Source organism: Shinella sp. HZN7 (assembly GCF_001652565.1).
Classification (GTDB): Bacteria; Pseudomonadota; Alphaproteobacteria; order Rhizobiales; family Rhizobiaceae; genus Shinella; species Shinella granuli.
Genome location: NZ_CP015739.1, coordinates 115,343 through 227,814, shown reverse-complemented (window position 1 = coordinate 227,814; position 112,472 = coordinate 115,343). Strand labels below are relative to the sequence as shown.

Genomic DNA, 112,472 nt, shown 5'->3' with positions numbered 1-112,472 from the left:
TGAACGGGCAGGACGTCGCCGTGAAGGGGTTCATGGCGCCGCCGCTGAAGGCGGAGGCGAACTTCTTCGTGCTCACAGAAATCCCGATGTCGCTCTGCCCCTTCTGCTCCTCGGATGCCGACTGGCCGGACAATATCCTCGTCGTCTACCTCGCCGAAAAGCAGACCTTCGTGCAGTACAATGCGCCGATCGAGGCCCAAGGTGTGCTGGAATACGGGTCGTGGGTCGATCCTGAAACCGGCTTCGTCAGCCAGTTGCGCCTGCGCGGCGCCACCTTCGACACGGTCTGACGATGCTCGCGCTCGATATTGCCGGCCTGGAGATGCGCTTTCCGGGCCTCGACACGCCGGTGCTCTCCATCGACAAACTGCATCTTGCCGCAGGCGGCGGCCTTGCGATCACGGGTGCCTCAGGCTCGGGCAAGAGCACGCTGGTCAATGTCGTCACCGGGCTGGAGCCCGCAATGCAGGGATCCGTTTCCTGGGGAGAAACGGAGATCACCCGCCTGCCCACCGGCCGGCGCGATGCCTTCCGCGCCGCCCATATCGGCCTGGTGATGCAGGATTTCCACCTTTTCCCCGGCCTTTCGGCCTACGAGAACGTCGTGCTGCCGGTGCGGCTCGCCCGCCGCCTGAAGCCGGCCGAGCGCGAACGCGCCCTCCACCTGCTCGAAATCACCGGCATTGCCCGCCCCGGCCAGCCCATCGAGACGCTGTCGCGCGGCGAGATGCAGCGCGTGGCGGTGGCGCGGGCGCTGCTGTCGAAACCGGGCGTGATCGTCGCCGACGAACCGACGGCGAGCCTCGACCGTCGCATCGGCGGCGAGGTGGCCGACCTCATCGTGCGGCTTGCCCGCGCGGAGGGTGCCACGCTGCTCGTCGTGACCCATGATCCCGCCCTGGTGGAGCGCATCGGCCGGCATATCGCCCTCGACGGCGGCCGTATCGTCGAGGATGCCGGCAAGGCGGAAGCGGCATGATGGGCTTCATCCTCGCCGATCTTCACCGGTTCAAGGGCGGCGCGCTCGCCGTCATCGTGCTGATCGCGCTGTCCGTCGCGCTCAGCGTCGCCGTCACGCTGCAGGAGCGGGCGGTGCGGCTCGGCAGCGCACGGGCGGCGGAAAAGTTCGACCTCGTCGTCGGCGCCGCCGGCAGCGAGACGCAGCTTGCCCTGTCGGCCGTCTTCCTCCAGCCATCCCCCCTGCCCCTGATGTCCGGCGCCGTGCTGGAAAAGCTCGCGCGGGACCCGCGCGTTTCCTTCGCCGCCCCCGTCGGCTTCGGCGATTCCGCCGACGGTCGCCCGGTCGTCGGCACGACGACGGCGCTGGTTGCCGCCCTGTCACCGACGCTTGCGGAAGGGGCTATCTTCGCCCGCCTCGGCGAGGCGGTGATAGGCGCCGACGTGCCGATGCGCCTCGGGGCACAGATCAAGCCGATGCACGGCGCGGCCGATACCGGCGGCCATACCCATGTCGAACTCGCCTATACGGTACGCGGCCGCATGGCGCCGACCGGCACCGCCTGGGACCGGGCGATCCTCGTGCCGATCCGGGCCGTCTGGCGACTGCACGGCATGGGCGCGGAGGCCGAACACGCGCACGACCATGGCGACGAAGCGCCTGACGGCGCGGCGGCGGAGGACCACGACCACGCGGTCCATATCGAGGCGGACGCGGCGCTCGACGAACACTTCGATGCCGAAACGCCCGGCATCCCCGCCGTCCTCGTCAAGCCGAAGACCATGGGCGACGCCTACCGCCTGCGCCAGGAATATCGCGGCGAGACGACACTCGCCGTGTTCCCCGCCGAGGTGCTGACCCGCCTCTATGCGACGCTCGGCGATGCCCGCAGCCTGCTGCTTGCGATCGCCATCGCCACGCAGGCGATCGTCGTCGCCGCCATCCTGCTCGTCACGGTCATGCATGTCGGCGCCCGCCGGCGGCAGATCGGGGCGCTCAGGGCCTTTGGCGCCCCGCGACGAGCGGTCTTCGCCATCGTCTGGGGCGAACTCTTCCTGCTGCTGCTGGCCGGTTTCGCCCTCGGCCTTGCCATCGGCTATGGCGCGGCACGGGCCATCTCCGCCGCCCTCGCCTCCACGACGGCGGTCCATATGCCCGTGGAATTCGCCCGGGCGGATCTCTCGCTGGCGATGTGGTTCGCCGCTCTTGCGGTGCTGGTGTCGATCGTACCGGCGCTTTCGGCCCTTCGCCTCAGCCCGGCGGCCGCCTTGAGAGCCTGATGGAGCTGGAGAGAGGACGGTCCGCATGGCCCCGGCAAAAATCGCCGGGCCCGTTTCCGGAATTGCTCTGTCGGCCGGTCAGATAGCCTCGCCGATGATCCTTGCGACCAGCGCCAGTGAGATCGCGCCGGCGTCCGGATGGCCGATGCTGCGTTCGGCGAGCGGGCGGGCACGGCCGAGTTTCGGCGTCAGCGCGGCGGTAGCGTCGGCCGCTGCCGTCGCAGCGCCTGCGGCGTCGATCCAGGCGGATTTCAGCGGCTTGCCGGCTGCAAACGACGCTTCCAGCGTCTCGACGAAGGGCACGAGCGCATCGACGAGGGTCTTGTCGCCGACGCGGGCGCGGCCAAGCCGCGTCACCGCATCGAGCGCAAGACGCGCGCCCCTGACCGCGGCGGCGTCATCGAGAACGGCATCGTCGGAAAGCGCGTTGCTCCAGGCGCGCAGCAGCAGGCCCCAGATGGCACCCGACGTGCCGCCCGCCCGGTCCGCCCAGGCATCACCGGCAACCGCAAGCGTGCCCGCAGCGCCGGCACCGGCGGCGAGCGCCTGCCCGACGGCGTCCCCGGCCGCGGCAGAGCCGCGACGCATGCCCTGGCCATGGTCGCCGTCGCCGGCCTGCGCATCGATGCGGCCCAGTTCGTCCTCCGCGTCCTTCAACCCTTTCGCGGCAAGGCCGAGAAGCCTTGCGATGCAGGCAGCGTCCTTGCGCGAGGCGGCCGAGGACGGGCCGAAGGTCGGCGCGGCATCCTCGTTGACGAGGGCGTCGGTGGCCGGCTCCGTGCGGATCTCGCCGCCGCGCCGGAGGACGGGCGCATCGCAGGCCGCGGTCCAGTAGGTTTCGAGCTCCGCATCCAGCCATATCAGCGTCAGCGAGCAGCCCTGCATGTCGAGGCTGGTGACATATTCCCCCGCCTCGGGCGCCACGATCTCCAGCCCGGCCGCCTTCAGCAGCCCGGAGATCGCGGTCCAGAGAACGAAGAGCTCCTCGTATTTCGTTGCGCCGAGGCCATTGAGCACCGCTGCCACGCGCGTGACGCCCTGCGGGCGCTCGGCAAGAAGCCGTTCGACGAGGAGGGCCGCAAGATCCTTCGCCGGCACGACGGCCTCCTCGCGGATGCCCGGTTCGCCATGGATGCCGAGGCCGAGCGCCATGCGGCCCTTCGGCACGGTGAAGAGCGGGCCGCCGGCGCCGGGCAAGGTGCAGCCGTCAAAGGCGACGCCGAAGGAGACGGTGCGGTCGTTGGCACGGCGCGTGATGCGCTCCACCTCGTCGAGGGAAAGGCCGGCTTCCGCCGCCGCGCCCGCGACCTTGAACACGGCAAGATCACCCGCAATGCCACGGCGCTTTCCATGCGCCTCGGCCGGCGCGCTCGCCACGTCATCGGTGACGGGAACGATGCGCACATCGATGCCCTCGGCCCTGAGACGCTCGGCGGCGACACCGAAATTCAGCACGTCGCCGGCATAGTTGCCGAAGCCGAGCAGGATGCCGCCGCCGTGATGGGCCTGCCGGCAGACGCGGGCGACCGCCGCCGTCGAGGGCGAAGCGAAGACGTCGCCGGCAACCGCCGCGTCCGCCATGCCCGCGCCGACATAGCCGGCAAAGGCCGGATAATGCCCCGAACCGCCGCCGACGACGACCGAGACCTTGCCCTCCGGCACTCGTGTCGCCCGCACCACGCCGCCGCGCACGAGGCGGACATGGCGGCTGTAGAGATCGGCAAAGCCGGCAAGCGCGGTGGCCGCGAAATCCTCCGGTGCATCGAAGATGGTGGTCATGGTGATCGTCCCTCGTCTTGCTGGATCGTCGTGTCAGCGGCGCGGCAGGATGCGCCGCAGGTAATCGCGGTTGGCGGCCGAGACCGAAAGGCCGTCGCCGCCGTAGTGCTCGCAAAGGAAGGCGCTGCGGAAACCGTGCGCAAGCGCCATGCGGATGGCGGCGCGGTAGTTGATGATGCCCGTCTCCAGCGGCGCCGGATGGGTGACGATAACCCCCGTTCCCGGATCCTCCGTGCGCGTATAGTTCTTGACGTGCCAGTATTTCGCGAAGGGCGCGACCTTCTCCATCATCGCCTGCCAGTGCTCGACGGGGCGGTGCAGGCGGATGAGGTTGCCGATATCCGCATTGATGCCGACATTCGGCAGGCCGACCGCCTCGACGAAACGCACGCTGCTGTCGGCCGTGCCGAGATAGGTATCCTCGTACATTTCCAGCGCCACCTCGATGCCGAGCTCCTCGGCATGGCGACCGAGCTCGCGGATGCGCGCGACGGCCTTCTGCCAGACGGCCGGATCATCAGGATTGCGCGGGCCATCGACCGTCCAGAACCAGAGCGCCGTCTTCTGCCCGGCCGTCAGCGGCTCGAAGAGGCCGAAGGAGACGGCGCCCGCGCCGATCGCCTTCGCGGTGTCGATGACGCGGTGGCCATAGGCGAGATAGGCATCGCCATGGACGGCATCGATGACGCTGCGGCGGGAGGTCGAGATCGCCGGGATCGTCAGGCCGAGCGAGCGCACCAGCGCCATGAAGGCGTCGAGCCGCGCCGGCGAAAGGTCGGCAAGTCGCAGCCAGCTATCCGTCGGGTCGAGCTCGGTGAAACCGGCGTCGACGACGTCGTCGAGCGTCGCCGCCCATTCCTCGACGGACTGGTCCTGCACCGAACGGCCATCCGCCAGGAGGTTGGGATACTGGATCATCGCGGCCGCGATCGGCCAGGTCTCACGGGTCCATGCGGGCGCCGGAACGGTCATGGCGAACTCCTGATGCGGAAAGGGTGGGGAGCCGGCGGATCAGACCGCCGGCGTGCCGTCCTGCGGGGACTTGGGAACGCCGAGCCGGCGGCGGCGCGAGATGCCGAGGAGCCAGAAGACGAGCGGCGAGAAGAGCAGCGCAAGGCCGATCAGCATCAGCGTCGTCACCAGCCCGTTCGACCAGAAGACCGAAAGCTGGCCGCCGGACAAGAGCATGGACTGCCGGAAGGCATCCTCCGCCTTGTCGCCGAGCACCATGGCAAGCACGAGCGGGGCAAGCGGGTAATCGAGCTTCTTGAAGACATAGCCGAGGAGGCCGAAGAGAAGCACCAGCCACATGTCGCTGACGGCATTGCCGACCTGGTAGGCGCCGGACAGGATGATGGCGACGATGATCGGCCCGATGATGGCGAAGGGCACGCGCAGGATCGAGGCATAGAGTGGCACGGTGGCGATCACCAGCACGACGGCGACGATGTTGCCGAGATACATGGAGGCGATCAGGCCCCAGACGAAATCCGGCCGGTCGGTGAAGAGCGTCGGACCGGGCGTGAGGCCCCAGATCATCAGGCCGCCCATCATGACGGCCGCGGTGGCCGAACCCGGCACGCCGAGCGCCAGCATGGGCAGCAACGCGGAGGTGCCGGCGGAATGGTCGGCCGTCTCCGGCGCGACGACGCCGCGCGGATCGCCCTTGCCGAACTGCGACTTGTCGCGGGCCGAGCGGCGGGCCACGCCGTAGCTCATGAAGGAGGCCGCCGTCGGGCCGGCGGGCGTGATGCCCATCCAGATGCCGATCAGCGTGGAGCGGGCGATGGTGAACCAGTAGCGCGGCATCTCGACCAGCGTGCGGCCGATCTCGACGAGCTTCACGCGCGCCTTGATGCCCTCGAAGCGCAGCCCCTCCTCCGTGGTCAGCAGCAGTTCGCCGATGCCGAAGAGGCCCATGACGGCGATGAGGAACGAGACGCCCTTGATGAGTTCGGGAATGTCGAAGGTCAGGCGCAGGTTTCCCGAGATCGTGTCCATGCCGACGGAGGCGAGCGCGAAGCCGATCATCATGGAGACGAGCGTCTTGAACGGCGACTGGGCGCCCATCGAGATGAAGCTCGCGAAGGCGAGGAAATAGACGGCGAAATATTCCGGCGAGGAGAAGCGCAGCGCAAAATTGGCGACCCAGCCGGAAAGCAGCGTGATCATCACGACGCCGGCAAGCGCGCCGAGGCCGGCCGAGACGAAGGCGAGCGTCAGCGCCCGGCTCGCCTCGCCCTTCTTGGCCATCGGATAGCCGTCGAAGGTGGTGGCGACGGAAGAGGGCTCGCCCGGAATGTTGAAGAGGATGGAGGTCGTCGACCCGCCGAAGAGCGCACCCCAATACATGCAGGAGAGCAGGATGATGGCCGAGATCGGATCCATCGAGAAGGTGAGCGGCAGGAGCAGCGACACGCCGTTCGGCGCGCCAAGGCCAGGCAGCACGCCCACCAGGATGCCGAGCGTGACGCCGAGCATCATGAGCAGGATGTGGTTGAAGCTCAGGATATGGCCGAAGCCATCCATGAGAAGACCGATATTTTCCATGTCTTTCCTCCGAAGACCGGCGCCCCCGCGCGATCAGTAGATCCCGAAGAAGGCCTCGACCGGACCCTTCAGGAGCGGAACCTTGAAGCCGATCTCGAAAATGACGAAGAAGAAGAGGGCGACGCCGATGCCCGCGGCAAGGCCGGCCCACCACTTGTACTTGCCCTGGAAGGTCATCGTTCCGGCGATGTAGAGCGCGGTGCCGACATAGAGGCCGACGAGGGTGGAGACCGCGGCAAAGGCGACGAGCGGCAGCAGGAAGCCGAGCACGACCTTGAAGCGCGCCATGTCGACGAAGATCTCGCCGCTGCCGCGATGCTTGACGACAGCGTAGACGAGGTTCATCGCGCTGCCGAAGATGATCAGCAGGCCGATATAGAAGGGGAAATAGCCGGCATCCGGCCCCATCTCCGTCCAGCCTGCGCCGGCCTCGATCGAGCCGTAGGCGACGGCGATGCCGAAGGCGCCCGTCAGGAGGGCGACGCCCGTTTCCATGGCGAAACGGGAAAGCCCATTCGCGCTGTTCTCACGCATGGATCAGACCTTTCCGAAAGGGGGTGCGGATGCCGTGGGGCATCCGCGCGGAACCTTGGGAGGTTCAGTTCGCAAGCCAGCCTTCGCGCTTCAGCACGGCACTGACGGCGGCCTCGTCCTTCTTGATGAAATCCGCAAACTCCGCGCCGCTCATATAGGTGCCGGACTGCGAGGTGTCGGCAAGATATTTCTGCCATTCCGGCGTCTCGGACACCTTCTTCAGGACATCCGCATAGAAGCTGACGACCTCGGGCTCGACACCGGCGGCAAGCCAGACGGTGCGGGGCATGGCGTAGTTGTCGATGGCGATGCCGCTGTCCTTGCAGGTCGGGATGTCGGCCCAGCCCTGGTCGCCGGCCACCTTCGCATCGTTCTTCAGCTTTTCCGACTTGAAGACGCAGACCGGCTTGACCATGCCGGCCTGCCACTGGCCAAGGTTCTCGCTCGGATTGTTGACATTGGCCGCGACGTGGTCGCCGGCAAGCTGCACGGCCGCCTCGCCGCCGCTCTTGAACGGAACGTAGCCGATGTCGGCACCGGTCGCCTCGTTGATCATCGAGGTGAGGATCTGGTCGACGTCCTTGGACTGGCTGCCGGCGACCTTCAGCGTACCCGGCGCCGTCTTGGCCTTCTCGACGAAATCGGCGGCTGTCTTGATGTCGGACTTGCCGTTGACCCAGAGCACGAATTCGTCGGAGGCGAGCGCGGCGACCGGCGTCAGGTCGGCGGCGGCGTAGGGCACCTTGGCGCGGACCGGCAGCAGATAGGCGTTGTTCGTGCCGAAGGTCAGCTTGTGGGCATCGCCCTTTGCGGTCGCGGCATAGACGAAGCCCTCCGCGCCGCCGGCGCTGCCCTTGTTGGTCACCACCACCGGCGCCTTCATCAGCTCATACTTGGCGATGATCGACTGGATGGTGCGGGCGAAGATATCCGTGCCGCCGCCGGGGCCTGCCGTGACGACGAATTCGACCGGGCGCTCCGGCTCGAAGGCGAAGGCCGGCAGGGCGACGCCCGATGCGGCCGCAACGATGCAGGCAATGGTAAGGGACTTTTTCATCTTGCTCCTCCGTTGGGATGATCCCGGCACGAACCTCCTCCGTGCCGGTATACCTCAAAAATTCGACAGGTCAGGCGGCGGCTGAAAGCGCGGCGGCCTTTTTCGCCATGCGCGCGGCCAGAAGCAGCGCCTCGCGGCTTGCCCCGACATCGGCAATGCCCTTGCCGGCAATGTCATAGGCCGTGCCGTGGGCCGGCGTGCAGAGCGGGAACGGCAGGCCGCCCATCATGGTGACGCCCTTGTCGAAGCCCATGAGCTTCATCGCGATCTGGCCCTGGTCGTGATACATGGTCATGACCGCCTGGAAGCCGTCCTTCAGGGCGCGCAGGAAGACGGTATCGGCCGGGAACGGACCCTCGACATCGAAACCGCGCGCCTTCGCCGCCGCAACGGCAGGCTCGATGATGTCGATCTCCTCCATGCCGAAGGAACCGCCGTCGCCGGCATGCGGGTTGAGGCCGGCAACGGCGATGCGCGGATTGTCATAGCCGGCATTGCGCAGGCAGGCCGCGGTGAGTTCGATCTCGGCGAGGATCGCCTCGACCGAAAGCGCCGCCGCCACGTCCTTCAGCGGAATGTGCGAGGTTACGCGCGCATTCCAGACCTTTTCCAGCACGTTGAACTCGCGGACCTTACCGGTGAAGCCGATGACATCGGCGACGAAGCGGATCTCGTCGTCATAGCCCGGATAGGCGTAGCGCATGGCCTTCTTGTTGAAGGGCGTGAAGCAGACGGCCCCGGCCTTGCCCTGATCGGCAAGCTGCAGCGCGGTGCGGAAATTGGTCGTCGCGAAGGTACCGCCGGCAAGCGTCGCCTCACCGCGCACCACGTCCGCCGGGTCGAGATGGGCAAGGTCGATGAAGACATGGCGCTCACCGCTCGCCGCACCGAAGGTCTCGAGCGTTGCGGCCTCCAGGTTAAGGTCGAGGCCGGCCGCCTTCGCGCCCTCGTCGAGAATGCGGCGATCGCCGATCACCACGAGATGGGCCGCCGCCTTGACGTCGTCGAGCGCGATGATGCGGGCGGTCAGCTCGGGGCTGATGCCGGCCGGGTCGCCCATGGCGAGCGCGATAACGGGACGCGCGTCTTTTGCGCTCTCGGTCATGATGAAGCTCCTCCGCTGCATTCTGTATGCAGCTTTCATACGGCATACAAAATTCTGCATCAAGTCTTTTGTATTCTGTATGCAGCATTTTTTATTGACGCCGCCCTCCGGCCTCTCCATGCTCGCACCAAATCGCCAACGCGGCCGGCGCCCTCGGGCCGGACCTGAAAGACGCAAGATCAAAGACATGGATGAGATCAGAAGCTTGGGGCTCCCGGAAAGCAGCCTGCCGGAACCGATCCGCCGCACGGCGCTGCACGACACGCTCGTCGGCCGCCTGCGCGACATGATCATCGAAGGGCACCTGTCGCCGGGAACGCGCCTCAACGAAGGCCAGCTCGGCCAGATGCTCGGCGTTTCGCGCACCCCCCTGCGCGAGGCCATCAAATATCTGGCGAGCGAAGGCCTGGTCGAGCTCGTTCCCAGCCGCGGCGCCGCCGTGAAGCGCTTCGGGGCGAAGGACGTCAAGGACATGCTCTCCGTCCTCGCAACGCTGGAGGAACTGGCGGGCAGGCTGGCCTGCGCCAGCGCGCGCGACGAAGAGATCGCGGAAATCCGCGCCCTGCACGACCGCATGGTCCGGCATTACAAAGCGGGCGACCGCCTGGAATATTACAAGCTCAACCAGGCGATCCACACGCGAATCGTCGCCATTTCCGGCAATGCCGCGCTGGCCGAGGTGCACGGCATGCTGCAGACCCGGCTGAAGCGCATCCGCTTCGTCGGCCATGAAGGCCCCGAAAAATGGGCCGCCGCCGTCGGCGAGCACGAGGAAATGGTCGCCGCGCTGGAGGCGCGCGATGCCGACCGACTGTCCGAAGTTCTCGGGCGCCACCTGAAAAAGGCCTGGGAGCGTGTCAGCGAGACGCTGGAGGGCGCCGGCCGGTAAGGGATCGGGTCATCCCTGGCAGCGCGGATGTTCAGCCGTGCCTTGGCAACGGCATCTTCGGCCCGGAACGCGGAGAATGCCGTTACGGGCCGGCATGAACTGGATGTCGACGGGCGTTGGAGCGTTTCCGCTTTTCTTCGAATCGCAATTCCGGACTTAAAACCGCCTCGCACTTTCGCTGGAATTGCTTAGAACGTCACCGCTCCATGCGCGCTCGCCACCGCCTTGCGCAGGTCCTCGATCGCCCCGTTGGACGCCGCGGGAAGCGTTTCGCCCTCCAGTTCGCGCGGCATCTTCCAGCCGGGATCGATGCCCTCCATGTTGGGCAGTTCGTGCGCGATGCCCTTGTGGCAGTCGATGCAGGTCGCCTTGCCGGGCAGGAGGAACTTCGCGTGGATATCGGCCGCGCGCTGGGTCTGCTTGGTGAAGTCCATCGCGACGGCCGAGTGGCAGTTTCGGCATTCCAGGCTGTCATTCGCCTTCAGCCGCGCCCATTCGTGCTGGGCAAGCTCCAGCCGGTGGTCGAGGAATTTCTCGCGCGTGTTGATCGTGCCGAAGATCTTGCCCCAGACCTCCTTCGAGGCCTGCATCTTGCGGGCGATCTTGTCGGTCCATTCGTGCGGCACATGGCAATCCGGACAGGAGGCGCGCACGCCGGAGCGGTTGGTGAAATGCACCGTGTTGGTCAGCTCCTGGTAGACGTTGTCCCGCATCTCATGGCACGAGGTGCAGAATTTTTCCGTGTTCGTCAGCTCCAGCGCGGTGTTGAAGGCGCCCCAGAACATGACGCCGCCGACGAAGCCGCCGAGCGTCAGGAAGGCGAGGCTGAGCGTTGCCGCCGGCGTGGTCAGAATGGTCCAGACCCAGGCGATCAGTGCCTTGATGCGCGCAACCATCACTCGCTTCCCGCCCTGGTGACGCCCATCTCGCTCATGTCCTTGAAGGTGTTCTCGACGAGCGGCTTGTGATCGGCCTGCGGCACATGACAGGCGGTGCAGAAATAGCGCCGCGGCGAGACGTCGGCGAGCATCTGGCCCTCGCGCGTCATGTAGTGGGTGATGCTGATCATCGGCGCGCCGGCATCCTGCGAGAACTCACGCTTGTGGCAGGAAAGACAGCGGTTGGCGTTGACCGACAGCTGGTAGCCGTCGATCGAGTGCGGGATGACGGGCGGCTGTTCCGGATAGGCGCGCATGCGGCGGATGTCGTCGATGACCCATTTCGGCAGGGGATCGGCCGGCAGGGTCTGCATCGCGTCGCCCTGCGGGCCGGAAAGCTGCGGCACCATCTGCGCCATGGCGCCGGTGGCAAGCACCGCCACGCCGATCGCGGCGAAAATCCATCCGGGGCTCGGGGTCAGGCGACGGGTTCGATCTTGACTGCGCATTTCTTGAAATCCGTCTGTTTCGAGATGGGGTCGGTGGCGTCGAGCGTGACCTTGTTGATGAGCTGGCTGGCATCGAACCACGGCACGAAGATCACGCCCGGCGGCATGCGGTTGCGCCCGCGCGTCTCGACGCGCGAGCGGATCTCGCCGCGCCGCGAGATGATGCGGATCTCCGATCCCTGGTTGAGGCCGCGCTTGCGCGCATCGTCGGCATTCATGAAGCAGCGCGCGCCGGGGAAAGCCTTGTAGAGCTCGGGGACGCGCATGGTCATCGAGCCGGAATGCCAGTGCTCCAGCACGCGGCCGGTGACCAGCCAGGTGTCGAACTCGTCGTCAGGGGATTCGGCCGGCGGCTCGTAGGGCACGGCGATGATCGCGGCCTTGCCGTCCGCATTGCCGTAGAACTTCACGCCCTCGCCGGGCTTCACATAGGGATCGTACCCTTCGCGGTAGCGCCACAGCGTCTCCTTGCCGTCGACCACCGGCCAGCGCAGGCCGCGCACCTCGTGATAGGTGTCATAGGGCGCAAGGTCGTGCCCATGGCCGCGGCCGAAGGCGGCATATTCCTCGAAGAGGCCCTTCTGCAGGTAGAAGCCGAAATGCTGCGCCTCGTTGTTGGCGTGGTCCGGGCTGACCTCGCTGATCGGGAACTTCGCCACGTCGCTTTCGGCGAACAGTACCTGGTAGAGAGTCTTGCCCTTGTAGGCGGGGTTGGCGGCGAGGATGTCCGCAGGCCACACCTCGTCCGTCGTGAAGCGCTTGGAGAATTCGACCATCTGCCAGAGGTCGGACCGCGCCTCGCCCGGCGCCTGAACAAGCTGGTGCCAGACATGGGTGCGCCGCTCGGCATTGCCATAGGCACCTTCCTTCTCCACCCACATGGCGGCGGGAAGGATGAGGTCCGCGCTCATCGCCGTAATCGTCGGATAGGCATCCGACACGACGATGAAGTTTTCCGGATTGCGGTAGCCCTGATAGGTCTCGTTCGAGGTGTTCGGGCCGGCCTGGACGTTGTTGTTGACCTGCACCCAGTAGAAATTGAGCTTGCCGTCCCGGAGCATGCGGTCCTGCTGGACGGCGTGATAGCCGGGCTTTTCCGGAATGATGCCATGCGGCACGCGCCAGATCTCCTCGGCATGCTTGCGGTGTTCCGGGTTCGTCACCACCATGTCGGCGGGCAGGCGATGCGCGAAGGTGCCGACCTCGCGCGCCGTGCCGCAGGCCGACGGCTGGCCGGTCAGCGAGAAGGGGCTGTTGCCGGGTTCGGAAATCTTGCCTGTCAGGAGATGCAGGTTATAGACCATCTGGTTCGCCCAGACGCCGCGCACATGCTGGTTGAAGCCCATGGTCCAGAGCGACATGACCTTGCGGCCGGGATCCGCATAGAGCTCGGCGAGCTGCCGGAGGAAGCCGGCCTCGACACCGGTCATCTCGACGGCCTTTTCCAGCGTGTATTCCGCGACGAAGGCCTTGAAGGCCTCGTAGTCCATCGGCTCCGTCTTGCCCGGATCGGCGGAATTGGCGGCATTCACCTCCACCGGATTGTCCGGCCTGAGGCCATAGCCGATATCGGTGACGCCGCGCACGAACTTCGTGTGACTCTGCACGAAATCCTCGTTCACCCGGCCGGACTGGATGATGTGGTTGGCGATGTAGTTGAGGATGACGAGGTCCGTGCCCGGCTTGAAGACCATCGGGATATCGGCGAGATCCATGCTGCGATGGGTGAAGGTGGAAAGCACTGCCACGCGCACATGCTCGTTGCCGAGCCGCCGGTCGGCGATGCGCGTCCACAGGATCGGGTGCATCTCCGCCATGTTCGAGCCCCAGAGCACGAAGGCGTCGGCATGCTCGAAATCGTCGTAGCAGCCCATCGGCTCGTCCATGCCAAAGGTGCGCATGAAGGCGACGGCGGCCGATGCCATGCAGTGGCGGGCGTTCGGGTCGAGATTGTTCGAGCGGAAGCCGGCGCGCATCAGCTTGGTGGCGGCATAGCCCTCGAAGATCGTCCACTGGCCGGAGCCGAACATGCCGACGGCGGTCGGCCCTTTTTCCTTCAGCACCTTCTTGGCCTGTTCGGCCATCACGTCGAAGGCTTCTTCCCAGGTCACCGGCTCGAACTCGCCGTCCTTGGCATAGACGCCGTTGCGCTTGCGCAGGAGCGGCGCCGTCAGGCGGTCGGAGCCGTACATGATCTTCGAGAGGAAATAGCCCTTGATGCAGTTGAGGCCGCGGTTGACCTCGGCCTGCATGTCGCCGTGCGTGGCGACGACCTTGCCCTCCTTGACACCCACCATGACGCCGCAGCCCGTGCCGCAGAAGCGGCAGGGCGCCTTGTCCCATTTGATCTCCAGCGCGCTCACCCCGCCCGGAACCGGCTGGGCGGCAGCGGGAAGCGCGATGCCCGCCGCCGCCGCTGCGACGCCCGCCGCCTGGGCCTTTAGGATGTCACGCCGCGTCAGTTCGCTGCCCATGCACCTCGTCCTCTTCCAATTCAACATGTTCGAAAACCATGTTCGCCGCGATCACGCCGTCGAGGACGGAGATGCGCATCAGCGTATCCCCGAGCACGCCGGTGCTCGGTCCCTCGATGACGACGACGATCTTGCCCTTGTCGCAGCCGTGCACCTCGACATTGTCGAAGCCCGCGAGCGCCGCCAGCACGCTGTCGAGCGCACCCGGCTTCGTGGCAATCACAGCGCTGGAAATATGATGTTGCCGCCGTTCAGGCATAAGCGGCCTCCGTGTTTCGCGGCGCGGTCGAAACCGCGCCGACGGGACAGACGGAGATGCAGGCGCCGCAGCCCGTGCAAGCCTCCGCCAGGAGGTCCGGCACGAACGGCCCGCCGCGCACCGGCCGGAAGCGGATAGCCGCGGTGGGACAGGCATCCCGACAGGCCTGACAGTCGACACCCTGGAACGGCAGGCAGGAGGACGCGATGGCGACGACATGATCGAAGCGGCCGGCGACGCCATCGGCGAACACCGGCTCGGGACAGTTTTGCGCGCAGGCGCCGCAGAAGGTGCATTCCGCCGTGGAGAAATCGAGCGCGGGCAGCCCATCGACAAGGGCGATGACGCCGGTCGGACAGTGTTCCACGCATTGCCCGCAGCCCGTGCAGGCCGCAAGGCCTTCCTCCGCGATGCCGGGCGGGCGAATGCGGGCGGCGGCGCTGCGCCGGCCACCGCTCAGAAAGGTCCGCCTGGAGAGAGCCTGCTGCACCATGACCTTCCCCTCAATGCCCGGGCGGGCCCGGCGGGCCATAGAGGATCTGGAACATCCAGACGAGGAAACCATAGCCGCCGACGACACCGACGGCGACGATCGGCCAGATGCCGAAAGCAAGGACAAAGAACGTGATGAGCTCCCGCCGCCGACGCGATCCGGGCCTTTGCGGCGTCAGTTGTTCCGGGGCGACCTCAGACAAGGTATACGTCCTCCGATACCATTCATTGTCGTAATACTAGCATTGCCCCGCTGAAAATAAAGTGAATTAAACTTTTCTATTTTAATCAAGTATATATTTGCGCAACATCAATTGCCGTTGTATTCAATAGAATATAACGATTGAAAGAACTTCGTCTAAAATAATCCAAAAATACGGAATAGCAGCCGATCACGACGGAGAAATATTAGAGAATCATCATCTCCGAAAGAAAACTATTCATCGGCAACCGGAGCGCCGGTCTTCATCGACCACGCACCGTCACGCCTCCTCGCCGGCAAGCATCTGCCGGCGGGCGAAAGGCCGATGCCGACCCTCATTCGCCGTTGCGCGTCCGTCAGTCCTCTTCCGCGCGCCCGCGACGCCAGTAGGAAACGACGAGGTGTTCGGTGTTGGAAAGGCGCCTTTCCTGCCGCGCGAAGCTGCGGATCGCCCGGAACGCTTCGAACTCGCAGCCCGCCCAGACATAGACGGCCTCGCCGTCCATCGGGAATGCCACGGACCGCACGGCATCGATCAGCAGGCTCGTGCTGCCCGGCGGCCGGCCATCGCGGAACAGCCATTCGACGGCGATCGCGGGCGGCGGCGCAAGGGCCTGGACCTCGCCGGCATCCGCGACCTCGATGAAGACCCGGCCGCGTGCGCCCGCCGGCAGGTTTTCCAACATGCGGGCGACGGCCGGCAGCGCCGTCTCGTCGCCGGCGAAAAGATACCAGCCGGCCGCAACGAGGCCGCCGCCGCCGGGGCCGACCACGCCGACCCGGTCGCCGACCGCCGCGGCCGCCGCAAAGCCGGAGCCGGGACCTGCATCCGCATGGAGCACGAAATCGATATCGAGCGTGCCGGCGGCCAGATCGACGGAGCGCACCGTATATTTACGCATCAGCGGGCGCAGCTCGGGCTTTTCCCAGGCGATCACCCCGTTCGCACCGACATGCGGCCATTGCGGCTCGCCCGCCTCCGGCCGCTGCACCATGAGATTGAGGTGCAGCGCGTCGAGCCCGGCGAACCGCGCGACGTTTTCGCCGGACAGCGTCAGGCGGCGCATGTGCGGTGTCAGCGTCCGGCAGGCGACGACCTGAAGGATCTGGAAGTTCGGCGGGCGGACGATCTCCTCGCCATCGCCCGTCCAGGTGATGGCCGGCGGATCGTCGCCGGCAAATTCCAGGATATGCGAGGCGACGGCCATACGGGCGAGATAGAGCCCTTCGAGATCCGGCGCGGCGACATCGACCAGCGTCGCCTCGCCCTCGCGCGAGAACTGCGCGCGGATGCTCCCGAGCCGAAGCAGCGGGCCGGTCGGCCCCTCGCTCACTTCTGCGTTATGCTCCAACATGTGGTCGCAGAATTCCGCGATGACGGGAGCGGGGTTGCGCAGAGCGATCCGCGCCCGGGCGGTGTACTGTCTTGCGTGCATGTCTCTTTCCTATTGCGCGTCGATCCAGAAGGTGCCCTCCAGCGGCACCGCCAGGAAACGGTCGTTGATCTCGGCGAGCGTCTTGGCGGGATCGACATCCGCGACGAGATCAGGGTGCATCCACTTCGCGAAACATTCGAAGACGAGGATGTTGAGAACCGAGATCGACAGCTGGTGCGACACCGCATGCGCCCGGCCTTGCTGCACCGCCGTCAGCCCGTCGCGCAGGCCCTTGCCGAGAATACCCGCGAAGGATTTTCGCGCGCTCTTGGCATCGACATCGCCGCCAAGCACGAGGCCGCCCTGGGCGGCAAGATGCGGACCGCCGGTGGCGATATAGACCGTGGGATCCGCGCCGAGCACGAATTCCGGGCTGAGCTGGCCGTCATAGCCCGGCACATCCGCGCCGATGCTTTCACCGCCCGCAAGCCGCAGATAGTCCGTCATGCGATTGCCCTTGCCGGGCGTCGAGCAGCAGGTGGCCCCCGCATGGGCATCGACCAGCACGGAAACCGGCTTCGCCCTCGCCGTGCGCTCCGTGATGCGCCGGTAGCGTTCCCGCAGGAAATCGCCGAACGCCCTGCCCTTCGCCTCCTGGCCAATGGCGGCGGCAAGCAGCGTGACGGAGAAGGCGGTCGTCTCCGCCGGTCCCTTGTCGTCGTTCACCGGCCCATCGAGGAAGAGGACGGGCACGCCCGCCGCCCCCAGCGTCGCGGCCGCCTCCGTCCAGCCGCTCTCCCAGATGGAGACGACGAAAAGGTCCGGCTTGACCGAGAGGATCGCCTCGACGGATGTCTTCCCCGGCAGCACGGCGCCGACGGTGGGAACGGCGTCAATATCAGGGAAGCGCCGGCGATAGGCCTCGTACATGCCGCGATCGATGCGCTGCGGCGCGGCCCAGCCGGCGATGCGCGCGACGGGATCGGGATCGACAAGGGCGAGCGAGAGGAGCAGCAGGCTTTCGTTCGTGACGATGCGGCGCGCAGGCTCAGCAAGGCGCACGCTGCGCCCGGCGGCATCCGACAGCAGGATCTCGGCCCGCGCCGGCAAGGCGAAGGCCGGAAACGCCAGCAGCAACAGGAGCGACAGCCGACAGAGGGCCGCCGGAAAGCCGGCGCCCCCTCCCCTCGTCCCGGTTCGATGCGAGGCGCTCACCACGAATATTTCAGGCTCGCGGTGATGGCGCGGCCCGCGCCGTAGTTGCAGCTTCCGCCGGTGCTGTTGAGGCAATGGGAGACGTACTCCTTGTCGAACAGATTGGTGACGTTGACCCGAAGCTTCGTGCCGGAAAAATCCTTGTCGATGGCGCCGAAATCGTACTCCGCGCCGATATCGACGAGCGCCCGGCCGGGAATGCGCAGCTCCGCCTTGTAGGTGCTGTCCGTCTGGTAGGAGGACATGGCCCGCACGCCCGCGGTGAGCGTCAGCCCGTCGGCGAAGGCCGGCCGATAGCTGAGCCAGACGCTGCCCTGATGCTCGGGCAGGCGCAGCACCTCACGGCCGAGTTCGACGGGATTATTGGACTTCAGCACTTCCGAATGGGAATAGGTATAGGCGGCGAGAAGGTCGAGCTCCGGCGTCAGCTCGTACTTGCCCTCGATCTCCAGGCCCCGCACCCGCTGGCGGCCCGATTGCACGTCGAACAGGATATCGGCCGGGTCCGGCGTCAGGGCGTTGTCGAGCGTCAGGTCGAAGAGCGAGGCGGTGATCATGCCGCGGCCGCCCGGGGGCTCGTATTTCAGGCCGATCTCATACTGCTCGGCCGTCTGCGCCCGGAAGGGATTGCCGTCCCGGTCCGTGCCGAGCGTCGGCAGGAACGAGGTGGCATAGCTGGCATAGGGCGCAAGGCCGTTGTCGAAGAGATAGGTGAGGCCCGCGCGCCAGGTCAGCTCCCGGTCCCGTGTCGTCACGGTCGGCGTGCCGGCAAGGCGGTTCGTGCTGTCGATCTCGGACAGGTCGTAGCGCAGGCCGAAGGTGCCCACCCAGTTGTCGTAGCGGATCTGGTCCTGCATGTAGAAGCCGAGCTGCTGCTGCTCCTGCAGGCCGGAGCGCTGGATGGCCGGCACGGGGATGTCCACCTCGCCGTAGCGCGGGTCGAGGAGGTCGAGCGGCGGCACGCCGGCGACGGCATTGCCGAAATTGGTGGAGGACATCGCCTTCAGGTAATCGAGGCCGAAGAGCATCGTGTGGTCGAGCGCGCCGGTATCGAAGCGGGCTTCGAGCTGCGTGTCGACATTGAAGGCCGAGACCCAATCGTCGGAGATCGCCGAGGCGCGGTTGAGCGTGTGCCCGTCCGGCTGCCAGGCGAAGGCCGGGTTGACGAGGACGAGGAACATGTTCTGGTCGGAGCGGCTGTAGCGCAGGTTCTGCCGCACCGTGAAGGTTTCGTTGAACTCGTGCTCGAATTCATAGCCGAGGGCGTAGAAGTCCCGGTCGAAGACATCCGCGTTGGGATCGCCGAGATAGATGTCGCGCGGCACGCGGGCGGTCGGATTGTCGATCAGCGTGCCGACGGCGGGGTAGAAGCGCGGGCTGAAGGTCGGGCGGTCCTTCTGGTAATAGCCGTAGAGCGTGAGCGTGGTCTGGTCGGTGGGCGACCAGGTGAGGCTCGGCGCCAGCATCAACTGCTTCTCCCGTTCCCGGTCGACCTGGCTGCCCATGTTCTTGCCAAGCGCGACGAGGCGGTAGAGCCAGTCGCCGTCCTCGGTCAGCGGGCCGGTCATGTCGAGCGTCGCCTGCACGCCGCCATGCGAGGAGGTCTGGAGGCCCGCCTCGTTATGCGCCGTCGCCTGCGGGCGCTTGCTCACCTGGTTGATGAGGCCGCCCGGCACGGTGCTGCCGTAGAGCACGGAGGCCGGCCCCTTGATGACGTCGATGCGTTCCAGCGCGAAGGCATTGACGCTCGGCGTCGCATAGTTGCTCGGGTCGCCCGGCAGAATGAGCCCGTCGAGCCACATCGTGCCATAAGCGTTGAAGCCGCGGATATAGAGCCAGTCGTAGCGGATGTCGTAGCCGTTCGGGTCCGGATGCACGCCCGGCGTATAGCGCAGCGCCTCGGCGACCGTGTTCACGCCCTGCGCATCCATCTGGTCGCGCGTGACGACGCTGACCGCCTGCGGCGTTTCGAGCAGGGACGTGTCCGTCTTTGAGGCGCTGAGGCTGCGCTTTGCGACGATGCCCTGGTCCGGCCCCTTCGGGTTGTCCTCGCCGCCCTCGACGGTGATCGTCTGGAGCGCCGTTGCGCCGGCCTCCTGCGCCTGTGCCGGGCCGGCAAGCCCCGCCAGCGCCGCGGTCGCGGCCAGCCACAGGCGCCTGCGCCAGATCGCGCGCCCTGCCCTCTCCGTTGCTCCCATCACCGTCTCTTCTGCCAATCTCATGATCGCGGTCCCACCGTCCGATAGCCTTTTCCTAAACTTGACCTCGTAAATCAAGTTAAGCTATCTCTAGGGCAACACTTGCACGACGGACAATGTCGGCACCTTTGCGCACCGCGCAGATGCCTTTGCGCACCGGCAAATCTCCGCGCAGTGCCGGAATTCGATCACCAATAACGGGTCATCCTGCGCAATGCCGGTGACCGGAACAGTGAAGGACAGGGGATGGCGGCCGCACCTGGCAACGCCGAAAACGAGGGCAAGGGAGGCCGCGTGCGCGTGCGCGATTTCCTGCGCCACGAGGGCATCGCCTTCGACAGCCCCGACGACCGGCTTTCGCCCGACGACACGCTGATGAAGGGCGAGTTCCTGCACAAGGAGCTGCGCCGCGGCCTCGTCCTGCATGTCAGCGACGCGATCGAGGAGCGGGCCTTCACGGCCACCTCGCTCCTGCCGGAGGAGCTTTCCTGCATCTTCTTCCTGGAGGGCAGCGTCGATCTTTCGATCGGTGGCCGCCGCTTTGCCTTCCAGGCGGACCGCAGCGCGGTGCGCGGCGTTGCGATCATGAATGCCTGCCCGGAAAATTTCGAACGCGCCTCGCGCGGCGGCCAGCACCTGCGCCATCTCGTGGTCTCCGCAACGCCGGAATGGCTGCACCGCGATGCGCTGGAAGCCGTGGCGGATACGACGGGCGGCGCGCGGCTGCTGCGCGATCACCTCAGCGAGCACCGTTGGACGCTGACGCCGCGCATGATGGAGCTGGTGCGGCAGATCTTCAGCCCCTCACCGCTCATTCCCGAACTGCGCGACCTCTATCTCGAAGGCCGCGCCGTCGAACTCGTGGCGGAGACGATGGCGGCGGTGCTGCAGGCCGACCGGCGCGGGGCGGGCGGCACCCTCCTGAGCCGGCAGGACGCGATCTGCCTCAGCCGCGCCCGGGACTTCATCGCGGCCCGCGCCACCGAGGCGCTGAGCGTGGAAACGATCGCGCGCGAGGCCGGCATCAGCGCGAGCGGCCTGCAACGCCTGTTCCGCGTCGCGGAAAACCGCAGCGTCTTCGACTATGTGCGCAATATCCGGCTGGAGCGCGCCTTTGCCGCCCTCGACCAGGAAGACGTCACCGTGCAGGAGGCGAGCGCCATCGCCGGCTATACCAGCGCCGCCAATTTCGCCACCGCCTTCCGCCGCCGCTTCGGCATCGTGCCGACGGCCGTGCGCAAGGCCGATCCGCGCTGACGGGCTGCCGTCAAAGGCCGAGATCCCGCGCAAGCGTCTCCGTGTCGCCAAGATAGCGCTGCAGGCGCGCGGGATTGTCCGGAAGCTCCGGCCGCGCCGCCGCCCAGCCGATATAGGTGAGCGCGCGCAGCAGCAGGAACAGCGGCAGGTGCTGGAATTCCGCTTCCGCCTGCGGCCGGACGGCGGCATATCCCTCCAGCAGGGCCGCGCGCAATTGCGGATAATCGGGTTCGTGCCGGTTGCGCAGCAGCGCAGTCGCCAGGTCGAACAACCGGAAGCCGAAGCCGCAATCGTCGAAATCGATGAAGGCGACGGCGCCTCCCGCCACCAAGACATTCTCGCGCACCAGGTCGGCATGGATCAGGCCGTAGTCCAGCCCCGGCGCCAGCGCCGAAAGCCGCGGCAGGAGGCGGTCGCGCAGGCGCGCCAGGGCATCCCGCTGCACCGGCGTGATGACCGGGCAATCCCAGAACCGGCCCCAGAAGGGCGCTTCGCCCAGCAACCCCTCGACATCCCAGGCCGGGCGCTCGAACCCGGCCGGTCGCACGAAGGCATCGGCCGCATCGTGCAGGCGCGCCATCTCCCGGCCGATGGCGCGAAAGAGCGCCGGCAAATCCCGGCCGCCCCGGGGAAGCGGAGCGCCCGTATCGCCGAGCGGCTCGCCCTCCATCCAGTCGATCAGGTCGGCATAGTGTCGTTCGGCCGCCGCCGGGGACGGCAAGGCGGCAAGCAGGCCGCCGTCCGCCGTGGCGATGGGCAGCGGCACGGCGATGTCCTTTTCACGCAGCGCCGCCATGAAGACGAGTTCCGAGGCGAGCGCCGCCGGCGAATGATAGGCCGGGCGGTGCAGCCGCAAGGCCGCCGGCCGGCCGTCGCGCAGGTGAACCTTGAAGACCGCGTTCTCGCGGTATTTCAAGAGTTCGGGCACCTGGTCCGGCAGGTTCCAATGGACAAGGGCTCCCGCCGCGCGGGCCGTCAGGGCTGCGATCATGTCATCCATCGCGTCACAGCCCGTTCAGCACATCGTCGAGCACCGCCAGCATCAGGTCGGCATTCTCCCGGGAGAAGGGCATGGGCGGGCGGATCTTGGTGGCGTTCTGGTGGATGCCGAGCTTGCCCATCAAGACGCCGCGCTCGCGCATGCCGTTGATCACCCGCGTGGCGATGTCCGAGGCGGGCGTCTTTTCCCGCCGGTCGAGCACCAACTCCGCGCCGAAGAACAGGCCGCTGCCGCGCACATTGCCGATCAGCGTATGCTTGTCCGCCAGCTTCCGCAGACACTCGCGGGCATAGGCGCCGACATGAAGCGCGTTCTCCTGCAGCTTCTGCTCCTCCAGCACGTCGAGAACGGCCATGGCCGCCGCGCAGGAGACCGGATTGCCGCCGAAGGTGTTGAAGTAGCGGAACGCCTTGCGGAAGACATTCAGCGTTTCGGACGCCGCCACGACACCGCCGACCGGATGGCCGTTGCCCATCGGCTTGCCGAGGGTGACGATATCGGGGAGGATGCCGGCCTTCTGATGCCCCCAGAAATGCGTGCCGGTGCGGCCGAAACCGGGCTGCACCTCGTCGCAGATGACAAGGCCTCCGGCCTTCCTGACAGCCGCGACGGCGGGCGCGAGGAAATCCTCCGGCAGGTCCGGAAAACCCTCATTGGCGAAGAAGGGGTCGATGATCAGCGCGGAAAAACCGAACGGGCTTTCCTGCAGCGCGGCGATCGCCGCCTCCACTGTGGCAGCCCAGGCCTCGGCGAAGGCCTTACCGCCCTCTCCGCCGAGCGGACGATAGGCATCCGGCGCCGGCACATGGTGTACATGCCCACCATAACCGCCGACCGGCGGCATGCGCGTCGAGAGCTGCGAGACCGCCGTTGTGTTGCCGTGATAGGTGAAGTCGGTGGCAATAACGCCCGTCCGGCCGGTCACCGCCTGCGCCATGCGCAGGGCCACGTCGTTGGCCTCGCTGCCGGTGCAGGTGAGGATCGCCGTGTCGAGGCTCCTGTCGAAGGTCGCCGTCAGCCGCTCGACATAGTCGAGAATGCCCTCGTGCAGGTAGCGCGTGTGGGTGTTGAGCATCGACGCCTGCCGGCAGATCGCCTCGACCACCCGCGGGTGGCAATGGCCGACATGCGGCACATTGTTGTAGCAGTCGAGATACCGTCGCCCGTCCGCATCCCACAGCCAGACGCCCTCGCCCCTCACCAGATGCACCGGGTCATCGTAGAAGAGCGACATGTTGCGGCCGAGCAGCCGCTCGCGGCGGGCGCGCAGGGCCTGCACATCGGTCATGGCGACACCCCTCGTGCTGCCGACAGCCCCGCATCCAGCGCCGAGACGATCTTCTGCACATCGGCCGCCGTGATGACGAGCGGCGGCGAGAGGATGACATTGGCGCCCGACGTGCGGACCATCACGCCCTCGTCATAGGCGGCATCATAGACCTTCTGCACCACGTCCTTGGCAGCCGCGCTCTTCGTCCGGCGGTCGGAGACGAGCTCCAGCGCGGCCATCAGCCCCTTGCCGCGCACATCGCCGACCAGTTCGTGCTTCGCCTTCAGGCCTTCCAGCCCGGCGATCAGCTCGGCGCCGCGCGCGGCAGCATTGGCGGCGGTGTCGATCCGGGCGGTTTCCTTCAGCGTCGCCAGCGCCGCCGCCGCGCCGACCGGATGGCCGGAATAGGTATAGCCATGGCCGATGGCGCCGAAGGAATCCCTGTTGGCTTCAAAGGCATCGGCGACCTTGTCCGCGATCATCACCGCGCCGAAGGGGAAGTAGCCGTTGGTGATCGCCTTGGCGGTGGTCATCATGTCGGGCTTGACGCCAAAGCCGCGCGAGCCGGTCCAGGCCCCGGTGCGGCCGAAGGCGGTGATGACCTCGTCGGCGATGAGGAGGATGCCGTGCCTGTCGCAGATCGCGCGCATCAGCGGCATGAAGGTCTCGTGCGGCACGATGACGCCGCCGGCGCCGAGCACCGGTTCCATGATGAAGGCGGCGATGGTGTCGGCGCCCTGGAAGGCGATCTCGTCCTCGAACTGGCGGGCGATCGCCTGGGCGATCTCCGCCGGATCGGCCGTGTTGAAGGGGTTGCGATAGGGATAGGGCGCGGCAAGGTGGAAGACGCCGGGCAGCAGCGGCTCGTAGTTGCGGCGGAAATTGGCATTGCCATTGACCGAGGCGCCGCCGAAATGCGTGCCGTGGTAGCCCTTCTTCAGCGCCACGAACTTGGTGCGCTCCGGCTGGCCGTTGATCTTGTGGAACTGGCGGGCGAGCCGGAGCGCCGTCTCGACGGAATCCGAGCCGCCCGAGGTGAAGAAGGCGCGGGTGAGCCCGTCCTCCCTGAAGAATTCGGCCAGCTCGTAGGACAGTTCGATCAACGGCGAATTGGTGGTGCCGCGGAAGGTGGAGTAATAGGGCAGCTCGTCGAGCTGGTCGCGGATCGCCTTCTTCACCGGCTCGCAGGAATAGCCGAGATTGACGTTCCACAGGCCGCCGACGGCATCCAGCACCGTCTTGCCATGGATATCCACCACCGAAACGCCCTCGCCCGCATTGATGATGCGCGGGGGCTTGGCCTGCATTTCAGCCGGATGCGCCATGGGATGCCAGAGATGACGGGCATTGTTCTCGATCAGGAAATTGGAATCGCGCATGGGATATCCTTTCAAAGTCCAAGCATGGTCAGCGCCTGCGCATAACCTTCGGCAGGCCGGGTCACGTCGAAATGCACATGGGGAAGGCCGACGGCCGCCGCGCCCTCGATGTTCTTCTTCTGGTCGTCGACGAAGACGCAGTCGGCACGGCTGAGAGCGAGTTCCGCCAGCACCTGTTCATAGGCGCGCGGATCGGGCTTCAGGATCTTCGTATAGGTCGCATCGACGATGACGTCGAAGAGGTCGATCAGCGGGAAGCGCTTGCGGAAGCTCTCGCCGTAGAAGAGGTCGAGCTCGTTGGAGAGGATGGCGAGCTTCAGCCCGGCCGCCCTGGCTTTCAGGATCGCGTCGCGCGCCTCGGGGCGCAGGACGAGTTCGGGATCCGCCCCGCGCGCCCGCTGCACGAAGGTCTTCATGTCCGTCCAGTCCTCGCCGAGCAGCGCGCCGACCTCCCGCGTGCGCGTCATCCAGTAGTCGCGTTCGGTGATTTTTCGCGCTTGCATCGATACCCAGAGCGGGTCGCTGGCCGGGTCGAAGGGACCGCGCCAGGTCAGCGTGCCGGCCGGCAGGCCGAGCGCCCGCTCGGTGATGTCATGCGTTTCGAACAGCGTGCGGGTGACGACGCCGCCGAAATCGAGGATCAATGCGCGCCTGGCTCCTGTCATGCCGCCTGCCCTTTCTCGACGATGCCTTCGGCCACCCAGCGGTCGAAGATTTCCAGTGCTCTCGCGGCAAAGTCCGGGGCGTTGATATGCGCATCGACCTCCTCGAAGGCGACGGAGGCCGGCACGGCACGGCGCATCTCGTCGAGGAAGGCCTCCAGCGCGTCCGGTTCGTGCAGCGGCTCGCCCTCCCGGTCCCATTCCTGGATGCCCTTTGTCGGCAGCAGGAAGGCGACGGGGGCGCTCGCCCCCTCCAGCTTGGCGGCGACGACGCGGGCGACCGCGCGCCGCTCGTCGGGCGAGACGGTGACGGAGGCGATCAGCCGGTTGTGCGCATGATAGGGCCGGCCGGCGAAGCGATCCGGCGTCTCCTGCCAGGCGGGCATGTCCACCATGTCGACCGCGCCGGGCGCGACGATCTGCGGAATGCCGGCGCGGCCGGCATTTTCCAAACGGTCCGGCCCGGAGACGGCGACAGAGCCGTTCTGCGCATTGGTCACTTCCTGGATGCAGAAATCGAAGACGGCGGCAAAGCCCCGCTGTGCCGCCACCGCCTCATAGGCGCGCCCGCCCATGCCGGTGGAATGGAACACGGCGACATCATAGCCGCGCCGCTCCAGCTCCGGCTTGAGCAGCTTCATGTAGCTGAGGCAGGAGGAGCCGAGCGAGGTCATGCCGACCAGCGGGCGCTGACGGCCGGGCCGCTCGCCGGCCTTGGCTGCGCCCACGACCGCACCCGAAGCCTGCGACAGCACCGCCCGGCAGATCGGGTTGAGGCCGTAGAGCCCGCCGGCCCACAGGATCATCATCAGGTCGGGCGCGATGCGTTCCGGCGGCAGGAGATGGGAATAGGCGATGGTGGAGACGATGAACTTCGGCACGCCGAGCGGCAGCACGGCGGCGACGTCGAGGGCGAGGTCCGTGCCGAGCGAGCCGCCGAGCGCGATCATGCCGTCCACCTCTCCCGCGTCCGAAAGCCGGCGCACCAGCGCCGCGGCGCCCTTTGCCATCAGCGCCATGGCGGTGTTCTCGTCGCCGCTGCCGGTGATCGCCTCCATGGTGGTGCCGGCCGCGGCGGCGATGTCGCGCTTGGAATGGTCCGGCACATAGGGCGGGTCGCCGAGCACGCTGACATCGACCAGAACGGGAACGCCCCCGGCCTTGCCGATGACATCGGCCATGAACAGGAGCTCCTCGCTCTTGGTATCGCCGGTGCCGATCACCAGAATATGGGGCAGACGGGCGTTCGCGCTCATCGACCGTTCCTCCTCGATATGAACAGCGGGACAAAGCGCCTGACCTGCGCCGAAGGCGCACCCGGCCCGCGCATGGCCCGACATGCCGGCTCGCTGCAAAACCGGTCTCCCACCGGAGGATAGCGGGCCGGCACGGCCCGCGTCAGTTCCATCTCGATATCCGGTGTGGACAAAGACCCCCGCAGCATCCGGGCCATGTCGTCGACGCGCATTTCCGTTCTCCTCCCGTCAAGTCCGGCTCCGCCCGCAGCAGCTCCTCGGGTGTCGCGGCCCATATACTTAACATGCGAATTAACTTGGCAGGAAGCACAACCGTTTGCAAGTCTATATTTGAAGCATTGGTTCATATAACGAACCGGACAAGTACGTTTTACCACCGCAACCGCGACGCTCGCAGCCGCGTCGGCCAATGCCCTTTCGCCGGCTTGACAGGCACCCAATCACTATTAACGTGTTAAATATGTTCGCGCGGATACGCCACGGAAATCACGCACGGCAAGCTCGGGATGCGGACCTCTTCAGGGGCCTTGCAAATCGACGGACGAACACCGAGAACTGCGTAGCGCCAGACAGGAGCAAGAGATGGACAGCGAAGAATTCCGCCAGTGGTCGCGAACGGCCGCCGATTGGGGCGCAGACTACCGCGCGGGCCTGCGTGACCGGCCGGTGCGGGCGCAGACGAAGCCAGGCGATATCGCCCGGCAGATCGCCCGTACGCCCCCGGAAGACGGCGAGGCGATGGAAGCGATCTTCGCGGATTTCGAGCGCATCATTCCCGATGGCCTCACCCATTGGCAGCATCCGCGCTTCTTCGCCTATTTTCCGGCCAATGCCGCGCCCGTTTCGGTGATCGCCGACTATCTCGTCACCTCCGTCGCCGCCCAGTGCATGCTCTGGCAGACCTCGCCCGCCGCCACCGAGCTCGAGACGCGGGTGGTCGACTGGCTGCGCCAGGCGCTCGGCCTGCCGGAGGGCTTTTCCGGCGTCATCCAGGATTCCGCCTCTACCGCGACGCTCGCCGCCATGCTGGTCATGCGCGAGAAGGCGCTCGGCTGGAAAGGCAACAGCGAGGGGCTGGCGGCGCACGGGGCGGTGCGCGTCTATGCGTCGAAGCAGGTGCACACCTCCATCGACCGGGCGATCTGGATTGCCGGCATCGGCGAGGCGAACCTCGTGCGCATCCCGACCAGGGGCCCCCTCAACGGCATGGCCCCTGAGGTGCTCGATGCCGCGATCCGCGCGGATCGTGCCGCCGGCCATATCCCGGCCGGCATCATCGCCTGCACCGGCGGCACCTCCATCGGCGCCTGCGACCCGATCCGCGATGTGGCGGCAGTGGCCAAGGCGCATGGCCTCTACCTGCATGTCGATGCCGCCTGGGCGGGCTCGGCCATGATCTGCCCGGAATTCCGTAATCTCTGGGAAGGCGTCGAGGCGGCCGATTCCATCGTCTTCAACCCGCACAAATGGCTCGGCGCCAATTTCGACTGCTCGGTGCAGTTCATCCGCAGCCCGGAAGACCAGGTGCGCACGCTGGCCATCCAGCCGGAATACCTGAAGACGCACGGCCATGACGGCATCATCAACTATTCCGAATGGTCCGTGCCGCTCGGCCGCCGCTTCCGTGCGCTGAAACTGTGGTTCCTGCTGCGCTACCACGGCCTCGAAGGGCTGCGCACGATGATCCGCAATCATGTCGCCTGGTCGAGGGAACTGGCGGAGCGTCTTGCCGGCGAGCCGGATTTCGAGATCGTCAGCGAGCCGGTGCTCTCGCTCTTCTCCTTCCGCCACAAGGGCGGCGCGGAGGCCGACCGGCACAATATCGCCCTCGTCAACGCCATCAACGACGACGGCCGTATCTACCTGACGCAGACCCGCGTCGACGGCCGCATCGCCATCCGCTTCCAGGCCGGCCAGTTCGAGATGACCCGCGACGACGCAGACACCGCCTTCACGGTCATCACCGAAATCGCCCGCTCGCTGGAAGACGCCTAGGACCGATCGACATTCAGTTCAGGCCGTGGCGAAAATGGTGGTTTTCCGCGACCCGGAGCGCAGCGTACTGAACGTACGTGAGCACCGGAAGCGCGGAAAAGCGCCGTTTGCAGACCGGCATGGACTGAATGTCGATCGGTCCTAGAGCTGGATCCAGGCCGTCTTCAGGTCGAGATATTTGTCCAGCGCGTGCAGGGACTTGTCGTGCCCGTTGCCGGACTGGCGAACGCCGCCGAGCGGCACGGTGTTGTCGGCCCCGCCATAGGTGTTGACATGCACGACCCCGGCGCGGATGCCGCGCACCATGCGGTGCGCCCGTGACAGGTTGGCGGTCCAGACGGCCGAGGCGAGGCCATAGTCCGTGCCATTGGCGATGCGCAAGGCCTCGTCCTCGCTGTCGAAGGGGATGATGGAGAGGATCGGCCCGAAAACCTCCTCGCGGGCGAGCGTCATGTCCGGCGTGACGTCGAAGACGGTGGGCTTCATGTAGAAGCCGCCGGTCTCGGCAAAGACACGTTTGCCGCCGGTGCGCAGCCTGGCGCCCTCGGAAAGCGCCTGTTCGGCAAAATCGAGATTCTTGCCGAGCTGCGCCTCGCTGGAGACGGCGCCTGCCTCGGTGGTCAACAGCAGCGGATCGCCGACCGTCATCGCGGCGGCGATCTCGGCCACCTTCTGCGAAAATTCCTCCGCGATGGAGCGCTCGACGAGCAGCCGCGAGCCGGCCACGCAGACCTGCCCCGAATTGCGGAAGATGCCATAGGCCGAGACCTTGGCCGCACGGTCGAGGTCCGGCGCGTCGGCGAAGACGATGTTCGGCGACTTGCCGCCGAGCTCCAGATAGACACGCTTCAGGTTGGAACGCGCGGAATATTCGAGCAGGCGCCGGCCGACGGGGCCCGAGCCGGTGAAGACCAGCACGTCGATATCCGGATGCAGGCCCATCGCCTCCCCGGCCACCGCGCCACGGCCGGTCACGACGTTCAGCACGCCCTCCGGCAGCCCGGCCTCGGCGCAAAGTTCGGCAAGGCGCAGCAGCGTCAGCGATGCGGCCTCCGCCGGCTTCAGCACGACGGAATTGCCGGCGGCAAGCGCCGGGGCGATCTTCCAGGCGCCGATCATCAGCGGGAAATTCCACGGCACGATGGCAGCGACGACGCCGACCGGCTCGCGGTGGACGAGGCCGAGGATGTCGCCGGCCGTCGGCGCGATCTCGCCATAGACCTTGTCGATCGCCTCGCCGTAATAGCGGAACGTGCCGGCGGCGCTGCCGGGCTCGGCCTTCAGCGCCATGGAAATCTCGGTGCCGTTGTCGCGCACGCCGAGCACGGCGAGCTCCAGGGCATGTTTGTCGATCAGCTCGGCGATCCTCAGCAGCACCCGCTTGCGCTCGGCCGGCACTGCCTTCGCCCAGCGGCCCCTTTCGAAGGCGACACGGGCGGCCTTCACCGCCCGGTCGACATCCTCCGCGCCGGCATCCGCAATGGTCGTCAGCCTGCGCCCGTCGATGGGCGAGACGACATCCAGCACCGCGCCATCCGCCGGGTCCTGCCAGATGCCGTTTATGAACAGCGCCTGCGGAGCGACGGCGAGGTTGCGGAGCGCTTCGATCTTTTCCTGCATGGTCTTCCCTCGAAGGACGGGTGGCGCCGGAGCGCCACCCGGATTCTCACACTTCCCGGCGGACGCCGAGCCGGGCAAAGGCACTGGCATCGCCCGCCTTCAGGCGCAGGGCGCACAGGAGGCCGATGATCGCGGCGATCAGCACGAGGCCCGGCAGGAACACGGCAAGCGCCCCCTCCGCCCCGGCCAGCGCGCCGAAATTCGTGGCAATGTAGAAGACCAGCGCCAGGAGGATAAGGCCCGTCAGAACCGGCAGCACCGTCGTGACGACGCGGTTGCCTTCGAGGCCCGGATTGCGGCCGAAGAAGGCGACGATGGAGAAGGCGGTCAGCGCCATCAGAAGGATGATCGCCAGCGTGCCGACATTGGTGAGCCAGGAGAACAGCGCCAGCACCGGATCCTGCCCCGTGAAGGCGAAGAGCGCGACGACGAGGGCGGCGATCACCGTCTGCACGACCGAGCCGGCATGCGGGCTCTGGAACACCGGATGGGTGACGCCGAGCGCCCTGGGCAGCAGGCCCTCGCGGCCGGCGACGTAGAGATAGCGGGCGACGCCGTTGTGGAAGGCGACGACGCCGGCAAAGAGGCTGGTGATGAAGAGGATGCTCATGATGGTGGTGATGCCGCCGCCGACATAGCGGTCCGCCAGGCCGAAGAGGAAGGTGGTCGGGTCGGCGAGGCCCTGGATTTCCGGCACCAGCTTGTCGACGCCCGCGCCGTTGACCATCAGCCAGGAGGTCAGCATGTAGAAGAGGCCGATGATCAGCACGGAGATGTAGGTGGCGCGCGGCACGGTCTTCTCCGGCTCGCGGGCTTCCTCGCTGTAGATGGTCGTCGCCTCGAAGCCGATGAAGGCGGCAAAGCAGAACAGGATGCCGATGGCCGGCGTGCCCGAGAAGAAGGCCGAGGGCGTGAAGGGCGCGGCGGAAAGGCCGCTGTCGCCGCCCTTCATGAGAATGGCGGCGTCGATGACCAGCACGACGAGATATTCCAGCACGACGAGCACGGCGAGCACGCGGGCGGAAAAATCCACCCGCCGATAGCCGAAGACCGAGACGAGCGCGATGCCGATATAGGTCCAGACCCACCAGGGCAGGTCGAGGCCGTAGCCGGCGAGGAAGCCGGCCGTGGCGGCGCCGAACAGGCCGAAGACGCCGATCTGCATGGCATTGTAGGCGAGGATGGCGACGAGCGCCGCGGCGCCGCCGGCAAGGCCGCCGAGGCCCTGCGCCGTATAGGCATAGAAGGCGCCGGCATTGCTGATATGCCGGGCCATGGCGACATAGCCGATAGCGAAGAGCAGCAGCACCGTCGTCACGAAGGCGAAGGTCAGCGGAATGCCCGGGCCGTTGCCCAGCATCATCGACAGCGGCACGCCGCCGGCAACCGCCGTCAGCGGCGCGGCCGCCGAGACAACGAGGAATGTGACCGCCCCGACACCGAGGCTGTTCTTGCGCAACTGGTTCGCGCCGCCGGGCGGCACGCTGTGTTCTGTCATGATCTTGCTCCCATCCTGGCGGCCGCCCCCACGCGTCCGGCGGCCGCTTGTCCGATGCCGTGCCGAGGCGACGGCGGTTCCCACGAAACATTTTCCTTGTGGTTCATTATTTGAACCGTTATTTTAATTATAGATTTGCAAAAGCCAGTTCCGCCGTCAAGTTATTTCTCATGTTAAGTATCTCGGCCGGTCGAGCGTGCGGAACAGGAATGGCAGGCAGCGGAAAATGGCTCCTTGCGGGACGACAGACACAACACCGCGGAGCGCAGCATGAGCACCATCGGAAAGGCCCTTTCCCTCCTCGACCTGATTTCCGAACTCGACAAGGATATCGGCCTCAGCGACCTCGCGCGGCTTTCCGCGCTCGACAAGGCGACGGCGCGGCGCTTCCTGGTGGAGCTGGAAAGACACGGCTTCGTGGAACAGGACGAGGAGACGCGCCGCTACCGCCTCGGCGCGGCACCCGTCCGGCTGGCCCGCCTGCGCCAGGCGCGTTTCCCCTTCGTCGCCGTGGCCGCCCCCTTCGTCAAGGCGCTGGCGGAAGAGGCCGGCGAGACGGTGCACCTGTCGGAATTTTCCGGCGGGCGGCTCTCCACCATCCATGTGGAGGATTCCGCGCAGGCGCACCGCGTGATCGTCGATCCCGGGGCCGTGCTGCCCTTCCACGCCACCGCATCGGGGCTCGCCTATCTCGCCTTCCTTCCCCCCGGCGAGATCGACCGGGCGCTGGCGCGGCCGCTGGAGCGCTTTTCCGCCCATACGGCCACGGATGCGGACGCCGTGCGCACGCTCCTGCGCGAAACGGTGGAGCGGGGCTATTCGATCAGCCAGCAGGGCTTCGAGATCGGCGTCATCAGTGCCGCAGCGCCGATCCTCACGCCCGGCGGGCGGCCGATGGGCGCGCTGGCGGTGGCGGCGCCGACCGCGCGCGCCGACATGGCCCGCATGCACGAGATCGGCCGGAAAGCCGCCGCCGCCGCCCGCGGCATCGCGGAGAAATACTACGGCGGCCGGACCTGACGGCCGGGGTGCCGCCTATCGCCGCCCCCGCGGCCGCGTCGCCAGCACGTTGCGGATCGCAAAGCTCGAATGGATGCGCGAGACGCCCGGCATGGCCGAGAGGATTTCCTTGTGGATGCGCTCGAACTCGCCCGCATTGGCCACCTCGACGCGCAGCAGGTAATCCGAGCCGCCCGTCATCAGGAAACATTCGCGGATTTCCGGATGCTTGCGCACCGCCGCCTCGAAGCGGTCGAGATGGTCCTCCGTCTGCCGCTCCAGCGTGATGTTGATGATGACGGCGATACTCGCCTCGACATTCGACGTGTCCACCAGCGCCGTGTAGCCGCGAATGACGCCCGCCTGCTCCATCAGCTTGATCCGGCGAAGGCAGGCGGACGGGGAGAGGCCGACATCGGCCGCAAGGCTGGCATTGCTCATGCGCGCATCGAGCCGCAGGAGCCGGAGGATGTTACGGTCGATCGCGTCGAGGGCGGCCATGGCAGATCATTCCAAATCGTCGTTGTTTCGTTCAAAAATCATGCTTTCACGCAACAATCAATCGCTGTTTCCTCGGCAATTTCACGATCGTTTCACTAGGCTTCGCGCAATTGAGGGGGCTTGGGATGGACGGCGGCATACAACGGGCCAGTACTGGCGTAGCAAGCGTGATCGACGGTGCATCGGGTTATCTCGGCATCGATCTCGGTGCGCTCGCCCGCAACTATGAAAAGCTTGCCGCCGAGGTCGCCCCGGCGCGCGCTGCGGCCGTCGTCAAGGCCGATGCCTACGGGCTCGGCGCCGGCCGGGTGGCCGAAAAACTCTACGCCCATGGCTGCCGCCACTTCTTCGTCGCGCAGTTCGTCGAGGCGCTTCGCCTGCGCCCCCTTCTGGCGGCCGACGCCGCGGTCTTCGTGCTGAACGGCCTGCAGCCCGGCAACGAAAGCGCCTGCGCCCGCGAAAACATCGTGCCGGTCGTCAATTCGCTGGAACAGTGGCACGCGTGGAGCGGCATGGCGAAGGCCCTCGGCCGCACGCTGCCGGCGGCGCTGCAGTTCGACACCGGCATGTCGCGCCTCGGCGTGCCGCCGGAGGAGGGCGCGGCGCTTGCCGGCCTCGTCAGCGCCGGCGGCATCGACGTCCTGTTCCTGATGAGCCACCTCGCCTCCGCCGACGATGCGCAGAGCGAACAGAACGAAGACCAGCGCGCCGAGATGGAGCGCGTTGCGGCGGAATTTCCCGGCTTCGACGTCTGCTTTGCCAATTCGGGCGGCATCTTTCTCGGCAAGGCCTATCACGGCGTGCTCGCCCGCCCCGGCATCGCGCTCTATGGCGGCGCGCCGACCGCCGGCCGGGCGAACCCGATGGAGCCGGTCGTCAGCCTCGACGTCGCCGTGGTGCAGACCCGCAGCGTGCCCACCGGCACGCGCGTCGGCTACGGCGCCAGCCACGTCACGGCCGGCCCGGCGCGCCTTGCCACCATCGCCGCGGGCTATGCCGACGGCCTGCCCCGCAGCCTCTCGGGCCGGGGCGCCGCCTATTGCGACGGCGTGCGCCTGCCCATCGTCGGGCGCGTTTCGATGGACAGCATCACGATCGACATCTCCGTCCTGCCGGAGGGCCGCCTTGCCCTGGGCAGCCGCGTCGAGATCCTCGGCCCGCATCAGAGCCTGGAGGACGTGGCGCGCGATGCCGGCACTATTCCCTACGAAATCCTGACCGGCCTCGGCCAACGCTACCGGCGGCAGTACCGCTGAGCCATTCTCTTCCCCAATGAGGACATCATGAAAGTCATCGTTCTCGGCGCCGGCATCGTCGGCGTCACTTCGGCCTACCAGCTTGCCCGCGCCGGCCACGAGGTCACGGTCGTCGACCGCCAGCCCGGCCCGGCGCTGGAGACGAGCTTTGCCAATGCCGGCGAGGTCTCCTTCGGCTATTGCTCGCCCTGGGCCGCGCCCGGCATTCCGATGAAGGCAATGAAGTGGCTGTTCATGCAGCATGCGCCGCTCATCCTGCGCCCCAAGGTCGACATGGCCATGCTCTCCTGGATGACGCAGATGCTGCGCAACTGCACCTCGGCCCGCTATGCCCTCAACAAGAGCCGCATGCTGCGCCTTGCCGACTACAGCCGCATCTCGCTCGCCGCGCTGCGCGCGGAAACCGGCATAACCTATGACGAGCGCATGCAGGGCACGCTACAGCTCTTCCGCACCGAGGCCCAGCTCGACGCCTCGGCCAAGGACGTCAAGGCGCTCGCCGCCGACGGCATTCCCTATGAAGTGCTCGACCCCGAGGGTTGCATCCGCGTCGAACCCGCGTTGAAACATGTGCGCGAGAAGATCGTCGGCGGCCTTCTGACGCCGAAGGACGAGACCGGCGACTGCTTCAAGTTCGCCAATGCGCTGGCGGCGAAGGCCGAGGCGCTCGGCGTCACCTTCAACTATGGCAGCATCATCCGGGGGCTCGACGTGGACGGCGGCCGTGTCCGCGGCGTCGTCACCGCCCATGGAGTGCTTGCGGCCGATGCCGTGGTCGTCGCGCTCGGCAGCTTCTCGCCGCTCCTCGTTCGCCCGCACGGCATCCGCCTGCCGGTCTATCCGGTCAAGGGCTATTCGCTGACGATCCCGATCACCGATCCCGCACGCGCGCCGGAATCGACCGTGATGGACGAGACCTTCAAGATCGCCATCACCCGGCTCGGCGACCGCATCCGCGTCGGCGGCATGGCCGAGATCTCCGGCTACACCAACGATCTCGGCGAGCCCCGCCGCCTGACGCTGCAGCACTCCGTCACCGACCTCTTCCCCGGCGGCGACGTGTCGAAGGCGAGCTTCTGGTCCGGTCTTCGCCCGATGACGCCGGACGGCACGCCCGTCATCGGCCCGACCAAGGTCGCCGGCCTCTTCCTCAACACCGGCCACGGCACGCTCGGCTGGACGATGAGCTCCGGCTCGGCCCGCGTCATCGCCGACCTCGTTTCCGGCCGGAAGCCGGAGATCGACGCCACCGACCTCGCCGTCGCCCGCTACGCCTGAGGCCCTTGCCGATCGCGCCGTTCAGGACGGACGGCGCGTGGGGACCGGGACGTCATCTGCGGCATCGGTGGCCCAGGTGCTGATCGCGTGGACCTGTCCCGGTATCTGGTCCTGCAGATAGGTCTCGTGACCCGGCAGGCCCATCGGGTAAAGCGCGTCGCGGCTCGCCTCATAGGCCGCGCTCTTGTCGGTGCAGAGGCGGATGCGCATATCCTCCGGCGCGACATCGGTCCGGTTCTGCAGGTTTTCCAGGAGCCCGGCATCGGAAGACAGGCGGCCGTCGAAAGCCTGCGTCAGGTATTGCGCCGATCGCTCGTTGCGCTCCCGTTCGGTCGTCGCGCCGAGAATGACCACCATTATGCGCCGTCCGTTGCGCGTGGCCAGCCCGACGAGATTCCGTCCGGAGGCGCAAAGGAAGCCGGTCTTCATTCCGACCGTGCCGTTGAAACGGGTCAGCAGCAGGTTGTTGGACTTGATCTCCTTGCCGTCGATCGTGACGGCCGAGGCGAGGAAGAAGCGGCGATATTCCGGGAACAGCCGGTCCACTTCCATGCCCAGCAGCGCAAGATCGCGGGCGGTCGTATAGTTCTTTCGGTCGAACAGGCCGTTCGGATTGGAAAAATGCGTGCCGGTAAGCCCGATGCGGGCCGCCGTCTCGTTCATGCGCCGGACGAAGGAGGCCTCGTCGGAGGCAACGGTTTCCGCAAGGGCCACGGCGACATCGTTCGCCGATGCGGTGATCATGGCGAAGAGCGCATCTTCAAGCGTCATCGTCCGCCCGAGAACCAGGCCGGATTCCAGAAAGGCCTGTTTCGTCGCGTTGCGGGACATGACGACCGGCGTCGTGAGATTCACCTCGCCGGCCCGGATGGCTTCGAACACGACGAGCGCCGACATGAGCTTGGTCGTCGAGGCGGGATACCACGGCACCCCGGCGTCCTCCTCATGCAGCACCTGATGACTGTCGGCATCCACGACGAGCACGGGCGTTGCATGTGCGGCGCCCCCCATGAAAAGGGATGCAACAAGCACCAGGCTCTTCCATGGTCGTCCGGCCATTGTGTTCTTGATCATGTACCCGTCTCCGCAGGAAGACGCCCTAATGACATGATGCACGCCGGAAAGACAAGGGTTTGCAGCGGCGCGAAACCGCGCAGGGGGCCGGACGCCGCCGCCCGCCGCGCCGCGACGCCGGTGGAAGCCGGCCTTCTCAGGCCAGCGATGCCTGCCGCGTCTCCGCATCGATCAGGAAGGCCGCGACGGCGGCGGCGACCAGAAGGCCGGCGAAGATGCCGATGGCAAGGCCGAAGCTCTGCTCCACGACAAGCCCCGTGAGGGACGGCGCCAGCAGGCCGCCGAGCCGGGCCACGGCGCCCGCCGTGCCCATGCCCGTCGCCCGCGAGGCCGTCGGGTAGAGTTCCGGGGTGAAGGCATAGAGCGCACCCCAGGTGCCGAGCAGGGCGAAGCTCATGATCAGCAGGGAGGCGCCGATCAGCGTGCCCGTGCCGGCGACGACGAACAGCAGGCATCCCAGCGCCGAGAGCAGGCAGAAGCCCGTCAGCGTCGGCCGGCGCCCCCATGTCTCGACCCCGTAGGCGGCCAGCGCATAACCGGGTATCTGGGCCAGCGCGAGGAAGACGAGGAAGCCGTAGCCCCGGACAAAGCCGAAGCCCTCGCCCGCAAGCTTCGGCGGCAGCCAGGTGAAGACGCCGTAATAGGAGACGGAGACCAGGAACCAGATCGTCAGGATCATCAGGCTGCGCTGGCGCAAATCCGCGCCGAAAATGCCGGGCTGCCCGACGCTGGGCGGCGAGACCAGGGGCGCATCCGCCGCCAGCGGCGCCTTGCCATTGGCAACGAGGATCCTGTCGAGAACGGCCTTCGCCTCCTGCATCCTCCCGAGGCGCAAGAGGTAAAGGGGGGATTCCGGCACCAGGAAGCGCAGGCCGATGCCCATCAGCGCCGGAATTGCCGTTGCCGCGAAGATGTAGCGCCAGCCGTCGGCCATGCCCGCAAGGCTGACCGCCCAGGCGACGAGCGCGACGATGAGCGTGCCGACGGCCCAGAACCCCTCGAGCATGACCAGCCAGCGGCCACGGTTTCGCGCCGGCAGGAACTCCGCCATCATCGCATAATCGACCGGCAGCGTGCCGCCCACAGCCACCCCGGTGAGGAAGCGCAGCACGAGCAGGATGGTGAAATCGGGCGCGAAGACGGAAAGCGTGCCGAAGAGGGCGTCGCAGGCAACCGTGACGATCAGGACCCGTCGCCGGCCGATGCGATCCGCCAGCCTGCCGAAACCGGCGGCGCCGAGGAGCATGCCCAGGAAGAAGAGCGTGCCGGTCTGCAGGGCTTGCGGGACGGTGAGATCGAACGTGGCGGCAATCGAGGCGGCCGTGAAGCCGACAGCGAGCACCTGCATCGCGTCGGCAGTCCAGACCAGCCCGAAGATCGCCAGAAGCCGCCGCTGATAGGCTCCGGCACCGGCCCGGTCGAGTACATCGTCCACGGTGATTGTGGTCATTCGGCCGCTCTCCGCATGTGCAGTCCCCTGGCAATGGCAGCGGCACCTTAACCGCCCGGCCGGATGAGCGGAATTGCCTGCAGCAGGAAATCCACCGGCAAGGCCGGCCTCGTCAGCAAGCGCTTCACCAATCCGGGAACCCTGCTGAAGGAAATCGACCCATGAACCAGGCCGTCATCCTGGTTGGCGAAATCTTCCGACATGACTCCGGAGCTTGAAATCGCATGCGACAGGTGGCATATATCAAGCGACAGATGACGCGGAGAAGAACCATGGCCGTCGCAGCAAAGGCATCCCAGGCAGCAGCCGGCGGGGAACTGCAGAAAATCGAAGCCCTGCTCGGCGGCGCGCGCATCCTGTCGCGCCGCCTGACCAATGCGCTCGACGCCCATGAACTGCTGCTGCACGGCCTGCCCGCCTCGGCGCTGGATCACCTTGTCGGCAATCTCGTCTTCATCGGCAAGAACGAGTCGCTCGAAAAGGCCGTGGGCATGAGCCTGCGCACCTGGCAGCGGCGGAAGGAGACGCCCTCCAAGCCGCTCAGCCTGGAACAGAGCGGCCGGACATGGAAATTCGCCGAGATCCTGGCAAAGGCGACGGACATCTTCGGATCGCAGGCGGAGGCCGAGCAATGGCTGGAGCGGCCGGCCGTCGGGCTCGACCAGCGCCGCCCCATCGACCTTCTCGGCACGCCTGCCGGCGTGGAACTGGTCGAGGATCACCTCGACCGTCTGGAATACGGCGTCTACGCATGACCTTTCTGCCGATTGCGCTCGGCGGCAGCGAGCTGGTCGCCTGGCGGCTCGACCAGGCCATCCATGCCGCGACATGGGATAGCGGCGAAGGGGCCTATCGCGTCGGCGGCCGCTGGAACAGCAGGGGCACGCGCGCGGTCTACTGCTCGCTCGATCCCGCGACGGCCATTCTCGAAGTCGCGGTCCACAAGGGGTTTCGGGCGCTCGACACGGTGGCGCATCGCATGACGGCCGCCGTCATCGCCGATACCGCAGATATCCACATCGTCGATCCGCAAACGGTGCCCAATCCCAACTGGCTGCGCCCGGGCATTCCCGGCGCGGGCCAGCAGGCCTTCGGCGACGAGCTCTTGCGACAGCACCGTTTCGTTGCCATTCCCAGCGCGGTCTCGCCGCACAGTTGGAACCTGATCTTTCTCGCAGGCGCCGCGCCGGGCGCCTACACCCTGAAATTCCAGGAAAATTTTGCCCTCGATACGCGGCTGCATCCACCGACGGCATGATGCCGACGCCCGGGCATGCCGCAAAACCATTCTTGGGACGGGACCGCCCGGGAATTTTCCTGGCTTCCCGGGAAGATAGGGCTACCTGTCGGCGGCGCCCGGCGCGGCCGACCCTTTTCCTTTGACGGCGCGGAGCATGGACAGAAGGTGAGCACGCAAGCAAAAGAGCCCAAACCGGCCGCAGGCAGGGCCACACGCCTGACAATCCTGTGCCGCGGCGCGACCGCGGCCAATCAGCAGACGCGATTTTCCTCCGACGTCCCCCTGCTGCCCAGGGAACGGGTGCGATTGCGCGAACGGGCACGAGGCCTCGGCCGGTTCGACCCGGTGCTCCATGCGCCCGAGCGTTCCGCGGCAGAAACCGCCGCCGCCTTCGCCCCCGACGCGGCATCATGCCCGGCGCTGCGGGATGCCGACTACGGACGATGGAACGGCCGGACGGTCGCGGATGTGGCGGAACAGTCGCCGGAGGACCTGCAGCGCTGGATGTCGGATCCGTCCTGCGCCCCGCACGGCGGCGAAACTTTCGAAGCGGTGCAGGCCCGGGCGGCGGCCTGGCTCGAACAGCGTCACGCAAAAGGCGGGCACACGCTGGCCGTCACGCATGCCATCGTCCTGAAACTGCTCTTCCTGCATGTGGTCGGCGCGCCCCTGACCTCGCTCTGGCGTATCGACGTCGAGCCGCTCGCAATGCTGTCGCTGACCAGCGACGGCAGGCGCTGGGCGCTTCGCAGCTTTGGCGCGGGACTGCCGGGTGGGGCGACGGAGACCGGCTGAGCCGACCGGGCGGGCGCAACACAGAACATTGAAACTTTGTGCCACTGAAATTCTTGGCAATATCAATTTTGGTTGCGCATCAAGGAAATCGCAGGCAAAAGCCAAGGGGAAAGGCAGGCGGGTGATATGGCCTTGATGGGACTGAGAGAACGGCAGAAGGCAAGCCGCCGCGAGCGCATCCTGGAAGTCGCAAAGGCGCGCTTCCAGACGGATGGCTACGCCCCGACCACGATCGAAATGATCGCCAGGGATGCCGACGTCTCCGCCGTCACCGTCTACAACTACTTCGACACGAAGGCCGGGCTTCTCCTCGCTCTCGTCAGCGAAAGCGACCAGTTGCTGATCCGCCAGCTGAAAGCGATGATTGCGCGTGAACCGACGGATATCATCGACGCCGTCGCCACCTTCGGCCAGATCCTGCGCCGCCACGCCATGCGCTATCTGGAGAAGTCGACCTGGCGCGAGGTGCTCTCGGCCAGCATCCAGGAGGGCAGCAGCGATTTCGGGCGGACCTATCTCGAACTCGACCGCGTTCTCATCGAGCTGATGCGCGCGATGATCGTCACGTTCCAGAAGCGCGGCCTGATACTGGAGAGCGTCGACAGCGAGGCGCTGGCCGACTGCCTGTTCTCGCTGCAGAACATCCGGTTCTTCCAGTTCATCGCCGATGACAACAGTGACGACGAGGACATCGACCGGCGCCTGCGCACCGACCTTGCCGCGCTCAGGGGCCTCTTCTCCGCAAAGTGACGCGGCGATGGCGGAACGCATTCCGGCATGAGGACGGTCCCGGCCTGCGCCTCACAAGCTTGCCTCCAAGGAACGCAGATCAGGCCCCGCCGCCCTTGTGCTGCACGGCAGCGCTGCCCGCAGCCTTGAGTTCGTCGATCGAGGCGATGCCCATCAGGGCGAGGCTGATCGAGACTTCCCGTGTCAGGATCGCGATCACCTCGGCGACGCCGGCCTCGCCTGCCGCCGCAAGGCCGTAGGCATAGGCCCGGCCGAGCATCACGCCATCGGCGCCGAGGCCGACCGCCTTGAGGATATCCGTGCCGCGGCGGATGCCGCCGTCCAGCATGAGGCAGAAATCCGGGCCGACGGCGGCCCGGATCGCCGGAAGCGCGCCGATGGTGCTCGACGCGCCGTCGAGCTGGCGGCCGCCGTGATTGGAGATCACGACGCCGTCGCAGCCAAGGTTCCGAGCAGCCACGGCATCCTCCGGCGCAAGAACGCCCTTGACGATAAGTTTTCCGGCCCAGCGCTCACGCAGCCAGGCGATGTCCTTCCAGGACAGCGTCTTGTCAATGCGGCGTGACAGGTTGGCCGCCTGTTCCAGGGCGCCGCGGCCGAAATCCGGCCGGTGCTCGATCGCCCGCACCGAAGGCATGCCGCGCATCGCGACGTCGGCGAGCCAGCGCGGCTTCAGCGCGAGCCGCGCCAGAAGCCCCGGCGTCACCCGCGTCAAGGAGCGGAAACCGTTGCGTACATCCCGTTCGCGAATGCCGGTAATGGCCGTATCGACCGTGACGAACAGGGTATCGACACCGGCCTGTTCGGCCGCCGCAAGGAACGCCTCCGAGAGCGAGCGATCCTCCAGCACATAGAGCTGGAAATGCAGCGGCCCGCCCGTCACCGCGCAAAGATCGGCCAGCGAGGCGATCGAGAAGGTCGACAGGCAGAAGAGGATGCCGGCGGCATGGGCGGCACGCGCCGCCTTCTCCTCGCCGCGGCCGGAATAGAGCCCGAGGAACCCGACCGGCCCCAGCATGAACGGCAGGGGATGGCGACGTCCGAGATAGACGGTCGAAAGATCCTGCTGACGGACTTCCGACAACACGGTCTGGCGCAGGCCGAACCGGGCGAAATCCGACCGGTTCGCCCGCATGGTCTCCTCCTCGAACGATCCGCCGTCGATATAATCGAAGAAGATCTTCGGCAGGCGCCGGCGGGCGAGGTCGCGAAAATCGTGGATATTGACCGGGGCCATGTCAGCCCCTGCCGGGGTCGATCGCGTCGAGAAAGCGGGTGACCGCATCCTCCCCCGCCACCGGCTCGCTGCCGGCCATCACCGCGATGGACAGGCCGATGAGCGAGGAGACGGGATTGTGGCTCGTCGCTCCGGCACGCAGGTTCATGACAAGCGTCGGGCAGAGGAAGAGGCCGAGCCTGACGACCCGCCGCCAGTCGGCGGGCAGCATGCCGCGCGCCTTCAGGGTCGCCAGCAGCGGACGCCACAGGGCCTCGGCCTTCACCTCCAGCAGCGCTCGCCGGACCGGGCTCGGTTCGAAATCCATGGTGACGTGCAGCCGGTCCCCCTCGAGACGCGCGCTGGCCTTGTACCGCTCGGCCGCCATGGCAGGATCGTACAGCCAGAAGGGATGGGCGAGGATGTTGTGGAAGGTCGTCTTCACTTCGGCGAGAAGCGTCGGGATGTTCTCGCCGGCAAAGGCCGGGTCGAAGAAGGCAAGGCGTGCGGAACCCTCGCGCTCCTCGTACCAGACATTGGCGTTGTGGGCATCGCCATGGGCGACGACGCCGCCGGCATCCGCAAGGCGCGCCGGGGCAAGCCGTTCGTGCGCGGCATCGAAAAGCGCGCCGATACCATCCGCGTATTCGACGCCGTTGACGACGAAGCGGCAGCGCGAAAGCCGGTCCCAGCCGAGCGTGAGGCCGGGAAAGGCGAAGTCCTCGCCGACATAGAAGCGCGAAAGCCGCCCGCCCGGATAGGCGCCAGCCGGCGGATCGATCAGGCGTTCGTAGAACAAGCGGTGGATCGGCTCGGCCGCGACCTCGGCGGCGCTCACCGGATGCAGCGTGTCGAGATAGACCTTCAGCACGGCCTCGCTCAGCGCGCGCTCGGCTTCGACGGCCCTGGCTCGCGCTCCGGCATCGTCCGTCATGTCCAAGGCCCGCAGCACGTCGGAGAAGCGTGGGTCGGTACGGCGGCGATAGACGAGGATCTGCTCGCCCGGCAACACCGACATCAGCAGCGGCTGGTCCACCGGCAGGCCGGCCTTCGCCAGGATGTCGGCGCGGTAATATTCGCCGCTCATTGCCTCCTCGCCTTCTTCCTGGTGGAACTTGAAGAAGAAGGCGCCGTCGTCAGTCTCGAAGAAACCGTTCAGCGAATTGAGGCTGTACTGGTCGTGGTTGATCGCCACGTTCCGCACCTCGATCGTGAAGAGGTCGCGCAGAAGATCGGCCAGCATCCGCTCCGCCTCCCCGCTTCCTGTCTTGGCGAGTTTCCTGATTTCCGCCGTGCGGCTGGTGGGCTGGTTCATGGCATTCTTTCCGGATGAAAGGGGATTATTTGCTGCCGTGCAGGTATCGGCTACCAAGCGAATAACGGCTGCCGACATAGGTCAGGGTGTTGACCGTAGCGACGACCGGCCCCGTCCAGGTCTTGCGGTGCAGGACGAGGCAGCAGTCGCCGAGGCGAATCTGCAGGAGGCGCGCATTGCCCTCGCCGGCCGGCAGGGCGCTGATGAGGTGTTCGACCTCGGTCAGCGGCGTTGCGGTCTGCAGGTAGTCGTAGGTCGCAGTAATGCTGAAATCCTGCTCGACATAGCCGGAGACGAGGTCCGGATTGACAAAGCGTTCCTCGAGCTGGACGGGCAGGTCGTTCTCGAAGTGGATCACCACCGAGTGATCGACGGGCCTGACGGCTTCGAACTCGAAGGCGAGCAGAAGCTCCGGCTCCGGTCGCCTGATGCGTTCGAGCACGACCACCTCGGCCCGGTGACGGCTGCCACGCGCCTTGATCTCGGTGATGATGTTGCTGATCTCGATCAGCGTCGATTGCGGCTTCGGCGGCGCGACGAAGGTGCCGACGCCCTGGATGCGGCGCAGGTGCCCCTCCGAGGTCAGCTCCCGCAACGCCCGGTGTACGGTCATGCGCGAGACGCCGAGCGCGGAGACGAGTTCGTTCTCCGAGGGAAGCCGGCTGTTGCGGCTCCATTTGCCGCTGCCGATATTGCCGAGGACGAAATCCTTGACCTTCTCGTAGAGCGGCGATGCGGAATCCGAAAGCGTGTTCATGGTTCACTGTCTCCACCGGCAGGCAGGGCCGGCATCCGGAATGACGCAGCGGCTAGTCCGCCACCGCGACGATCGTCTTCAGTGCCCGGCTTTCACCCCGCGAAAGCCGCTCATAGGCAGCCGGCACCGCGTCGAGTCCCGGCAGGACCTCGATCAGTTGCTCAAGCGCGGGGGCGAGTTCGGGAAGCAGGCCGACCGCATCGGCCAGTTCGTCCGCAAAGGCATGGCAGCCGACCAGCGCGATTTCCCGCTCGACGAGGATATTGGGGTCGAGGTCGAGCTTGCCGTGGCCGATGCCGACGAGGGCAAGCGCGCCACCGCCCGAGAGGAGGTCCAGCGTCCCCGCAATGGCCCGGATGCTGCCGGTCGCATCGAGCGCATAGCGCAGGCGCGCGTCAGAAAGCACCGCGTCGATGGCTTTCCTCTCCAGGGCGACGACCGTTCCGCCCGTCACCGCCTTCACCAGCGCCGCCTTTTCAGGGTTGAGGTCAATGAGCAGAAGGGGGCCGTCATGGAGGTGCGAGAGAAGCAGCGTGCTCAGCCCGCCGATCGTGCCGCAGCCGACGACGAGCACCGGCTCGCCCGCCGGGGCGGCCAGCCGGCGCACGGCATGCAGTGCCACCGCCAGCGGTTCGGCCATCGCGGCGACATGCGGCGAAAGCGTCGGATCGTGGCGCAGCACCAGCCGCGCGGGCAGTTGCACCGCCTCGGCAAAACCGCCGTCGCAGACCTCGCCGACGAAGCCGAGAGCCTCGCAGACATTGGCGCGGCCGCTGCGGCAGGCCGGGCATTCGCCGCACCACATGCGGGAATCCGCCGAGACGACATCTCCGGGTGCGACATGGTCGACGCCCTCCCCAACCGCCGTCACGCAGCCGCAGAATTCGTGCCCCGCCGTCGAGGGACGGCGGCTGATCCACTGGCCGGTGTGGTAGTTGTGGAGGTCGGAGCCGCAGATGCCGGCGGCCCGGACCGCGAGGTTTACGAAGCCCGGCGGCGGCGGGGCCGGCCAAGCCACCTCCTCCACCCGCAGGTCTTTCGCATCGTGAAGCCGCACTGCCTTCATCCTTCTCAGCCGCCCTTCTTCAGGTAGGCGTCGCGCAGCGGCGACACAGCCAGCGCATGGGAGGAGAAGCCCTCGTAGACCGCCAGATTGTGCGAATGCCGGGCGAATTCGGGATAGGCCGGCGCGGTGACGTAGCCGATCGAGCTGCGCTTGACGAAATCGGTGACGGAGAGCGGGCCGAAGGTGCAGGCCCAGCGGCTTGTCGGCAGGACCGCGTTCGGCCCGAGCGAGAAATTGGCGATGCTGACCGGGGTATGCGTGCCCATCAGGATCTCCGAGGCCTCGGTGATATGGCCGAGATGGATGAAGGGGTCTTCCGAGAGAAGTTCGAGATGCTCCGGCGCATAGGCGTTGACGAAGGCATAGCTTTCGTCGATCGAACTCGTCAGCACGATGCCGCCCGTCCTGCCGGTCAGCACGGCCTTGGAGAAGGCGACGCGCTGCTCCGACATGCGCGACCAGTGGTCCGGCAGGGCGGCAAGCGCTTCTTCCGCGACGCGGCGGCTGTGGGTGACCAGATAGGCCGACGAATCCGGGCCATGTTCGGCCTCGATCAGGAGGTCGAGCGCGGCGAGGCCTCCATGCACCGTTTCGTCGGCAAGGATCATCACCTCGGAGGGGCCGGCCGGAAGGCCGGTGTCGATGACGCCGGACAGCGAACGCTTGGCGGCGACCACCCACGGGCTGCCCGGCCCGACGATCTTCAGCGCCGGCTTGACGGTCTCGGTGCCATAGGCGACCGCCGCCACCGCCTGGGCGCCGCCGACCTTGTAGACGGTCTCCACGCCGGCGAGGCGCGCGGCGACCAGCGTCGCGGCATCGACGGAACCATCCGGCGCCGGCGGCGTGACGATGGCAAGGTTCGGCACGCCCGCAACGACCGCGGGAACCGAGGTCATCATCGTCACCGATGGGAACGAGCCCTTGCCGCGCGGCACGTAGAGCGCCACGGACTGGATGGGCGTGAAGCGGTCGCCGGCAAAGGCGCCGGGCCGGATCTCCTTCAGCCACATGGCTTCCGGCTTCTGCTCCTCATGGAAGGTGCGGATATTGTCGATGCCGAACTGGATCGATTCGACGACGCTCGCATCGACCAGCTTGAAGGCCGCGTCGAATTCCGCCTCGGTGACCTTGAGGTTGGCCTCGGTCACGGCGGCCTTGTCGAGTTCGCGGCCGAAACGCGCCAGCGCTTTGTCGCCCTCGGTGCGCACGGCTTCCAGGATCGGCGCGACCTTCTCGATGAAACCCGAAATATCGGTCTCCGACCGGCGCAGGAGGGCCGCCTTCTCCTCGGCGTTGAGCTTGGAATACTCGTAGAAAGACACTGATGTCATCGTCTTGTCCTTGATGTCTGGCCCTTCAAGGGTCATTTCGATTTGAGGAAGATGTCGAGGCCGACCAGACGATCGAGCAGAGCGATCACGAAGGCGGCGCAGGCGATGAAGACCACCGAGATGGCGGCAAGGTCCGGCGTGATGATCGACCGGATGGAATTGTAGATCTGCACCGGCAGCGTGACACTCCGGGCGTCGACGAGCAGAAGGCTGACCAGGAACTCGTTGAGCGCGAGGATGAACATCAGGAGCGAGCCGGTGATGACGCCGGGCAGCACCGCCGGAAGCGTGATGTAGAGGAAGCGCTGCAGGGGCGGCGCGCCGCAATTGGCCGCAGCCAATTCCAGATCGGGCGACAGGTTGCTGGCGCTTGCGGTCACGGCCCAGATCATGAAGGGCAGGTTGATGACGCAGCAGGCGATGCCGACGGGCCAGAGCTTGCCGAGCACGCCCGCATTGCCGAACACCAGCATCAGGCCGATGCCGGAGCCGATCAGGGGAATGGTGAAGGGCAGCAGCAGGTAGATCTGGATGGAGCGGGCGAAGCGCACGCGGTACTTGGCCAGCGCGATGCCGGCGAGCGTGCCGACGGGAATGGCGACGACCGTGCAGATCGTGGCGACGATCAGCGAGCGCACGAAAGCCTGCCTAAGATCGCTCGCCTGCGCGATCGCGCCGTACCATTTCAGCGACAGCCCGTCCGGCGGGAAGGTGATGATGTTGCCGGCGGTGAAGGATGCGCCGAGCACCACGACGGTGGGCGCGGACAGCATGAGGAGCGCGGCGATGACGAAGGTCCACAGGACGACGGATTTGCTGCGGCTGCCGGTCATTTGCGCGTCTCCCCCATGGCAAGCGTGCCCGCGCCGAAGAGCATGAAGACCACGCCGACGAGGATGGAGCCGACGGCGACGAGCATCAGCGACAGCGTCGCGCCGAGGCCCTGGTCGGAGGTGCGGAAGAACTGGTCGTAGATCGCGTTGGCGATGAAATCCTGGGTGCCGCCGCCGAGGATGGCCGGGATGGCGAAATCCGTCAGCGACAGCGTGACGACCACGAGGCCGGCGCCGACCAGCCCCGGGCGGGACAAAGGCAGCACGACATGGCGGAAGGTGCGCACCCAGCCGGCACCGAGCGAGGCGGCCGCGGCCTCCAGTTCGTTCGGGATCGCCGTCAGCGCCGGGGCCAGCATCAGCACCGCGAAGGGCAGCATGTATTGCACGAGGCCGAACAGCACGGCCGGATAGTTGTAGAGCAGCCGCATGGGCGGCACGCCGACAAGCCCCAGCGCCTCGTTGACCATGCCCTGGTTGCCGAGGATGATGAGCCAGCCATAGGCACGCACGACCTGGCCGATGAAGAACGGCAGGAACAGGGCGACCAGCAGGAACTTGCGCAGCGCCGAAGAGGGCGTTCGCACCATCAGATAGGCATAGGGGAAGGCGAAGAGCAGCGTGATCGCGGTGACGATCAGCGAGCCCATCAGGCTGCGGCCGGCGACCGTCGCGAAGAAATTCTCCGTCAGCACACGCTGGTAATTGGCGAGCGTGTAGTCCTCCGACATCAGGAACGTGCTGGTGTCGAGCACCCTCAGGCTCGTATCGCCGATCTGCACGAGGCCGAGCACCAAAAGCCCCACCAGCACGATGGCCGGCAGCAGCATGAGGTAGGGCAGGCCCCGCTGGAAACTCGATGGCCAGACGGCGGCCGCAAGGCGTTCGAGCATATCCATGACACGCCATGTCACGGGATATGCGGCACGGGGAGTGCGCATGAACCGATCCTCTTAACGAAAGGAGACGGCCCGCCGCCAAAATGCCGCGGCGGGCAGGCAGGGCCTCAGCCCTGCATGATTTCCTTGAACTTGGCGAACCACTGGCTCTCGTTTTCGACCTGCACCTTGGACGAGATGCGGATGAGGTGCTCGAAGGCCTCTTCCGTCACCGGATAGGACGGATCGTCAACGAGGTCGGCCGGCGGGGTGAGGCCGGGCACGACACCGGGCAGGCCGAGACCGTCGAGCCAGACCTGCTGGGCTTCCCTGGTCAGCGCATGGTTGATGTACTGCTTGGCCCAGTAGAGTTCGTTTTCCGGCAGGCCCTTCGGGATCCACAGGCCGTCCGTATCGAACTTCGCGCCCTCTTCCGGCACCACCCAGGCCAGCTCGATACCGTTTTTCTTAGCTTCGCGCGCATTGGTCGAAATGGTGCAGGCGGCGTCGATCTCGCCCTTCTGGAACCAGGTGGTGAAGTCCGGGTCCTCGCCGAGCAGCGGCTGCTGATCCTTGATCTTCGCGATGAAGTCCCAGGCCGGCTGCATGTTGCCGGGGATATCCTCCAGCTTGCCGCCGCCGGCAACCTGGGCCGGGAAGTGGAAGCCGATGCCGTCGTTATAGAGCGCGATGCGGCCCTTGAGCTTGGGATCGAGCAGGTCCTTCCAGGACTTCGGCGCACCGTTCGGGAAGGCCGAGGGGCGATAGGCCAGCACGTAGACATAGCCATAGGTGTTGACGATCGGATAGCCGTCGAGCCCGACGGGCTTGGCAAGCTCGGTGGTGTCCTTGAGGTTCGGCAGGTCCGACAGGTCCTCCGTCACGCCGCGCAGCGCCGACTTGGTGGCGTTGGTGGTCGTGTCCCAGTTCACATGGATCGGCGGCACGCGCTTCTGGGCGACGGCGGCCCACACCTTCGGCTGGATCTCGTTGTCTTCGGTCAGGTCATGGCGAACCGCAATGCCGGTGGCCTTGGTGAAGCTGTCGGAAACGCCGGCCTTCAGCGCGTCGACCCAACTGCCACCCCAGGCGCGGACGATGATTTCGGCCGGTTTTTCGGGCTCCTGGGCAAAAGCGCGGCTGACACCCAGCGTCGAAAGACCTGCGGACGCACCCGCCGCGGCCATCGATGCCAGCAGCGTGCGGCGACGGATCTGCATGGATGACAATTTATCATGTGACATTACGCGTTCTCCTCTGGCTTAGCCTTCGTTGGTTATTTTGCAAAGACATGCATGTCCCTTGCATTCCAGCCGAGGCGAACCGCATCGCCCGGGCCGAACTGCAGGTGGGATTCGGGATCGTGGTCGAAGACGCGCATCAGCACGCCGCCGAGCTGCGGAACCCGGATTTCATAGACGACGCGCTCGCCTTCGAAGATGCAGTCGACCACGAGGCCGTCCACCACCGTTTCAAGGCCGTCGAGATGACCATCCTTCGGCGCGACGCGGATCTGTTCGGCGCGCACCGCTCCGGCGCAGGGCTTGCCGCCGGCGAGCGTTGCGTCAGCCGCCAGGCCGGCAAGATGCAGGCCATTGGCCTCGATCGTCGCACGCGACCCGGCAAGCTCGACCACCCTGCCCTCGACGAAATTGGTGACACCGATGAAATTGGCGACGAAGGCATTGGAGGGCGCGCGATAGGCGTCCACCGGGCGCGCCTTCTGCTGGATCGAGCCACCGTTCATGACGATGATCTCGTCGGAAACGACCAGCGCCTCGCGCTGATCGTGCGTGACGTTGATCGTCGTCACGCCGAGTTCCTTCTGGATGCGGCGGAATTCCAGCTGCATCTCCTCGCGCAGCTTGCGATCGAGCGCGGCGAGCGGCTCGTCGAGCAGCAACAGGTCCGGCTCGAACACCAGGGCGCGGGCAATCGCCACGCGCTGCTGCTGGCCGCCGGAAAGCTCGTTGATACGCCGGCTGCCGTAACCGCCGAGACGGACGAGATCGAGATAGCGCTCCACCTTTTCCGGAATGCCGCGGGCATCGTGACGGCGCATCTTCAGCGGAAAGGCGACATTCTCGGCAGCCGTCATATGCGGGAAAAGCGCCAGCTTCTGGAACACCATGCCGATGGCCCGGCCATGCGGCGGCACGGCGCTGACGGGCTGGCCATTGATGAAAATCTCGCCGCCGGTCGGGCGATCGAAACCGGCGATCATGCGCAGCAGGGTCGTCTTGCCGGATCCCGATGGCCCGAGGATCGTCAGGAACCGCCCTTTCGGCAGGTCGAAGGATGCGCTCCGCACGGCATGGACATTGCCGAAGACCATGCTGACATCTTTGACGGAAACCGCAATCCGGTCGCGCGGCTCGACCGCAGGCTGCACGGCATCGACAACGCCCATGACATTCCCCTGTGCTGCTCTACCTGCGACCCGGGGCCGCTGGAAGGCTTCCTCTTGCCACTGCGGCCACGGGCGGGCGGCCGAGCATTTCACGTAGTTGTCTATACATATGCATACAAGCTCCGTCAACCAGATTTGCGCATTTTTTGCACTGCAAAAAAGACCGCTTAAATTTTGTGCAACCGCAAAAAATCGCCGCTTTGCAACGCCTCTAAAGGCAGCACGACCGATACAAGGGGGTGCACCGCTCAGATCGAGGCAAGGTAGCCGCCATCGACCGGAATGCAATGGCCGGTGACATAGGCGGCGGCATCGCTGCACAGGAAAACGGCCACGCCGCCGATATCGCCATCGCCACCGAAGCGACGCTGCGGGATCTTGTCCAGCATCCGCGCCTGCCAGTCCTCGTTCTCGTAGAACGCCTCCGTCATGGCCGTGCGGAAATAGCCGGGGGCGATGGCGTTGACGCGGATATTGTGCGGCGCCCATTCCGTGGCGAGCGCCCGCGTCACGCCGAGAAGGCCCGACTTCGACGCGCCATAGGGCACCGCCGTCGGAATGCCGACATAGGACGTCAGCGAGCAGAGATTGACGATCGCCCCGCCGCCCGACCCGGTCATCATGCGGCCGGCCGCCTGCGCGCAGAAGAAGGCGCCCTTCAGGTTCGTCGAAAGGATCGATTCCCACAGTGCCTCGTCGACGTCGAAGGACGGGCGGACATTTTCGAAGCCGGCATTGTTGATGAGGATGTCGAGACCGCCGAGCGCATCGGCCGCCGCCTTCGTCACGTCCGCGCAGGCCTCCACGTCGCGCACATCCCGCGCAAGCGCCACGCAGCGCCGGCCTGCCTTCTCCACCAGTGCCCGGGTCTCGGCCAGGCCATCGAGCGACCGCGCCGTCACAGCCACGTCGGCGCCGGCCTCGGCAAGCGCCACCGCGATGGCCTGGCCGATCCCGCGACTGGCCCCGGTGACGAGCGCCCGGCGGCGGGAGAGATCGAAGATCGGACGGTTCATGGCGGCACCTCGATTGACTTCCTGCAAATGACAGCACTTCCGCAAGAAAATGTCTATACATATATACAGATCAAAATTCCCGGCGTATGAATGCGGCATGGCAAACCCATCGCATGGAGCCGCAAAATGGCAGACCCTTCAAGCCTGATCCGCGGAGAAATCCGCTCTATCCCGCCCTACAATGCCGGGCTGACGCTCGAAGAGGTGCGGGCGACGTACCATGTGGACACCATCGCCAAGCTCGGCTCCAACGAGAACCCCCTCGGCCCTTCCCCGGCGCTGCGGCGGCTGTTTTCCGATATCGGAGAGCTCGCCCGGCTCTATCCCGATCCGCAAGGCCGCGCCCTGTGCACCCGGCTCGCCGCCGGCTTCGGCGTCGACAGCCGCCAGGTCATCCTCGGCAACGGTTCGGAGGACCTGATCGGCGTCATCTGCCGCTCGGTCGTGCGCCCGGGCGACACGGTCGCGACGCTCTACCCCTCCTTCCCCTTGCATGAAGACTATACGGCCCTGATGGGCGGCCGGATCGAGCGCGTGCCGGTGACGGACGACCTCACCATCGACATGGTGGCGCTCCTTGCCGCCGCGGCCCGAAAGCCGCGCATGCTGATGTTCTCCAACCCGATGAACCCGGTCGGCTGCTGGCTGACGCCCGATGAGCTTGCGGCGGTCATCGCCGCGCTCGACGGCGAGACGCTGCTGGTCATCGACGAGGCATATGCCGAATATGCCGCCGGCGACGACTACCCGTCGGCAATCGACATGCTGAGGGACAAGGACATTCCCTGGGTGGTGCTGCGCACCTTCTCCAAGGCCTATGGCCTGGCGGGCCTGCGCATCGGCTACGGCATCGTCGGCGACGGCGGCCTCTGCGATTTCTTCAACCGCGCCCGCACCCCGTTCAACACCAATGCCATCGCCCAGGCCTCGGCGATCGCCGCCCTGGACGACCTCGCCCACCTGCAACAATCGGTCACCGCCGCCCTTGAGGAGCGGGAGCGCATGAGGACGGCCCTCGCCGCCGCCGGCTATCGGACAGCACCGTCGAAAGGCAACTTCCTCTTCGTGGATGCAAGGAGGAACGCTTCGGAACTGGCCGTGGCGCTGCTCGAGCGCGGGGTCATCGTCAAGCCGTGGAAGCAACCCGGCTTCGAGACCTTCATCCGCGTGAGCATCGGCGCCCGAGAGGAAAACGACCATTTCCTTCGCGCATTCAAGGATGCGGAGAGCATGGCCACGACGACGCCGGCCAAATAGCCCAAGGCGAAGGAATAAACCTTCGCCTCGCGCCGGAACCGGAAGACAGCCCGTCGCACAAACGCATGCCGCCTGGCCGAGGAGGTCGGCGCTTGCCCAACACGGCAAGGCGGCCGCCTTCCAGGAGAAGACCATCGGCCAGCAGGATGCCGGTGCAACGGCCGGTGCTTTCCTGATCCGCCGCATGGCGGATTTCGTCGCAAGCCGGTAGGGACCGCCCTTCCGGCGCGCTTCATTTCAGGCCGATGGCAATGGCAAGGGCATCCTTGCCGCATATGCGAAATGGGGCTACCGGCGGGAGTCCCGTTGCTCTAGAACGCCATCACGACGAGGATTGCATCGGAGGTTTGCCGTGAGCCCGAACAACAAGACCATCACCACCTGGTATGTCGATCCGGACGCCGAGGACCGGATGGCGGATGGTCATGCGCCGATCTGGCGGCACCTGATCGACCTGATCGCCGAACGCGACCTCAGCCAGAAGAGCGTGCTGGACTTCGGCTGCAACCAGGGCGGCCTGTTGCGGCACCTCTATGCCATCAGGCCCTTCCGCAAGGCACTCGGCATCGACATCGCCGAGCAGTCGGTTGCCAGGGCCGAGGCCTTCAAGGGCAACATTCCCGTCCAGCATGCTGTCGGCGGGACGCTCGAGGGCTGGGTGGAGGAGTTCGACCTGGCGGTCAGCCATGAGGTGATCTATCTCCTCGAGGATATCGACGCTCATGCCGCCGATATCTTCAAGGCCCTGAAACCGGGCGGCGTCTACTATGCCGTCACGGGCTGCCATACCGACAACCCGCTCTGGCCGAAGTGGCGCGATCTCGTCGCCCGGCGCACGAACACCATCGTCCAGGACCGGTCGATCACCGACTATGCCAGGGCCTTTGCCAAGGCCGGTTTCGAAGTCTCCGGCCGCAAGCTGGAATATGACGGTTTCGTCCCGTTCTTCGAAGACGGCTGGACGCCCGACTTTGCCGATGCCCTCGACTATTACACGCAGACCAAGATCGTCTTCCGGCTCGTCAAGAACCCGGCCGGCGCAGCTTCGTAAGCTCGACGTCGAAATGGGGCGGCTTGTCGGGTGCGACCTCGACGAACCGCCCCTTCACCCGAAAGGTCCTTTCGATCAGGCCGCTTTCGGCAAGCGCCCTCGGCGCGCCGTCGAAGCGTAGCTCACCTTTCTCCAGAAGGCAGATGCGGTCGCTGACGGCGATCGCCTGGTTGATGTCGTGGATCGCCATGAGGATCGTCACGCCGCGCTCTCGGCTGAGGCGGTGCACCAGGTCCAGCACCTCCACCTGATAGCCGATGTCGAGGAACGACGTCGGCTCGTCCAGGAGCAGGATATCGGCCTCCTGCGCCAGCGCCGCGGAAATCCATGCGCGCTGGCGTTCGCCGCCGGAAAGCTCTTGCAGCGTCCGGTCGGCGAAGCGCGTGAGGCCCGTGCTTTCGAGCGCCCATTCGATCGCCGCTTCGTCCTTCCTGTCATAGGAGCGGAACAGGCCGACATGGGGAAAACGGCCCTGGCGCACGAGCTGCGCGATCGTCATCTCGTCCGGAGCCGTCGGCTGCTGCGGCAGGAAGGCGAGTTTTTTCGCAATGGCACGGCGCGACATCGAGGCGACGGCGACGCCCTCGATCTCCGCCCTGCCGTCCGATGGCGTGAGCAACCCGGCCAGGGCCTGCAGCGCCGTGCTCTTTCCCGAACCGTTCGGGCCGATGAGCGCGCGGATCTCCCCCTTCTCCATCGACAGGGAGAAATCGGTCAATGCCTTTCGGCGACCGTAGAGGACCGACAGGTGCGAGGCGGTGAGCGGCATGGGCGATCTCACGGAACCTTGCGCAGCAGCGCAAGCAGGACAGGAACACCCATGAGGGCGGTGACGACGCCGATCGGCACTTCTTCCGGCCCGCCGGCCAGCCGGCCGATCAGGTCGCCCAGCGTGACGATGACGGCGCCGAGCACGACGGTGAGCGGAAGGACCAGCGGAAAATGCCGTCCTGCGAGGAAGCGTGCCAGATGCGGGACGATGAGGCCGACGAAGACGACCGGCCCGACCGCGCCGACGGCGCTGGCCGCCAGCGCGCAGGAGACGAGCAGGACAAGCGAGAACTGCCGTTTATAGGACAACCCGAAGGAGCGGGCGACCGCCGGATCGAACCGCAGCAGGATCAGCGGGCGATAGATCAGCGGCAGCATTGCGAGGCCCGCAATGGTGAACGGCAGCAGGAAGAGCGCATGATCCCAGGTCCTTGCATAGAGGCTGCCGGAGAGCCATTCGAGAATGATCTCGATGCGCGCCGAGCCCCATCCCGCGATGAGCCCGATGGCGACGGCATGCAGAACCGCGCCGATGGCGATGCCGCAGAGCGTGATGCGGAGCGGGCTGAGATCGAGGCGGAAGGCGAGCAGATAGATGATGCCGCCGGCGAGCATACCGCCGATCATTCCGGCGGGCGGAAGCCAGGCGATCGGCAGTTCGTTGACGGAATAGGAATCGGGATTGGCGAGATAGACCGTGAAGAGAAGGAAGACCGTCACGGTCAGCGTCGCGCCCTGCGAGACGCCCATCAGCGAGGGATCGGCGAGCGGGTTGCGCGTGATGGTCTGGAGAAGCAGGCCTGCGAGGGCGAACTGCATCCCGGCGAGAATACCCGTCACGATGCGCGGCAACCTGATGTCGAGGATGATCGAGCGCGCTTCCGGCGAGCCGGTTCCGGTCAGCGCCGACAGGACATCCCGGACGGGGAGGTCGACGATGCCGAGGAAAACGGCGGCGACGAACGACAGGAGGACGAGCACCAAGGCGGCGGGCAGGATCCAGCGGCTTGGCTGGCCGATGGCCGGGGCGTTCAGGCTCATGCGCCCTCCCCCTTGAAATCGAGCCGTCCGCGCTGGACGAGATAGACGAAGAACGGCCCGCCGAGCAGGGCGGTGACGATGCCGACCGGCAGTTCCTTGGGAATGGCGATGGTGCGCGCGACAAGGTCCGCCGCGGTCACGATCAGCGCCCCGATGGCGGCGGTGAGGCCGATCTCCAGGGCCGTGCCGCGCGGTCGCAGGAGCTTGGCGATATGCGGTGCGGCAAGGCCGACGAACGCCACGGGGCCGGCGACAGGAGCAACGCCCGCCACGGGGCAGATGCCGAGCAGGAGCAGAACCGGTTTCCAGAGATTGAGCTGAACCCCCATCGCCGCGGCGGAATGGTCGCTGAGCGCGAACATGGCGATCACCCGATGCAGGAGGAAGGCGCCCGACACCCCGACCAGCACCCACGGCAGCATCTGCAGCAGATGTCCCCAGGTCCGCCCGGCAAAGCCTCCGGCCAGCCAGAACAGCAGCGCGGTCGATTGCGGCCCGGCGAAGAGCAGCACGTAGATCGTGATCGCACCGAGGAAGAGCGAGACGCTGACGCCGCCGAGCGCCAGATGCAGCGGATGGCCGTTGCCGCCCCGCGCCACCCAGAACGTCACCGAAGCCGCCGCAAGCCCCCCGGCGAGCCCGACGAGCGGGTAGTACAGCCCGGAAACGGAAGGCAGGAAGACGAAGCAGACGACGATCGGCGCGATCGCCCCGGCGGTGACGCCGGTGATGCCGGGATCGGCGAGCGGATTTCGGGTCAGCGACTGGAGGAGATAGCCCGACACGGCAAGCCCCGCGCCGGCCGTCGCGGCGGCAAGGCTCCGCGGCAGCCGGAGGGTCCAGACGAGGATCGACTCGATCCTGCCGTCGGGGCTGACGAGCGCCCGCAGGACGGCCTCGAAGGAGAGCGTGCGTGCGCCGGGCATCAGACCGGCCGCAAGGACGAGAAGGGTCGCGACGACGATGCAGCCGATGGCTATCGAGGATTTCCGTGCGTCCATCGTCGTCGCGGTCAGTCGCTTACTTCTGGAGTTCGGCCGGGATGATCTTGGCCGCTTCCGCCTTCACGTCAACCTTGGGGAAGACATCCGGATAGAGATAATGGGCCGCCTCGCGCAGGACGATCTCCCGGGCGATCGGGCCATTGGTCTCCACCCGTTGGTCCCCGACATAGAAGACCCGGTTGTTCTTGACGGCGGTGAGTTCCTTCCAGATCGGGTTGTTCTCGTGCGGGCGGTCCGGACCGTAATCATAGATGAAGAGGACCTCCGGATCCTTTTCAAGCATGGTTTCGAGGCTGAGATCGATGCCGAACTCGCCGCCCGGCGTCATGGCGCCTGCGATGTTCTCGCCGCCGATGGCGTTCACGATCGATGCGGAAGTGTTCTCGTCATGGAAGGCGAAGGGCACTTCGCCGCCCCACATGATGGCGTAACGGGGATGCGTATCCTTCGGCGCCTTGGCCGCGATCTCGGCAAGATGCGCGCGGAATTCCTTGTTCAGTTCGACGCCGCGTTCGGGCTTGCCGAGGATTTTTGCCAGCGCCTCGATTTCCCTGTCGCTGCCGTCGAGCAGTTCCATGTTCCAGGCGACATAGGGCGCGATCTTCTCGAGCTGCGGCGCATTGCCGACGGTATAGCGGCGGATGGCGACGATGAGATCCGGCTTTGCTTCCGAGAGCAATTCGAGGTTCGGCTTCGCACGCTGGCCGATCTGCGTCATGTCGCCGGTGAGGCCGAGCAGGAATTCCGGCGGGCGACCCGCCACCATGTAGGTGCTGGCGACCGGCTTGATGCCGAGCGCCAGCGCCACGTCATCGGCGAAGAACGAAATCGAGGCGATGCGCTTCGGATGGGCGGGGACCTCGACCTCCACACCGCGATCATCGGTCACCGCCTGCGTCGCCTCCTCGGCAAGCACGGGGTTCATGCCGGCAACGAGGCAGGCGGCGAAGACGCCGGACAGAAGGACGCGCCTGCTCGGCAAGGCAAAACTGGAAAACATGGTTCTCTCCCTCGATGTGATCAGTGATGACAGCGGCGCACGGCAGGTCGCATACGGGGTTGCGCCAAATGCATGCCGCGGCCCGGCAGAAAGCCCGGCGCGGATGGATCGCGCCGATTGCGGATATCGGTCTTCAAGACGGGCTTCCCGGATCATTCTTGTGGTTCGGAGAGAATGTGGATAGATATGGTCAACTTATTTGCAAGCGAAAGATTCTCACGCGGGCATGAGAAATCCTCAATCCAACCGCGCCAAACTGCCGCCGCTGGCGACGCTGCCGGCCTTTTCCATCGCGGCACGCACGGGCAGCCTCACGCTGGCGGCGCGGGAACTGCACCTGACGCCCGGCGCGATCAGCCGGCAGATCAAGTCGCTGGAAGATGCGCTCGGCGTCCAGCTCTTCCACCGCGGGCACAATGCGATTTCGCTCACCGATGCGGGACGGCAATATCTGATCCATGTGAACGCGGCCCTCGCCACGCTGGAGAACGGCACGCGCGCCCTTCTGCCGGATCGCGTGCGCCTGGTGATCCAGGCGCCGATCACGCTGGCGCGGCGCTGGCTCATTCCAAGGCTCGGCGCCTATCTTCAGGAAAACCCCAGCGTCGATCTCAACATCCAGTCGATCGCGCTCGGCGCCGGCGATGTTCCCGATGTCACGATCAGTTACAAGAGAGGTTCCGACGCGGCGCGGTGTGCCTCCGCCTTCCTGCTCGACCGGACGGTCGCCGTCTGCTCGCCACTTCTGATCGGCAGCATGGCGAAGACGGTGACGCCGGACGCGCTGCTGGACCTGCCGATCCTGCTCGACACTGCGGATGCATGGTCATGGCGGCGCTGGTGCGAGACGGCGGACATCCCGTTCCAGCCGCGCAGCGGCAGCATCACCTTCGATACCGACGAAGCCTCCATCGATGCCTGCATGACCGGCCTCGGCATCGGCCAGGCGAGCCCGTCGCTGATCGAGCGGGAATTGCGCGAAGGCCAGCTTATCCAGCTCTGCCCGGCCATCAACCCGATCGTCGGAGCCTACGAGATCGCGGGGCCAGCCCCCACGGACCGGGCGGCCGGGTTCGATCAGTGGCTCCAGACCTGGCGGACCGAGGCGGCGACGCGATCGTAAGGTCTGCTTGCGGACGGCATCACGTCCCGACCGACTTCAACGCCGGAACATGCGCGGCCTCGCGCCGCTTGACGGCCTCGATATCCCGGTAGCCGTCGGCCGGATGGGTTTTCGGCAGATATGGTCCCTCGCCGAACAGTTTTTCGCGCAGCGTTCCGGGGCGGTAGGCCGTCGGATAGGCGCCGCGCTTCTGCAGTTCCGGCACGATATGGGCGACGACATCCTCGAAACTGTCAGGCGTCACCGCATAGGCGAGGTTGAAGCCGTCGACATCCGTATCCGCCACCCATTCCTGCAGGATGTCGGCGATGTGCTCCGGCGAGCCGACGAAGACCGGCCCCATGCCGCCGATGCCGCCGAACTGGGCGAGCTCGTCGATGGTCCAGGATTTGTCGCCGCCGGCAATGTGCTCGACGAAGGAATGGATGGCATTGGTCTCGATCTTCTCCACCACGTCCGTCGGCGCATACTGGCCGAAGTCGATACCGCTCCAGCCCGACATGAAGGTGAGCGAGCCGTCGTAGGAGACGTAGCCCTTGTAGTCCTCGAATTTCCTTTGTGCCTTTTCTTCCGTCTCGTCGGTGATGATGGTGACGAGCGTGTAGATGAAGACCTTCTTCGGATCGCGGCCGGCGGCGGCGATGCGCTGGCGGATATCGGCGACATAGGCCTTGAGCACCGACTTGGTCGGCGCTGCGACGAAGATGCACTCCGCATGGGCGGCGGCGAAGGCCTTGCCCGGGCCGGAGGCGCCCGCCTGGTAGAGCACGGGGGTGCGCTGCGGCGAGGGTTCCGTCAGGCCGTAGCCGGGTACCTCGAAATACTTGCCCTTGTGGCCGATCTCATGGACCTTCTCCGGATGGGTGAAGATGCGTTTTTCACCGTCACGCACTACAGCCCCCTCTTCCCAGGAACCTTCGAGCAGCTTGTAGAGCACCTCGACATATTCGGCGGCGACCTCGTAGCGGTTGTCGTGCCGGCGCAGGCCGCCCTGCCCGACATTCTTCGCGCCGCTTTCAAGGTAGGAGGTGACGATGTTCCAGCCGACGCGGCCCTTGGAGTGGTGGTCGGCCGTCGCAAGGCGCCGGGCAAAGGTATAGGGATGCTCGAAGGAGGTGGACGCCGTGATACCGATGCCGAGATGTTCGGTGGCAAGCGCGATGGGGGCGGCAAGCTGGAGCGGATCGTTCACCGGGATCTGCGCGGCCTGGTGGATGGCGTGGTAGTTCGAGCCCTTGTAGACATCGTAGTAGCCGATGACATCGGCAATGAAGATGCCGTCGAAAACGCCGCGCTCCAGGGTACGGGCGAGATCCTGCCAATAGTCCAGGTCCTTGTATTTCCAGGATTTATCGTTCGGGTGCGCCCACAGGCCCGGCGACTGGTGGCCGACACAGTTCATGTCGAAGGCGTTGAAACGGATGTGGCGGGCCATGGGGTCTCTCCAGGTAGCAGCAATGCCTGACGGCATGGTCGTGCGGCGAGAATAGTGCCTCCACATTCTAAATACAGAAATTCTATCTTTTATATATATTAATTTTGGAAATGGCTTTTCTGGCCGCTGCCCGAAGGCTTTGGGAAGATGCGCGGAAGCGGCGGACACCCGTGCGCACCGATCCACCCATCCGACCGTGGCGCCCTGCCCGGTATCGGCCAGACCGCTGGAGACCGACCATGACTGCCCTGCACCTTGTCAAGGAACCCGAACTTCAGGACGACCGGGCCCGCCTCTTTGCACGCGCCGAGGAGATTTCCGCCGATCTCGCCCGCCGCGGCGCAGCGCTCGATGCCGAGGGCAAGCCGCCGCATGCGGAGATCGCCCGGCTGAAGAGCGAGGGCCTGCTGACGGCGCTGCACCCGGTCGAGATCGGCGGCGGCGGCCTCGACTGGGTGGACGGGCTGAAGCTGGTACGCATCCTCGCGCGCGGCGAAAGCTCGATCGGCCAGTTGCTCGGCTATCACTATGTCAACAGCCAGTATGTCTACTGGGCGGCCGACGACCCGGACAAGGCGTGGGACCTCGGCGCCGAGACGGTTGCGAAGAAGCTCTACTGGGGTGCCGCCGTCAATCCGCGCGATCCCGGCCTGACGCTGACGCGCCAGGGCGACCACTACCTGCTCAACGGCAAGAAGACCTTCTCGACCGGCGCGCATGTTTCCGACCGCATCAATGCGAATGCGGCCCTCGGCGACCAGATCGCCAATCTCGTGCTGCCGACCGACCGGCCGGGCTACATCGCCAATGACGACTGGGACAATATCGGCCAGCGGCTCTCCGACAGCGGCAGCGTCGAGTTCCGCGATTTTCCGGTCTACGAGACCGATTTCCTCCTGCCGCTCGCCGAAAAGGACAGCGCCCCGCCCGTCCAGGCAACGTTCAACACGCCGCTGATCCAGCTCGTCTTCGTCAATTTCTATCTCGGCACGGCGGAAGGCGCGCTCGCGGCGGCGAGCGACTATGTCCGGACCACGACGCGCCCCTGGGTCACGTCCGGCCTCGAAAAGGCAAGCGACGATCCGTACATCCTGGAGCGCATCGGCGAGTTCCGTGCGGCGCTGAAGGCATCCGCCGCGCTTGCCGATACTGCCGCAACCGCCGTTCAGTCGGCGCTTGCGCGCGGCCGCGGCGTCAGCGCCCGCGAACGCGGCGAGGCAGCCATCGAGGCCTATGCGGCCAAGGTCAACGCCACCCATGTGGCGCTCGACGTCACCGCCCGCGTCTTCGAACTCACCGGCGCCCGCTCGACGGCCGCCCATCACCGCTTCGACCGCTACTGGCGCAACGTGCGCACCCACACGCTGCATGACCCGGTGTTCTACAAGGCGCGCGAGGTCGGCGATTTCGCACTGAACGGCCGCGTGCCGGAGCCGAGCCTCTATAGCTGACGGCAAAGAACCGGCATGAAACGGGGCGGCCCGCAAAGCAGGCCGCCCTTTTTCCTGGCCAAAAAAAGGGCCGCAATCCCGAGGGATTGCGGCCAGGGGACCACCCCCACCACGAGGGTTGGATTTCAGAGCGCGCCGTTCTTCGGCGGGATGACGCCGTTGAGGTGATAGTTGCCGACGACGTGGTATTTCCAGCGCACCGGATCATGCAGCGTATGCGTGCGGGCGTTGCGCCAGTGGCGCTCCAGATTGAGGCCGCGTTTCGTTGCGGAGGTGCCGGCGAGCTCGAAGAGCACATTGGCCGCGTCGATGGCGAGCTCCGTCGTCAGCACCTTGGCGGCGGCGACCGCCAGCGTGGCGGCAACGGCATTCTCCTCGTTGAGATTGACCTGTGCCTGGTCGACCTTACGCCCTGCTCGCTCCAGCACGGCCTCGGCCGCCTCAATACGGATGGCAAGCTCGCCGATACGGGCGATGGTCAGGGGATCGTCGGCCGCGCGGTCGACACCGCTGTCCGTCCAGGGCCGCGCCTTGTCGCGCACATAGCCGATCGTCTCCTTCAGCGCCGCGCGGGCGATGCCGAGATCGACGCCGGCATGGATGATCTGGCCGACGGAGCCGATCGTGCCGGGGCGCTCGAACCCCTTCTGATGCTGGACCACGGCGTCGGCCGGCACATAGACATCGCGCAGGATCGTCGTGCCGCTGCCCGTCGTGCGCTGGCCGAAACCGTCCCAGTCGTCGACGATCTCGATACCCTCGGTCTCGCGCGGGGCGAAGGACATGGTCAGGCGATCCTGGCCATCCAGCGCGAAGATCGCCACCCAATGGGCGAAGAGCACGCCCGTCGAATAGAACTTCCGGCCGTTGATGCGGAAGCCCGCACCGTCCGGGGTGATGCGCGTATTGTAGTCGCCGACCGTCCTGGTGCCGACCTCGGAGAGGGCGTTGCCGAAGCGGTCGCCGGCAAGCGCCCGGCCGAAATAGAACCGCTTCTGCTCTTCGCTGCCGTCATGGCGCAGCGCTTCGAGGATGTAGAAATGGTTCTGGGGAATCTGGCCGATCGAGCTGTCGGCCTCCGACAGGATCGCCGTCACCTCGGCGAGCACGGCGTTGGAGACATCGATACCGCCATATTCGGCCGGGACGGTGATGGCGAGCAGGCCGGAGGCGGAAAGCTTGTCCAGTTCCTCATGCGGCAGTGCCCGTTCATAGTCGCGCCGGCTCGCCCCGATAGCGAATTCGTCGGCCAGCCGGCGGGCGACGGCGAGCGCCTCGTCCTCGCTGACGATGCGGTGGGCGGTTTCCTGTCGGGCGGCGAGCCGGGTGACGCTGCTCATGAAAGATCCTTTCGAAAAGTCCGGGATTACACCCGGCCGGCGGCCTTGCGGTTGGCAAAGCCGATGGCGAGGACGGAGAAGATGAGAAGGCCGGTGCCGACCTGCTGCCAGTAGAAATTGAGGCCCGACAGCAGGAGCCCGTTGGCGACCACGCCGAGCAGCAGCACGCCGAGCACGGTCCCCGGTACGTTCGGCCGGCCATGCGGGTCGAAGGTGGTGCCGATGAAGGTCGCGCCGATGGCGTTGAGCAGGAAGGCATTGCCCGAGGAGGGGATGTAGACCGTCACCGTGGAGGTGAGGATGAGCCCTACCACGGCGGCGATCGTCGAGACCAGCACGTAGGTTGCGGCGGTGATGCGCGGAAGGCGCAGGCCCGAATAACGCACGACGCTCGCCTGGATGCCGGTTGCGAGCGCCACCCGGCCGAAACGGGTGCGCGCCAGCACGACCCACGCCCCGGCGACGACCAGCGCCGTGACGATGAGCGGCACGGGAATGCCGGCGATCGCGCCATGGCCGAGGAAGCGAAAAGCCTCCGGCACGCCGGCCGGCGGCAGGTAGACCGGATTGCCGCCATTCGTTAGCAATTGCTGCACGCTGCGGCCGACGAAGAGCGTGCCAAGCGTCGCGAGGAACGGCGAGATGCCGATGCCGGCGATCAGCACGGCGTTGAAGAGGCCGACGAGCGCCCCGCCGGCAAGCCCGCCGAGCGCCGCGAGCGCCACCGGTTGCCCGGCGAGCACGAGGGAGACGAAGGCGAAGCTCGAAAAATCCACCGCCGTGCCGACCGAAAGGTCGATGCCGCCCGCCGAGACGGCGAAGGTCATGGCAATGGCGACGATGGCGAGCAGGGCGAAATTGTTGACCAGCACGCTGAGGAGATTGGCACCGGAGAGGAAGCCGGGCGCCAGCGCCGCGAAGAGCGCAAAGACGGCGGCCAGCGCGGCGACCAGCGCATAGCGTGCGAGCCCGTGGGCGAAGGACGGAAGGGCCATGTCAGGCATTCTCCTTGCGGCCGAGCAGGGTCGTGGCGGAGACGACGAGCAGGATCAGGAGACCCTGCACGCCGCTGACCAAGGTGCTGGAAATGTTGAGAAGCTGGAAACCGTTGATGAGGAAGCCGACGAAGAGCGCGGAGAGCAGCGTGCCCGTGATGGTCGGCACCAGCCGGCGGGAGAAGACCGTGCCGAGCAGGGCCGTGACGACGACCGGCAGCAGCATGTCGCCGGCCCCGGTGGTGCTGCCCGAGAGATAGGAGACCGAGAGGACGCCGGCGAGGCCGCCGCAAAGGCCGCTCGCCAGGAAGGAGCCGGCGACGAACGACCTGACCGGCAGGCCCGCCGCGCGCGCCGCATCCGGAAAGGCGCCGACCGCATAGAGGCGAAGGCCGAGGGGCGTATATTGCACGATGGCGGCGACGACGAGCGTGAAGCCGAGCAGGATATAGGCGAGCACCGGAATGCCGAAGGGACCGCCGGCCGAAAGCGCCGCGAGGAAATCCGTGGAGGCCGGCACGACGGTGTTCTGCGTCAGCACCAGTTCGAGACCGGCGACGACGTTCATCACGGCGAGCGTCGCCAGCAGCGGCACGATGCCGGCCAGCGTGACGGCGGCGGCATTGACCGCGCCGATGGCAAGGCCCGTTCCAAGCGCGCCGAGGATGGCGAGGCCATCACCATGGCCCGCCTGCACGAGCGAGGCATAGACGGCGGCGCTGAGGCCCATGTTCGCGGCGAGCGACAGGTCGATGCCGCCCGTCACCACATTCGAGCCGCCCGCGATGATGACGATGGTGAGGCCGATCGCCAGCACGCCGGCAATCGCCGACTGGCCGAGCACGTTGCCGATATTGCCGACGGTGAGAAAGAACGGCGCGGTGACGGAGAAGACCACGAGAACGCCGATGAAGACGGCGAGCGCACCGCCCCGCAACGCGATCGTGGCGAGCTGGCGGCCGAAGGCGGGGCCGGGTTTGCCCGTCTCGAAGGCCTTCTGCGCCTCGATTTCGATGACGGAGGCCGGGATATAGGGGGCGTCAACCAGCATGGCGAAGCGTCTCGTGGGCACCCGTGACATCCGCGAGGATCTCGCCCGGGCTCGTTTCGGAAGAGGGGAACTCCCGCGTCACGCGGCCGCGGAAGAAGACGAGGATGCGGTCGGTGACACCGAGCAGTTCCTCGATATCGGAGGAGAGCACGAGGACGGCCGCGCCGCGCTCGGCCAGTTCCCCGATCAGCCGGTAGATCTCCACCTTGGCGGCGATGTCGACGCCGACCGTCGGCTCGTCGAGCAGGTAGATTTCCGACTGCCGGCTCAGCCATTTGGCGATCGCCACCTTCTGCTGGTTGCCGCCGGAAAGCGTCTTCACCAGCGCGTCGACGCCGTCGGTCTTGATCTCAAGCCTTTTCACGAGGTCTTCCGTCTGACGGCGTTCCGCGCTGCGGTCGATGAGGCCGCGGGAAAATCGGTCGAGGCTGGCGAGCGTGGTGTTTTCGGTGACGGTGAGGTCGAGCGCGACGCCGTCGCGGCGGCGGTCCTCCGGCACCAGCGCCAGACGCCGGCGGGTGGCGGCGGCGGGATCGGCGGACAACACCGTCTCGCCCTTGATGCGGACGGTTCCGCCGGTCGGCCGGTCGAGGCCGAAGAGCGAGCGCACCACCTCCTTGGCCCCCGAGCCGACGAGGCCGGTGAGGCCCAGCACTTCGCCCTTGCGCAGCCTGAAGGACACCGCCTCGAAGCGGCCCGCGAGCGCAAGATTCTCCACGTCGAGGACCACCTCGCCGGGGGTGACGTCCGGTTTCGGATAGAGCTCGCCGATGGCCCGGTTGACCATCAGCGCACCGATATCCGCCGCCGAGGTTTCCGCCACCGGCAGGGTGGCGACGTCGCGGCCGTTGCGCAGCACCGTCACGGTGTCGCAGAGATCGACGATCTCGCCGAGATAGTGCGAGATATAGAGGACCGTGACGCCCTCGGCGCTGAGGCGTCGGATGAGCTGGAAGAGCAGGTCCGCCTCGCGCCGGACCAGCGCGGCGGTCGGCTCGTCGAAGACCAGCACCTTGGGATTGGCGATGAGCGCGCGGGTGATCTGCACGATCTGCTTTTCCGCCGCGGACAATTCGGCGATCAGCGCCGAATGGGGCAGGGAGAGGCCGAAATAGCGCTCCAGAATCTCGGCGGACTTGCGGCGCATGCCCGCACGATCGAGGAAGGGCGTGCCGGGAAACCGCAGTTCCCGTCCGAGGAACAGCGCCTCCCCCACCGTGAAGGTCGGCACCAGCAGGCGGTCCTGGTGGATGAAATGGACACCGAGTTCTTCGACGAGATGCGGCGTCAGCCGGTCATAGGCCTTGCCGTCGATCTCGACGGTGCCCTCGTCCGCCCGGTGGAGGCCGGCGATGAGCTTGATCAGCGTCGACTTTCCCGCGCCGTTCTGGCCGACGAGGCCATGCACCGAGCCGCGCCGGACGGTCAGCGACGCGCCCGAAAGCGCCTCAGCCCCGCCGAAACGCTTGACGATGTTTTCGAGGCGGATGATCGCCTCGCCGCTCTTTGCCGTGTCCGCCATGGCTGGATTCCCCGTTTTCCGGAAAGGGACCGCGGCGCCGCCGCGGTCCGCTTCGACGATCAGCCGATGCCGAGCTTCTTCGAGACCTCGCCGACATTCTGCTTGTTGGCGAGCAGCGCCGGCACATAGGTCTCACGCGGCAGGGTCTCGCCGGCGAGGTAGCGGGCGACGTTCCGGATCGCCACGCGGCCGAGTTCGGCCGGCTGCTGGGCGACGTCGGCGGCGGCCGGCGAATTCGGATCGGCGACGAGCTGGAGCACTTCCGGGCTGCCGTCGACGCCGTAGGTCCGGATCTCGGTGCGACCGGCGGCGGTCAGCGCCTGCGTCGCGCCGAGCTGCGGGATGTCCCATGCCGACCAGATCGCCTTGATCGAGCCCTTTTCCGGATATTTGGCGAGGATCGCGGTGATCTGGGTGAAGGCGTCCTGGACGGTGTTGGGGATCACGTCGCGCAGCTCCGGCTGCACGATCTGCACCTTCGGGAAATATTTCGTCACATTGACGAGCTGGTCGTAGCGGATGGCGCAGGGCGTGACGCCGTAGAAACCGTTGAAGACGACGATGTTGCCCTCGCCGCCGATGTCGGAGACGAGCTGGAGGGCGAGGTCCTTGCCGATGCCCCAGTTGTCCGAGGTCGAATTGTTGATCGAGTTGACCGAGCCGACATCGATGGTGAAGACCGGGATATCGGCCTCGCGCGCCTTTTTCAGCCAGGGATCGATGACGCTGAGCGTGCCGAGGAGCTGCACGATGGCATCCGGCTTCTGGGCGATGAGCGTCTGGAGCTGGGAGACGAGCTTGCCGTCGTTGCGGCCGGCGTCGACGGCGATCGGCTCGCCGCCGAGGCGCTTCACTTCCTCGACCTGGGCGTTGTAGGCTTGGAGATCGAAGAAATGGTCCGTGCCGGCGGTGCTGATGCCGATGCGCTTGCCCTTCAGGGAAAGCCCCTCCTCAGCCGCTGCGGTGCGCGCCGAAAGAAGGCCGGTGCCCGCCACCACGCCGGCGACGGCCGTGAGTTTCAGGAGATTGCGGCGGTTGACGCCGGAAAACGTGTCGTCGGTCATGGTGTCCCCGTTGGATCAATAATCATATAATCTATAAAATAGATGGACTAATATGCGAAAACAGGCAGGTTTTTCCAAAATGGAGCCGGCTTGGGAAAAGATTCGGCTGTACGCAACATGCGGCCGCGCGGCCCGCCCCTTCACTCCGCAGCAGCCGCCCTTGCGCGGAACCAGCCGGCGGGGTGTCGGTCCGGCAGGCGGTCGCCTTCGCCGAAGAGGCGGTTGCGCAGGCTGCCGGCCGCGTAGGCGGTCTTGTAGCGGCCGCGCTCCTGCAGAACCGGGATGACGAGATCGACGAAATCCTCATAGCTTTCCGGCGCGACGGTGCGGGCGAGGTTGAAGCCGTCCACCTCGCCTTCCGCGATCCACGCCTCCAGCGCATCGGCCACCTGGTAGGGATTGCCGACGATCAGCGGATAGCGCCCGCCGAGCGCCATCTCGGAGAGGATGCTCCGCTTCGTCCAGCCGCGCGCGCGGGCGAGATCGACCGAGGTCTGTACGAAATTGCCCTTGCCGTAGGCGATCGGCTCGTCGAGTTCATATTGCGAAAAGTCGATGCCCGTACCGGCGGAGAAATGCGCAAGGCCCGCCTCGGGGCTGGCGTAGCGGGCGTAGTCCTCGAACTTCTCCTTTGCCGCCTTCTCCGTGCGGTCGACGACGACGGTGAGGCCGGCGAAGATACGGACATCCTCGGCTCGCCGGCCCGCCTCCACCGCGCCCTTGCGGATGGCGCGCGCCGCGGTGCGCGCGACGTCCGTATCCGGCGGGGAGATGAAGACGCATTCGGCGTGGCGTGCGGCGAAACTCCGCCCGCGGCCGGAGGTGCCGGCCTGGTAGAGCACCGGCGTGCGCTGGCGCGAGGGCTCGCTGAGATGATAGGCCTCGGCGCGATGGAATTTTCCTTCGTGCCGGACTTTTCGCACCCGGGCCGGGTCCGAATAGACGCGGGCACGGCGATCGCGGATGGCGGCGTCGTCGTCCCAGCTTCCTTCCCAGAGCTGGTAGAGGAGATCGAGGAATTCGTCGGCCCGGTCGTAGCGCTGGTCGTGTTCGCCGAGCGCGCTTTCGCCCATCGCCCGCGCCGCACTGTCGAGATAGCCGGTGACGATGTTCCAGCCGATGCGGCCGTCCGTCAAATGGTCGAGCGTCGAGATGCGCCGGGCGAAGATGGCGGGCGCCTCCGCATTGACATTGACCGTGACACCGAATCCGAGCCCCTTCGTCACCGCCGCCATGGCGGAGATCAGCATCAGGGGATCGTTGACCGGAAGCTGGATGGATTCGCGCAGGGTCAGGTCGACGGACCGCTGGTAGACGTCGTAGACCCCGACGATGTCGGCGAGGAACACGCCGTCGAACAGGCCGCGCTCCAGCGTCATCGCCAGGTCCGTCCAATAGCTGAGCCTGATATAGCGGTGCGACTGGTCGCGCGGATGCGTCCAAAGGCCATGATTGATATGGCCGGCGCAGTTCATGGTGAAGGCGTTGAGGAGGATTTGTTTTCGCATGTCTTCTTGCGGAGGGCGGCACGGCGCCCTCCCCTTCTTCCGGCCTGTCAGATCCACGAATGCAGCGGCGGCTGCACGCCGTTGAGGTAATACTGACCGACCGCGTGGAACTTCCAGCGCACCGGATCGTGCAGCGTGTGGGTGCGCGCGTCACGCCAGAAGCGATCGAGATTGTGCGTACCGAGCGTCGAGCGCGTGCCGGCGAGCTCGAAAAGCTTGTTGGCGGCGGCCAGCGCCACCTCCGTCGTCAGCACCTTGGCTTCCGCGACCGCGATCTTCGCCCTGGCGATCGTCTCGTCGGTGACGCCCGCAATGGTCTCGTCGAGCTGGCGGCCGGCCCGTTCGAGCAACGCTTCGGCGGCGTGGAGGCGGATCTTGAGATCGCCGATCGCCGCGATCGTATAGGGATCGTCCGCCGCCTTATCCGAGCCGCTGTCGATCCACGGGCGGGCATGGTTTCGCACGAGGTCGATGGTCGCCTCGATGGCGCCGCGCGCGATGCCGGCGTCGATCGCCGCGTGGATGAGCTGGCTTTGCGGACCGACGGCGCTCTGGTTCTCGTAGACGATATGGGCGGGCAGCACGCGGGCTTCCGGGATCGCCACCGCGTTCAGGATCACCGTGCCGCTCGCGGTGGTGCGCTGGCCGAAGGCCGACCAGTCGTTGATGACCTCCAGCCCCGCCGCGTCCCGATCGGCGACGGCGACGACGACATGGCCGTCCTCATCGAGCGCAACGATGGGCACGAGATGGGCAAAGAGCGCGCCCGTGGAATAGAATTTCTTGCCCGAGACGGTGAAGTGCTCGCCCGTGCGGACAAGCTTCGTCTCGAAAGCCTCGACATTCTTGCCGCCGAATTCGGAGAAGGCGTTGCCGAGCCGTTTGCCCGCCAGCACCGCGCCGAAAAGCTCGTGCTTCTGTGCGTCGCTGCCGGTCTGGCGGATGACGTCGATGATCTCGAAACTGTTCTGGGCAATCTGGGTGAGGGAAGGATCGCCGGCCGCGAGCGTGGCGAAAACTTTCGCCAGCGTGACCTGCGAGACACCCGCCCCGCCGTACTCTTTCGGGATGGTGATGCCCCAGAGACCACTTTCCGAGAAGAGGTCGACCTCGGAGAAGGGCAGGCGCCGGTCGCGGTCGCGCTCCCTCGCCTCGGCAGCGAAGAGCGGCTTCAGCCGTTCCGCGACGGCGATCGCCTCCGCGTCGTCACGGATGACATGGGCGGCTCGCGCCGGTGGGGCGGGTAGCCAGCCGGCTTCGCCGGGCGCGGGTTCGGCAAGGGTTTTTCGTGCGTTGGCTTGGGTCGGGGTCATGGGTTCGGCCGTCACTTCAAGAAGGGGTTGCCGGGCTGCGATAGGGCACAGCCCGGCGGCGAAGGGCGAAAAATCAGAAGGCGGCGACCACCTGTCCCTTGTAGCGCTCCTCGATGAATTTCCGCGTCTCTTCGCTGTTCAGCGCCTTGGCGAGCTTGGCGACGCGCGCATCGCCCTTGGTCTCCGGGCGGGTGACGAGATATTCGCTCCAGACGTTGTAGCCATCCTGGCCGCGGTCGATCAGCAGCGACTTGGAGATGTCGAGCTTTGCCTCGAAGACGTAGTTGCCGTTGAGTGCGGCGAGGTCGACCTCGCCGAGCGCGCGCGGCAGAAGCGCCGATTCCAGCTCGACGATCTTGAGGTTTTTCGGGTTCTCGACGACGTCCTTGATGGTCGGCAACGGGTCTTCCGGCGAGGTCAGCTCCGGCTTGCCGGCAACTTTTATCAGACCCAGTTTTTGCAGAAGCAGCAGGCCGCGTCCGCCATTGACCGGATCGTTCGGGATCGCGACGGTCGCGCCGTCGGCGAGTTTTTCCACCGCGTCGATCTTCGTCGAATAGGCGACGAAGGGCTCGATATGCACGGGCACGATCGGCGTCAGATCCGTGCCGCGCTGCTTGTTGTAGTCGTTGAGGAACGGCCGGTACTGGTAGTAGTTGGCGTCGAGCTCGCCGGAGACGAGCTGGGCGTTCGGCTGGATGTAGTCCGTGAAGACGCGGATATCGAGGTCGAGGCCGTCCTTGGCGAGGATCGGCTTGACGAATTCGAGGATCTCCGCGTGCGGAATGGCGGTGGCGCCGACGACGAGCGTGTCGTCCGCCCTGGCGGAACCGAAGGCGGCAAGCGCGAGGCCGGCGGCGATGGTGAGGGATTTCAGGATGCGCATGTGGGTCCTCCTGGCGCGGGTCATTTGCGGGAAAAATGGGCGACGAGACGGTTGCCGCTCGCCTGGATGAGCTGGACGAAGACGATGAGGATCGCCACGCAGACCAGCATGATTTCGGTCTGGAACCGGTGGTAGCCGTAGCGGATGGCAAGATCCCCGAGCCCGCCGCCGCCGATCGCGCCGGACATGGCCGTATAATCGACGAGCACGATGGCCGTGACCGTGACGGCCGCCAGGAGGCTCGGCAGCGCTTCGGGCAGCACGGCGCGCAGGATCGTCTGGCTGGTGGACGCGCCCATCGCGAGGCTCGCCTCGATGACGCCGCGGTCGACCTCGCGCAGCGCCGTCTCGACCAGCCGTGCGAAGAAGGGCGCGGTGCCGACGACGAGCGGGAAGATGACGCCGCGGACGCCGAGCGAGGTGCCCGTGACGATGACCGTGACGGGCATCAGCACGATGAGCAGGATGATGAAGGGCACCGAGCGGATGATGTTCAAGACGAACGACAGGCCGCCATAGGCGACCGGGGCCTGGAAGAGCTGCTGTCGCCCGGTGAGGAAGAGCAGGACGCCGAGCGGCAGGCCGACGAGCACGGTGAGCAGCAGCGCGCCGCCGACCATGGCGAGCGTCTGGCCGAGCGCCGCACCGATATCGCCCCAATAGATGTTTTCAAACGACATGGCGCGGCCTTTCCTCGATGGCGGCCAGCGGCGCGCCGCCCAGCTCCACATCGACGCCGCTCGCCTCCAGCCCCGCGATTGCGCCCGCCACGTCCCGCCCGCTGAGCGAGACGATGAACTGCGCATAGGGTGTCTCGCGGATATGGCCGATGCGGCCGGCGAGGATCGCGTAATCGACGAGGTTTTCCCGGGCGATGCGGCCGAGGATCGGCTTGTGCGCTGCCGGCCCCGTGAAGGTGAGGCGCACGGTGCGTCCGCCGAGATCGGCCCCGGCGACGGCGTCGAGCGAACCGCCGTCCGGCTCGGCCTCGCGCACCAGGCGCAGCGTCGCGGGATGGCGCGGATGCAGGAAGACGTCGGCCACCGGTCCCTCCTCCACCACGCGGCCGCGATCGAGCACGGCGACGCGGTCGCAGGTGCGGCGGATCACATCCATCTCATGGGTGATGAGCACGATGGTGACGCCGAGGTCGCGGTTGATCTGGCGCAGGAGATCGAGCACCGCGCCCGTTGTCTGCGGATCGAGCGCGCTCGTCGCTTCGTCGCAAAGGAGAACCGAGGGCTCGCAGGCAAGCGCCCGGGCAATGCCGACGCGCTGTTTCTGCCCGCCCGAAAGCTGGCGCGGATATTTCTGCGCATGCTCCGTGAGGCCGACGCGGGCGAGCAGCGCCGCCACCCGTTCGGCGATCTCCACCTTGCCATATTGCCCGGTCAGTTCCAGAGGATAGGCGACGTTTCCGGCGACCGTGCGGGCACTCAAAAGGTTGAAATGCTGGAAGATCATGCCGATCGACCGGCGCAGCGCGCGAAGGCGCTCGCCGCGGGCGTCCGTCACCCGCTCGCCGGCGACAAAGATCTCGCCGCCGCTCGGGCGTTCCAGCAGGTTGATGAGCCGCACCAGCGTGGACTTGCCGGCGCCGGAGGAGCCGATGACGCCAAAAATCTCGCCCTTGGCGATGGAGAGGTCGACACCGTCGAGCGCGGCGACCGCGCCCTGCCTGCCGGCAAAACTCTTGGTGATCCGTTCCAGCCTGATCATCACCGTCAGCCCGCGCTGGCGCCGATGCGCCATTGATAGGGCGGCGGCGTGCCGTTGACGGCGAAATCGCCGATGATGCGATGCTTGTAGATGCGCGGATTGTGCGAGGCGAGCGTGCGGGCGTTGCGCCAGTGGCGGTCGAGGCCGGCCGGCTTCTTGGTCGCCGAGGCGCCGAGCGCGTCAAAAAGCAGGGTCGAGGCATCGAGGATGAGGTCCGAGACGACCGTCTGGGCCTGCGCGGCCTCGAGTTCGGCAATGGCATTGGCCTTTTCCTCGGCCTCGGCGTCATCGACGAAATGGGCGGAGTAGGCGCGTTCGAGGCTGGCGGCCGCCTGAAGGGTGACCGCGCCCGCCGCATAGGCCGCGGCGCGAATGCGCCCGACGACCTGCAGGACCTGAGGATCCGCGCTGGAACGCGCGGCGCTCGCGTGGGTGTAGGTACGCCGCCGCTCCGCCACGGCTTTGGCAACGTCCGCCGTGATCGCCCGGCCGATGCCGGCGAGCGTCGCAAGATGCACGAGCTGGTAGAAGGCGGCCGAATATTTGAAGCGATCGTCGTCGATGACGACATCGTCAGGCGCGACGGCGACGTCGCGGAAGGTGGTGGTGCCGCTCGCCGTCAGCGTCTGGCCGAAACCGTCCCAGTCGTCGACCACCTCGACACCGGCGGCTTCGCGACGCACGGCGACCGAAACGTCCTCCCCGGCCGCATTGGACGCGCCGACGTCGATCCAGTCGGCGAAGAACGAGCCGGTCGTATAATATTTCGCGCCGTTGAGGACGAGCCGGCCGTCCTTTTCCGCGACGTTGGTGGAGAAGCGTTCGAGCGCTGCACCCGTTCCGATCTCGCTCCAGGCGTTGCCGGCGATCTCGCCGCGGCCGATCCGGCCGAACCAGAGCGCCCGGCGCGCAGCGTCCTTCGTGTTGAGGATATCCTCGGCGAAGCCGAAATGGCCGCGCAGCGCCTGCGTGATGTTGGAATCGGCGGCGGAAAGCTCGATGAGAAGATTGAAGAACTGCGGCAGGCTCGCACCCTTGCCGCCCGCCTCGACCGGCAGACGCACCGCGCCGAAACCGGCCTCTTTCAAAAGACGGATCGCCTTGTGCGGCAGGTCGCGCTCCAGGTCCCGCCGCACGGCCTCGGCGGCGATCTCGGCGAAAATCGGCCGGAACGGCGCGGCCAAAGCCTCATATCCTTCCCCGGGGCCGGCGCCCCAGGCGTTCTCGATCTGCGTCATGCTTCCCACTCATCGCTGCCGTGCCGGCCGCGGCGGCCGATCACGCTTGGAATTGACGAGGAGAGTAGCCGTCGCTCCATATAAATACAGAAATTCTATCTTTTTTATATATTATAAAGCGGAATGCTGTTTCTTCCGGCAGCCGGGACGGGGATGGCCCAAACAAAAGACCCCGGCGCGAGGAGGAAGCGCCGGGGTCGCACGCCGATCGGGCGGCCGGCCTCAGGCCAGCGCGATGGCTCTTTCCAGATCGGCGATCAGGTCGTCGGGATGTTCGAGACCGATGGACAGGCGCACGTAGCCGGGCGTGACGCCGGTCGCGAGCTGGTCTTCCAGCGAGAGCTGCGAATGGGTCGTCGTCGAGGGATGGATCGCCAGCGAGCGCGCATCGCCGATATTGGCGAGATGGTAGAAGAGCTGGAGACTGTCGATGAAACGGCGCCCCGCCTCGCGACCACCCTTCAGCTCGAAGCCGACCAGCGCGCCGAAGGCGCCTGGCGTGAAGTATTTTTCCGCCCGCGCCTTGGCGGCACCCTCCTGGAATTTCGGGAAGATGACACGCTCGACCTTGGCGTGGCCCTTGAGATATTCGGCGACCTTCACCGCGTTCTCGTTATGCTGGCGCAGGCGCAGCGGCAGGGTTTCGAGGCCCTGGATGAACTGGAAGGCGTTCTGCGGGCTGATCGCCGCGCCGAGGTCGCGCAGGAGCACGGCACGGGCGCGCAGGATGTAGGGGTGGAAGGCGATGGCTTCGGCCTTCTCGATCCAGGTCTTGCCCTGATAGCTGGCGTCCGGCTCGGTGAGGTTCGGCTGGCGGGCCGGGTTCTCCGTCCAGGGAAAGGTGCCGCTGTCGACGATCGCGCCGCCGATGGAGGTGCCGTGGCCGCCGATATATTTCGTCGTCGAATAGACGACGATGACAGCGCCATGCTCCAGCGGACGAATGATCAGCGGCGCAGCGGTGTTGTCGACGATGAGCGGAATGCCGTGGCGGCGGCCGATGGCGGCGACCTCGGATATCGGGAAGACCTCCAGCTTCGGGTTCGGCAGGGATTCGGCATAATAGGCGCGGGTGCGCGCGTCCGTCGCCTTCTCGAAGGCTTCCGGATCGGACGCATCGACGAAGCGGGTCTCGATGCCAAAACTCTTCAGCGTGGCGGCGAAGAGCGCCCAGGTGCCGCCATAGAGGCCGGCGGCGCTGACGATGTTGTCGCCGGCCCGCGCCAGGTTGAGGATCGCGAAGGCCGAGGCCGCCTGGCCGGAGGCAAGCGCTAGCGCGGCCGCGCCGCCTTCCAGCTCGGCGAGGCGCTGCTCGAAGGCGTCCTGCGTCGGGTTGGAGACGCGGGTATAGAGATGGCCGGGCGCTTCGAGGGCGAAGAGCTTGTCGGCGCCGTCCGTGCCGGGCAGTTGGAAGGACGAGGTCTGGTAGATCGGCACGGCGACCGCGCCGCTCGCCGGATCGAAACGGAAACTGCCGCCGTGCAGCGCGATGGTTTCCGGATGACGGCTCTTGAAGGTGGCGGTTCCGGCCGGGATGGTGACGATATCCTGCTCGGCGACCTCGGGGGATTGATGGATCGTCATGACAGTTCTCCTTTGGTGAGGCGCCCTCAGGCGCGAGAGGGGCGGACGGACAGGAACACGCCCGCGACGAGAATGCTTGCCGCGGCCCAGAAGGCCTCCGGCGCGTACCACCGGATGCCGTAGAGATGGTCGTTGGCGCAGAGCGCCTGGGCGAGCGCGCAGAGGTCGCTCGCACCCGCAAGGCAGGTCACGGCCTGACGGACGGTGAGATAGTCGTTCTCGACGACCTTGCCGAAGATCAGCCACCACCAGCCGACGGCGACGAGGGCGAGAGCACCACCGGCAATGGCGACGGCATGCTGGCCAAGGCGCGCGCTAGACATCGTGGGCGATCCCCAGCGTTTCGAGCAGCGAGCGGCGCAGCGCGATGAGGCTTGCATCGTCCCGCCGGCGCGGATGCGGCCGGTCGACCCGCACCTCCGCGACGATGGCGGCGGGCCTGTCGGAGAGCACGATCACGCGGTCGGCCAGAAGCAGCGCCTCCTCCACGTCATGCGTGACGAGCAGCGCGGTGAAGCCGGCGCTCTTCCACAGGTCGAGAAGCTCGTTCTGCATCCTCAGCCGCGTCAGGGAATCGAGCTTGCCGAACGGTTCGTCCAGCAGCAGCAGCTTGGGATCGTTGACCAGCGCCCGGGCAAGCGCGGCGCGCTGGGCCATGCCGCCGGAGAGCTGGTGCGGGTAGAAATCGGCAAAGCCTTCCAGCTTGACGAGCTCCAGCACCTCGTCGATGCGGTATTCCCGCTCGCGGATGAGGCCCCGCGCCTCAAGGCCCGTCGCGATATTGCCGCGCACGGTGCGCCAGGGAAACAGCGTCGCATCCTGGAAGACGAGGATGCGGTCCGGGTTCGGCGCGGTGACGGGCCGGCCGTCTTCCAGCACCCTGCCGGTCGTCGGCGCCTCCAGCCCGGCGGCAAGGCGCAGCAGCGTGGACTTGCCGCAGCCCGACGGGCCGAGAAGGGCGACGAACTCGCCGGGCGCGATCGTCAGGCTCACATTGTCGAGAACCTTCAGTTCCTTGCCGTCGAGCTCGTAGCGGTGGGAAACGCCTTCCACATCGAGCGCGATGCTGGCGGCGGGGGCTTCTGCAAGGGCGAGCGCCATCAGAGGATCCCCTTCTGCCAGCCGAGCAGTTCATCGCGCACGAGGAAGAGCAGCCGCACCAGCCCGGCGCAAATCAGCGCCATGACGATGAGGGCGGCATAGACATTGGCATAGGCCGAATAGGCCGTGTTGAACTGGAGATACCAGCCGAGGCCGAACTTGGCGCCAAGCATCTCGGCGACGACCAGAACGGCGAAGGAATAGTAGAGCCCCATGAACAGGCCGACGAAGACGTTCGGCAGCGAGGCCGGGATCGCGACCTTGAGGACGAGGAAACGATTGTCCGCGCCGAGGGTGCGGGCGACATCGTAGAAGGAACGGTTCACCTGGCTGACCCCGGCCGCCGTGAGGATCGCGACCGGAATGCCCGACGCCAGCGCCACGAGAAAGACGGAGGCGTGGAAGGTCGACGGGAAGATGAAGAAGGTGCAGGGGATCCAGGCGCTCGCCGGCACCGGCCCGATCAGCTTGAGAAGCGGCATGCCCCAATAGGCGAACCGCTTCGACCAGCCGAGCGCGACGCCGCCGGCAAAGCCGACGAGGATGCCCGAGAAGAAGCCGAGCCCCCACAGGCGCCCCGTATAGGCGATGCAGATCAGCAGCCGCTCCCAGTCGGTGACATAGACGTGCAGCAGGCCCTGCGGCGGCGAGAAGAACGGCTTCGGCAGCCAGCCGAGCTTGGCCGTCAGCACTTCCCATGCGGCAAGCCAGAGGCCGAGCACGATGAACCACGGCCCATAGTGGACGAGCGTGCGGCCGACCCCGCCGAGCCGGTGGACCGTCACCGACAGCACGAGAAAAATCCCCGCGCCGGCAAGCGTGACAGCGGCGAAGAGCTCCGTCGCGCCCCAGGTGATAACATCGGGCAGGCCATAGGTCAGCGCCGCGGCGAGAGACCAGGTGCCGGCCGCGAAAAGCCCGTTGCGCCAGATGCCCGAAAAGGGAAGGGCGAGGGATCGCCGCCCTGCCCCGCCGAATGTTTCCTCGACCGCCGTGCTCATGGCGTCACGCGAAGATGTCGATGGTGATGCGGCTTGCGATCTCTTCCGGATCGGTGGAGGCATCGATGACGCCGGTCAGCTTCAGGTCCTCGTAGCCGATCCGCACTTCCTTCAGCAGATCCTTGCCGAACCAGTGGTCATGATAGGTGAAGGCGGCGAGGACCTCCGTCAGATCCTGCAGCGACAGGCCCGGCTTCAGCGTGTCGAAGTACCATTTGGCGACTTCGTCCGGGTGCTTTGCCGTGTACTGGTGGATTTCGAGGTTAGCGGCCGCGACGCGCTTGATGGCATCCTTGTTGGCCTCGTAATAGTCGCCGTTGACGCCGAGCACACAGCAGACGCGATCCTGGAAGGTGCCGGTCTGCGTATCGGCGACACGGCGGAAACCGTGCTGTTTCTCATAGGAATAGGCCCAGGGATCCATATGCGCGACGGCATCCGCCTCGCCCTTCAGCACGCCCTCGGCCACGAGGTCGAAGGGGAAGACCTTCCAGGTGACGTCGGCTTCCGGATTGAGGCCGGCCTTGGCAAGCGCGACGGAGAAGGCGACGCGCGAGGGCGACATCACGTCGAAGGTGCCGATGGTCTTGCCCTTGAGGTCGGTCAGGGTCTTGATGTCGCTGTCCGGCTTGACCAGGATGCTCTGGCAGCCCCCATGCGAGCCGGCGAAAAGCCGAACGTCGAAACCCTGCTCGATGGGCTTCAGCCAGTCGTAGAGCAGGCCCGGACCGGCTTCGGCCTTGCGGGTGGCGAGCGCCTGGATGAGCGTCTGGCCGCTCGCGCCCTGATAGAACAGTTCCACATCGAGCCCATGCTTGGCATAAATGCCCTTGGAAAGGCCGAAGCCGACGGGAGAATGGCAGGCCGCGACCTCGGTCCATTCCAGCTTGATCGGTATGAGATTGCCGGCAATGGCATAGCGCGTCGAACGGGCGCCGATCACGCCGGCCGTGGCGGCGAATGCGGTGACGCCCGCCGCCTTGATCAGGCCGCGGCGCGACAGGCCCCTGGAAAGGATGGTTTCGGATTGCTGGCTCATCGGATGTCCCCTCGCGAAATGATGGGGTCAGCCTATCAAAATTGTATATAGTTTATAGATTTTATGGATTATTTCATTGCCCGGCGGAGGAATATTCTTTTGCCGTTTGCAGGCATCGCGGTTCCGGCATTCTCCCGATCGCGTGCTTTGCCTTTTCCGCTCCGCCTCTTGCAAGTTCCCGGCGGAGGCCGCCACAGGCAACAAACGCCAGAAATTCCATTAGCAATTCGCCTCACCCTCCCCATACGCCGACTGGCCAACGCATTGCACGCCCTGCAGTCGAAACCGGCCGCCACAGGTCCGCCCCGGGAAGCAATTTCCTCTCCCGTCGTGCAAAATGGAATGTTCGTTCCTTAAATACACTAATTATATAGATAATATAAAGATATCTTCCGCGCCAGCCAGAGAGCGTGTCCCGCGGAAGCTCAGTTCTTTTTGAAAACGGGGACATTTCAATATGATAGTTCAAAAACCCTTCCGGCGGGCCATTCAGGCGGCTGCGGCCGCCGCCTTCCTTGCCACCACCATGCTTTCGGGTCTCGCCCATGCCGGCCCGACGCTGGACAAGATCAACCAGCGCGGCGCCATCAAGGTCGGCGTCGGCACCACGCCGGGCTTCTTCGCGCCCGACAGCAACGGCAAGTGGCAGGGCTTCTTCATCGATTTCGGCCGGGCCCTTTCCATCGCCGTCTTCGGCACGCCCGACAAGGTGGAGTTCACCTCCTCCTCGCCGCAGCAGCGCCTTCCCGCCCTTCAGAGCGGCGAATTCGACATCCTGCTGTCCGGCGTGACCGTCACCACCACCCGCGCCTTCAAGCTCGGCTTCCACTTCGGCCCGACGGTCTTCTATGACGGCCAGGGCATCCTCGTGCGCAAGGACCTCGGCGTCACCAAGGCCGCCGACCTCGACGGGGCGACCATCGGCGCGCAGAGCGGCACGACGGGCGAGCTCAACGTCGCCGACTTCTTCCGCAAGACGGGCAAGACCTTCACGCCCGTCACCATCGAGGATACCGGGCAGTTCATCGACGCCCTCGAATCCGGCCGGGTCGATGCGATCACGCAGGATTCTTCCGATCTCGTCGGCAAGCGCACGCAGTTGAAGAAGCCCGACGACTACGTGCTCCTGCCCGAGCGCCTGTCCAAGGAGCCGCTCGCACCGGCGATTGCCGGCGGCGACGACCGCTGGCTGGAACTGGTGAACTGGACGGTGAACGCGACGATCCAGGCGGAAGAGTGGGGCATCACCTCGGCCAATGTCGATGAGTTCCTGGAGACGGACGATCCGGCCATCCAGCGCTTCCTCGGCGTCGACCCGTCCTTCGCGAACGAGCTCGGGCTCGATCCGAAATGGGCCTATACGATCATCAAGACCGTCGGCAATTACGGCGAGATCTTCGAGCGCAACCTCAAGCCGCTCGGCTGGGACCGTGGCTATAACAGCCTGTGGACCGACGGCGGCCTGCTCTACTCGCCGCCGTTCCGCTGATGTCGGACAGACGCGTGTTTCGCGCTGTGGTGCCGGGCCCGCCAAGGCCCGGCGCTTTCGGGAAGGTGCGCGCCTGGTGGGGCGGCTGGCCGGTCGGCCAGCTCGCCTTCCTTGCCGTCGTCGCGCTTTTCGCCGCCCTGTTCGTTCACAACGTGCTCGAAACCATGGCGCGGATCGGCATCCTGCCCGGCTTCGGCTTCCTCTCCAGCTCCGCCAATTTCGAGATCGGCGAAAGCCCGATCGCCTTTCGCGCGGGGGACACCTATCTGCGCGCGATCCTTGCCGGGCTTCTCAACACGCTGAAGGTCTCCCTCCTCGGCTGCCTGCTTGCGACGATCCTCGGCGTTGCCGTCGGCATTGCCGGCCTTTCGCGCAACCTGCTGCTGTCCGGGCTCGTGCGCTGGTATATCGAGATCACCCGCAACACGCCGCTGCTGCTGCAGCTCTTCTTCTGGATGGGTCTCGCCAAGGCACTGCCCGCGCCGCGCCAGGCCGCCGCGCTCTTCGGCACGGTCTTCCTCACCAATCGCGGTATCTACATGCCCTCGCTGTCGCTGGAGGGCGGCGTCTTCGGCCTGCCGGCCGCGTTGGCGCTTGCAGGCACGGGCGCCATCGCGCTGCTTCTCGCGCTGCGCGCCGCCCGCCGGCTGACAGGCAGGACCGGCCTTGCGGCGGTCATCCTCGCCGTCGCCGCGGCGTTTTCCCTTCTCCTCCTCTCCGGTGCCCGGCCGGTCGCCGAGATACCGGCGCTTTCCGGCTTCAACATTCGTGGCGGGCTCAATCTCTCGCCGGAATTCGCGGCTCTCCTGACCGGCCTCGTCGTCCGGTTCTCCGCGCTGATCGCGGAGATCGTGCGGGCGGGCATCCAGTCGGTCGGCACCGGCCAGTGGGAAGCGGCGCGGGCGCTCGGGCTGCATGACGGCCAGATCATCCGCCTCGTCGTGCTGCCGCAGGCGCTGCGCGTCATCACGCCGCTGACGACGTCGAGCTATCTCGACCTCACCAAGGATTCGAGCCTTGCCGTCGCCATCGGCTTTCCCGACCTCGTCAGCATCGTCAACACAACGGCCAACACGACCGGCCAGTCCATGGAGGCGCTGATCATCCTGATCGGCACCTTCCTTGCCATCAACCTCTCGCTGTCCGCCCTCATGAACGCCTACAACAACCGCGTCGCCCTTCGGGGAGACACCCGATGACGGCGGCCGCCCGAACGCTTGCGACACTGCGCACCGGCCTGTTCGGCACGCGCACGAACACGCTGATCACCGCCGCGACGCTGCTCGTCCTGTCGCAGATCCTGCCGCCGCTGCTGCGCTGGGCCGTGCTCGACGCCACCTTCACCGGCGATGCGGGCGCCTGCACGCGGGAGGGCGCCTGCTGGGCCTTCGTTTCGGCGAAGCTGCGCTTCATTCTCTTCGCCTTCTACCCGCCGGACCTGCAATGGCGGCCGGCGCTGGTCATCCTGCTCATCGCGGCGATCCTGACGGCGAGCGCCCTGCCCCGCTTCTGGGGCCGCACGCTGCTTCTCGCCTGGCCGCTGACGATCCTCGCCTGCTGGCTTCTCCTGGAGGGCGCCTTCACCGCGACACCCATCCCCTCCAATCAATGGGGCGGCCTGCCGGTGACGCTCTTCGTCTGGGCCGTCTGCTTTGCCGCGGCAACGCCCGTCGCCGTGCTGCTGGCGCTCGCCCGCCGCTCGTCGCTCGGCGGGTTGCGCACCTTCTCGGTGCTCTATATCGAACTGATGCGCGGCACGCCGATGGTCGGCATCCTCTACGTCGCCATGCTGATCCTGCCCATGGCCCTGCCGGACGCACTCTCCTTCGACAAGATGCTGCGCGCCATCCTCATGGTGACGCTGTTCTGGGCCGCCTATATCGCCGAGGTCATCCGCGCCGGGCTGCAGGCCATTCCCGACGGACAGCGGGAAGCGGCGACGGCGCTCGGCCTCGGCTACTGGGGGACACAGCGCCTCGTCATCCTGCCGCAGGCCTTCCGCATCGTCATTCCCGGCATGGTCAATCTGGCCATCGGCTTCCTTCTGGCGACATCGCTGCTCGCCGTCATCGGCATCTTCGACCTTCTCAACGCCGCCCGCGCCGCGGCGACCGATCCGCAATGGCTGGGTTTCTACAACGAGGCCTATATCGTCGTCGCCCTCGTTTACTTCGCCATCTGCTTCAGCGCGTCCCGCTACAGCCGGTGGCTGGAGCGGCGGCTCACGGCCGGCCGGCAGCCGGCCGGCGCATCGGCCGCGTCGCGCAAGGAATAACTCCGGCGGCGGCGGCACAGAGAATATAATTCCTTACTCAAACTATAGAATTTATTATCCTGTTGCGAACTTTGTTCCAACCTGGAAGACAGCGCATGAGCAAACCCGACCAGCCCCTTGATTTCCTCTGGTTCATCCCGAGCTCCGGCGACGGCGCCTATCTCGGCTCCGATGAGCTGAGCCGCCCGCCGGATCCGGGCTATTTCCGCGAGATCGCGGTGGCGGCGGACCGCCTCGGCTATTCGGGCGTGCTCATTCCCGTCGGCGCGGCCTGCGAAGAATCCTTCGTGCTCGCCGCCGACCTTGCCGCACGCACGGAGAAACTGAAGTTCCTGGTGGCGATCCGCCCGGGAACCGCGACGCCGGCCTATTATGCGCGCCTCGCCTCCACGCTCGACCGCGTGTCGAACGGCCGGCTGCTGCTCAACATCGTGGTGGGCGGCAGCGCCGAGGAGCTTGCCGGCGACGGCATCTTCCTGCCGCATGACGAACGCTATGATCACGCCAGCGAATTCTTCCAGGTCTTCAACGAACTGATCGAGACCGGCCGCTCCACCCTCGACGGCAAGTACATCAAGGCGATCGACGCCAAGCTCGGCCTGCCGCCGGTGCAGGCGCCGCGCCCGCCGATCTATTTCGGCGGCTCGTCCGATGCGGCGATCGATTTCGCCGGCGGCATCGTCGACAAGTACCTCACCTGGGGCGAGCCGCCGGCGCAGGTCGCCGAAAAGATCGCCCACGCCCGCAAGGCCGCCGCCGCCAAAGGCCGCGCGGCGACCTTCGGCATCCGCCTGCACTTCATCGTGCGCGAGACGGACGACGAGGCATGGGAAGCCGCCGACCGGCTGATCTCGAAACTCTCCGACGAGGCCATCGCCTCGGCCCAGGAGGTGCTGACGAAAAACTCCGATTCCGTCGGCCAGGCGCGCATGGTGGCCCTGCACAACGGCCGGCGCGACAGGCTGGAGGTCTCGCCGAACCTGTGGGCGGGCATCGGCCTCGTGCGCTCCGGCGCCGGCACGGCCCTGGTCGGCTCGCCGAAGACCGTCGCCGCGCGGCTTCGCGAATATCAGGCGCTCGGGATCGATACGGTCATCGCGTCGGGCTATCCGCATGTGGAGGAGGCCTACCGCGTCTCCGAACTGCTCTTCCCGGAACTCGGCCTGCCCGGCCCGCGCAACCAGTTGCGCTCGTCCTTCGGCGGCCACCAGGTCTTCGGCGGCGGCGGCCATGGCGGCAATGTCAAGCTGACCTCCGCGTCGTAGGATCGGCCGGCCCTCATCAAATGCCCGGGTGGCGGCCTGCCACCCGGAAACAACCGCATGGCCGCCTCGGACATGGCTCGACCTCGCCACGGAGGAAACGCCCGCCCTTTCGAGGCGGGCGTGGTCGTCACCCCTTGACCGGTTTTTCCAGGAGGTACAGCAGGTCCGGATGATGCGCGGCCGCGACATCCGGATGGGAGCGCAGGCGGCTTTTCAGGTGATTGATGCCGACTTCACGGAAGATCGGGTTGAGCGGATCGACCGTCACGCCCCGTTCGGCGCGCTTCAACTCGTCCGGCAGGGCGATCACGGGAATGGTCGCGTCGTAGCGCGCGCCGAGGAAGAAGGCGACGGAGAAGCGCTCCGTGCCGGCAGGCGGCGTGACGACATCATGCACATCCGCCCGCACGAAGCCGTTGGTCGCAAGCTCCAGGAGCTCGCCGCTGTTGATGATGAACGTGCCGGGCACCGGTGGCGCCTCGATCCAGACGCCTTCCTCCGTGCGGATGCGCAGGCCCGGCGTCGTATCCTGCAACAGCACCGTGACGAAGCCGCCGTCCTTGTGCGCGCCGACGCCCTGGTCGCTGCCGGCAGCCTCGCGGCCGGGATAGCGGATGATCTTCAGGAGCTGCGAGGGCGACGGCTCGTAGATCTCGGCAAAGGCGTCTTCCGGCTGGCCGAGCGAAAGCGCGATGGCCTTCAGCACGTCGATCCCGATGCGGGTGACCTCCGCCTGATAGCGCAGCAATAGCTGCTTCAGCTCCGGTTGCGCCGCCGGCCACTGGTTCGGACCGTAGAGGCGGTTCCAGGGCGTCTCCGGCCCGGCTTCGACCGGCACGCCCTCCGTGTTGATGTCGAGCTGCTCGCGCCAGTCCTGTTCCCCGCGGGTCCGTTCGTAGCCGGCCCGGTTGTAGCCGCGGAAATGCGGCGACTTCACCATCTCGATCGACAGCTTTTCCGCCTCCGGCAGGGCGAAGAACCGCTTGGAAGCGGCGAGCACGTCATCGATCAGGCTCTGCGGCACGCCGTGGCCGGTAAGATAGAAGAAACCGTGGTCATGCAGGACGCGGGTCAGCTCCCGGATGAAGCCCTCTCGCTCGGCGGGGCCGCCGTAGAAGCGGGAAAAATCGATCGTCGGCAAATGGATGGGCTTGGTATGAATGGTCATGAAAGCTCCTCGATAAAGATGATGCGCAGGCCGGACATACGGCAAGGCCAAGCCGCGGCCGAAGGTTCGGGACGGTCTTCAGATATCCGCCCCCGGTGGTCGACAGCCCGTGGATCGGCAAGCTCCTGCCGGGAACAGCCGAGATCGATTGCAGCATCGGGGGACGATGGCGGCTTCGCGCAGCACTTGCACCCAGCCCAAGCTGCCCCCTGGAGGCGACAAAACCATCTTGCCTGCAAGAGCGGCGGCGAAAGGGCGGTCTGCGATCATCACGATGTTCTTCTTCGAAACCCACAAATTATATAATCTATAGAATTTAATCCCAACGAGAGCGCACATTCCAACTTGTACCGGGTGGCGTAGTTTTTTCTCCTATCTTCAACGCACGCGGCATGCGCGGCACCTCTGGCAGACGCCGGGAACAGCGCAATTTCAAGACGGACGTGCCTCCGGCCAGAGGCGATTGTGACAATGACGAAGCGCGGATAGTGCCGGGGCGCCTCCCCTTGCCTCGCTCACACTTACTCCATCATGCCGGGCAATCCCGCCGCCAGCGTGTCGATGGCCAGCCGGACGCGCGGCAGCATGACGGGGGAGCGCGGCCAGACGGCATGGGTCTCGAAGGTGACCGACGGCACGGCCTTCAAGACCTGCCGAAGCCGCCCCGCCGCAACGTCGTTCCGGATCATCCAACAGGGCAGCCAGGCCAGCCCCAATCCCCGACAGGCCGCATCCCGGATCGATTCCAGATCGTCCAGCCTCAGGCGGGAGCGGGGCAGGACGACACGCCAGGGATCGTCGGACGATGGAAAGACCCAGGTGTCATGGCTCTCCCTCTTGCCATAGATGATGCCCTCATGGTTCGGCACGTCCTCCAGCCCTTGGGGTTCGCCGTGCTTCTCGATATAGGCCGGCGAGGCGCAGACCGTCAGGCGCTGGAACGCGACCCGCCGAACGATGGTATCGGCATCGTCCTTGAGGCGGCCATTGCGCACGGCCAGGTCAAAGCCGTCGGCCCGCAGGTCGGCGACACGGTCGCTGAAGGAGAGGTCGAGTTCGAGCCCCGGATGCTTGTCGAGCAGGCCGATCAGCAGCGGGGCGACGCATTGGCGGCCGAAAATGACAGGCATCGTGACCCGCAGCTTGCCGCGGACATCGCGCCGGCCCGATTCCAGCTCCGCCTCGCCGGCCCGGATCTCCTCGATCGCCCTCAGGCATCGCTCATAGAAAAAGCGACCCTCTTCGGTCATGCCCTGGCTGCGCGTCGTGCGATGAAAAAGCCGGACCTTCAACCGCGCCTCCATGCGCGCGATCGTCTTGGCCACGGCGGAGCGTGTCAGGTTGAGCCGCTTCGCAGCCGCCGAGAAACCGCCGGCATCGACCGCTTCCACAAAAACCGAAACGTCCTTCAGGTGTTCCATATTGTATCCATCTGGGAACCAGTGTGGCGAATTAATACCGCAACTGCCGATGCTTTTTCAACGATAGGCTTCCTTCAATGCATCCAGAAGGAGAATGACGATGACGATGGCAAGGCAGTGGAGCATGGCGGCAATCGGTCCGAAGGATTTCGCGATCCGCACCGCCGCGATCACGGAACCCGGTTACGACGAGATTCGCGTGCGCACCGAAGCCGTTTCCCTGAACTACCGCGACAAGCTTGTTCTGGAGACCGGCATGGGCCTGCCGCTGGAATATCCCTTCGTACCGGCCTCCGACATGGCTGGCGTGGTCGAGGCCGTCGGCCCCCGCGTCACCCGCTTCAAGCCCGGCGACCGGGTGATCTCCACCTTCATGCCCGGCCGGATCGAAGGCAAGGGCCTGGGCGATGCGCGCAATCCGCCGTACAGGACGCTCGGCGGCGCGCATCCCGGCGTGCTCTCGGACTATGTGACCTTTCCGGCAGACTGGTTCGTTGCCGCGCCGAAGACGCTGGATGCCGGGGAGGCAAGCACGCTGCCCTGCGCGGGCCTTACGGCATGGATGGCGCTCATCGAAAGCGGAAAGCTGAAGGCCGGCGAGAAGGTGCTGATCCAGGGAACGGGCGGGGTCGCCCTCTTCGCCCTGCAGATTGCGCGGGCGCATGGCGCGGAGACCTTCGTCACCTCGTCAAGCGCGGAGAAGCTCGAAAGACTACGCGCCCTGGGCGCCGACCATCGCCTGCTTCGCGACGGTTGGGTGGAACGACTTCTCGACCTGACAGACGGCCATGGCGCCGATCATGTGCTCGATATCGCCGGCGGCGCGGGTTTTGGAGAAGCGCTGAACGCCGTGGCGGTGGGCGGGCGCGTCTCCCTGATCGGCGTGTTCGAAGGGTTCGAAATCTCCGGTCCCGCATCGGCGCTTCTGCTCAAATCGCCGGTCGTGCAGGGCATTTCGGTCGGCCCCCGCCGGGCGCTTGAAGATTTCGTCAGGGCCGTGGACAGCATCGGGCTCAAGCCGGTGATCGACAGGCGCTATCGCTTCGAGGACGCAGACCAGGCATTCGCGCATCTCGATCGCGGACCATTCGGGAAGATCGTGATCGAGTTCTGAGGCGTTGCGGCCGCCCGGGCGGGAATGCGCCGGGCGGCAAAACACGCCATGTCCCTGTTCGCTGTGCCGTGGAAACGCAGCCGCATGGCTCCGCATTCCACCGGCGGAACGCCGATGCCGCGGGAAGGGCTGATCAAGAAGCTCAGCCGAGCGCGTCCTCCACCGCCGCAGCGGCGGCAAGAAGCCGGTCGTCGCCGTTGCGCGGCGCCGAGACGAGGAGCCCGACGGGCATGCCGCCGGCACCCGTGCCGCAGGGCAGCGAGACACCGCACCAGTCGAGGAAATTGCCGACAAGCGTGTTGCGCAGCGTCTTGCCGTTGGTCTGGAAGAACAGGTCCTCGTCATCGAGCAGCGGCTGGATTGCCGGGGCGACATGGGGCAGCGTCGGGCTGAGCAACAGGTCTTTCGGGCCAAGCCGGGCTTCGAAGGCGGCGGTCAGTTTTTCGCGGGCCTCCAGCGTTTCGAGATAGTCGGCGACGGTGATCTTTTCGCCGAGCAGCGTACGCTTGACGACGCGCGGATCCATCTCCGCCGCTGCCGCGCCCTTGATGCGCGCGCGGTGAAGGACGAAGGCCTCGGCCGTCACCAGTGCACCGTGTTTCGCCATCAAGTCGAAAATCGCGGAAAATTCCGGGAAGGCCTCGCGCCGGATGCGCGCGCCGGCCCGCGAAAGCTGCGTGACGCCGGCCTCGAAGGCCGCGACGACCTCCGGTTCCGCGCCGTCGAAGAACACGGTCTCGGGGATGACGAAGGAGAGATCGGCAACATTCCGGCGCGGGATGGGTCCCGCGGCGGGCAGACCCCGCATGGCCGCATCGATGAGGATCGCGTCCTGCACCGTACGGCAGAGCGGGCCGAGGGAATCGAGGCTTTTGGCCAGCGGGAACACACCGTCCATGGCATAGCGGCCGCGCGTCGCCTTGTAGCCGACGATGCCGTTGAAGGCGGCGGGGATGCGCACCGAGCCGCCGGTATCCGTGCCGATGGAGACGGGCACGAGCCCCGCTGCGACCGCGACGCCGGAGCCGGACGAGGAGCCTCCGGGAATGCGGTGCTCGCCGGCGGGCGAGGCCGGGTTGCGCGGCGTGCCGTAATGCGGGTTGATGCCGAGGCCGGAAAAGGCAAATTCGCTCATGTTCACCCGCCCGACGCTGACCATGCCGGCGCCGGCAAGCGCCTGCACCACGGCCGCGTCCCGGCCTGCGGGCGCCGCATCCTTCAGCACGCGCGAGCCGGCGGTGGTCGGCAGGCCCGCAATATCGAAAAGGTCCTTCCAGGCGACCGGCACGCCATCCAGCACGCCGCGCGAGCGCCCTTCGCGCAGGCGCCGCCGCGCAGCCTCCGCCTCCGCGTTTGCGCGCTCTTCCAGAAGAAAGGTGAAGATCGCGGCATCCGGATGGGACCGGATGGCCGCGAGCGTCTCTTGCGCAAGCGCGACGGGGTCGAGCGCACCCGATTGCAGGAGCACGGAAAGCTGGGCGATCGACCGCGGCTCTGTCGTCATCGTCAAATGTCCTTCTCTGCGCGCCCGACAAGCTGCATCCAGCGTCGGACGAGATAGTTATGTTCATCCATGGTCGTGTTCCAGACGGCGATGCCGTTGGCGCGCTGCCAGTAGGAGCCGCCGCTGCGCACCGAACCGCGTTTCACGCGGACCGTGCCATCGGGACCTGGCAGGTCCTCCCGCGCGGCAAGGCCTTCGTACCAGTAATCCCACTCGGCGGCGCTCATATAGCGGCGCGAACGCTCCGGGGTGGAGATATAGTAGCCCTGCCGGGCGACGACCGCGCCCGGCCAGCCGGAAATCCACCAGTTGAGATAATCGTAGGCGACATCCAGCATGCGGCCGGAAAGCCGCCGCGAAAGGCACAGGCCGCCGTGCCAGGCGCGATAGCCTTCCGCGGGCGCGGCCTGTTCGACGGGGAAACCCCGGCCGTTCAGGATGCCGATGCCCGTCGACCACATGCTCTGGATGTCGGTTTCGCCGGCCACCATCAGCCCCGCGGCCTCTTCCGCCGTGCGCCAGAAACCCCGGAAGAAGCCCGCCTTGCGCCGCGCCTCCAGGATATCCATCAGCTCGTCGATCTCTGCCACCGTCATGTTGCCGATATTGCCGAAGCTCATCAGGCCGGCCGCCTGCGCGGCAAGCGCGGCGTCGAAAATGCCGATCGCCGGCTCGTCGACGAGGGCGGCGCGGCCGCTCCAGCGTTCGTCGAGAAGCGCGGCCCAACTGTTCATCGGCTGAAGGGGATCGACGGCATCGCTGCGATAGGCGAAGCTGTCGAAATTGTGCGTCGTCGGCAGCATGGAGATGCGGCCGGTCGGCGTGTCGCCGAGCGCAAGGCTCGGCTGGACATAGAGCTTGCGGGCCGGCACGTCCCCCTGGCCGAGACGGGCGCCCGGACCGATCTGGCCGGTCTTCGTCAGGTCGTTGATCTCGTCCCAGAGCGCAATGCGGGCAATCTCGATCGGCTGGATGGCGCGCCAGTACCAGACGATATCGAGATTGTGGAAACACTGATCGTAGATGTCGTAGCTGTCGGGTTCCTGCGCGGCCTTGTGCTGGGTGACGATGAAGTCGTTGTTGTCGAAACTGACCTCGATGCCGAGATCGGCCTCGGCCTTCACGCGCAGCTCCTCCAGAAGCGAGATGGCCGTGCCGAGCACGCGCAGCTTCGGCTTGCCGGCCGTATGGACGGCCGGTGCTGCCGGTTCCGGTTTCGGGGAATGCTTGTTCATCAAGGGCTCTGGGCGTTGCGAACCGGTGCGGCTGCCTCTGGCTGCGGACTGTCTGCGGCCTTCCCGGCAAGCGCGAAGGCGTTGAAGGACCGTTTCAACAGGTTCGGATCGAGACCGTCAACAATAAACACGATGCGCGAAGAGCGCTCCCCCGCCGGCCACGCGTCCATATGCACGGGCGGATGGACGAGATGCTGCACGCCATGCACCGCCACCGGCCGGTCCTCGCCGTCGATGTCGAGCATGCCCTTCACCCGCAACACGCGTTCGCCGTGGCGGTTGAGCAGCATGGTGAGCCAGACGCCGAAACCGGTCCAGTCGACCGGGGCATCGGCGGCGATCACGAAGGAGGAGATGGCCGCCTGGTGCGGCGTGCCGTCCGCCGTCACCAACCCGGCGGGGGCATCGCAATAGAAGCCGCTCGCCGATTGCAGTTTTGCTGCGCGATGGGCCGCGTCATCGCCGAAGAGCGCTTCGGCGCCCGGCCCGTCGGCCGTCGCAATGTGGTGGACCGCATCGGGGTTGAGTTCGGCAAGGCGCGAAAGCAGGCGCGCCAGACCGGCACTGCCCGCGCAAAGATCCGCCTTGGTGACGACGATCCGGTCGGCGATGGCCGCCTGCCGGTTCGATTCGACATAGGTTTCGAGTTGGGCGAGGCCATTGACGGCATCGACAGTCGTCACCACGCTGCCGGCGCGGAAATGATGGCGCAGCACGGGGTCGGATTTCAGCGTCGAGAGCACCGGGAAGGGATCGGCAAGGCCGGTGCTTTCGATGACGACGCGGGTGAAGGGCGGCACGAGGCCGCGCTCGCGCTTCGAATGGAGATCGCGCAGAGCCTCGGCAAGCTCGCCGCGCACGGTGCAGCACACGCAGCCCGATTGCAGCAGCACCATCGTGTCTTCGATCCGTTCGACGAGATGGTGGTCGAGGCCGACCTCGCCGAATTCGTTGATCATGACGGCGGTATCGGCAAGCGCCGGATCGGCAAGCAGACGCTTCAGCAGCGTCGTCTTGCCCGAACCGAGAAAGCCGGTGAGGAGATGGACGGGCGTGAAAGCGGGAATGTCAGCCATCGCTCACGCTTTCCATGCGCGCGATCAGCGCGGGGTCGAGCGGATCGCAGGGCCGGCCGGCGAGGCGCTCGGCGGCCGGCCAGAGATGGCCGAGGTCCTCGATCATCTCGCTCTTGCCGGTGCGCGTCGCCAGCACGAAGGATGAGCCCTGCCAGTCGGAAAGACTCATTCCGAAGGCGGCCAGAATGCGGTTGACCGCGACAACCCGGCGGGCGCGCTCGCGCCGCCGGTCGAGGCGCTCGACATTGCGCGTGAAGACGCCGGGCCGTGCGGCGGCATCCGTCCAGTGCTGATCTCCGCCGATGACGCCGCATAGGGAGCACATGGGGTGGTTCCTTTCTTCCTTGGATGCGGCGCCCCCTCAAAGGGAGGGAGATGGGATGGGGACTGTTTCGCCCATCTCCAACATCGCTCTTGGATCAGGGATCCCGCCCCTACTTCTTCCGCGGAAACCGCCGCGCAAAATCATCCGCGATCTCGTCCATCGTCACGAACTTCACGCCCGGATGCCTGATCATATGCGCATAAAGCCGCTCCAGCATCATCAGCACCTGCGGCCGGCCGGCGACGTCGGGGTGGATGGTGATCGGGAAGACGGCATAGTCCATCTCGCGGTAGACCCAGTCGAACTGGTCGCGCCACATCTCCTCCAGATGCCGCGGATTGACGAAGCCGTGGCTGTTCGGCGATTTCTTGATGAACATCATCGGCGGCAGGTCGTCGAGATACCAGGAGGCCGGGATCTCGATGAGGTCGGTCTCGTGCCCACGCTTCAGCGGCACCATCCAGTCCGACGGCTTCTTCGAATAGTCGATCTTGGTCCAGCTGTCGCCGACGCGCACGTAATAGGGCGTGAAGTCGTTGTGCATCAGCGAGTGGTCGTACTTGATGCCCCGCTCCAAAAGCAGCTCGTTGGTGACGTTGGAGAACTCCCACCACGGCGCGACGTAGCCGGTCGGCCGCTTGCCCGAGAGTTTCGAGACCAGCTCGATGCTCTTGTCGAGCACCTCCGTCTCCTGCTCGCGCGTCATGGCGATGGGGTTCTCATGGGTATAGCCATGGATGCCGATCTCGTGGCCGGCCTCGGCAACGGCCTGCATCTGCTCGGGAAAGGTCTCGATCGAGTGGCCGGGGATGAACCATGTCGTCCTGACGCCGAACCGCTCGAAGAGCTTGAGGAGGCGCAGGCTGCCGACCTCGCCGGCGAAGATGCCGCGCGAGATGTCATCCGGCGAATCCTCGCCGCCATAGGAGCCGATCCAGCCGGCCACCGCGTCGACGTCGACGCCGAAACTGCACAAAATCTCTTTTGCCATTTTGTATCTCCTTGGTTCCCTCAAAAAGGATCAATGGGCCGGGATGACCGTCGCCTCGGCGGGGTTCCAGCTCAAAAGAACGGGGGTTCCGGCCGGGAACGCGCCCGGGCGGTACTTGTCGACATGGGCTTCGAGCGCAACGGCCCGCCCGTCCTGAAGCCGCGCCGTCAGGTGCGCGATATGGCCGACGACCTCCGAACGCTCGATGCGGGCGTCCACCCGGTTCTTCGCGCCGAACAGCGTCCCCTCGCCCGCCGCATGCACCTCGATCGCCTCGGCCGGCACGACGAGATTGACGCGACCCTTCTCGGCGAGCGCGCCGTTGGCGCGGCCGGAAAGCGTTCCGATGCCCGTCGTCACCACCACGTCCTCGCCCTCGCTGCCGGCGACCTCGCCCGAAAGCACGGTGTTGCGGCCGATGAACTGCGCGACGAAGGGCGTGTTCGGGCGGGTGTAGAGCTGGTGCGGCGGGCTCACCTGCTCGACGCGGCCCTGGTTCATCACCACGATGCGGTCGGAGAGCGCCAGCGCTTCCGACTGGGCGTGCGTGACGAAGATGAAGGTGACGCCGAGGCTCTTCTGCAAGAGCTTCAGCTCGTTCTGGATGGCCTTGCGCAGATTGGCGTCGAGCGCGCCGAGCGGCTCGTCGAGCAGCAGGATATCCGGCTCGACGACGAGGCCACGGGCGAGCGCGATGCGCTGGCGCTGGCCGCCGGAGAGTTTCTCCGGCTTGCGCTCGGCGATGTCCTCAAGGCCGAGCGTCGCAAGGATGCGGTCGACCTTCGCCTCGCGCTCGCCCTTGGGAACACCCTTGACCTCCAGCCCGTAGCCGACATTGCGGCGCACGCTCATATGCGGGAAGAGCGCGTAGTTCTGGAAGATCATCGATGTCGGGCGGCGCTGCGGCGGCACGTCGTTCATGCGCTCGCCGCGGATCAGCATGTCGCCGGAGGAAATGCCCTCGAAGCCGGCGATCATGCGCAGCGTCGTCGTCTTGCCGCAGCCGGACGGGCCGAGGAAGGCGATGAACTCGCCCTTGCGGACGGACAGGTTGAAGTCGATGACGGCGGGCGTGCCATTGTCATAGACCTTGCCGACATTGTTGAGTTCGAGGTCGAACAGCATCAGGAAAATCTCCGGTCGCGGACCGGGGCCACGCGCGCCCCGGTCCTTCGTCTTGGGATCAGGCGTTGAGGAATTCGTCCCATTTCTGGATGAGATGGTCGTATTCGTCCGGCCACTGGTGCCAGTAGGCGACGTTCTTCGCGCGCTCCTCCAGCGAGCCGCCGTCGCGCAGGTCCCCCTCCTTGATGCCGCGCTCCTCCGCGCCGACCCAGGGCTTGCCCTCGTACCAGAAGGCGTATTTCTCCGGGGACATGACATCCTTGATGTTGGTGGAGGGCGAATAATAGCCCTGTTCGGAGACGGTGATGCCGGGCTCGCCCGAGAGCCAGTAGTCGGCATAGGCGATGACGGCGTCGCGGTTGGCCGTGCCGGCGATCATCGACGGGCCGATCGCCCAGCCGCGATAGCCTTCCTTCGGCACGGCGTACTTGCAGGCCTTGCCCTGCGCCTTGACGGCCATCACCGCCGGCTGCCAGGCGTCGCAGACGACCATCTCGCCCGAGGCCATCAGGTTGACCAGCTCGCCGAAATCGCCCCAGAGCGCGCGGAACTGGCCTTCCTTCTTCTTGGAGACGAGGAAGGCGGCGGCCTCGTCGATCTCGGCGGCGGTCGGGTTGCCGGGGTTCTTCACATCCGAGAGGCCGAGCGTGTTCATCGCCATGATGGCCTGGCCGAAGGCGATGAGCGGGTCGGTGTTGAGGCCCGACTTGCCCTTCCACTTCGCATCGAAGATCGCCGTCCAGGTGTTGGCCTCTTCGTCGGAGAGCACGTCCGGATTGTAGCCGATGGAATCGTAGTTGTAGACGGCAGGCACCATGTTGAGCACGGTCTGGCCCTCGTCCGCCCAGATCTGGCCGACGATCTGCGCGGCACGGTCCCACTTGTCGCTCGCCGTGGTGAAGGTGTCGCGGATATTGGCCCAGTTCTTCAGCGAGGCGGCCGGGATCGTCTCGACATTGTCGGTCATGACGATGGAGGGCAGGCGCTCGGCGATGATCTCCCAGCAGTCGTAGTCCTTCGAGCCCGAGAGGATCTTCGTCTGCGCGTCCGGGAAGGTGGCGGCGGTGCCCGAGGTGCCGCCGACGCCGGAGGCCTTCTTGAACTCCTCGAGGATGCGCTCCTGCACCGTCACGGAAAGGCCGATGGTGCGCAGTTGCTGGCCGGCGAGGTCAGCGGCCTGCGCGAAGGCCATGCGCGAGGAGAGGAACGGCGTGCCGCCGCCCATCGCCAGCGCCATCACCCCGGCCGAGCGCTTGAGGAGCGAGCGGCGATTGATTTCCGACTTGAACATGTCTCTTCTCCAGTTGTTATCGTTCCCCGGAGCCGCCCCGCGGCTCCTTTTTGTCTGCAATTCCGGACGCAAACCGCTGCACATGCTTGCCGGGATTGCTCAGTACCGGCCCACCAGGAGGCCGCCATCCACGACCAGCACCTGGCCGGTCATGTATCTCGCGCTGTCGGACGCGAGGAACACGGCGACATCGGCGATGTCCTCCCCGGTCCCGAGCCGCCCCATCGGAATGAACTCCGCCGCCTTCTCCGCCCCCGCGGGCCCGAGCGAGTTCTCCTCCGAGAGAAGCTGCGCGGTGCGGATGTAGCCGGGCGCGATGCCGTTCACCCGCACGCCGTCGCGCGCCATCTCCACGGCAAGGCCTCGCACCAGGCCGACGACGCCGGATTTGGCCGCCGAATAGTGCACGTGCTCGTCCCAGCCATAGGCGACGCCCATGATCGAGGAGAGCGCGACGACCGACCCCGACCGGCGGGCGCGCATGCCGGGCGCGGCGGCCCGCACGAGGCGGAAGATGCCCTTGAGGTCGATGTCGAAGGTGAGGTCCCACTTCTCGTCGGTGAGGTCGGCCAGCTTCGTGCGGTGCGCGATGCCGGCATTGGCGACGACGACGTCGATGCGGCCGTGCCGCGCCTCGACATCGGCGACCAGCGCGTCGGTCGCCTCCGTCGAGCGCACGTCGTAGAGGTGGAACTCCGCCGAGCCGCCCGCGGCCGAGATCGCCGCCACCGTCTCCTGGCTTTCCCTTTCAAGAATGTCGGTGACGATCACATGGTCGCCCAGGGCCGCAAACGCCTTCGCGGTGGCCGCGCCGATGCCGATGCCGGCCCCTGTGACGATGACGATGCGTTTCGTTTCTCTGGTCATGGATATCTCCGGGTTCACAGCATGACGTCGCCGGAATTCGGCCCGAGCGTCTGTCCGACGAAGAGGCTGGCGGCGGGGGATGCGAGGAAGGCGACGGTCTCGGCCACCTCCTCCGGCTCGCCGAAGCGGCCGAGCGGCAGGCCCGCCCGCTTGGCGGCCCGCCAGTCCTCCGAAAGCTGCATGACGAGCGGCGTGTTGATCGGGCCGGGCGCGACGGCGTTGACGCGCACCCCGCGGGCGGAAACCTCGCGGGCGAGCGCCTTGGTCATGCCGATGATCGCGGCCTTGGCGCCGGAATAGTGCACGAGCTCGACGCCGCCGATCTGGCCGAGCTGCGAGGCGACGTTGACGATGACGCCCGCCCCGGCGGAGAGCATCGCCGGCAGCACTGCCCTGGTCATCAGGAACGTGCCGCGCACATGCACGGCGAACATGCGGTCGAAATCGTGGACATCGAGGTTCTCGAACAGCGCCTGATGGGCGATGCCGGCATTGTTGACGAGCAGCGTGACATCGCCATGCGCCGCGACGGCGGCAAGATGGATGGCCGCGACATCCGCCTCGCCGGAGACATCGCCCGCCACGGCGACGGCCTTGCCGCCCGCCGCGCGGATCTCGTCCGCCACCGCCTCGGCGCGCTCGGGCGAGAGGTCGTTGACCGTCACGGCGTAACCGTCCGCCGCGAGCTTTTGCGCGATGGCGCGGCCGATGCCGGAGCCTGCGCCGGTGACGAGAGCTGCGCCCGCCATCACGCCTCCTCCTGGATCGCCATGCGCTTGGCGCGGCGCACCGACAGGCCCATCAGCACGGCATAGGTGCCGAGCAGCGCGAAGGAGAACAGCGTGGTCAGCACGCCGAAGGCGAAGACGTTCGGATGCACTTCCACCGAGAAGGTGCCGTAGATGGCGAGCGGCAGCGTCAGGTCCCGGCCCGAGGCGAAGAGCGTGCGCGAGAACTCGTCATAGGAGAGCGTAAAGGCGAAGAGCATGGCCGAGAGCACGCCGGGGAAGATCAGCGGGAAGGTGATCTTGCGGAAGGTGCGCGCCGGGGTGACGCCGAGCGACCAGGCGGCTTCCTCCACGCTCGGATCGAAGCGGTTGAAGATCGCCAGCATGACGAGGAAGGCGAAGGGGAAGGTGTAGACGACATGCAGCACGAAGGCCGTGCCCCACCAGTGGCGGTCGACGCCGAGCGTGTTGGCGACCAGCGCCATGCCGAGGCCGACGAGCACGCCGGGCACCATCATGCCGAGCACGATGAGATAGAAGACGACGCCCGAGCCGCGGAACTTCTTGCGGAACGCCTGGGCGGCGGTGACGCCGAGCACGGTCGAGACGATCATCGTCATGACGGCGAGCGCCAGCGAGCGCACCAGCGCCTGTTCGATCGGCAGCGGCGCGATGCGCGAGGGCGGGGTGAGGCCGAAGAGGTGCTTGTACCAGTAGGTCGACCATTCGATGATCGGGAATTGCGGCCCGCCCTCCGGCCCGGTCTGGAAGGAGAGGATGGCGAGCACGGCGAGCGGGCCGTAGAGGAAGACGATGAACAGCGTCGTATAGAGGCCGAGGCCGAGCTTGATGCCGGAAGCGCTCATGGCTCAGAGCTCCTTCCTGAGATCGACAACCCGGAGCAGCGCGGCGACGACCGCGCCCATCAGGATGGTCAGCACCACGCCGGCAACCGCGGCGAAGGCCCATTTCAGCGACCCCACCTGGGTGACGATGATGTTGCCGAGGAGGTTGACCTTGCGGCCGGACAGCGCGGCCGAGGTGGCGAACTCGCCGAGCACCATCACGGAGACGAAGATCGCACCCACCACCACGCCCGGCATGGAGAGCGGAAGGATGATGGTTCTGAAAATCCGCCAGAAGCTCGCCCCGAGATCCTGCGCCGCCTCGATGACGGAAGGGTCGATGCGGCCGAGCATGAAGGCGATCGGCCCGACCATGAAGACGCAGTAGATCTGCGTCATGCCGATGATGACGGAGAGTTCGGAGAACAGCAGCACCTCGATCGGCTGGGTGACGATGCCGAGCTTCATCAGGATCATGTTGATAGCACCCTCCTTGCCGAGCATCGGCCGCCAGGCGAGCACGCGGATGAGGAAGGAGGTCCAGAACGGGATGACGCAGAGCACCAGGAGTGCGGTCGAGAGCGTCTTGTTCTTGACGAAGAGCCCGACGAAGAGCGCCGCCGGATAACCGACGAGGAGGGTGGAGACGAGCACGATCAGCCAGATGCGGACCGTCGTCCAGAGCGCGCCCAGATAGGTGTCGGAGGAGAAGAAGGTGATCCAGCTCTTCAGCGTCAGCGTCGGCTCGATCTTGAAGGTGGTCTGCGTCCAGAAGGAGACGTAGACCATCATCAGGATGGGCGCGACGAGGAAGAGCAGCATCCACAGGACGCCAGGGGCGAGCAGCCAATAGGTGCGGTCCGGCTGCCTGCGGGTGGAAGGCGCCGCCGTTTCGACGGGCGTGTCATGGCTGGTGGCGGCCATCGTCATCTCTCATTCTCCGGGTGGACAGGGGCAGGACCGGCGACGGGGTTCTCAAACGAAGACAAGGGCGTCCTCCCGTTTCCAGACGAGGGCGTAGCGGGCCTTCTCCTCGAAGGCCTCGGGCGCGGCATGGCTGAGATGCGTCTCCACCTCGAAGACGCGGCCGTCGTCGAGTGTGAAGAAGGAGTTGATCGCGGCGCCGGAATACTCGCTGGCGACGAAGCTCGCCTCGATGCGCACCTCGTCGCCAGCGGCCGCCGCATCTCTCGGGCGGATCGCAACACGGTCGTAGCGGATGGCGTAGGCCGGCCTGCCGGATGCCTGGCGCACGCCGCCGAGCGCAAGGCGGCCGACGGGGCTCTCGAAGACATCGCCCGAGACCGCGCCGGAAAAGATGTTGTAGCAATTGAGGAAACGCGCGACGTCGGCGGAGGCCGGGCGGCTGTAGAGCGTGCCGGCATCCGTCGCTTGCGCGATGCGGCCGCGATCGAGCACCAGCACGGTGTCGCCCATGGCGAGCGCCTCGGTCTCCGAGCCGGTGACGTGGAGGAAGGTGACGCCGCAGCGCTCGCGGATGGTGCGGAGCTCCCCGCGCATGCGCGTGCGCAGGTTGGCGTCGAGCGCGCCGAGCGGCTCGTCGAGCAGCACCATGCTCGGCTCCGTCACCAGCGTGCGGGCGAGCGCCACGCGCTGCTTCTGGCCGCCGGAGATCTGCGTGACGGCGCGGTCTTCGAGGCCCGTGAGCCCGACGAGGCCGATCATGTCGCGCACCCGGGCGGTGACGGCCTTCGCGTCCGTCACCGGGGCGACGGCGCGGTTTTCGAGGCCGAAGGCGATGTTCTGCGCGACGCTCAGATGCGGAAAGAGCGCGAAATTCTGGAAGACGAAGCCGATGCCGCGCTCATGCGGCGGCACGCCGTCGATGCGCCTGCCGGCAAAGAGGATCTCCCCGCCGTCCGGCTGCTCGAAGCCGGCGATGACGCGCAACAGCGTCGTCTTGCCCGAGCCCGACGGCCCGAGCAGCGAGACATAGGAATTGTCCATGAGCGCCGCATCGACGCCCGCAAGTGCCGGCACGCCGGCAAAGGCCTTGTGCACATTCTTCAATTGGAGGACGGCTGACACCTCTGTTCCCACCAGTTCCGGCCAGGACCTTCGGCGCACGGGGGCTCCGCATCCCCGGGCGCGAACAAGCCGTCGGAGAGGGCAAGAGGCTCCCGTTCGCGCATCGGTCAGATGCGCGGCGCAGCGTCGATCCTGAGCATTTCGTTTTGTTCCACTGTCGACGCCTCTTCCGGGCGTCTTGTTGTCAAAACCATGGCATAAATGATTTTTGTATTCAATAGACTTTTTAGAAATTTCTATCGCGGGGCCGCTCCGGCCTTTTGCTCATGAATTTCCGGCTGCGGAGACCTCGTCTTCGCACCAGGACTTCCCACGTCTTCTGGCGAATTTGCGAGCATTATGCGCAAAAATCACCGCTTTCGCCGATAAATTCGGCGGGCAGACCGCCATGGCGGCGCGACCAGCGATAGCGCACCGTCATCTTTCGCGCTCGAAGCACCGTCAAGGTTATATTCAAATTTTGTATTCAATAATCATTTATGCCATCCTTTCCTTGCGGCGGAGAATGCGGCAGAGTGCTGCCCTCCACGAGGCCGACGGATCAGGACCCCATGAAGGACGAGCAGGCAGCCACCGGCACCCAGCGACGCTACGCGATCGCCGAGGACGTGCTGCGCAGCAATATCGAGGCGGGCACGCTGCCGCCCGGCCTGGTGCTCCTGGAAGGCCCGATCGCCGACATCCTGCAGACCTCGCGCGCGCCGGTGCAAAGGGCGCTGCAGGCGCTGGAGGCCGAGGGGCTGGTGCACCGCTTTTCCGGCCGCGGCTTCCTGGTCGGCCCGCCGGGCGCCGGCATCGAGCCGAACCGCACGGACATCAAGGCGCTCGGGCTCATCGTGCCGCGCCATGCGGACGAGGCGCTGCAAAGCCGCTCCTCCTGGGAGCGCATCTACAACCAGGTCGAGGCGGACGTCGCCGGCTGCGTGGTGTTCGGCCGCTACCGCATCATCGAGATGGAGCTCGCCACCCATTTCAACGTCAGCCGCACCGTGGTGCGCGACGTGCTGACGCGCCTGCGCGAGCGGGGGCTCGTGCGCAAGAACCAGAGCTCGCACTGGATCGCCGGGCCGCTGACCGCCCAGACGGTGAAGGACCATTTCGTGCTGCGCACCATGCTGGAGCCGCCGGCGATCCGTCTTGGCGCGCGTGCCGTCAACCAGGCGCGGCTGGAGGTGCTGCTGAAGCGCCTGCGCGCCGCCGAAGAGGCGAGCGCCGCCGGCTCCCTGCGCGAAAGCGAGGCGATCCAGACCGAATTCATCGAATGCTGCGTGCTCGCCGCGCCGAACGAGCGGTTGAAGGATCTCGTGCGCAACAACCTCCTGCCCGTCACGGCCACCGACCGGCTGCTGCGCCGCCTCGGCCTGCCGGGCGATCCCGCGATCATCACGGAGCTGCGGCTGGTCGGCGAGCTTCTGCTGCGCGGGGCGACGGAAGCGGCCGTCTCGATGATGGAGACCCATTTGGAGGCCTCGCTGAACCGCACCATCGCCCAGATGAAGATCGTCGCGATCATCCCCGGCCCGGGCGTCACGGCGGCGTATCTGACACCCGTGCTGGATTGAGAAGCAGCGGATCGCAAGGCGTCCGCCCGCCCCCCGGGAAGAGGCCGGGTCATGCCGTCCATCCCCCTCTGGCCTGCCGGCCATCTCCCCCTCAAGGGGGAGATTGGATGGGGCACCGTTCCGCCAATCTCCAAAGTTGCCGATTGAGCAAGGTTTTCGCCTCTTGCCGATCTCCCCCCTTGAGGGGGAGATGGCCGGCAGGCCAGAGGGGGGTGCGCCGAAACGCCACGACCAGGCCGCCCTCGCTGCACGGACAATGACCCCGCCCCGCCGGGCGGGCCATGTCTCGTCCTGAGCGCGGCGGCCGGTCGCATCGCCCCTCCCCTATGCCAGCGCTTCGCGCAGCTGCGCGAGGCTCGCCTGCCGGGCCTTCCGCGCCGCCAGCGCCTCCTCCATCGTCACCTTGACGAAACGGGTCGGGGTGTGGGGCTGGAGCTGGCCGATCAGGTCCATGTCGGCGGAGATGACCGTGCCGACCATGAAATAGCCGCCGCCGGACACGGCGTCGCGGTGCAAGATGATCGGCTCCGTGCCGCCGGGCACCTGGATCGAGCCATAGGGATAGCAGCTATCGACGATGTTCGACGGATCGGAGCCCGCCCCGAAGGGTTGGTCGCGCGCGACGAAATCCAGCTTGCGCCCGCCCTTGAAGCGATAGCCCATGCGGTCGGCCTCGTTCGCCACCTTCCATTCGTCAGCGAAGAAGTTCTCCTGCGACGCCTCGGTCAGGCGATGCCAGTAGAGGCCCGGCACGACGCGCAGCGCCGCCGGCAGGCCCGGCTTGCGGCGCAGCGCCTCCGGCACCGTTCTTCCCTCGCCGGAAAGGCTTGCCTTCCCGACCGGCAATTCGTCGCCCGCGGCAAGCGGCCGGCCCTTGTAGCCGCCGAGCGCGCCGATCGGATAGGTCGAGCGGCTGCCGAGCGCTTCCGGCACATCGATGCCACCGGAGACCGCGATCAAGATGCGCGCGCCGGACTTCAGGAAGTCGAAGGTCAGCGTCTGGCCCGCCTTCACCTTGAAAGCCGTCCAGCCGGGCTGGGCAACGCCGTCCACCTTGGCCGGCATGTCCGCACCTGTGACGGCGACCAGCGCATCCTCAGTGAATTCCAGCTTGGGGCCGATGAAGACGGCCTCGAGCCCCGCCGCGCCTTCGTCATTGCCGACCAGCAAATTCGCCGCGCGCATGGCGAAACGGTCCATCGCCCCGCCGACAGGGATGCCGAGATGGAAATAGCCGGGCCGGCCGAGATCCTGGACGGTGGTCGCAAGACCGTGGTGGAGAACCTTAATGGCCATGGAGCATGCCCTCCAGCGTGGCGTTGGTGCCGTCGATATCCTTCTGGAAGTCCCGGAGGTCGAACCGCACCTCGCGGATGGGCGGGGCGAAACGGCCCCGGTCGACATCCTCCACCGCCTGGTCATAGGCGTCGCGATCGATCGGCTTGAACTTGACGATGTCGCCGGGGCGGAAGAAGACCATGAAATCGCGGAGATAACTGGTCGTCTGCGCCGGGTCGAAGATCGGCATGGGCGTGATGCCGAACATCTGGTAGCCGCCCGCCCCGCGCACCGAATAGATGCAGCCGAAGCAGCCGCCATGGCCGACCGTCAGCCGCGGCGTGTCCGTGCGCGGCCGCAGGTATTTCGGCACCTGGATCTGCCGCTTTCGCTCGACCATCTGGTACATGAACGGCAGGCCCGCGACGAAGCCGACCATGGAGACGAACCAGGGCGAGCCGGAATGGGCGCCGACGAAATCCTCGACCGAGCCGTAGCCGTTGATGCGCGCGGCATAGTCGAGGTCGGTGCCCGAGGGCTCCTGGTGGCGCTCGCGAAAGCGCATCAGCGTCTCGTGCGTCCAGGGATCGTTGTAGAAGACGGGGATCTCGACGATGCGGGTCTTCAGCACGGGCTCGGCCTTTTCCGCCGCGCCCTCGATCGCCTTCACTTCCCGCAGGATGTCGTCGGGATGGATGAGGTCGGGATCGAACTTCACCTGAAAGGAGGCGTTGGCCGGGCAGATCTCCGTCACGCCCTTAATGCCGCTCTCGCGCACGCCCTTCGCCATGGAAAGGCTCTTGAAGAAGGCTTCGAGCGACATCTCCTCGCTGCATTCGACGAAGAGGTGCTCGTCGCCGCCAAATGTGTATCGGATGCTCATCAGGCAACCTCCGCGCTCGCGCCGGCCCTTGCGGCGAATTCGGTTTCAAGCCAGTGTTCGAGGAAACGGGTGTCGAAGGCGCCGCGCCGGACGCTGTCGTCCGCGGCGAGCGCCAGATGCAGCGGGACGGTCGTTGGGATGCCCTCGATCGCCAGCCCCTCCAGCGCGCCCTTCAGCCGTACGAGGCAAGCCTCGCGCGTCTCGGCCCAGACGATGAGCTTGCCGACGAGCGAATCGTAGAAGGGCGGGATCGTGTAGCCCTCGTAGAGCATCGTATCGAAGCGGATGCCCTCGCCCTCAGGCACGACGAGCCTCGTGATCGTTCCCGGCGCGGGCATGAACCCCCTGGCAGGGTCTTCCGCATTGATGCGGCATTCGATGGCGTGGCCCTCGGCCGCGACATCCGCCTGGCGGATCGACAGCGGCGCACCGCCGGCGATGCGGATCATCTCCTCGACGAGGTCGATGCCCGTGATCATCTCCGTCACCGGATGTTCGACCTGGATGCGGGTGTTCACCTCGATGAAGTAGAATTCCTGCGTCGCCTCGTCATAAAGATATTCCACCGTGCCGGCGCCGCGATAGCCGACCGCACGGGCAAGCGCCACGGCGCTGTCGCAAAGCCGCGTCCGCACATCCGCCGGCAGCAGGAAGGACGGCGCCTCTTCCCACACTTTCTGGCGACGGCGCTGCAGCGAGCATTCCCGCTCGAAGCAATGAATGAAATCCTGCCCGTCGCCGAGGATCTGCACCTCGACATGGCGCGCCCGGGTGATGACCTTCTCCAGATAGAGGCCGCCATCGCCGAAGGCGGCGAGCGCCTCGGCGGAGGCCTGCGGGAAATGGCGCTCCAGGTCGGCACGGTCGGCGGCGATGCGGATGCCGCGGCCGCCACCGCCTGCCGCCGCCTTGATCATGATCGGAAAGCCGGTTCTTTCCGCCACGGCCCGCGCTTCCTCGATCGTCGAAAGGCGTCCCACGCTGCCCGGCACCGTCGGCACGCCGGCCTTCGCCGCGACGGCCCGCGCCGCGACCTTGTCGCCGAGCAGGCGGATCGCGTCGCCCTTCGGGCCGATGAAGATCATGCCCGCCGCCTCGACGGCATCGGCGAAATCGGCATTTTCCGAGAGGAAGCCGTAGCCGGGATGCACCGCATCGACGCCGGCGGCCTTCGCCGCGTCCACCACCGCCGCTATGTTGAGATAGGACTTCTTCGGCGCCGGCGAGCCTATGTCGACGGCGGCATCCGCGAGCTTGACCGCCAGCATGTCGGCATCCGCCGCGCTGTGAACCTGCACGGTGCGGATGCCGAGCGCCCTGGCCGCCCGGATGATGCGCACCGCGATCTCGCCGCGGTTGGCAACGAGGATCGAGCGGATGGTCATGCCTCCACCTCGGCGATGACCTGGCCCGCCATGACCGGCTCCTCGTTGTCGACGAGGAAGGTGATGTTCCTGCCCGCAACGCCGGCCGGCACTTCCTGGAAGGTCTTCATCACCTCGATGAGCCCGATCGCATCGCCGCTCGAAACGGCGTCACCATCCGCCTTGAACGGCGGGACGTCCGGCGAGGATGCCCGGTAGAAGGTGCCCGGCAGGGGCGATCTGATCTCGATCTTGCTCATGGTTCTCTCTCCACTTTATGACGTCAGCGCCCGGCCACGTTCGAGACCGGCGCAATGCGAATGCCCGCCCCCACCAGCGCCTCGCGCATCTGGCGCACGATGTCGAAGGCGCCGAGCGTGTCGGAATGGAAGCAGATGGATTCGAAGTCGATGGCGATGTCGTTTCCCGTCACCGTCCTGACCTTGCCCTCCTTGCAGGCGCGCAAGACCTTGCGGGCGATCGCCGCCGGATCGGGCCGGCCGGCATCGCGGGTAAAGACGATGGAGCCGCTGTCGTCATAGTCCCGGTCGGCATAGAATTCGCGCACGACCGGCTGGCCGGCCTCCCCGGCCGCGCGCCAGGTGGCCGAGCCGCCCATGCAGAAGATGTAGGCATTCGGTTCGACGGTGCGCATGTACTGCACGAAGATCTGCGACAGTTCCGGATTGGCGGCCATCTCCATGTAGAGCGCGCCATGCGGCTTGACGTGCTGCAGGCGCACGCCGTGGCGATGGGCGAATTCCCGGATGGCACCGACCTGGTAGATGATGTCGTTGACGAGTTCCCGGGCGGTGCCGGCGATCTTGCGGCGGCCAAAACCCTGCAGGTCGTTGTAGCCCGGATGGGCACCGATGCCGACGCCGTGCTCGGCGGCAAGCCGCACGGTCTGGTCCATCAGGTTCGGGTCGCCGGCGTGGAAACCGGCCGCGATATTGGCCGAGCTGATCAGCGGCATCAGGGCGGCATCGTCGGTATCGCCGACGCGCCAGCGGCCGAAGGCCTCGCCCATGTCGCAATTGATGTCGACGACCTCGCGCACTGTCTCTTCCCTCGCCTGCTTTTCCCGACGGGGAAACGCTAGGTCGTTTTCCGCCTTTTGAAAAATTCTATTTTTCCATATATGAATTCTGAAAATCAGAACCCGTTGCCTCTTTTTGTTGCGGCGCAAAAATACGGGAAATCAAATGGATATGCGCAGAACGCCCGCAATGGTGCGGCGCCATGCCCATTTCGATATCGCCCCTTCTGATTTTCCGATACCTTGCCACAATAAATCAGAAGGGACGGCACAGCCTTGACGATCAGCCTCAGACAGATCCGCTACTTTGTCGCGACGGCCGAGCTCGGGCAGATCTCGCAGGCCGCCGTCGACCTGTCGATCTCGCAGTCCGCGGTGACGACGGCGATCAAGGAACTGGAGCGCACGGTGGGCGTCGGCCTCTTCCTGCGCACGCCGCACGGCATGGACCTAACGCCGGCCGGCCGGCAGTTCCTGTCGCATGCCTACGAGATCCTGAAGAAGGTCGACGAGGCGGTGCACCTCAATGCCGTCAGCAGCGAGATCGAGGGCACGCTTACGGTCGCGGCGACCTATACGGTCATCGGCTATTTCCTGCCGCTGCATATCGAGCGGCTGCGGCGCCTCTTTCCGAAGCTCGACATCCAGCTCTTCGAGCTCAATCGCGAGTCGATCGAGGAAGGGCTTTTGAGCAACCGCTACGACATGTCGGTGCTGCTCACCTCCAACATCCTCAATCCCGCGCTGGTGACGGAGAAGGTGCTGAGCTCGACGCGCCGCCTCTGGCTGCCGGCGCAGCATCCGCTGCTGCAGGCCGAGACAGTGGGGCTGAAGGAGATCGCGGAGGAACCCTACATCATGCTGACGGTGGACGAGGCGGCGCATTCCGCCCTCAAATACTGGAGCACGACGCCTTACCAGCCCCGCGTCATCCTGCGCACCTCCTCGGTGGAGGCGGTGCGCTCGCTCGTCGCCAACGGCCAGGGCGTGGCGATCCTCTCCGACATGGTGCACCGGCCTTGGTCGCTGGAGGGCCGGCGCATCGAGACGGTCAATATCAGCGACGCCGTGCCCGCCATGGATGTCGGCCTCGCCTGGCGGCGCAACATGGAGCTTTCCCCGCCCATGCTCGCCTTCCGCTCCTATTTCCAGCAGGCCTTCCATCTGCCGGAACGGTGACCGGCGGCAAGCGGCAGGCCTGGGCTCGATGTCCGCGCGCGCCACACCGGCTTGAGAGGGAGGCGCCGGCATTCGCTACGTCGAACGGCTGTGTTGCGCCATCGGGCGTCTCGTCGCAATCATGCGAGACCACCGGCCGGAGGTTCGCCATGGCATGGATCGGCACAGTGCTTCTCCTGCTGACGTCCCTTGCCTTTCTGGGCTGGGGGCTTTGGAAGCGCGGCGGATTCTACGGTTTTCCGTTTCTCGCCGCCGCCATGTTCCTGACATTCGTCCTGCCGCAGATTCCCGGGCTCATCAACGATCGCTTCATGCCACAGGACGGCGCCTTGACGCGCGCGATCTTCTTTTCCTGGCTGTGCCTTATGATGTGCGCCATCGGCTGGGAGCTCGGGCGGCATTCGAAACCAGGCTGGAACGCCACATTCAGCGAAAAGCGGCTGCTTGCCTGTTCCGCCGTGCTGTCGCTGGCCGGAGCGTATTTCTTTCACAAGTTCGGCCAGCTCGACGATGAACAGCGCCTCCGCGGCTTTCTCACCGGAAACGCGGTCGCATATCTCTTCTTCGCCAAGCTCCTGACCTACGGGCTGGCGATCGCGCTCCTGTGCTTCGCGCGCCGTCGCTCGCCGATGGCGCTCTGGATCATCCTGTTCGACTGCGTGTTCTACTTCGACCGCATCGTGATCGCCGGACGGCGCGGCGAGGCGGCCGAACTCGCTCTGATGATAGCGCTCGCCCTGTGGTTTCACCGGCGATATGCCGTACCCCGTCATGTCGTGGCGTCGAGCCTGGTCTTCGCCGTCGTCGGCCTGCTCGCCGCCGGCGAATATCGGGCGGCGACCTATTACAGCGGCGCGCCGAACTGGCGCGCGGTTCTCGACATCAACCTTGCGGAAAACTGGCGCAAGCTCATCCAGCAAGGCGGCCCGGAATTCCGCAACCTCGCGTTCTCCCTTTCCTATGTCTCCGAAAACAACGCCTATGATTTCGGTTCGACCCACTGGAACACGCTCGTCCATTCCTATGTGCCGGCCCAGCTCGTCGGCTCGGCGCGCAAGGAAGCGCTCTACATTCGCAACCCCTTGCGATACGCGGTCGGCTATGAACCGGCGCCGGGAACGACGCCGACGGGCATGATGGACGCCTTCGCGTCGTTTTCCTATTTCGGATGCCTGAAATTCGCGCTGATCGCGGCCCTGCTGGCAGGGATCTATTCATGCGCCATGCAGGGCAATACGGCCATGCAACTGCTCTATATGCTGTCCGTCATACCGGCCATGCTCGCCGTGACCCATTTCACGAACGAGATCGCCATCGCCTGGGTGCATATCGCGCTCTTCATGATACCGGTGCTGATCTTCGCGCGTATCCCCGCCCCCAGGGCGACGAACGACCGTTCTTCCCCCATTCTGGAAAAGCGCTACAGCTGCGCGAAAAAAACCTCCATGAGCTGAACGATTCCATGGGTGCCGGTCTTCTGGTAGATTCTGTATATGTGCGCTTCGACGGTTCTTGGATGAATGCCGAGATGCTCGGCAATGGTTTTTGCCGAATGCCCTTTCACCAGCTCCATGAGAATCTCGTGCTGACGTCGAGACAAGGTGGACAGAAGACCATTGCTCACCTGTGCCGCGGCCATGCGCGACTGGTCCAGAATGCACAGGCATACTCTGTTTCCGTCTATTTCCAGGAACGGCCCGATCTGAGAGGGGATACATACATCCCCATGGCCCGCTTGTTCTATCTCCAATGCAATTCTTCTCAGGAAATCAGCAATTTTCCTCGTTTCACCACTGACCACGACATTATTATTTCGAATTAAATCTGGAGAACTCTGACGCAGCTTCATCTATGACTCCCGCATGATAGTCATCGATAGGCTAAAGCCCATTCAACAACGCGAATCGGGCTTTTTTTTATTCACCGCACGCGGTGAAGCACTGCCCTCACGCGCCGATGGGGGAAGACTGCCGGCCGGTGGCCGATCGGGTAAGGCGTGACGGCTGTTGAAGTGCGGTTCAGCGGAAGCCTGGCGCGGTGAAACGTCAGCCCGTGCACCCTTGCCCGGCAACCCGATGTCCGGGCTTGCGCGCCATCGCCATCAGCGTCCAGCCCCAGTCACGGCGCTCCAGAAGGTCGCGCCAGCGATCGCCGACGATGGCTCTCAGGGCGTTGTTCAACCTTCGGCCGGCCAGGATGCGGCGCAGCCCCTTGTGGGCGACGGGGCTGGCGGAAACGAGCCGCTCGACATGGAAGCCGGCTTCCAGCAGGTCGTGAAGCTCACGCCTGTTCACCCAGTTGCGCAACTGGCCGGGCTGGGGCGGCGGGACATGGCAGCGCTCGGTGAGAACGGTCCTGTTCTGCGTAGCGAGAAGCAGAACGCCGCCCGGCCGCAGGAGCCGCGTGATCCGGGCGATGAAGGCCGGCTGGTCTGCAATATGCGAGAGAACCTCCAGGCTCACCACGACATCATAGGCTTCCTCGCAAAGGGGCAGCGCGGCGAAATCGCCTGCGATGAACTTGATATGGGGCCAGCGAAGCTGCGCACGCCGCAGCACCTCGTCCGACAGGTCGGTGCCGGTGACCTGGCCGAAGCGAGCAAGGTGCGGGCACAGCCATCCCGTGCCGCAGCCGACTTCGATGATGTCCAGGTCGTCGCGGTCGAGCCCGCCCAGCCAGTCCAGAACGATCTCGGCCTGGCGGCGCGATATTTCGCCGACGCTCGCCTCGCGATTTTCGGCGTTCCATGCATTCCAGAACGTGCGCTGGCTCTCGATCGTTTCCATGCGGCGAGCATGCGGTCGCCGGCGCAGGCGCGCCATCTGTCCTTTCGGCGCAGCGCCTTGCGCCATTGGTGGTAAGGCGCCTTCCCCGCAAAACCGGGCATCAAACCGACGGGAAAGCCGAGTTGCGGCGTAGGAGGTGGTGACCGCACATGCCCCTGCTTCGGCCAAAAGGCGGAGTGCGTGGGGGAAACGAGGTAGAAAACCAGAGCGTGTAAACATCTTCCGGTGTTTTACTTCTCGTCTCTTCCCCCTTTGCTCGAATGTTCAGGCCCCGGGGTCTCTCGCTATGCTTCATCGCCGGCCAAACACCGTGATGATGAACGGTGAGCGCCGCAACGAGGGGGATCCTATGGTTTTCCTGCTGCTTGAAAGTTCAGCTTCCCTTGCCTTGAGTGCCTTTCTGATCATTTTCCTGCGCCGGCTTGCGGTCCCCTTGCACCTGATCGACCTGCCGGATCACCGCAAGCTTCATGAAGGCGCCGTTCCGCTTTGCGGCGGCATCGCGATCTTCCTGTCCTTCGCAGGGATTTCCCTTCTGTCGGAACCTTTGAGCCTCGGGCCTGGCTTCTGGGCGGCGATGGGCCTGATCACGGTCCTCGGAGTCGTCGACGACCGGTTTCCCCTGCCTGCCCGCACCCGTTTCCTGGCGCAGGTCCTGATCGCGCTGGCCCTGATCTCCACGGAAGATCTTGGCCGGCTGTCCCTCGGCGATCTGCTGCCGCCGGAAGCGATCGGGGGGCGGTAGGCCTTTTCATCCTCTCCGCCATATTCATCGTCGGGCTGGTCAACGCCTGGAACATGATGGACGGCGTCGATGGCCTTGCGGGCGGCAGCGCCGCAGCCGCCCTGGTCTGGATCCTCCTCCTTGCGGTCCATCTCGGCGAGGAAGGGCTTGTCTTCCCCGTTATGGCGCTGATCGCGGCGATCGGCGGCTTCCTGATCTTCAATGCGCGGAGCCCGTGGCGGCCGAGGGCATCCGTCTATCTGGGCGATGCCGGCAGCACCACCCTTGGGGCGATCATCGCCTATCTTGTTCTGCACCTCTCCAACGGGACGGAGGGCCTGCCTTTCCCTGTTCTGCTGTGGCTGGTCGTCGTGCCGGTCATCGACACGCTCAGCCTGATGGTGCGCCGCATGCTCGATCATCGCAGCCCGATGTCGGCCGATCGGCGGCATCTGCACCACCTGCTGATCGACACGGGCCTTTCACCGGCCGCTGCGAGCTACACCATCATCGCGGTGTCGTTCCTGTGCGGCGGCGTCGGTTATGCCGGTCTTGTCGCCGGCCTGCCGGCATCGGTGATGACGATCGGCCTCTTTTTCGTCGCCTTCGCCCATACGGCCTTCGTACTGGCCGTCGAAGCCACGGCGCGCCACCGCGTCGCGCGGCCCCCGATCCATCTGCATCTGTGACCGGCGGAGATGAGCCCATGTCGATTTCCGTGCTCATCATGACGCTGAACGAGGAGCGGAACCTGCCCGCCTGCCTCGCTTCGCTGGATTGGTGCGACGACATCGTGGTGCTTGACTCCTACAGCACCGACCGCACGGTGGAAATCGCGCGCGCCGCGGGAGCGCGTGTCTACCAGCGGGTGCACGACACGGAATCCGGGCAGCGCACCTATGGCTTGAAGGAGATCCGATACAAATACCCCTGGGTCTACACGCCCGACGCCGACGAGATCACGCCGCCGGACCTGCGCGACGAGATGCTGGCCATCGTCCGCGACCCGACACGGCCGGAGACCTCCTTCCGCATCCGCTACAAGAACATGTTCATGGGGCGCTGGATCAAGCATAGCAGTCTCTACCCGACCTGGATCACCCGGCTCGTGCGGCCGGATTGCGTGCGCTACGAGCGGGAGGCGCATTCGCGCTGCCTTTCAGACGGCCCGGAAGGGCGTCTCAATGCGCATTTCATCCACTACAGCTTCAACAAGGGCATGACCGCCTGGTACGACAAGCACAACCGCTATTCCTCTTCCGAGGCGCGCGAGACGATCGCCAGCCTGCGCGAGAAACATGTGCCCTGGCGCGATGTGCTGAGCCATGTGCCGGAGACGCGCCGGCGTGCGCTGAAGGAACTCGCCATGCGGCTGCCCTTCCGCCCCGCTGCCCGCTTCCTCTACATGTATGTCGTGCGCGGCGGTTTCCTCGATGGCCGGGAAGGCTATCACTATTGCCGGCTGCTGGCGGCCTACGAATACATGATCGTCATCAAGACCGAGGAGCTGCGGCGACGCGAAAGCGGCCTGCCGG

General features: G+C 66.2%; 107 protein-coding genes (2 of these 107 running past the window's edge). 28 read left to right on the top strand and 79 right to left on the bottom strand.

Translation table 11 applies throughout. The features are described 5' to 3' along the window. The 3 genes in view from shn_RS28260 to shn_RS28250 are tightly spaced (at most 2 nt apart) and all read left to right on the top strand, a layout consistent with a single transcriptional unit that may run on beyond the window. A protein-coding gene (locus shn_RS28260; protein ID WP_064333864.1) for a hypothetical protein crosses the window boundary here: on the top strand, window positions 1-290 show its 3' portion. Its footprint begins 175 nt before the window's first position; 290 of the gene's 465 nt are visible here — the last part of the coding sequence; its start codon lies off the left edge, out of view; the stop codon is at window positions 288-290. A 2-nt stretch (window positions 291-292) separates the two neighbouring features. After that, window positions 293-979: an ABC transporter ATP-binding protein gene (locus shn_RS28255; protein WP_064333863.1), complete on the top strand. Its 687-nt coding sequence runs from the start codon at window positions 293-295 to the stop codon at window positions 977-979. Next, window positions 976-2,238 (top strand): FtsX-like permease family protein, encoded by a 1,263-nt coding sequence (locus shn_RS28250; RefSeq protein WP_064333862.1) that lies wholly within the window; start codon window positions 976-978, stop codon window positions 2,236-2,238. Before shn_RS28255 ends, shn_RS28250 begins: the two co-directional genes overlap by 4 nt. A gap of 78 nt (window positions 2,239-2,316) precedes the next feature. Here the strand turns inward: shn_RS28250 and shn_RS28245 are convergent, their stop codons facing one another. The 6 genes from shn_RS28245 to shn_RS28220 form a co-directional block, all read right to left on the bottom strand. Beyond that, window positions 2,317-4,017 (bottom strand): dihydroxyacetone kinase family protein, encoded by a 1,701-nt coding sequence (locus tag shn_RS28245; RefSeq protein ID WP_064333861.1) that lies wholly within the window; start codon window positions 4,015-4,017, stop codon window positions 2,317-2,319. A 33-nt stretch (window positions 4,018-4,050) separates the two neighbouring features. Further along, complete coding sequence (locus tag shn_RS28240; RefSeq protein ID WP_064333860.1) at window positions 4,051-4,989, bottom strand: sugar phosphate isomerase/epimerase; 939 nt, start codon at window positions 4,987-4,989, stop codon at window positions 4,051-4,053. Window positions 4,990-5,028: 39 nt separating this feature from the next. Continuing rightward, entirely contained in the window at window positions 5,029-6,567 is a 1,539-nt protein-coding gene (locus shn_RS28235; RefSeq protein ID WP_064333859.1) for a tripartite tricarboxylate transporter permease, read from the bottom strand. Between the two features lie 33 nt (window positions 6,568-6,600). After that, window positions 6,601-7,101, bottom strand: coding sequence for a tripartite tricarboxylate transporter TctB family protein (locus shn_RS28230; protein ID WP_064333858.1), 501 nt, complete (start codon window positions 7,099-7,101; stop codon window positions 6,601-6,603). A 64-nt stretch (window positions 7,102-7,165) separates the two neighbouring features. Further along, on the bottom strand, window positions 7,166-8,158 hold the full coding sequence (locus tag shn_RS28225) for a tripartite tricarboxylate transporter substrate binding protein (protein ID WP_064333857.1): 993 nt from the start codon (window positions 8,156-8,158) through the stop codon (window positions 7,166-7,168). A 70-nt stretch (window positions 8,159-8,228) separates the two neighbouring features. Beyond that, a complete protein-coding gene (locus shn_RS28220) occupies window positions 8,229-9,263 on the bottom strand; it encodes a 4-hydroxythreonine-4-phosphate dehydrogenase PdxA (protein WP_064333856.1) in 1,035 nt (344 codons plus the stop codon). A gap of 187 nt (window positions 9,264-9,450) precedes the next feature. Here shn_RS28220 and shn_RS28215 point away from each other — a divergent pair, with 187 nt between their 5' ends. Then, on the top strand, window positions 9,451-10,152 hold the full coding sequence (locus tag shn_RS28215; protein WP_064333855.1) for a GntR family transcriptional regulator: 702 nt from the start codon (window positions 9,451-9,453) through the stop codon (window positions 10,150-10,152). 188 nt (window positions 10,153-10,340) lie between these two features. Here the strand turns inward: shn_RS28215 and shn_RS28210 are convergent, their stop codons facing one another. The 9 genes from shn_RS28210 to shn_RS28170 form a co-directional block, all read right to left on the bottom strand. After that, window positions 10,341-11,048 carry a cytochrome c3 family protein gene (locus tag shn_RS28210; RefSeq protein ID WP_064333854.1) on the bottom strand — a complete coding sequence of 236 codons (708 nt, stop codon included), beginning with the start codon at window positions 11,046-11,048 and terminating at the stop codon, window positions 10,341-10,343. Beyond that, window positions 11,048-11,539, bottom strand: a complete 492-nt coding sequence (locus shn_RS28205; RefSeq protein WP_064333853.1) for a nitrate reductase cytochrome c-type subunit — start codon at window positions 11,537-11,539, stop codon at window positions 11,048-11,050. Before shn_RS28205 ends, shn_RS28210 begins: the two co-directional genes overlap by 1 nt. Then, window positions 11,509-14,013 carry a periplasmic nitrate reductase subunit alpha gene (gene napA, locus shn_RS28200; protein ID WP_064333852.1) on the bottom strand — a complete coding sequence of 835 codons (2,505 nt, stop codon included), beginning with the start codon at window positions 14,011-14,013 and terminating at the stop codon, window positions 11,509-11,511. The genes shn_RS28205 and napA overlap by 31 nt, the downstream gene beginning before the upstream one ends. Then, window positions 13,988-14,272, bottom strand: coding sequence for a chaperone NapD (locus tag shn_RS28195; RefSeq protein ID WP_064333851.1), 285 nt, complete (start codon window positions 14,270-14,272; stop codon window positions 13,988-13,990). Before shn_RS28195 ends, napA begins: the two co-directional genes overlap by 26 nt. Continuing rightward, entirely contained in the window at window positions 14,265-14,765 is a 501-nt protein-coding gene (napF, locus tag shn_RS28190) for a ferredoxin-type protein NapF (protein WP_064333850.1), read from the bottom strand. Before napF ends, shn_RS28195 begins: the two co-directional genes overlap by 8 nt. A 10-nt stretch (window positions 14,766-14,775) precedes the next feature. Next, window positions 14,776-14,943, bottom strand: a complete 168-nt coding sequence (gene napE, locus shn_RS28185) for a periplasmic nitrate reductase, NapE protein (protein ID WP_133034952.1) — start codon at window positions 14,941-14,943, stop codon at window positions 14,776-14,778. Between the two features lie 379 nt (window positions 14,944-15,322). After that, a complete protein-coding gene (locus shn_RS28180) occupies window positions 15,323-16,402 on the bottom strand; it encodes a siderophore-interacting protein (RefSeq protein ID WP_064333848.1) in 1,080 nt (359 codons plus the stop codon). Window positions 16,403-16,411: 9 nt separating this feature from the next. Next, window positions 16,412-17,557 carry an ABC transporter substrate-binding protein gene (locus shn_RS28175; RefSeq protein WP_245337493.1) on the bottom strand — a complete coding sequence of 382 codons (1,146 nt, stop codon included), beginning with the start codon at window positions 17,555-17,557 and terminating at the stop codon, window positions 16,412-16,414. Beyond that, the gene (locus shn_RS28170; protein WP_245337492.1) at window positions 17,554-19,779 is read right to left on the bottom strand and encodes a TonB-dependent siderophore receptor; all 2,226 of its coding nucleotides are present in this window, start codon (window positions 19,777-19,779) and stop codon (window positions 17,554-17,556) included. Before shn_RS28170 ends, shn_RS28175 begins: the two co-directional genes overlap by 4 nt. Window positions 19,780-20,001: 222 nt before the next feature. On the opposite strand from shn_RS28170, the gene shn_RS28165 reads away from it, so the two are divergent. Next, complete coding sequence (locus tag shn_RS28165) at window positions 20,002-21,012, top strand: AraC family transcriptional regulator (protein ID WP_064333847.1); 1,011 nt, start codon at window positions 20,002-20,004, stop codon at window positions 21,010-21,012. A gap of 10 nt (window positions 21,013-21,022) precedes the next feature. Here shn_RS28165 and shn_RS28160 read toward each other — a convergent pair whose 3' ends face one another. From shn_RS28160 to shn_RS28135, 6 genes are read right to left on the bottom strand one after another with little or no spacing between them, the layout of a single operon-like run. Beyond that, window positions 21,023-22,012 carry a phosphotransferase enzyme family protein gene (locus shn_RS28160; RefSeq protein WP_064333846.1) on the bottom strand — a complete coding sequence of 330 codons (990 nt, stop codon included), beginning with the start codon at window positions 22,010-22,012 and terminating at the stop codon, window positions 21,023-21,025. Between the two features lie 4 nt (window positions 22,013-22,016). Continuing rightward, window positions 22,017-23,300, bottom strand: a complete 1,284-nt coding sequence (locus tag shn_RS28155; RefSeq protein ID WP_064333845.1) for an aspartate aminotransferase family protein — start codon at window positions 23,298-23,300, stop codon at window positions 22,017-22,019. Further along, window positions 23,297-24,661, bottom strand: a complete 1,365-nt coding sequence (locus shn_RS28150; RefSeq protein WP_064333844.1) for an aspartate aminotransferase family protein — start codon at window positions 24,659-24,661, stop codon at window positions 23,297-23,299. Before shn_RS28150 ends, shn_RS28155 begins: the two co-directional genes overlap by 4 nt. Before the next feature lie 11 nt (window positions 24,662-24,672). Next, the gene (locus shn_RS28145) at window positions 24,673-25,326 is read right to left on the bottom strand and encodes an HAD family hydrolase (RefSeq protein WP_064333843.1); all 654 of its coding nucleotides are present in this window, start codon (window positions 25,324-25,326) and stop codon (window positions 24,673-24,675) included. After that, entirely contained in the window at window positions 25,323-26,579 is a 1,257-nt protein-coding gene (locus tag shn_RS28140; protein ID WP_064333842.1) for a Tm-1-like ATP-binding domain-containing protein, read from the bottom strand. The genes shn_RS28145 and shn_RS28140 overlap by 4 nt, the downstream gene beginning before the upstream one ends. Continuing rightward, window positions 26,576-26,791, bottom strand: a complete 216-nt coding sequence (locus shn_RS28135; protein ID WP_064333841.1) for a hypothetical protein — start codon at window positions 26,789-26,791, stop codon at window positions 26,576-26,578. Before shn_RS28135 ends, shn_RS28140 begins: the two co-directional genes overlap by 4 nt. Before the next feature lie 370 nt (window positions 26,792-27,161). Between shn_RS28135 and shn_RS28130 the strand changes: the two genes are divergently transcribed. Next, window positions 27,162-28,574 carry a pyridoxal-dependent decarboxylase gene (locus shn_RS28130; protein WP_064333840.1) on the top strand — a complete coding sequence of 471 codons (1,413 nt, stop codon included), beginning with the start codon at window positions 27,162-27,164 and terminating at the stop codon, window positions 28,572-28,574. A 141-nt stretch (window positions 28,575-28,715) separates the two neighbouring features. Here the strand turns inward: shn_RS28130 and shn_RS28125 are convergent, their stop codons facing one another. Together shn_RS28125 and shn_RS28120 are read right to left on the bottom strand one after the other, a co-directional pair. Then, window positions 28,716-30,194 carry an aldehyde dehydrogenase gene (locus tag shn_RS28125; protein WP_064333839.1) on the bottom strand — a complete coding sequence of 493 codons (1,479 nt, stop codon included), beginning with the start codon at window positions 30,192-30,194 and terminating at the stop codon, window positions 28,716-28,718. A gap of 46 nt (window positions 30,195-30,240) precedes the next feature. Continuing rightward, window positions 30,241-31,692 carry an APC family permease gene (locus shn_RS28120; RefSeq protein ID WP_064334038.1) on the bottom strand — a complete coding sequence of 484 codons (1,452 nt, stop codon included), beginning with the start codon at window positions 31,690-31,692 and terminating at the stop codon, window positions 30,241-30,243. Window positions 31,693-31,962: 270 nt separating this feature from the next. Between shn_RS28120 and shn_RS28115 the strand changes: the two genes are divergently transcribed. Further along, on the top strand, window positions 31,963-32,712 hold the full coding sequence (locus shn_RS28115) for an IclR family transcriptional regulator (protein WP_064334037.1): 750 nt from the start codon (window positions 31,963-31,965) through the stop codon (window positions 32,710-32,712). A 15-nt stretch (window positions 32,713-32,727) separates the two neighbouring features. Here shn_RS28115 and shn_RS28110 read toward each other — a convergent pair whose 3' ends face one another. Then, the gene (locus shn_RS28110; protein WP_064333838.1) at window positions 32,728-33,192 is read right to left on the bottom strand and encodes an Lrp/AsnC family transcriptional regulator; all 465 of its coding nucleotides are present in this window, start codon (window positions 33,190-33,192) and stop codon (window positions 32,728-32,730) included. 125 nt (window positions 33,193-33,317) lie between these two features. Here shn_RS28110 and alr point away from each other — a divergent pair, with 125 nt between their 5' ends. Then, on the top strand, window positions 33,318-34,448 hold the full coding sequence (gene alr, locus shn_RS28105; RefSeq protein ID WP_064333837.1) for an alanine racemase: 1,131 nt from the start codon (window positions 33,318-33,320) through the stop codon (window positions 34,446-34,448). A gap of 27 nt (window positions 34,449-34,475) precedes the next feature. Beyond that, window positions 34,476-35,726, top strand: a complete 1,251-nt coding sequence (locus shn_RS28100) for a D-amino acid dehydrogenase (RefSeq protein WP_064333836.1) — start codon at window positions 34,476-34,478, stop codon at window positions 35,724-35,726. Window positions 35,727-35,747: 21 nt separating this feature from the next. Here shn_RS28100 and shn_RS28095 read toward each other — a convergent pair whose 3' ends face one another. From shn_RS28095 to shn_RS36605, 3 genes are all read right to left on the bottom strand, one after another. Then, the gene (locus tag shn_RS28095; protein ID WP_245337507.1) at window positions 35,748-36,800 is read right to left on the bottom strand and encodes a D-alanyl-D-alanine carboxypeptidase family protein; all 1,053 of its coding nucleotides are present in this window, start codon (window positions 36,798-36,800) and stop codon (window positions 35,748-35,750) included. 136 nt (window positions 36,801-36,936) lie between these two features. Then, on the bottom strand, window positions 36,937-38,250 hold the full coding sequence (locus shn_RS28090) for an MFS transporter (protein WP_064333835.1): 1,314 nt from the start codon (window positions 38,248-38,250) through the stop codon (window positions 36,937-36,939). A 47-nt stretch (window positions 38,251-38,297) separates the two neighbouring features. After that, window positions 38,298-38,453 carry a hypothetical protein gene (locus shn_RS36605; protein WP_168168986.1) on the bottom strand — a complete coding sequence of 52 codons (156 nt, stop codon included), beginning with the start codon at window positions 38,451-38,453 and terminating at the stop codon, window positions 38,298-38,300. 69 nt (window positions 38,454-38,522) lie between these two features. Between shn_RS36605 and shn_RS28085 the strand changes: the two genes are divergently transcribed. The 4 genes from shn_RS28085 (at window position 38,523) to shn_RS28070 (ending at window position 41,035) form a co-directional block, all read left to right on the top strand. Continuing rightward, a complete protein-coding gene (locus shn_RS28085) occupies window positions 38,523-39,005 on the top strand; it encodes an antitoxin Xre/MbcA/ParS toxin-binding domain-containing protein (RefSeq protein WP_064333834.1) in 483 nt (160 codons plus the stop codon). After that, window positions 39,002-39,508: an RES family NAD+ phosphorylase gene (locus tag shn_RS28080; protein WP_064333833.1), complete on the top strand. Its 507-nt coding sequence runs from the start codon at window positions 39,002-39,004 to the stop codon at window positions 39,506-39,508. Before shn_RS28085 ends, shn_RS28080 begins: the two co-directional genes overlap by 4 nt. Before the next feature lie 15 nt (window positions 39,509-39,523). After that, the gene (locus shn_RS28075; protein WP_084438606.1) at window positions 39,524-40,285 is read left to right on the top strand and encodes a histidine phosphatase family protein; all 762 of its coding nucleotides are present in this window, start codon (window positions 39,524-39,526) and stop codon (window positions 40,283-40,285) included. 135 nt (window positions 40,286-40,420) lie between these two features. Then, window positions 40,421-41,035, top strand: coding sequence for a TetR/AcrR family transcriptional regulator (locus shn_RS28070; protein WP_245337510.1), 615 nt, complete (start codon window positions 40,421-40,423; stop codon window positions 41,033-41,035). Window positions 41,036-41,114: 79 nt separating this feature from the next. Here shn_RS28070 and shn_RS28065 read toward each other — a convergent pair whose 3' ends face one another. The 10 genes from shn_RS28065 to shn_RS28020 form a co-directional block, all read right to left on the bottom strand. Continuing rightward, window positions 41,115-42,272, bottom strand: a complete 1,158-nt coding sequence (locus shn_RS28065; RefSeq protein WP_064333830.1) for an alpha-hydroxy acid oxidase — start codon at window positions 42,270-42,272, stop codon at window positions 41,115-41,117. A gap of 1 nt (window position 42,273) precedes the next feature. Then, entirely contained in the window at window positions 42,274-43,566 is a 1,293-nt protein-coding gene (locus shn_RS28060) for a hypothetical protein (protein ID WP_064333829.1), read from the bottom strand. Between the two features lie 25 nt (window positions 43,567-43,591). Next, the gene (gene hutC, locus shn_RS28055; protein WP_064333828.1) at window positions 43,592-44,323 is read right to left on the bottom strand and encodes a histidine utilization repressor; all 732 of its coding nucleotides are present in this window, start codon (window positions 44,321-44,323) and stop codon (window positions 43,592-43,594) included. Window positions 44,324-44,375: 52 nt separating this feature from the next. Continuing rightward, window positions 44,376-45,389: a zinc-binding dehydrogenase gene (locus shn_RS28050; protein ID WP_064333827.1), complete on the bottom strand. Its 1,014-nt coding sequence runs from the start codon at window positions 45,387-45,389 to the stop codon at window positions 44,376-44,378. A 5-nt stretch (window positions 45,390-45,394) separates the two neighbouring features. Beyond that, window positions 45,395-46,723 carry a histidinol dehydrogenase gene (gene hisD, locus shn_RS28045; protein WP_064334035.1) on the bottom strand — a complete coding sequence of 443 codons (1,329 nt, stop codon included), beginning with the start codon at window positions 46,721-46,723 and terminating at the stop codon, window positions 45,395-45,397. Between the two features lie 32 nt (window positions 46,724-46,755). Next, window positions 46,756-47,556, bottom strand: coding sequence for an ABC transporter permease (locus shn_RS28040; RefSeq protein ID WP_064333826.1), 801 nt, complete (start codon window positions 47,554-47,556; stop codon window positions 46,756-46,758). Continuing rightward, window positions 47,553-48,497, bottom strand: a complete 945-nt coding sequence (locus shn_RS28035; RefSeq protein ID WP_064333825.1) for an ABC transporter permease — start codon at window positions 48,495-48,497, stop codon at window positions 47,553-47,555. Before shn_RS28035 ends, shn_RS28040 begins: the two co-directional genes overlap by 4 nt. A 65-nt stretch (window positions 48,498-48,562) precedes the next feature. Further along, entirely contained in the window at window positions 48,563-49,678 is a 1,116-nt protein-coding gene (locus shn_RS28030) for an ABC transporter substrate-binding protein (RefSeq protein WP_064333824.1), read from the bottom strand. A 32-nt stretch (window positions 49,679-49,710) separates the two neighbouring features. After that, on the bottom strand, window positions 49,711-50,844 hold the full coding sequence (locus shn_RS28025; protein WP_064333823.1) for an ABC transporter ATP-binding protein: 1,134 nt from the start codon (window positions 50,842-50,844) through the stop codon (window positions 49,711-49,713). A gap of 248 nt (window positions 50,845-51,092) precedes the next feature. Beyond that, entirely contained in the window at window positions 51,093-51,860 is a 768-nt protein-coding gene (locus tag shn_RS28020; protein WP_064333822.1) for an SDR family NAD(P)-dependent oxidoreductase, read from the bottom strand. A gap of 126 nt (window positions 51,861-51,986) precedes the next feature. Between shn_RS28020 and shn_RS28015 the strand changes: the two genes are divergently transcribed. Continuing rightward, on the top strand, window positions 51,987-53,117 hold the full coding sequence (locus tag shn_RS28015; RefSeq protein WP_064334034.1) for a histidinol-phosphate transaminase: 1,131 nt from the start codon (window positions 51,987-51,989) through the stop codon (window positions 53,115-53,117). Window positions 53,118-53,529: 412 nt separating this feature from the next. Further along, window positions 53,530-54,168 (top strand): bifunctional 2-polyprenyl-6-hydroxyphenol methylase/3-demethylubiquinol 3-O-methyltransferase UbiG, encoded by a 639-nt coding sequence (locus tag shn_RS28010; RefSeq protein WP_245337509.1) that lies wholly within the window; start codon window positions 53,530-53,532, stop codon window positions 54,166-54,168. Here shn_RS28010 and shn_RS28005 read toward each other — a convergent pair. The 4 genes from shn_RS28005 to shn_RS27990 are packed head-to-tail and all read right to left on the bottom strand — an operon-like array spanning window position 54,140 to window position 57,909. Further along, the gene (locus shn_RS28005; protein ID WP_064333820.1) at window positions 54,140-54,937 is read right to left on the bottom strand and encodes an ABC transporter ATP-binding protein; all 798 of its coding nucleotides are present in this window, start codon (window positions 54,935-54,937) and stop codon (window positions 54,140-54,142) included. The two genes, shn_RS28010 and shn_RS28005, sit on opposite strands and share 29 nt — an antisense overlap. 8 nt (window positions 54,938-54,945) lie before the next feature. Beyond that, a complete protein-coding gene (locus shn_RS28000) occupies window positions 54,946-55,980 on the bottom strand; it encodes an iron ABC transporter permease (RefSeq protein WP_064333819.1) in 1,035 nt (344 codons plus the stop codon). Then, the gene (locus shn_RS27995; protein ID WP_064333818.1) at window positions 55,977-56,981 is read right to left on the bottom strand and encodes an iron ABC transporter permease; all 1,005 of its coding nucleotides are present in this window, start codon (window positions 56,979-56,981) and stop codon (window positions 55,977-55,979) included. The genes shn_RS28000 and shn_RS27995 overlap by 4 nt, the downstream gene beginning before the upstream one ends. A gap of 19 nt (window positions 56,982-57,000) precedes the next feature. Then, window positions 57,001-57,909: an ABC transporter substrate-binding protein gene (locus tag shn_RS27990; protein WP_245337508.1), complete on the bottom strand. Its 909-nt coding sequence runs from the start codon at window positions 57,907-57,909 to the stop codon at window positions 57,001-57,003. 301 nt (window positions 57,910-58,210) lie between these two features. Between shn_RS27990 and shn_RS27985 the strand changes: the two genes are divergently transcribed. After that, window positions 58,211-59,107, top strand: coding sequence for a LysR family transcriptional regulator (locus shn_RS27985; RefSeq protein ID WP_064333816.1), 897 nt, complete (start codon window positions 58,211-58,213; stop codon window positions 59,105-59,107). Window positions 59,108-59,126: 19 nt separating this feature from the next. On the opposite strand, the gene shn_RS27980 is transcribed toward shn_RS27985, so the two are convergent. Beyond that, complete coding sequence (locus shn_RS27980; RefSeq protein ID WP_064333815.1) at window positions 59,127-60,542, bottom strand: LLM class flavin-dependent oxidoreductase; 1,416 nt, start codon at window positions 60,540-60,542, stop codon at window positions 59,127-59,129. Window positions 60,543-60,781: 239 nt separating this feature from the next. Here shn_RS27980 and shn_RS27975 point away from each other — a divergent pair, with 239 nt between their 5' ends. After that, the gene (locus shn_RS27975) at window positions 60,782-61,993 is read left to right on the top strand and encodes an acyl-CoA dehydrogenase family protein (RefSeq protein ID WP_064333814.1); all 1,212 of its coding nucleotides are present in this window, start codon (window positions 60,782-60,784) and stop codon (window positions 61,991-61,993) included. A 125-nt stretch (window positions 61,994-62,118) separates the two neighbouring features. Here shn_RS27975 and shn_RS27970 read toward each other — a convergent pair whose 3' ends face one another. From shn_RS27970 to shn_RS27895, 16 genes are all read right to left on the bottom strand, one after another. Next, entirely contained in the window at window positions 62,119-63,333 is a 1,215-nt protein-coding gene (locus shn_RS27970) for an SfnB family sulfur acquisition oxidoreductase (RefSeq protein ID WP_064333813.1), read from the bottom strand. A 26-nt stretch (window positions 63,334-63,359) separates the two neighbouring features. After that, entirely contained in the window at window positions 63,360-64,328 is a 969-nt protein-coding gene (locus shn_RS27965) for an ABC transporter permease (RefSeq protein ID WP_245337506.1), read from the bottom strand. A 1-nt stretch (window position 64,329) separates the two neighbouring features. Further along, the gene (locus shn_RS27960; protein WP_084438604.1) at window positions 64,330-65,379 is read right to left on the bottom strand and encodes an ABC transporter permease; all 1,050 of its coding nucleotides are present in this window, start codon (window positions 65,377-65,379) and stop codon (window positions 64,330-64,332) included. After that, window positions 65,369-66,901: a sugar ABC transporter ATP-binding protein gene (locus shn_RS27955; protein WP_064333811.1), complete on the bottom strand. Its 1,533-nt coding sequence runs from the start codon at window positions 66,899-66,901 to the stop codon at window positions 65,369-65,371. Before shn_RS27955 ends, shn_RS27960 begins: the two co-directional genes overlap by 11 nt. 59 nt (window positions 66,902-66,960) lie before the next feature. After that, the gene (locus shn_RS27950) at window positions 66,961-67,965 is read right to left on the bottom strand and encodes a sugar ABC transporter substrate-binding protein (RefSeq protein WP_064333810.1); all 1,005 of its coding nucleotides are present in this window, start codon (window positions 67,963-67,965) and stop codon (window positions 66,961-66,963) included. Window positions 67,966-68,105: 140 nt separating this feature from the next. After that, window positions 68,106-69,473, bottom strand: coding sequence for an LLM class flavin-dependent oxidoreductase (locus shn_RS27945; RefSeq protein WP_064333809.1), 1,368 nt, complete (start codon window positions 69,471-69,473; stop codon window positions 68,106-68,108). Window positions 69,474-69,520: 47 nt separating this feature from the next. Continuing rightward, entirely contained in the window at window positions 69,521-70,786 is a 1,266-nt protein-coding gene (locus shn_RS27940) for an SfnB family sulfur acquisition oxidoreductase (RefSeq protein WP_064333808.1), read from the bottom strand. A 73-nt stretch (window positions 70,787-70,859) separates the two neighbouring features. Then, complete coding sequence (locus shn_RS27935; protein ID WP_064334032.1) at window positions 70,860-71,666, bottom strand: MetQ/NlpA family ABC transporter substrate-binding protein; 807 nt, start codon at window positions 71,664-71,666, stop codon at window positions 70,860-70,862. 26 nt (window positions 71,667-71,692) lie between these two features. Next, complete coding sequence (locus tag shn_RS27930; RefSeq protein ID WP_064333807.1) at window positions 71,693-72,352, bottom strand: methionine ABC transporter permease; 660 nt, start codon at window positions 72,350-72,352, stop codon at window positions 71,693-71,695. Next, on the bottom strand, window positions 72,342-73,391 hold the full coding sequence (locus shn_RS27925) for a methionine ABC transporter ATP-binding protein (RefSeq protein ID WP_064334031.1): 1,050 nt from the start codon (window positions 73,389-73,391) through the stop codon (window positions 72,342-72,344). The genes shn_RS27930 and shn_RS27925 overlap by 11 nt, the downstream gene beginning before the upstream one ends. A gap of 5 nt (window positions 73,392-73,396) precedes the next feature. Beyond that, a complete protein-coding gene (locus shn_RS27920) occupies window positions 73,397-74,629 on the bottom strand; it encodes an acyl-CoA dehydrogenase family protein (RefSeq protein WP_064333806.1) in 1,233 nt (410 codons plus the stop codon). Between the two features lie 222 nt (window positions 74,630-74,851). Next, window positions 74,852-76,213, bottom strand: coding sequence for an O-acetylhomoserine aminocarboxypropyltransferase/cysteine synthase family protein (locus tag shn_RS27915; RefSeq protein ID WP_084438602.1), 1,362 nt, complete (start codon window positions 76,211-76,213; stop codon window positions 74,852-74,854). A gap of 26 nt (window positions 76,214-76,239) precedes the next feature. Then, a complete protein-coding gene (locus shn_RS27910; protein WP_064333805.1) occupies window positions 76,240-76,536 on the bottom strand; it encodes a hypothetical protein in 297 nt (98 codons plus the stop codon). Then, the gene (locus shn_RS27905) at window positions 76,529-77,314 is read right to left on the bottom strand and encodes an ABC transporter ATP-binding protein (RefSeq protein WP_064333804.1); all 786 of its coding nucleotides are present in this window, start codon (window positions 77,312-77,314) and stop codon (window positions 76,529-76,531) included. The genes shn_RS27910 and shn_RS27905 overlap by 8 nt, the downstream gene beginning before the upstream one ends. Further along, window positions 77,314-78,315, bottom strand: coding sequence for an ABC transporter permease (locus shn_RS27900; protein ID WP_145926084.1), 1,002 nt, complete (start codon window positions 78,313-78,315; stop codon window positions 77,314-77,316). Before shn_RS27900 ends, shn_RS27905 begins: the two co-directional genes overlap by 1 nt. A gap of 4 nt (window positions 78,316-78,319) precedes the next feature. Then, window positions 78,320-79,354, bottom strand: a complete 1,035-nt coding sequence (locus tag shn_RS27895; RefSeq protein ID WP_064333802.1) for an ABC transporter substrate-binding protein — start codon at window positions 79,352-79,354, stop codon at window positions 78,320-78,322. 526 nt (window positions 79,355-79,880) lie between these two features. Between shn_RS27895 and shn_RS27890 the strand changes: the two genes are divergently transcribed. The 4 genes from shn_RS27890 (at window position 79,881) to ssuD (ending at window position 84,383) form a co-directional block, all read left to right on the top strand. Further along, a complete protein-coding gene (locus shn_RS27890) occupies window positions 79,881-80,843 on the top strand; it encodes an amino acid ABC transporter substrate-binding protein (protein WP_371328629.1) in 963 nt (320 codons plus the stop codon). A gap of 14 nt (window positions 80,844-80,857) precedes the next feature. Further along, window positions 80,858-82,042 carry an amino acid ABC transporter permease gene (locus shn_RS27885; protein ID WP_245337505.1) on the top strand — a complete coding sequence of 395 codons (1,185 nt, stop codon included), beginning with the start codon at window positions 80,858-80,860 and terminating at the stop codon, window positions 82,040-82,042. Further along, a complete protein-coding gene (locus shn_RS27880) occupies window positions 82,039-83,118 on the top strand; it encodes an amino acid ABC transporter permease (protein WP_064333799.1) in 1,080 nt (359 codons plus the stop codon). Before shn_RS27885 ends, shn_RS27880 begins: the two co-directional genes overlap by 4 nt. A 95-nt stretch (window positions 83,119-83,213) precedes the next feature. Further along, window positions 83,214-84,383: an FMNH2-dependent alkanesulfonate monooxygenase gene (gene ssuD, locus shn_RS27875; RefSeq protein ID WP_064333798.1), complete on the top strand. Its 1,170-nt coding sequence runs from the start codon at window positions 83,214-83,216 to the stop codon at window positions 84,381-84,383. 127 nt (window positions 84,384-84,510) lie between these two features. Here ssuD and shn_RS27870 read toward each other — a convergent pair whose 3' ends face one another. Continuing rightward, window positions 84,511-85,551, bottom strand: coding sequence for an isopenicillin N synthase family oxygenase (locus shn_RS27870; protein WP_064333797.1), 1,041 nt, complete (start codon window positions 85,549-85,551; stop codon window positions 84,511-84,513). Between the two features lie 521 nt (window positions 85,552-86,072). Continuing rightward, window positions 86,073-86,972, bottom strand: coding sequence for a LysR family transcriptional regulator (locus tag shn_RS27865; protein WP_064333796.1), 900 nt, complete (start codon window positions 86,970-86,972; stop codon window positions 86,073-86,075). A gap of 100 nt (window positions 86,973-87,072) precedes the next feature. Between shn_RS27865 and shn_RS27860 the strand changes: the two genes are divergently transcribed. Then, on the top strand, window positions 87,073-88,086 hold the full coding sequence (locus tag shn_RS27860) for an NAD(P)-dependent alcohol dehydrogenase (protein WP_064333795.1): 1,014 nt from the start codon (window positions 87,073-87,075) through the stop codon (window positions 88,084-88,086). 142 nt (window positions 88,087-88,228) lie between these two features. Here the strand turns inward: shn_RS27860 and shn_RS27855 are convergent, their stop codons facing one another. The 12 genes from shn_RS27855 to shn_RS27800 all read right to left on the bottom strand — a co-directional run bounded on the left by shn_RS27855 (window position 88,229) and on the right by shn_RS27800 (window position 100,122). Continuing rightward, the gene (locus tag shn_RS27855) at window positions 88,229-89,590 is read right to left on the bottom strand and encodes an amidase (protein ID WP_064333794.1); all 1,362 of its coding nucleotides are present in this window, start codon (window positions 89,588-89,590) and stop codon (window positions 88,229-88,231) included. A 2-nt stretch (window positions 89,591-89,592) separates the two neighbouring features. Beyond that, window positions 89,593-90,825, bottom strand: a complete 1,233-nt coding sequence (locus tag shn_RS27850; RefSeq protein ID WP_064333793.1) for a PotD/PotF family extracellular solute-binding protein — start codon at window positions 90,823-90,825, stop codon at window positions 89,593-89,595. Then, window positions 90,825-91,901 carry a GTP-binding protein gene (locus shn_RS27845; RefSeq protein ID WP_064333792.1) on the bottom strand — a complete coding sequence of 359 codons (1,077 nt, stop codon included), beginning with the start codon at window positions 91,899-91,901 and terminating at the stop codon, window positions 90,825-90,827. The genes shn_RS27850 and shn_RS27845 overlap by 1 nt, the downstream gene beginning before the upstream one ends. Further along, on the bottom strand, window positions 91,894-92,226 hold the full coding sequence (locus shn_RS27840) for a hypothetical protein (RefSeq protein WP_064333791.1): 333 nt from the start codon (window positions 92,224-92,226) through the stop codon (window positions 91,894-91,896). Before shn_RS27840 ends, shn_RS27845 begins: the two co-directional genes overlap by 8 nt. 109 nt (window positions 92,227-92,335) lie before the next feature. Further along, window positions 92,336-93,217 (bottom strand): polysaccharide deacetylase, encoded by an 882-nt coding sequence (locus shn_RS27835; protein ID WP_064333790.1) that lies wholly within the window; start codon window positions 93,215-93,217, stop codon window positions 92,336-92,338. Window positions 93,218-93,247: 30 nt separating this feature from the next. Continuing rightward, window positions 93,248-94,342 (bottom strand): ABC transporter ATP-binding protein, encoded by a 1,095-nt coding sequence (locus shn_RS27830; protein WP_064333789.1) that lies wholly within the window; start codon window positions 94,340-94,342, stop codon window positions 93,248-93,250. 58 nt (window positions 94,343-94,400) lie between these two features. Beyond that, window positions 94,401-95,633, bottom strand: coding sequence for a PotD/PotF family extracellular solute-binding protein (locus tag shn_RS27825; RefSeq protein WP_064333788.1), 1,233 nt, complete (start codon window positions 95,631-95,633; stop codon window positions 94,401-94,403). Between the two features lie 99 nt (window positions 95,634-95,732). Further along, the gene (locus tag shn_RS27820; RefSeq protein WP_064333787.1) at window positions 95,733-96,500 is read right to left on the bottom strand and encodes an SDR family NAD(P)-dependent oxidoreductase; all 768 of its coding nucleotides are present in this window, start codon (window positions 96,498-96,500) and stop codon (window positions 95,733-95,735) included. Window positions 96,501-96,514: 14 nt separating this feature from the next. Beyond that, window positions 96,515-97,249 (bottom strand): SDR family NAD(P)-dependent oxidoreductase, encoded by a 735-nt coding sequence (locus tag shn_RS27815; protein ID WP_064333786.1) that lies wholly within the window; start codon window positions 97,247-97,249, stop codon window positions 96,515-96,517. Continuing rightward, window positions 97,249-98,094 (bottom strand): ABC transporter permease, encoded by an 846-nt coding sequence (locus tag shn_RS27810; protein WP_064333785.1) that lies wholly within the window; start codon window positions 98,092-98,094, stop codon window positions 97,249-97,251. The genes shn_RS27815 and shn_RS27810 overlap by 1 nt, the downstream gene beginning before the upstream one ends. Before the next feature lie 3 nt (window positions 98,095-98,097). Continuing rightward, window positions 98,098-99,003 (bottom strand): ABC transporter permease, encoded by a 906-nt coding sequence (locus shn_RS27805; protein ID WP_064333784.1) that lies wholly within the window; start codon window positions 99,001-99,003, stop codon window positions 98,098-98,100. Between the two features lie 45 nt (window positions 99,004-99,048). Further along, window positions 99,049-100,122, bottom strand: a complete 1,074-nt coding sequence (locus tag shn_RS27800) for an ABC transporter ATP-binding protein (protein WP_064333783.1) — start codon at window positions 100,120-100,122, stop codon at window positions 99,049-99,051. A gap of 551 nt (window positions 100,123-100,673) precedes the next feature. Here shn_RS27800 and shn_RS27795 point away from each other — a divergent pair. Next, window positions 100,674-101,684 carry a GntR family transcriptional regulator gene (locus shn_RS27795; protein WP_064333782.1) on the top strand — a complete coding sequence of 337 codons (1,011 nt, stop codon included), beginning with the start codon at window positions 100,674-100,676 and terminating at the stop codon, window positions 101,682-101,684. A 324-nt stretch (window positions 101,685-102,008) separates the two neighbouring features. Here shn_RS27795 and shn_RS27790 read toward each other — a convergent pair whose 3' ends face one another. The 5 genes from shn_RS27790 to shn_RS27770 are packed head-to-tail and all read right to left on the bottom strand — an operon-like array spanning window position 102,009 to window position 106,269. Beyond that, window positions 102,009-102,980 carry a biotin-dependent carboxyltransferase family protein gene (locus shn_RS27790; RefSeq protein ID WP_064333781.1) on the bottom strand — a complete coding sequence of 324 codons (972 nt, stop codon included), beginning with the start codon at window positions 102,978-102,980 and terminating at the stop codon, window positions 102,009-102,011. Beyond that, window positions 102,970-103,845, bottom strand: coding sequence for an allophanate hydrolase subunit 1 (locus shn_RS27785; RefSeq protein ID WP_064333780.1), 876 nt, complete (start codon window positions 103,843-103,845; stop codon window positions 102,970-102,972). Before shn_RS27785 ends, shn_RS27790 begins: the two co-directional genes overlap by 11 nt. Continuing rightward, on the bottom strand, window positions 103,845-105,230 hold the full coding sequence (locus tag shn_RS27780) for an acetyl-CoA carboxylase biotin carboxylase subunit (protein WP_064333779.1): 1,386 nt from the start codon (window positions 105,228-105,230) through the stop codon (window positions 103,845-103,847). Before shn_RS27780 ends, shn_RS27785 begins: the two co-directional genes overlap by 1 nt. Beyond that, complete coding sequence (locus shn_RS27775) at window positions 105,227-105,469, bottom strand: acetyl-CoA carboxylase (RefSeq protein ID WP_064333778.1); 243 nt, start codon at window positions 105,467-105,469, stop codon at window positions 105,227-105,229. The genes shn_RS27780 and shn_RS27775 overlap by 4 nt, the downstream gene beginning before the upstream one ends. Window positions 105,470-105,492: 23 nt before the next feature. Continuing rightward, window positions 105,493-106,269, bottom strand: coding sequence for a 5-oxoprolinase subunit PxpA (locus tag shn_RS27770; RefSeq protein WP_064333777.1), 777 nt, complete (start codon window positions 106,267-106,269; stop codon window positions 105,493-105,495). Between the two features lie 255 nt (window positions 106,270-106,524). Here shn_RS27770 and shn_RS27765 point away from each other — a divergent pair, with 255 nt between their 5' ends. Both shn_RS27765 and shn_RS27760 read left to right on the top strand, forming a co-directional pair. After that, window positions 106,525-107,427: a LysR family transcriptional regulator gene (locus tag shn_RS27765; protein WP_064333776.1), complete on the top strand. Its 903-nt coding sequence runs from the start codon at window positions 106,525-106,527 to the stop codon at window positions 107,425-107,427. Window positions 107,428-107,576: 149 nt separating this feature from the next. Next, the gene (locus shn_RS27760; protein WP_064333775.1) at window positions 107,577-108,881 is read left to right on the top strand and encodes an O-antigen polymerase; all 1,305 of its coding nucleotides are present in this window, start codon (window positions 107,577-107,579) and stop codon (window positions 108,879-108,881) included. Here the strand turns inward: shn_RS27760 and shn_RS35285 are convergent. Together shn_RS35285 and shn_RS27750 are read right to left on the bottom strand one after the other, a co-directional pair. Beyond that, complete coding sequence (locus shn_RS35285; RefSeq protein WP_084438600.1) at window positions 108,848-109,276, bottom strand: helix-turn-helix transcriptional regulator; 429 nt, start codon at window positions 109,274-109,276, stop codon at window positions 108,848-108,850. The genes shn_RS27760 and shn_RS35285 overlap by 34 nt on opposite strands. 196 nt (window positions 109,277-109,472) lie before the next feature. Further along, window positions 109,473-110,213, bottom strand: a complete 741-nt coding sequence (locus tag shn_RS27750; protein ID WP_245337504.1) for a bifunctional 2-polyprenyl-6-hydroxyphenol methylase/3-demethylubiquinol 3-O-methyltransferase UbiG — start codon at window positions 110,211-110,213, stop codon at window positions 109,473-109,475. A gap of 349 nt (window positions 110,214-110,562) precedes the next feature. Here shn_RS27750 and shn_RS37480 point away from each other — a divergent pair, with 349 nt between their 5' ends. The 3 genes in view from shn_RS37480 to shn_RS27740 are tightly spaced (at most 53 nt apart) and all read left to right on the top strand, a layout consistent with a single transcriptional unit that may run on beyond the window. Next, window positions 110,563-110,958: a hypothetical protein gene (locus shn_RS37480; RefSeq protein WP_256388535.1), complete on the top strand. Its 396-nt coding sequence runs from the start codon at window positions 110,563-110,565 to the stop codon at window positions 110,956-110,958. 53 nt (window positions 110,959-111,011) lie between these two features. Beyond that, window positions 111,012-111,626: a hypothetical protein gene (locus shn_RS27745; RefSeq protein ID WP_168168980.1), complete on the top strand. Its 615-nt coding sequence runs from the start codon at window positions 111,012-111,014 to the stop codon at window positions 111,624-111,626. Window positions 111,627-111,643: 17 nt separating this feature from the next. Then, window positions 111,644-112,472, top strand: partial view of a glycosyltransferase family 2 protein gene (locus shn_RS27740; protein WP_064333772.1) — the 5' portion only. 5 nt of this gene lie beyond the right edge of the window; only the first 829 of its 834 coding nucleotides appear in the window; the start codon lies at window positions 111,644-111,646; the stop codon falls past the right edge of the window.

Excerpts from the sequence above, each read along its gene's own strand:
- shn_RS27795 (WP_064333782.1), top strand. The coding sequence starts at position 100,674 with ATGAAGGACGAGCAGGCAGCCACCGGCACCCAGCGACGCTACGCGATC.
- shn_RS28220 (WP_064333856.1), bottom strand. The coding sequence starts at position 9,263 with ATGACCGAGAGCGCAAAAGACGCGCGTCCCGTTATCGCGCTCGCCATG.
- shn_RS27760 (WP_064333775.1), top strand. The coding sequence starts at position 107,577 with ATGGCATGGATCGGCACAGTGCTTCTCCTGCTGACGTCCCTTGCCTTT.
- napA (WP_064333852.1), bottom strand. The coding sequence starts at position 14,013 with ATGGGCAGCGAACTGACGCGGCGTGACATCCTAAAGGCCCAGGCGGCG.
- napF (WP_064333850.1), bottom strand. The coding sequence starts at position 14,765 with ATGGTGCAGCAGGCTCTCTCCAGGCGGACCTTTCTGAGCGGTGGCCGG.
- shn_RS27855 (WP_064333794.1), bottom strand. The coding sequence starts at position 89,590 with ATGACGACAGAGCCGCGGTCGATCGCCCAGCTTTCCGTGCTCCTGCAA.
- ssuD (WP_064333798.1), top strand. The coding sequence starts at position 83,214 with ATGAGCAAACCCGACCAGCCCCTTGATTTCCTCTGGTTCATCCCGAGC.
- shn_RS27825 (WP_064333788.1), bottom strand. The coding sequence starts at position 95,633 with ATGTTCAAGTCGGAAATCAATCGCCGCTCGCTCCTCAAGCGCTCGGCC.
- shn_RS28115 (WP_064334037.1), top strand. The coding sequence starts at position 31,963 with ATGAGCACCATCGGAAAGGCCCTTTCCCTCCTCGACCTGATTTCCGAA.
- shn_RS35285 (WP_084438600.1), bottom strand. The coding sequence starts at position 109,276 with ATGAAGCTGCGTCAGAGTTCTCCAGATTTAATTCGAAATAATAATGTC.
- shn_RS28155 (WP_064333845.1), bottom strand. The coding sequence starts at position 23,300 with ATGACCGATGTGCAGGCCCTGCGCGCCCGCCGCGAGCGGCTGCTCGGC.
- shn_RS28025 (WP_064333823.1), bottom strand. The coding sequence starts at position 50,844 with ATGGGCGTTGTCGATGCCGTGCAGCCTGCGGTCGAGCCGCGCGACCGG.
- shn_RS28240 (WP_064333860.1), bottom strand. The coding sequence starts at position 4,989 with ATGACCGTTCCGGCGCCCGCATGGACCCGTGAGACCTGGCCGATCGCG.
- shn_RS27930 (WP_064333807.1), bottom strand. The coding sequence starts at position 72,352 with ATGTCGTTTGAAAACATCTATTGGGGCGATATCGGTGCGGCGCTCGGC.
- shn_RS28000 (WP_064333819.1), bottom strand. The coding sequence starts at position 55,980 with ATGAGCCTGAACGCCCCGGCCATCGGCCAGCCAAGCCGCTGGATCCTG.
- shn_RS28080 (WP_064333833.1), top strand. The coding sequence starts at position 39,002 with ATGACCTTTCTGCCGATTGCGCTCGGCGGCAGCGAGCTGGTCGCCTGG.
- shn_RS27850 (WP_064333793.1), bottom strand. The coding sequence starts at position 90,825 with ATGAACAAGCATTCCCCGAAACCGGAACCGGCAGCACCGGCCGTCCAT.
- shn_RS27745 (WP_168168980.1), top strand. The coding sequence starts at position 111,012 with ATGATGGACGGCGTCGATGGCCTTGCGGGCGGCAGCGCCGCAGCCGCC.
- shn_RS27940 (WP_064333808.1), bottom strand. The coding sequence starts at position 70,786 with ATGACCCCGACCCAAGCCAACGCACGAAAAACCCTTGCCGAACCCGCG.
- shn_RS27880 (WP_064333799.1), top strand. The coding sequence starts at position 82,039 with ATGACGGCGGCCGCCCGAACGCTTGCGACACTGCGCACCGGCCTGTTC.
- hutC (WP_064333828.1), bottom strand. The coding sequence starts at position 44,323 with ATGAACACGCTTTCGGATTCCGCATCGCCGCTCTACGAGAAGGTCAAG.
- shn_RS28160 (WP_064333846.1), bottom strand. The coding sequence starts at position 22,012 with ATGGATGACATGATCGCAGCCCTGACGGCCCGCGCGGCGGGAGCCCTT.
- shn_RS28005 (WP_064333820.1), bottom strand. The coding sequence starts at position 54,937 with ATGCCGCTCACCGCCTCGCACCTGTCGGTCCTCTACGGTCGCCGAAAG.
- shn_RS27870 (WP_064333797.1), bottom strand. The coding sequence starts at position 85,551 with ATGACCATTCATACCAAGCCCATCCATTTGCCGACGATCGATTTTTCC.
- shn_RS27970 (WP_064333813.1), bottom strand. The coding sequence starts at position 63,333 with ATGAGCAGCGTCACCCGGCTCGCCGCCCGACAGGAAACCGCCCACCGC.
- shn_RS27990 (WP_245337508.1), bottom strand. The coding sequence starts at position 57,909 with ATGAACCCCGTGCTTGCCGAGGAGGCGACGCAGGCGGTGACCGATGAT.
- shn_RS28120 (WP_064334038.1), bottom strand. The coding sequence starts at position 31,692 with ATGACAGAACACAGCGTGCCGCCCGGCGGCGCGAACCAGTTGCGCAAG.
- shn_RS28060 (WP_064333829.1), bottom strand. The coding sequence starts at position 43,566 with ATGAACCAGCCCACCAGCCGCACGGCGGAAATCAGGAAACTCGCCAAG.
- shn_RS28145 (WP_064333843.1), bottom strand. The coding sequence starts at position 25,326 with ATGACAGGAGCCAGGCGCGCATTGATCCTCGATTTCGGCGGCGTCGTC.
- shn_RS28210 (WP_064333854.1), bottom strand. The coding sequence starts at position 11,048 with ATGGTTGCGCGCATCAAGGCACTGATCGCCTGGGTCTGGACCATTCTG.
- shn_RS27835 (WP_064333790.1), bottom strand. The coding sequence starts at position 93,217 with ATGGCAAAAGAGATTTTGTGCAGTTTCGGCGTCGACGTCGACGCGGTG.
- shn_RS28235 (WP_064333859.1), bottom strand. The coding sequence starts at position 6,567 with ATGGAAAATATCGGTCTTCTCATGGATGGCTTCGGCCATATCCTGAGC.
- shn_RS27960 (WP_084438604.1), bottom strand. The coding sequence starts at position 65,379 with ATGCTGGTTGACGCCCCCTATATCCCGGCCTCCGTCATCGAAATCGAG.
- shn_RS27820 (WP_064333787.1), bottom strand. The coding sequence starts at position 96,500 with ATGACCAGAGAAACGAAACGCATCGTCATCGTCACAGGGGCCGGCATC.
- shn_RS27860 (WP_064333795.1), top strand. The coding sequence starts at position 87,073 with ATGACGATGGCAAGGCAGTGGAGCATGGCGGCAATCGGTCCGAAGGAT.
- shn_RS27845 (WP_064333792.1), bottom strand. The coding sequence starts at position 91,901 with ATGGCTGACATTCCCGCTTTCACGCCCGTCCATCTCCTCACCGGCTTT.
- shn_RS28010 (WP_245337509.1), top strand. The coding sequence starts at position 53,530 with ATGGCGGATGGTCATGCGCCGATCTGGCGGCACCTGATCGACCTGATC.
- shn_RS27995 (WP_064333818.1), bottom strand. The coding sequence starts at position 56,981 with ATGGACGCACGGAAATCCTCGATAGCCATCGGCTGCATCGTCGTCGCG.
- shn_RS27775 (WP_064333778.1), bottom strand. The coding sequence starts at position 105,469 with ATGAGCAAGATCGAGATCAGATCGCCCCTGCCGGGCACCTTCTACCGG.
- shn_RS28090 (WP_064333835.1), bottom strand. The coding sequence starts at position 38,250 with ATGACCACAATCACCGTGGACGATGTACTCGACCGGGCCGGTGCCGGA.
- shn_RS28225 (WP_064333857.1), bottom strand. The coding sequence starts at position 8,158 with ATGAAAAAGTCCCTTACCATTGCCTGCATCGTTGCGGCCGCATCGGGC.
- shn_RS27785 (WP_064333780.1), bottom strand. The coding sequence starts at position 103,845 with ATGAGCATCCGATACACATTTGGCGGCGACGAGCACCTCTTCGTCGAA.
- alr (WP_064333837.1), top strand. The coding sequence starts at position 33,318 with ATGGACGGCGGCATACAACGGGCCAGTACTGGCGTAGCAAGCGTGATC.
- shn_RS28020 (WP_064333822.1), bottom strand. The coding sequence starts at position 51,860 with ATGAACCGTCCGATCTTCGATCTCTCCCGCCGCCGGGCGCTCGTCACC.
- shn_RS28165 (WP_064333847.1), top strand. The coding sequence starts at position 20,002 with ATGGCGGCCGCACCTGGCAACGCCGAAAACGAGGGCAAGGGAGGCCGC.
- shn_RS27905 (WP_064333804.1), bottom strand. The coding sequence starts at position 77,314 with ATGGCGCTCGCCCTTGCAGAAGCCCCCGCCGCCAGCATCGCGCTCGAT.
- shn_RS27810 (WP_064333785.1), bottom strand. The coding sequence starts at position 98,094 with ATGAGCGCTTCCGGCATCAAGCTCGGCCTCGGCCTCTATACGACGCTG.
- shn_RS28205 (WP_064333853.1), bottom strand. The coding sequence starts at position 11,539 with ATGCGCAGTCAAGATCGAACCCGTCGCCTGACCCCGAGCCCCGGATGG.
- shn_RS27805 (WP_064333784.1), bottom strand. The coding sequence starts at position 99,003 with ATGACGATGGCCGCCACCAGCCATGACACGCCCGTCGAAACGGCGGCG.
- shn_RS28130 (WP_064333840.1), top strand. The coding sequence starts at position 27,162 with ATGGACAGCGAAGAATTCCGCCAGTGGTCGCGAACGGCCGCCGATTGG.
- shn_RS28215 (WP_064333855.1), top strand. The coding sequence starts at position 9,451 with ATGGATGAGATCAGAAGCTTGGGGCTCCCGGAAAGCAGCCTGCCGGAA.
- shn_RS36605 (WP_168168986.1), bottom strand. The coding sequence starts at position 38,453 with ATGTCGGAAGATTTCGCCAACCAGGATGACGGCCTGGTTCATGGGTCG.
- shn_RS28180 (WP_064333848.1), bottom strand. The coding sequence starts at position 16,402 with ATGCACGCAAGACAGTACACCGCCCGGGCGCGGATCGCTCTGCGCAAC.
- shn_RS28170 (WP_245337492.1), bottom strand. The coding sequence starts at position 19,779 with ATGAGATTGGCAGAAGAGACGGTGATGGGAGCAACGGAGAGGGCAGGG.
- shn_RS27945 (WP_064333809.1), bottom strand. The coding sequence starts at position 69,473 with ATGCGAAAACAAATCCTCCTCAACGCCTTCACCATGAACTGCGCCGGC.
- shn_RS28085 (WP_064333834.1), top strand. The coding sequence starts at position 38,523 with ATGGCCGTCGCAGCAAAGGCATCCCAGGCAGCAGCCGGCGGGGAACTG.
- shn_RS28070 (WP_245337510.1), top strand. The coding sequence starts at position 40,421 with ATGGGACTGAGAGAACGGCAGAAGGCAAGCCGCCGCGAGCGCATCCTG.
- shn_RS27965 (WP_245337506.1), bottom strand. The coding sequence starts at position 64,328 with ATGGCCCTTCCGTCCTTCGCCCACGGGCTCGCACGCTATGCGCTGGTC.
- shn_RS27815 (WP_064333786.1), bottom strand. The coding sequence starts at position 97,249 with ATGGCGGGCGCAGCTCTCGTCACCGGCGCAGGCTCCGGCATCGGCCGC.
- shn_RS27900 (WP_145926084.1), bottom strand. The coding sequence starts at position 78,315 with ATGAGCACGGCGGTCGAGGAAACATTCGGCGGGGCAGGGCGGCGATCC.
- shn_RS27955 (WP_064333811.1), bottom strand. The coding sequence starts at position 66,901 with ATGGCGGACACGGCAAAGAGCGGCGAGGCGATCATCCGCCTCGAAAAC.
- shn_RS27925 (WP_064334031.1), bottom strand. The coding sequence starts at position 73,391 with ATGATCAGGCTGGAACGGATCACCAAGAGTTTTGCCGGCAGGCAGGGC.
- shn_RS28150 (WP_064333844.1), bottom strand. The coding sequence starts at position 24,661 with ATGCGCGATTCCAATTTCCTGATCGAGAACAATGCCCGTCATCTCTGG.
- shn_RS28015 (WP_064334034.1), top strand. The coding sequence starts at position 51,987 with ATGGCAGACCCTTCAAGCCTGATCCGCGGAGAAATCCGCTCTATCCCG.
- shn_RS27780 (WP_064333779.1), bottom strand. The coding sequence starts at position 105,230 with ATGACCATCCGCTCGATCCTCGTTGCCAACCGCGGCGAGATCGCGGTG.
- shn_RS27985 (WP_064333816.1), top strand. The coding sequence starts at position 58,211 with ATGAGAAATCCTCAATCCAACCGCGCCAAACTGCCGCCGCTGGCGACG.
- shn_RS27975 (WP_064333814.1), top strand. The coding sequence starts at position 60,782 with ATGACTGCCCTGCACCTTGTCAAGGAACCCGAACTTCAGGACGACCGG.
- shn_RS28065 (WP_064333830.1), bottom strand. The coding sequence starts at position 42,272 with ATGGCCCCGGTCAATATCCACGATTTTCGCGACCTCGCCCGCCGGCGC.
- shn_RS28245 (WP_064333861.1), bottom strand. The coding sequence starts at position 4,017 with ATGACCACCATCTTCGATGCACCGGAGGATTTCGCGGCCACCGCGCTT.
- shn_RS27910 (WP_064333805.1), bottom strand. The coding sequence starts at position 76,536 with ATGTCTAGCGCGCGCCTTGGCCAGCATGCCGTCGCCATTGCCGGTGGT.
- shn_RS28110 (WP_064333838.1), bottom strand. The coding sequence starts at position 33,192 with ATGGCCGCCCTCGACGCGATCGACCGTAACATCCTCCGGCTCCTGCGG.
- shn_RS27830 (WP_064333789.1), bottom strand. The coding sequence starts at position 94,342 with ATGCTGTTCGACCTCGAACTCAACAATGTCGGCAAGGTCTATGACAAT.
- shn_RS28140 (WP_064333842.1), bottom strand. The coding sequence starts at position 26,579 with ATGAGCGCGAACGCCCGTCTGCCCCATATTCTGGTGATCGGCACCGGC.
- shn_RS28035 (WP_064333825.1), bottom strand. The coding sequence starts at position 48,497 with ATGCGCACTCCCCGTGCCGCATATCCCGTGACATGGCGTGTCATGGAT.
- shn_RS27840 (WP_064333791.1), bottom strand. The coding sequence starts at position 92,226 with ATGTGCTCCCTATGCGGCGTCATCGGCGGAGATCAGCACTGGACGGAT.
- shn_RS27895 (WP_064333802.1), bottom strand. The coding sequence starts at position 79,354 with ATGAGCCAGCAATCCGAAACCATCCTTTCCAGGGGCCTGTCGCGCCGC.
- shn_RS28030 (WP_064333824.1), bottom strand. The coding sequence starts at position 49,678 with ATGTCACATGATAAATTGTCATCCATGCAGATCCGTCGCCGCACGCTG.
- shn_RS27915 (WP_084438602.1), bottom strand. The coding sequence starts at position 76,213 with ATGACGATCCATCAATCCCCCGAGGTCGCCGAGCAGGATATCGTCACC.
- shn_RS28135 (WP_064333841.1), bottom strand. The coding sequence starts at position 26,791 with ATGCGCGTCGACGACATGGCCCGGATGCTGCGGGGGTCTTTGTCCACA.
- shn_RS27920 (WP_064333806.1), bottom strand. The coding sequence starts at position 74,629 with ATGACGCAGATCGAGAACGCCTGGGGCGCCGGCCCCGGGGAAGGATAT.
- shn_RS27950 (WP_064333810.1), bottom strand. The coding sequence starts at position 67,965 with ATGACCGACGACACGTTTTCCGGCGTCAACCGCCGCAATCTCCTGAAA.
- shn_RS27980 (WP_064333815.1), bottom strand. The coding sequence starts at position 60,542 with ATGGCCCGCCACATCCGTTTCAACGCCTTCGACATGAACTGTGTCGGC.
- shn_RS28195 (WP_064333851.1), bottom strand. The coding sequence starts at position 14,272 with ATGCCTGAACGGCGGCAACATCATATTTCCAGCGCTGTGATTGCCACG.
- shn_RS27750 (WP_245337504.1), bottom strand. The coding sequence starts at position 110,213 with ATGGAAACGATCGAGAGCCAGCGCACGTTCTGGAATGCATGGAACGCC.
- shn_RS28250 (WP_064333862.1), top strand. The coding sequence starts at position 976 with ATGATGGGCTTCATCCTCGCCGATCTTCACCGGTTCAAGGGCGGCGCG.
- shn_RS28125 (WP_064333839.1), bottom strand. The coding sequence starts at position 30,194 with ATGCAGGAAAAGATCGAAGCGCTCCGCAACCTCGCCGTCGCTCCGCAG.
- shn_RS27790 (WP_064333781.1), bottom strand. The coding sequence starts at position 102,980 with ATGGCCATTAAGGTTCTCCACCACGGTCTTGCGACCACCGTCCAGGAT.
- shn_RS28230 (WP_064333858.1), bottom strand. The coding sequence starts at position 7,101 with ATGCGTGAGAACAGCGCGAATGGGCTTTCCCGTTTCGCCATGGAAACG.
- shn_RS27890 (WP_371328629.1), top strand. The coding sequence starts at position 79,881 with ATGCTTTCGGGTCTCGCCCATGCCGGCCCGACGCTGGACAAGATCAAC.
- shn_RS28095 (WP_245337507.1), bottom strand. The coding sequence starts at position 36,800 with ATGATCAAGAACACAATGGCCGGACGACCATGGAAGAGCCTGGTGCTT.
- hisD (WP_064334035.1), bottom strand. The coding sequence starts at position 46,723 with ATGACATCAGTGTCTTTCTACGAGTATTCCAAGCTCAACGCCGAGGAG.
- shn_RS37480 (WP_256388535.1), top strand. The coding sequence starts at position 110,563 with ATGGTTTTCCTGCTGCTTGAAAGTTCAGCTTCCCTTGCCTTGAGTGCC.
- shn_RS28255 (WP_064333863.1), top strand. The coding sequence starts at position 293 with ATGCTCGCGCTCGATATTGCCGGCCTGGAGATGCGCTTTCCGGGCCTC.
- shn_RS28040 (WP_064333826.1), bottom strand. The coding sequence starts at position 47,556 with ATGACCGGCAGCCGCAGCAAATCCGTCGTCCTGTGGACCTTCGTCATC.
- shn_RS28075 (WP_084438606.1), top strand. The coding sequence starts at position 39,524 with ATGCCGCAAAACCATTCTTGGGACGGGACCGCCCGGGAATTTTCCTGG.
- shn_RS28100 (WP_064333836.1), top strand. The coding sequence starts at position 34,476 with ATGAAAGTCATCGTTCTCGGCGCCGGCATCGTCGGCGTCACTTCGGCC.
- shn_RS27865 (WP_064333796.1), bottom strand. The coding sequence starts at position 86,972 with ATGGAACACCTGAAGGACGTTTCGGTTTTTGTGGAAGCGGTCGATGCC.
- shn_RS28050 (WP_064333827.1), bottom strand. The coding sequence starts at position 45,389 with ATGAAGGCAGTGCGGCTTCACGATGCGAAAGACCTGCGGGTGGAGGAG.